This is a genomic window from Streptomyces albicerus (genome assembly GCF_008905045.1).
Lineage (GTDB): Bacteria > Actinomycetota > Actinomycetes > Streptomycetales > Streptomycetaceae > Streptomyces > Streptomyces albicerus.
In genome coordinates, this window is the sequence record NZ_VWMY01000018.1 from 56075 (window position 1) to 169716 (window position 113642).

Genomic DNA, 113642 nt, shown 5'->3' on the forward strand with positions numbered 1-113642 from the left:
CGCCGTCGAGGGCCCGGACACCGGGGAACGACTTGGTGATGCCGGACATGGTGAGCAGCGGTGGTTCTGGTGCCATGAGGGTTCCCCTCGGCGTGCGGGCCGGTTTCAGGGCAGGGCGGAGTGAGGCAGGGCGGAGCAGGGTGTGTTGTAAAGGTGTGGCGCTGGTGCGGCTGTGGAGGTGTGTTGCTGTAGCGGCTCTGGTGATGTGGTGCTGTAGCGGCTCTCGAGGTGTGGTGCGCTAGAGGTAGAGGTGTGGTGCTCTTGCGACTTTGGAAGCAGGCGTTACGCGGGTGAGAACAGGTGGTCGCTGATGAGCCGGGCCGCGCCGATGACTCCGGCGGTGGGGCCCAACTCTCCAAGGACGATGGGCAGGTTGCCGGTCGCGAGAGGCAGCGACTGGCGGTAGACCTGGGTGCGGATCGCGGCGAGCAGGGTGTGGCCGAGTCCGGTCACCCCGCCGCCGATCACCACCAGGCCCGGATTGAAGAAGCTGACCAGTCCGGCGATGACCTGGCCGGTGCGGTTGCCGCCCTCGCGGATCAGATCGAGCGCGGTGGCGTCGCCCGCGGCGGCCGCGGCGGCGACGTCGACGGCGCTCAGGCTGCCCACCGCCGCCAGTCGTGCCGCGAGTTCCTGGGAATGGCCCTGCTGGGCGGCCTCCGTGGCGTCGCGGGCTAGCGCGGCGCCGCTGAAGTGAGCCTCCAGGCAGCCCCGGTTGCCGCAGGCGCACGGGCGGCCGTCGGGCACGGCCTGGATGTGGCCGATGTCGCCCGCGCTGCCCGTCGTACCGCGGTAGACCTCACCGCCGACGACGATCCCGCAGCCGATACCGGTGCCGATCTTGACGCAGAGGAAGTCGCCCACGGAACGGGCCACGCCCGCGTGCTGCTCCCCCATCGCCATCAGGTTCACGTCGTTGTCGACCATGACGGGGCAGCCGAGGTCCTGGCTCAGCGCCTCGCGCACCGGGAAGCCGTCCCAGCCCGGCATGATCGGCGGGGCGACCGGGACACCCTCGGGGAAGCGGACAGGTCCGGGGACGCCGATGCCGGCGCCGTCGAAGCCTTCCGCGAGCCCCGATGCCTTCAACTTCGCGGCCATGGACAGGACTTGCTCGAAGACCGCGACCGGGCCCTCGCGTACGTCCATGGGCTGGTTGATGTGGCCGAGGACCTCCAACTCCGCGTTCGTGACGGCCACATCGACCGAAGTCGCACCGATGTCGACGCCGAGGAAGCGCAGAGCCGGAGCGAGCCGGATGTTGTGGGAGCGGCGGCCGCCGCGCGAGGCGGCGAGTCCGTCGGCCACCACGAGGCCCGTCTCCAGGAGCCGCTCGACCTCCACCGCCAGCTTGGACCGCGAGAGATCGACCTGATCGCCCAGCTGCGCCCGCGAGTTGGGACCCCCGTCACGCAACAACCTGAGCAGCCGCGCCTGGTGGGCGTTCCCGGGTCGCGCCGTCATACGTCTCACGAGCCCCTCCCCGCCTCATCGGCACCGCCGTCGTTGGCTTTCGAGTGGAACGTAGCAGCGGCTGCCGAGGCTGGGAAGAAGTTCAGCACGAATTGCTGACGACTTTTTCCACTCAGAGGACAAAGGGAGTTGGGGCGGTATGGCCGTGACGGGGCCCACACAGCAGGATGGGCGTCGTGGCTCGGGGCCGCTGTGACCCGGAGTCGGAGAGGGGGAGCACGTGATCTTGGTGACGGGTGCCACGGGGAATGTGGGTGCCGGCATCGTGCGCGCGGTGGCCGCCGCGGGAGAGCCGGTGCGCGCGCTGAGCCGCTCGGGCGCGACGGCCGGCCTGCCGCAGGGCGCCGAGGCCGTGGCCGGTGACCTGAACCGCCCGGAGACGGTACGGGACGCGCTCGACGGCGTGCGCGCCCTGTTCCTGATGCCGGGGTACGAGGGGCAGCGGGCGATCCTCGCCGACGCGCGGGCGGCGGGTGTCGAGCGGGTCGTGCTGCTCTCCGGCAAGTCGGCGGAGGTCGACGACGACAACGCGGTCACCCGCTATATGCGGGCGGCCGAGGACGCGGTACGCGCGTCCGGGCTCGCCTGGACCTTCCTGCGTCCCGTGAGCTTCATGGCCAACGCGCTGTCGCTCGCGGACCAGATCCGCAAGGGCGACGAGGTGCGCGTACCGTTTCCCGGCGTCCGCACGGCGGACATCGACCCGTACGACATCGCCCAGGTGGCCGCCCGCGCCCTGCTCTCACCCGGACCCGAACACGAAGGCCGCACCTACACCCTGACGGGGCCTCAGTCCCTGCTGCCCGGCGACCGCGTCGCCGTCCTCGGGGAGGTGCTGGGCCGCGAGCTGCGTACCGTCGGGCTCACCGACGAGGAGGCGCGCATGGCGATGGGGGCCGCCTTCCCGGCTCCGTACGCCGAGGCGTTCCTTCGCTTCTTCGCCGACGGGATCCTGGACGAGTCCCAGGTCCTGCCTACAGTCGAGGAGGTCACGGGACAGGCGTCGCGCACGTTCCGGGAGTGGGCGCTGGAGCACGCGGACAAGTTCTGACCGGACCCGCGTCCTTAGGCCCCGTTAGGGGCGCGGGGCTGTGACACATGCGGCTCCGCCGCGTGGGCGCGACCAGCCCCCACCGGCCCGCAGGTACATCACCGTGCCTCCAGCGGAGCGCTTCGCGGACGTGCGTGGTACGTCCTGCGGGTGTGCTCGGTGTGGGCGCGCATGACCTCGGTCGCACGCTGTTCGTCGCGGGCCGAGATCGCGGCGATCAGGTCGCGGTGCTCGATCCAGGACTGGCGGCCGCGCTGGCGGGCGACCGGCGTGTAGTACCAGCGGACGCGCCGGTCGACCTGCGCGGCCAGTTCGGCGAGGACCGCGTTGCCTGCGAGCTCCATGACCTTCGCGTGGAAGCGGGCGTTCATCGCGACCGCGCCGTCCACGTCGTCGGCGCCGACCGCGTCCTCGCCCTGGGCGCACAGCTCCTCGAGGGCGGCGATGCCCGCCGTGCCCGCGTTGGCCGCCGCGAGCCTGGCCGCCTCGGCCTCCAACAGCGTCCTTACCGTCAGGAGTTGGTCCGCCTCCGCCTCCGTCGGCTCGTGCACGAACGCGCCCTGCGCGGGCCGCAGATCGACCCACCCCTCGGTGTTCAGCCGCTGCAACGCCTCGCGCACGGGCTGCCGGGAGACTCCGAGATGCCCCGCGAGTTCACTCTCGACCAGGTGCTGGCCGGGCTGCAGGGCGCGCGTCGTGATGAGTTCGAGCAGCGCTTCGTACACGCGGTCGCGCAACGGCCCCGGCCGTTCGAGTTTGGGCACCGACCCCTGCGGCAGTCCGGTCGACAACATCGCGGTCCCCCTCCTGGGCAGCGGCGGCGTCTGCGGCGGCAGCACGGCAGCCAGAAAGCCAGTATCAATTGTCTTTCGTCTACAGTCTACGGCGCACAATGACCAGCCCGAGGGGGAGTTGGCCTCGTCACACCCCGCCATACGCGCACGTCAGGGGCAGTGGATGACCTGTCCCGCGTACGAGAGATTGCCGCCGAAACCGAAGAGCAGGACCGGGTCGCCGGTGGAGATCTCGCCCTGTTCGACGAGCTTGGACAGGGCGATCGGGATACTGGCGGCGGAGGTGTTGCCGGACTCGGCGACATCGCGCGCGACGACGGCGTTCACGGCGCCGATCTTCTCGGCGAGCGGCTCGATGATGCGCAGGTTCGCCTGGTGCAGCACGACCGCCGCGAGGTCCTCGGGGGTGAGGCCGGCGCGCTCGCAGGCCTTGCGCGCGATGGGCGGCAGCTTGGTGGTCGCCCACCGGTAGACGCTCTGGCCCTCCTGGGCGAACCGCGAGGGGATGCCCTCGATGCGTACCGCGTGCCCCATCTCGGGCACCGAGCCCCACAGCACGGGGCCGATACCGGGCTGCGCGGCGGCGTCCGCGGCCTCGACGACCGCGGCCCCCGCCCCGTCCCCGACGAGCACGCAGGTCGTGCGGTCCGTCCAGTCGGTCACATCGGACATCTTGTCGGCGCCGATGACGAGCGCCCGGGTCGCGGCACCGGCGCGTACGGCGTGGTCGGCGGTGGCCAGCGCGTGTGTGAAGCCCGCGCAGACGACGTTGACGTCCATGGCGGCCGGCGACGGGATGCCGAGGCGGGCGGCGACGCGGGCGGCCATGTTCGGCGACCGGTCGACGGCGGTGGAGGTGGCCACCAGCACGAGGTCGATGTCGCCGGGAGCGAGGCCGGCCGACGCGAGGGCCTTGGCGGCGGCGTGCGCGGCGAGCTCGTCGACGGGTTCGTCCGGCCCGGCGATGTGGCGCGTACGGATGCCCACACGGCTCGTGATCCACTCGTCGCTGGTGTCGACCAGCTCCGCCAGGTCCTCGTTGGTGAGAATCCTGGCGGGCTGATAGTGGCCGACAGCGGCGATGCGTGAGCCGTTCATGGGCAGTCCCCTTTTGTTGCCTGGGTAACGGGACTCACCAGTCTGATCAGGTACTCACGGGTACGAGGACACGTAAAGCCACAGGAATGGTGTGCCACCCTTGTCGGCTTCCGTCAGACCCTCGGACGCCCGAACACCTACCCCGTGAACAGCTGAGTGGCCTTCCGTACGAGTTCGTACAGACCATACGCGAGTGGCGCTCCCACCCAGAGCCAGGCGAAGGTGATCAGTCCGCGGCGGCCGGACGGACTGCTGTCAGGCGGGCTGCTGTCGCTCGTGGACATCGACTGCCTCCTTCTGGGCGGGGATGTGGTGACGGGCGTGGACGGGGCGGACGAGCTCGTTGGCGACGAAGCCGATCACGAGCAGCCCGATCATGATGATCAGTGACAGGCCGTAGAGGGACTCGCCGGACTTGCCGGCCTCCTCCTGCCGGTCCGCGATCCAGTTGACGATCAGCGGTCCGAGGACTCCGGCGGTCGACCAGGCGGTGAGCAGCCGCCCGTGGATCGCGCCGACCTGGTAGGTCCCGAAGAGGTCCTTCAGGTACGCGGGGATGGTCGCGAAGCCGCCCCCGTAGAAGGAGAGGATCACCAGCGCGCAACAGATGAACAGCGGCTTCGAGGAGTCCCCGACCCAGGCGATGAGCGCGTACATCAGCGCGCCGACGCCCAGGTAGACGCGGTAGATGTTCTTGCGGCCGATCAGGTCGGACGTCGAGGACCAGCCGATACGGCCCAGCATGTTGGCCGCCGAGAGCAGTGCCACGAACCCGGCCGCCGCCGACGCGGAGACGGGTGTCGAGGTGTCCGCGAAGAAGTCCGTGATCATCGGGGCGGCCTTCTCCAGGATGCCGATCCCGGCTGTCACGTTCATGCAGAGCACGACCCACAGGCACCAGAACTGGGGAGTGCGTATGGCGCTGTTCGCGGAGACCTGCACCCCCTCGAGCGGCGCCGGACCACCGTCGGCCGCGGTCTTCGCGGGGCGCGGCACGCGCACCAGCAGCACGCCGAGCGACATGAAGACGGCGTACGTCAGTCCGTGCACGAGGAACGCCTGGGCGATCCCGGTGTTGTCGGAGCCGAAGGACTCCAGCATCTGCGCGGACCACGGCGAGGCGATCAGCGCACCGCCGCCGAATCCCATGATGGCGATGCCGGTGGCCATGCCCGGCCTGTCCGGGAACCACTTGATGAGCGTCGAGACGGGCGAAATGTAGCCGATGCCGAGACCGATCCCGCCGACGAAGCCGTAGCCGAACACGATCAGCCAGTACTGCTCGGTGGCTGCGCCGAGCGCGGAGAGCAGGAAGCCCGACGAGAAGCAGATCAGGGCCACGGTCATCGCCCAGCGCGGCCCGTTGCGCTCGACGAGCGTGCCGCCGAACGCGGCGGACAGGCCGAGCATCACGATGCCGAGCTGGAACGGCAGGGCGCTCTGCGTGCCGCTGAGATCGAGCGCGGACTCCAGGGAGGGCTTGAACACGGACCAGGCGTAGGCCTGTCCGATGGAGAGGTGGACGGACAGGGCCGCGGGCGGGACCAGCCAGCGGCTCCAGCCGAGCGGTGCGACAGGGGGACTCATGATCCCGGACGATAGGAACCGGTCGCTCGGTTGGGAAGGCGGCCCACCCGAACTCGTCGACCGTATGCGGTGAACGGTATTCCGGACGCGACGAACGGTCGCTCCGGGCCGACGAACGGTCTTTCCGGGGCCAACTCCGGGCCTCACGAAGGGTGTTCAGGCTGGGACAGCCTGTGCGTTCAGGACGGGACGGCCTGTGTGTTCAGGACGGGACGGCCTGTGTGTCCAGGACGGACAGCCGCTGCGTTCCGGATGCGGCACCCGCCTGCCCCAGAAGCGGTACCGAGCGTGTTCCAGGAGCGGCACGAGGCGTGTTCCAGGTGCTGCGCGAACCCTTGTCGCTCCAACTCCCATACTGTAGACAATATTCCGTCGACACAGTTCACCGCTGATCAATTCAGCATCTCCTCGGTACCCTCGACCGAACGGAGCCCCTCCAGTGAAAGTGGCAGTTCTCGGCGCCGGTGCGATCGGCGCCTACGTCGGTGCCGCGCTGCATCGCGCGGGTGCCGATGTGCACCTCATCGCCCGTGGACCGCATCTCGCGGCCATGAGGCAGCACGGAGTGCGAGTGCTCAGCCCGCGCGGCGACTTCACCGCCCGGGCCCACGCCACCGACGACCCGGCCGAGGTCGGCCCGGTCGACTTCGTCTTCCTGGGCCTGAAGGCCAACTCGTACGCGGCGTGCGGGCCGCTCATCGAGCCTCTTCTCAACGACACGACGGCGGTCATCGCCGCCCAGAATGGCATCCCCTGGTGGTACTTCCACCGGCACGGCGGCCCGCACGACGGCCACCGTGTCGAGAGCGTGGACCCGGACGGCGCGGTCAGTGCGGTGCTCGCGCCCGAACGGGCCATCGGTTGCGTCGTCTACGCGGCCACGGAACTGGCAGGTCCCGGAGTCGTACGCCATCTCGAAGGCACGCGGTTCTCCATCGGCGAACCCGACCGCTCGGTCTCGGCGCGCTGTACGGCGTTCAGTGAGGCCATGGTGGCGGGCGGGCTCAAGTGCCCGGTGGAGCCGGACCTGCGCAACGACATCTGGCTCAAGCTGCTCGGCAACATCTCCTTCAACCCCATCAGCGCCCTGGCCCGCGCGACCATGCGGCAGATGTGTCTGCACGGCGGCACGCGCCGGGTCATCGAGATCATGATGACCGAGACGCTCGCGGTCGCCGATGCGCTGGGCTGCGAGGTGGGCGTCTCCATCGAGCGGCGCCTCGCGGGCGCGGAGCGCGTCGGCGACCACCGCACCTCGACCCTGCAGGACCTGGAGCGCGGCAAGCCGCTCGAACTCGACGTACTGCTCGCCGCCGTCGTCGAGTTGGCGGAGATCACCGATGTTCCCGTGCCCACCCTGCGCACCGTCCACGCCATCTCGGACCTGCTCGCACTGAGGACCGCCGCATGAGGACGTCCACGAGCAGGTCCACGAGGCCGTTCAGGAGGACGTCCATGAGGACTTTGAGGAACGCAGTATGAGGAAGCGCGACCGAACTCCCAAGACGTACACCCGACTTGAGTACCCCCTGGTCCGTGACTCCCGCGACGAGCCCTTCCGGCGCGCCACCTGGGACGAGGCCCTTGACCGCGCCGCCCGGGGCCTGGGCGCGGCACGCGGCGCGTTCGGCTTGTTCTCCTGCGCCCGCGCGACCAACGAAATGAACTACGTGGCGCAGAAGTTCGCCCGCGTCGTCATGGGCACCAACAACGTCGACTCCTGCAACCGCACCTGCCACGCGCCCAGCGTCGCGGGCCTGTCGGCGGCCTTCGGCTCGGGCGGCGGTACCTCCTCGTACGGCGAGGTCGAGCACACGGACCTCATCGTGATGTGGGGCTCCAACGCCCGTTTCGCCCACCCGATCTTCTTCCAGCACGTACTGAAGGGGATCAGGAACGGCGCCCGGATGTACGCGGTCGACCCGCGCCGCACGTCCACGGCCGAGTGGGCGGAGAGCTGGCTCGGCCTGAACGTCGGCACGGACATCCCGATGGCGCACGCGATCGGCCGCGAGATCATCCACGCGGGGCTGGCGAACCACGCCTTCATCGAGCGGGCGACCACCGGCTTCGAGGAGTACAAGCAGCTCGTCGAGCCCTGGACGCTCTCGCTCGCCGAGAAGGTGACGGGCGTACCGGCCGCCGCGATACGGGAGTTGGCGCACGCCTACGCCCGAGCCGAGCGCGCCCAGATGTGCTGGACACTCGGGATCACCGAGCACCACAACGGCACGGACAACGTACGAGCGCTCATCAACCTGTCGCTGTTGACCGGCCATGTGGGGCGCTTCGGCTCGGGATTGCAGCCCCTGCGCGGCCAGAACAACGTGCAGGGCGGCGGCGACATGGGCGCCATCCCGAACCGGCTGCCCGGCTTCCAGGACATCCTGGACCCGGACACGCGGCTGAAGTTCGAGTCCGCGTGGGACACCGTCATCCAGCCCCACTACGGGCTGAACCTGACGGAGATGTTCGAGGCCATGGAGGAGGGCACGCTCAAGGCCGTCTACTGCATCGGCGAGAACCCGGCGCAGTCGGAGGCCGACAGCGAGCAGGCCGTACGACGTATGCGGGCCCTCGACTTCCTCGTCGTCCAGGACATCTTCCTGACGAAGACGGCCGAGCTGGCGGACGTCGTCCTGCCCGCGACCGCCGGCTGGGCCGAGACCGAGGGCACAACGACCAACAGTGAGCGGCGAGTTCAACGCGTGCGCCGGGCCGTCATCCCGCCCGGTGAGGCCCGCGAGGACATCGACATCCTCTGTGACCTCGCCTCCCGCCTGGGCCACGAGTGGAAGTACGCCGACTCCGAGGCCGTCTGGAACGAGCTGCGGTCGATGTCTCCGGACCACTTCGGGATGACGTACGGGCGCTTGGAGGAGCTCCAGGGCATCCAGTGGCCGTGCCCGGACACGGACGGTCTCGAACCGACCTATCTGCACGGCCGGTTGTGGGCCTCCGACCCGGCCGAGCGCGGTCGGCTCGCGCCCTTCGGCCTTGTCCAGCACGATCCGCCCGTCGATCTGACGGACGAGGATTACCCGATCCGCCTCACCACCGGGCGGCGGCTCGACTCGTACAACACCGGTGTGCAGAGCGGCAGTTTCGCGTCGCCGCTGCGGCGCGGCGAGTACGTCGAGCTGTGCCCGGAGGACGCCGAGCACTACGGCGTGGTGGTCGGCGAGGAGGTCCAGGTCTCCTCGCGGCGCGGGGCGGTGGTGGCGCCGGTGTGGATCGATCCGGCGCTGCGGCCCGGGCTCGCGTTCATGACCATGCACTTTCCCGACGAGGTGGACACCAACCAGCTGACGATCGAGGAGAACTGCCCGATCGCCGGTACGGCGGAGTTCAAGGCGTCGGCGATCCGGATCGAGAAGCTTCCGGTTGCGACTCACGTGAGGTGATGTGGTGGACCTGCACTTCGGCGACAGCAAGCCGACGGACGAGGAACGGGCGGCGGTCGACGCGCTGCTCGGGCCTCCGGAGTCTTCATGGGAGGGCGCCGACCGTTCGGACGCCGACCTCAGGTGGGCGCGCGGCGGCCGTGAGGCACGTGAGCGCCGTGACCTGCTGTTGCCGGGGCTGCACGCCGTCAACGACCGGATCGGCTGGATCAGCGAGGGCGCCCTCGACTATCTCTGCCGACGGCTGACCGTGCCGCCGGCGGAGGCGTACGGCGTCGCCACCTTCTACGCGATGTTCTCGGTGAAACCGCGGCCCGCGACCGTCCTGCACGTGTGCACGGACCTCGCGTGCGCGGCGGCCGGTGCCTCGGAACTGTGCGCCGGCGTCGAGGCCCGGCTCGGCCTCGGCAGCGGGGTCGGCGTCGAGCGCAGCCCCTGCCTCGGCCTGTGCGAGCGCGCTCCGGCCGCGCTGGCGATCAAGGCCGGGGATCCGGTGCGTACGGCCGTGTCGGCGCCCGCCACCGTCGAGCGGGCCGTGCTCGCGGCGAGCGCGCCCGACTCGGCGCCAGAGGAGCCGTCGGCGGCCCTGGCGGTACCCCAGGCGGGCCGTGCGGAGCTCGTCCTGCTGAGCCGCGTCGGCGTGGTCGACCCCGCGTCGCTGGACGACTACCGAGCGCACGGGGGCTACACGGCACTGCGCCAGGCCTTCGCGATCGGCCCCGCCGGGGTCATCCGCGAGGTCACCGACGCGGGCCTGGTCGGGCGCGGCGGCGCCGCCTTCCCCACCGGCCGCAAATGGCAGGCCACGGCGTCGCAGCCCGACCATCCGCACTACCTCGTGTGCAACGCCGACGAGTCCGAGCCGGGCACCTTCAAGGACCGCGTGGTCATGGAGGGCGATCCGTACTCCCTCGTGGAGGCGATGACGATCGCCGCGTACGCGGTCGGCGCGCACAAGGGCTACCTGTATCTGCGCGGCGAGTACCCGCGGGCGCTGCAACGCCTGGAGCACGCCATCGGACAGGCACGCGCGCGTGGGCTGCTCGGCGACGACATCCTCGGCCAGGGGTACGCCTTCGACATCGAGATCCGGCGCGGCGCGGGCGCGTACATCTGCGGCGAGGAGACCGCCCTCTTCAACTCCATAGAGGGGTACAGAGGAGAGCCCCGGTCGAAACCGCCCTTCCCCGTAGAGAAGGGTTTGTTCGGCAAACCCACTGCCGAGAACAACGTCGAGACGCTGGTCAACGTGCTGCCCATCCTCACGATGGGCGCGCAGGCGTACGCGGCGATCGGCACCGGCAAGTCCACGGGCCCCAAGCTGTTCTGCGTGTCGGGCAGCGTGGACCGGCCCGGCATCTACGAGCTGCCGTTCGGCGCGACACTCGGTGAGCTGCTGGACCTTGCGGGCGTACGTAAACGTTTGCGCGCGGTGCTGCTCGGCGGCGCGGCCGGTGGCTTCGTACGCCCCGACGAGCTGGACATCCCGCTCACCTTCGAAGGCACACGGGAGGCGGGCACGACGCTCGGCTCGGGTGTCGTGCTGGCCTTCGACGACACCGTGCCGCTGCCGCGCCTGTTGCTGCGGATCGCCGAGTTCTTCCGCGACGAGTCGTGCGGGCAGTGCGTGCCGTGCCGGGTCGGGACCGTGCGCCAGGAGGAGGCGCTGCACCGCATCGTCGAGCGGACGGGCGCGGACGCGGCATCCGACATCGCCCTGCTTCGCGAGGTGGGCCGCGCCATGAAGGACGCCTCGATCTGCGGTCTCGGGCAGACCGCGTGGAACGCCGTGGAATCCGCCATCGACCGCTTGGGGGCGTACGAATGACCGTGACACCGCTGGGGATCCCCCGCCGTCTGCTGGAGTTCACGCTCGACGGTGAGCCCGTGCGGGCACCGGAGGGGTCGACGATTCTCGACGCCTGCCGGTCGGCGGGCAAGGACATCCCGACCCTCTGCCAAGGGGACACACTCACCCCCAAGAACGCGTGCCGGGTGTGCGTCGTCGAGGTCGAGGGCTCGCGCACCCTCGTCCCGGCCTGCTCACGCAAGGCCGAGGCGGGCATGCAGGTGCAGACGGACACTGAGCGAGCCCGGCACAGCCGCAAGATCGTCCTCGAACTGCTCGCGTCCTCGGTCGACCTGTCGACCACACCGGAGGTCGCCGGGTGGCTCAAGGAGTACGAGGCGAAGCCCGACCGTTTCGGCCCGGACGCGGCCCGTCTCAACGAGGAACCGAAGGTCGACAACGACCTGTACGTCCGCGACTACGACAAGTGCATCCTCTGCTACAAGTGCGTGGACGCCTGTGGCGACCAGTGGCAGAACACCTTCGCGATCTCGGTCGTCGGCCGGGGCTTCGACGCCCGTATCGCGGTCGAGCACGACGCGCCGCTCACGGACTCGGCGTGCGTGTACTGCGGCAACTGCATCGAGGTGTGCCCGACGGGCGCTCTGTCGTTCAAGTCGGAGTTCGACATGCGCGCGGCGGGTACGTGGGACGAGGCGGCGCAGACCGAGACGACCACGGTGTGCGCGTACTGCGGAGTGGGCTGCAATCTCACCCTGCACGTGCAGGACAATGAGATCGTGAAGGTCACCTCGCCGCACGACAACCCGGTGACCCACGGCAACCTCTGCATCAAGGGCCGCTTCGGCTACCAGCACGTACAGAACCGGGACTGATCAAGACATGGGACGAGTCACGGAACGACGCAAGGTGATCCGCATCCGGGACGGGGCGGTCTCAACCCGCCCGGACACGCTCGTCGCCGAGGAGCCACTGGAGATCAGGCTCAACGGCAAACCCCTCGCGATCACGATGCGCACCCCGGGCGACGACTTCGCGCTCGCGGCGGGCTTCCTCGTCAGCGAGGGGGTGCTGGGCAGAGCCGACGAGCTCCAGAACATCGTGTACTGCGCCGGCGCGACGGTGGACGGCTCGAACACGTACAACATCGTCGACGTGAAGACGGCGCCCGGCGTCGTCATCCCCGACATCACCCTCGAACGCAACGTCTACACGACCTCGTCCTGCGGCCTGTGCGGCAAGGCGAGCCTGGACGCGGTCCGTACGACGGCCCGCTGGACGATCGACGACACGGCGGGCGACACCACTCCCCCGGTCCGGCTCGCACCCGAACTGCTCGCGAGCCTCCCCGACCGGCTGCGCGCGGCGCAGCGCGTGTTCGACCGGACCGGGGGCCTGCACGCGGCGGCCCTGTTCACCGAGGACGGCGAGCTCCTCGACATACGGGAGGACGTGGGCCGGCACAACGCGGTCGACAAGCTGGTCGGCCGCGCCCTCCAGAACGGCTCGCTGCCGCTCTCCCGCACTGTCCTGCTGGTCTCAGGCCGGGCGTCCTTCGAACTGGCCCAGAAGGCGGTGATGGCGGGCATCCCGGTCCTGGCCGCGGTCTCGGCGCCGTCCTCGCTCGCGGTGGACCTGGCCGCCGAGTCGAACCTGACGCTCGTGGGCTTCCTGCGGGGCGCCTCCATGAACGTGTACGCGGGCGAGCACCGCATCGCCCTGCGGGCCGCGGCCGCCCAGGGCTGACCGGTCTCCCCGCGACACGGCGGCGGGGCCCCGAGCCGGCGGGGAGCGCCCCCTGCGCCGGCGGGGCCCCGCTGTGCTTATCGGCGCTCGGTTCGCCTCCGGGGCGCAGAAGGCTGTGTCGAGCCCCCTCGGCTCACTCGCGGGCCGGCTTCACGTACTCGGCGATCAGTGGGTGCCGGTGCGGCGACCCGGGGTCCGTGTACGTCCCTGTCACGGACGGCGGCACGGTCCTGGTGTGAGCCCGGCTCCGGGTGTGGCCCCTGCTCACCCCTGGGCGAACCGCACGTCCGAGGCATTGACGACGGTGCCCAGGCGCGGGAAGTCCAGCTTCACGGAGGCCTCGTGTTCGGGACCGGTGAGGGCGGCCATGGCGTCCTCGACGAAGATGAGGTCGTAGCCGAGGTCGACGGCGGCGCGCGCGGTCGACTCGACACCGAGGTTGGTGGCGATGCCGCCGAACACCAGCGTGGTGATGCCGCGTTCGCGGAGCCGGTCGTCCAGACCGGTGCCCTGGAAACCGCCGATGGTCCGCTTCACGATCTCGACATCCCCGTCGGCCGCGAGCCCGGCGACCAGTCCACTGCCCGGCGGCTGCTCGGGGACGCCGGGCCGCTCGACGCGGACGAGCACGACGAGCGCTCCCGCCTCCCGGAAGGCCGCCGCCAACTCTTCGGCGACGGCGACGACTTCGGGCCCCTTGCGGGGTTCCAGGGGCAGTCCGACGATGCGGTCCATCAGGTCGACGAGCACGAGGGCGGTGCGCGCGGGGTCGAGGGCGAGGCGGAGGTCCATGTCCGGTGCGTTCATGACGGAACGTTAGCCTGCATCAGCCGTCCGTACCGGAAATCCGGATCAACGGGTTCATGAACCGCTCGGGTTGAGCCAATGATCCATCAAGCGGTGGTACGACCTGTCTTGACGCTCCGTCAGCACCCGTCCGGAGGTACCGCCATGGCGGGCGCATACCCCGGCGCAGGACCAGGACGTACGCGATCTGCGCGCCCAGTCGAGGCCGGCGGCGGCGACCGGGGCGCGGCAGGCGCGGGCGGAGAGCGCGGGCCCGGCGGGGAGCGCGGACCACGCGGCGAGGCGGACGGCCTGGACGGGGCCGGCGGTCCGTTGCTCCGCCGGGCCGCCCGGTGCCGACGGTGCGTAGGGCTGTCAAGGACCGAAGGGGGATCCCGGCCCCAGGGGCGAGCAACGCGAGCCCGGGCCCGCCTGCCCGGACGGCCACAGCCTCCGGGTGCCCGCGGACGATCCGGACGCGCCGGTCTGCCGCAGGAGTGGCGCGACCGCTCCTGTTCCCGAGCCCGCAGGGGCTCCTCCCGGTGCCCCCGCCACTGCTCCGACGGAGGGAACTCCCCTGGCCACGGCACGCGTCGTCGCCCGCCCACGGCACCTGGTGTTCCACAGTCTCAAGAGGGGCTCTCATGATCACGGCACGGGAGCCCGCCCGACCCCTGTCCGCGAACTTCCCCACTGCGACCCGTGCACGCTTCTTGTGAGGTGCCTGAGCGCCCAAGTAGCGTCTGTGGCGCGCACGTTGGACGTGGGATGTCCAGATGTCCAGACGTATCCAAGTGTCCAGACGCATGAAGGGCAGGTCGCACCATGCCGTCAAGTCTTCGCGCACGCCTCAGAGCCACCCTGGCAGCGGTTCTCACCACCGCCGCGCTGCTCGCGCTGACAGGCCCCGCGCAGGCCCAACCGCCCGACGAGCCTGGCGAGTCCACCGAGTTCGAACAGCAGGTGATCTTCAAGGCCTCCCAGGATCCCGGCTACGCCTGCTTCCGCATCCCGGCCGTCGTGAAGACGACGAAGGGCACGCTGCTCGCCTTCGCCGAGGGCCGGGTGAACGACTGCAGCGACGCCGGCGACATAGACATCGTGGTCAAGCGCTCCACCGACGGCGGCCGCACCTGGAGCCCGCTGCAGGTCGTCAACGAGGGCGCGGGCGACACGCACGGCAACCCCGCCCCGATCGTGGACCGCGAGACAGGGCGTGTCCTGCTGGCCGAGACGTACAACACGGGACGCACGGACGGCCGCAACTGCGACGTTCCCTGCGACCGCACCCCGCACCTGCAGCACAGCGACGACGACGGACTCACCTGGTCCGAGCCGCGCGACCTCAGCGACGAGATCCTGCCGGACCACTGGAACTCCTGGTACGCGACCGGCCCCGTGCACGGCATCCAGCTGACCCGGGGCGCGCACGCGGGCCGGCTCGTCTTCGGCGTCAACACCGAGACGTGGAGCGGCAGTCAGGTCACCGCCAACCACGCCGCGCTCATCGTCAGCGACGACGGCGGCGACCACTGGCGGATCGGGGCGACGGACTCGTGGCCGATCGCCGCCGACGGCACGTTCCGGCAGAAGCCGTCCGAGATCACCATGACCGAGCGCACCGACGGGACGATCCTCGTCAGCGGCCGTGAGCAGGACGGCACCGATCTCGGCCATCGCACGCAGGCGGTCAGCCGGGACGGCGGCGACAGCTTCGTCTCCCCCTTCCGCGCCCTCCCGGACCTCTACACGCCCCAAGTCCAGGGTTCCACGCTGCGGTTGGGCAACCGGCTCCTGCTCGCCTGCCCCGGCGACCCGGACCGCCGCCGGACGATGATGATCCGCTCCTCGTACGACGGCGGGCGCACCTGGGACAGCGTGGACCGCGGCACGGTCGTCACGACCGACTGGTCCGGCTACTCGGACATGGTGGGCATCGGCCTCGACACGGTCGGGCTGATGTACGAGGGCGGGGCGATAGATGCGCGCGACGAGATCCGCTTCGCGCGGTTCCACGAGGACTGGCTCCAGGAGCGCCGCGGCCCGGACCCGACCACCGCCGACCTCGCCCCGGGCGCCGGCCGCGCGGCGGTCCTCGGCGGCGTGAAGGAGACGGCGGGCGTGTCCGGCGGCGCCCTCGAGTTCGACGGCACCGACGACGCCGTACGCCTGCCCTACCGCGACGGACTGCCGCTCGGGACCAAGGACTTCACGACGTCGCTGTGGTTCCGCTACACGGCCACCACCGGTGAGCGGCCGCTGCTGTGGATGGGCGGGGTCGGCACCACCCAGCCGCAGGTGTGGCTGCGCGGCGAACCCGCGAGCAACCGCATCCAGGGGCTGATCACCGTGCGGGACGGCGCGAGTGCCCCGCGGTCCGCGTCCGTGCGCACGACCGTCGCGTACAACGACGGCCAGTGGCACCATCTGGCGCTGCGCCGCGGCGGCGGACAGCTCACGCTGTTCATCGACGGGGCCGCGATCAGCACGGCGGACGTGCCCGGTTCCGTGAGCCGCAATTCGCCGTTCGGTGTGCACATCGGCCAGAGGCCCGACAGCCGGGCGCACTTCGCGGGCGCGATCGACGGCGTACGGGTCTACGACCGTGCGCTGAGCGACGCCGAACTGACCGATGCAAGGTTCGATGCAACGGCCGATGCACAGGCCGGTGCAGAGGCCATCGATGTGACCCGGGACACCGTCCTGTGGCTGCCCATGGACCGGGTGAGCGGCAGCCACTAACGTCCCGGGCGTGCCCGACGACGCACGAGCACGACAGCGCACGGGGACCGGTCTGGGCCTGCTCCTGGCCCTGGTCCTCGGGGCCGTGCTGCTCACCGCCCTCCCGGACGACGAGGACCGGGAGGGCGCCTGCCGGGCCCGTACGGTCTCGTCGTGGGCCGCGGACCCGGACCTCACGGGCGAGTTCGCACGGTACGGGGACGACGCCTCGCGGGCCGACGACTGGACCGGCGGCGACGGCACGCACTCGGTGCGGCTGCCGGACGGGCGGGTGCTGTGGCTGTTCTCGGACACGTATCTCGGCCAGGTGTACCGTCCGCCGAACCCGGCGGGCGAGTCCTACGCGTGGCGGGACACGACCGCGCCCCTGGTCCGCAACTCAGCCGTGGTCATGGACGACGGCCGCCTCCAGCGCACGCTGCCCGCGCCGCTGTTCGCAGACCCGGGGCCCGGTCAGTGGCGCTGGCCGGTGGCGGCTCGGGTCGAGTCCCGCTCCCCCGGCTCGTCCGAGCAGGTCGTACGGGTCGTGCTGTGGACCCGTACGACCGGCCAGTACCCCTGGATCTACGGGGTCCCCACCGCCACCGAGGTCGCCACGCTGTCGCTGCCCGACCTGCGGGTCGAGGGGATCGTGCGGATCCTCGACCAGCAGCGGGTCCAGGATCCGGCGCAGCGGGTGCTGTTCGGTACGACCGCGCTGACCGGCGACGGGAAGTGGACGTACGTCTTCGGCGGCGACGACGCCCGGGCGGCCTCGCGTCCCGCGTCGAAGGCGTACGTCGCGCGCGTGCCCCGCGACCGGCTGGCGGATCCGGCCGCGTGGCAGTACTGGGACGGCGAGCGGTGGACCATCCCCTCGCTGATGAAGCCCGTGCTGGGGGACGGCGGGCGCAAGGGGGTGGGCAGCGCCTTCACGGTCGCCCGCGACGGGGGTACCTATGTGCTGTTCACGATGGCCGCGGGCGCCGAGGGGCTGACGACGATCACCTCGTACTGGGCGTGTTCCCCCACTGGGCCCTGGCACGGGCCCGGCAAGGGCTTCAGTCCGCCGCTGCCGGAGCAGCGGGCGGGCGTCGCGGCGTACAACCCGCAGGCCCACCCGGCGCTGAACGGCGGCAGGCTCGTGCTGAGCTACGACGTCAACTGGCTGGACACGACCGGTGGCGTCGCGGCGCAGTCGAACCTCAACCGGAACGTGTCCCTGTACCGACCGCGATTCGTGACTCTGCGGCTGGGGTCCGGCTGACGGCCGGCCGTTCCGCCTCGGGGTCGTGGGAGCGGCGTTTGGCGATGACCGCGCAGACCATGAGCTGCATCTGGTGGAAGAGCATCAGCGGCAGCACGGCCAGCGAGGCCTGGGCGCCGAACAGCACGCTCGCCATGGGCAGTCCGGAGGCGAGGGACTTCTTCGACCCGGCGAACTGGATGGCGATGCGGTCCTCGCGGTTGAAGCCCAGCGCCTTCGAGCCGTACCAGGTGAGCGCGAGCATCACCGCGAGCAGCACGGCCTCGACGGCGAGCAGGCCGCCCAGGCGCAGCGGGCTGACCTGGTGCCAGATGCCCTGGACCATGCCCTCGCTGAACGCGGTGTAGACGACGAGAAGGATCGAACCGCGGTCGACGTATCCGAGGACCTTCTTGTGGCGCGTGATGAAGCCGCCGATCCAGCGTCGCAGCACCTGTCCTGCCAGGAACGGCACGAGCAGCTGCAGCACGATCTTGAGGAGCGAGTCCGCGGAGAAGCCGCCTCCGGTGCTGCCGAGGAGGGCCGCCGCGAGCAGCGGGGTGGCCACGATGCCCACGAGGGAGGAGAAGGAGCCCGCGCAGATCGCGGCGGGCACGTTGCCGCGCGCGATGGAGGTGAAGGCGATCGAGGACTGGACCGTGGACGGGACCAGGGTGAGGAAGAGCAGGCCGGTGTAGAGCGAGTGGTTCAGGAGGACCGGTTCGAGCCCGCGGGCCGCCAGGCCGAGCAGCGGGAACACCACGAACGTGCAGGCCAGGACCGTGACGTGCAGCCGCCAGTGGCGCAGGCCGTCCATCGCCTCACGGGTGGACAGACGCGCCCCGTAGAGGAAGAAGAGAAAGGCGATCGCGGCGGTGGAGGCACCGGACGCGACATCGGCGCCGGTGCCCCGGGCGGGCAGGAGGGCGGCGAGGCCCACCGTCCCGAGCAGCAGCAGGATGTACGGGTCGATCGGCAGCCAGGACGGCCACTTCAGGCGTTTCACGGTGCTCCGTTGCTGAGTCTTGTGTCGCTCAGTCTTCGTCGCTGACGTCTTTGTCGCTGACTCGGTCTGTAGCTGGTTCGGTCTGCAGGTGGTTCGTTCTATGACCGGGTGACTGGGTCGGTCTGTGGCGGGTCCGGTCCATGGACGGGTCGTGCCCTCTCCATCGTCCTCCTCAGGACCGTGATCGGGAATCCGTCATACCGTTCTGACTGTCATCATGAATCGCGATAGCCTGGGGGGCGTGTACGACCCTTCACAGCTGCGTACGTTCCTGGCCGTGGCCCAGACGCTGAGCTTCACGCAGGCCGCCCGGCGGCTCGGGTTGCGCCAGTCCACGGTCAGCCAGCACGTGCGCCGCCTCGAGGACACCACGGGGCGCCAGCTCTTCTCGCGGGACACCCACTCCGTGGAGCTGACGGAGGACGGCGAGGCGATGCTCGGCTTCGCGCGCCGCATCCTGGAGGCCCATGAGCAGGCGGCGGCGTTCTTCACGGGGACGCGGCTGCGCGGCCGGCTGCGTTTCGGCGCGTCCGAGGACTTCGTCCTCACCCGGCTTCCCGAGATCCTGGAGGCCTTCCGCCACGACCATCCCGAGGTGGACCTGGAGCTGACGGTCGAGCTCTCGGGCACCCTCCACGAGCAACTGACCGACGGAAAGCTCGACCTGGTGCTCGCCAAGCGCCGCCCCGAGGACCCGCGCGGCGAGTTGGTCTGGCACGACCGTCTGGTCTGGATCGGAGCGGAGCGGCTCCGGCTGGATCCGGAGCGCCCGGTGCCGTTGATCGTGTACCCGCCGCCGGGGATCACGCGAGCCCTGGCCCTGGAGGCGCTGGAACGCCAGGGCCGCGCCTGGCGCATCGCCTGCACGAGCGGCAGCCTCAACGGCCTCATCGCGGCCGCCCGGGCGGGTCTGGGCGTGATGGCCCACTCGCGGGGCCTGATCCCGCCGGGCCTGGTCCGCGTTCCCGACCGCTCGGGCCTCCCCGAACTCGGCGAGGTCGAATTCGTCCTCGTACACGGCAGACGCCGGACGTCCGCACAGGGGGCGGCCGACGCCTTGGCGGCATCGATCCTGGCAGGCGGCGACAGGCTGCACCGAGGCCGCCGAGCATCCTGACCGGCGGCGATCCGCAAAGGCCGCGGGGCCGACCCGCCCGGCCGACACCGCGGCGGTGGTCCCGGGTGTGACAGACGCGCCCGCCCGTGCGCTTGTAGTGATGCTGGTACGAGCACCCCGGGAGCGGCAAGTCCTGGCGGGGTGCCGCCGGAGCCCCGGCCGCCGAGGCCCCGGCATCGCGTCAGTGATCGGGGACGGCGGCGCGGTGACCCGAACACCGCACCGCCGTCCCCGCGCCGCTGAGAGCTGGCGTCACAGAGGGCTGGCGTCAATGAGGGGCAGCCCCGCAGGGGCGCCCCTCAGGGGCGCGGGGAACTGCGCGCCCAGCCACACTCAGCCCGCACATAACAAACAGCAGCCCCCGCAGACCACCCCACCCCACCCCGCCAAGCCAGCGCAGCGTAACCGCGTCGTACAGATTCCGTGGAGATTACGGGCCCGAAACTTACGGAAGAGTAAGAATTCTGTCCCGGCCTCCCCCCTTGTGGCCGTATTTCAAGGGTTGACCAGTGCGTACGCCCGGCCCTGAGTCGATTCGTCGCCCCTCCCGCCGCGACGCCCGTTGGGGTAGCTTTCACGGCGCTGCGGAGCGCCACCAAGGAGCGGGGATTGCGCGAGTTCACCAACCCTCCATTGGCGTCGGCGCCGCCGGTGGGCGGTCTGGCCGATGCCGTCTTCGAACATGCCCAGGACGACCCGCTCTACATCGCACTCGGCCGCAAGGACGACGACGGACAGTGGCGCGACGTGACGTCCGCCGAGTTCCGTGACGAGGTCCTGGCCCTGGCGAAGGGCCTGTTGGCGCACGGCATCCGATTCGGCGACCGGGTCGCGATCATGTCCCGTACGCGCTACGAGTGGACCCTCTTCGACTACGCGCTGTGGTCGATCGGCGCCCAGGTCGTACCCATCTACCCCACCTCGTCGGCCGAGCAGGTCTTCTGGATGCTGCACGACGCGCAGGTGTCGGCCGCGATGGTGGAGCACGAGGACCACGCGATGACCATCGCCACGGTCATCGACCGGCTGCCGACGATGCACAAGCTGTGGCAGCTGGACGCGGGCGCCGTGCAGGAGTTGTACGAGGCGGGCGGGCACATCGACGACGAGGTGGTGCACCGGCACCGGCGGGCGGTCACGCCCGAGTCGACGGCGACGATCATCTACACCTCCGGCACGACCGGCCGTCCCAAGGGCTGTGTCCTCTCCCACGCGAACTTCATGTTCGAGTCGGACACGGTCACCGAACGCTGGGAGCCGCTCTTCCACTCCAAGCGCGGCGACGAGGCGGCCACGCTGCTGTTCCTGCCGCTCGCGCACGTCTTCGGGCGGATGGTGCAGGTCGCCGCGATCCGGGGGAGGGTCAAGTTCGGCCACCAGCCGCAGCTCAACGCGGCGGCCCTGCTGCCCGACCTGGCCGCGTTCCAGCCGACCTTCTTCCTTGCCGTGCCGTACATCTTCGAGAAGGTCTTCAACGCGGCGCGCAGGAAGGCCGAGCGAGAGGGCAAGGCGGGCCCGTTCGAGAAGGCCGTCGAGGTCGCGGTGCGGTACGCGGACGCCGTGGAGGCGAAGGCCTGGGGCATCGGCCCCGGCCCCTCGGCCGCACTGCGGGTGCAGCACCAGCTCTTCGACAAGCTCGTCTACTCCAAGATCCGCGCCGCGATGGGCGGGCGGGTGAAGCACGCGATGTCCGGCGGCTCGGCGATGGACCGGCGGCTCGGGCTGTTCTTCGCGGGCGCCGGCGTACAGATCTTCGAGGGGTACGGGCTCACCGAGTCCACGGCGGCCGCGACCGCCAACCCGCCCGAGCGCACCCGGTACGGCACCGTCGGTCAGCCCATCCCGGGCACCACCGTGCACATCGCGGACGACGGCGAGATCTGGCTGCGCGGTGCCAACATCTTCGAGAGCTACCTCAACGACCCCAAGGCCACCGACGCCGCCCTGCACGACGGCTGGCTCGCCACCGGCGACATCGGCGCGCTCGACGAGGACGGCTATCTCACCATCACCGGGCGCAAGAAGGAGATCCTGGTGACCTCCGGCGGCAAGAGCGTCTCGCCGGGAATCCTGGAGGAACGGGTACGCGACCATCCGCTGGTCGCCCAATGCATCGTCGTCGGCAACGACCGCCCGTACATCGCGGCACTCGTCACCCTCGACGGGGAGGCCGTCGAACACTGGCTGGGGATGCGGGGCAAGCCCCAGCTGACTCCGTCGGAGCTGGTCCGCGATCCCGACCTGGAGACCGAGGTACGACGGGCCGTGGTGGCCGCGAACACCCTCGTCTCCCAGGCCGAGTCGATCCGCACGTTCCGGATACTGGCTCACCAGTTCACCGAGGAACACGGCCTGTTGACACCTTCACTGAAGCTGAAGCGCAAGGCGATCGAGAACGCGTACGCGTCGGAGGTCGAGGCCCTGTATCGGGCGTAGAGGCTGCGCCCCTTTAGGGGCGCGGGGAACTGCGCGACCAGCCACATCCAACCCGCAGCCAACACACAAGCCATTCCTGACGGTTCATCACCTACCGATGCGTCAGATATTGACGCATCGTCAGATCGCACGGATTATTTCGGTCACCCGACGGAGGGGGACCGACCGTGTCGCGAACAACCCGCACCATCGCCGCCGCGGCGGCCACAACCGCGCTACTGCTCGCCACCGCCTGCAACTCGGCGTCCACCAGCGGGACTTCGAAGGCCGAGAACTCCGTACGCGGAGTCACGGACGACTCGATCAAGGTCGGCGGCATCGTCTCCATGACCACCGCCAGCGGGTACTCGAAGAAGGACACGGACCTCGGCGCCAAGGCCCGCTTCGACCGTGCCAACGCCGAAGGCGGCGTGAACGGACGGGACATCGACTACCTGGGCGCGGAGGACGACGGCCAGGATCCGGCCAAGAACCTCTCGGCGGCGCGCAAACTCGTCCAGCAGGACAAGGTGTTCGCGATCGCGCCGATGAGTTCGACGACGTTCTCCGGCGCGGACTTCCTGCAGAAGCAGAAGGTCCCCACCTTCGGCTGGGGCACACTGCCGTCCTTCTGCGGTCCGTCGTACATCTACGGCTTCGGCGGCTGCATGGTGCCGATGCCGGGCGGCACCATCTCGCAGACCTGGCCCGAGGGCCTCAAGAAGGTGATGGGCGGCGCAGCCGGCAAGAGCGTGGCGATCATCGCGAACGACAGCGACGCGGGGACGTTCGGCATCCGCACGTACAAGCAGAGCTTCGCGTCGGCCGGTTTCAAGGTGACGTACGCGAAGCCGTCGGTGCCCGCGGCCTCCGCACCGAGCGACTGGTCGGCGTATACGAAGGAGATCCTGCGCAGTGACGGCGGCAAGGCGCCGGACGCGATCGTCTCGGTGATGCAGACCCCGTACAACATCGGCCTGTTCACGGCGATCAAGCGCACGGGATACGCCGGTCTGCTCACCGATCCGACCGACTACGACCCCGGACTGCTCGCGAAGAGCGCGACGAAGAAGGCGCTGGACGGGGTGCACGTGCTGCTGTCGTTCCAGCCGTTCGAGCAGGACAGCGCGGCCATGACGCAGTTCAAGGAGGACATCAGGAAGGCGGCAGGTAAGGACGTGCCTCTGAACATGCACATGATGACCGGCTATATGTCCGCCGACCTGTTCCTCGCCATCGCGAAGAAGGCCGGCAAGGACCTGACCGTGGCGTCCTTCCAGAAGGCGGCGGACGGGTTCGCGGACACCGGCACGATGGTCGGCGACCGGGCCGAGCCCAAGGGGCAGAAGGAGTCGTTCGGTTGCGGGGCGCTCGTCCAGCTCAAGGACGGGAAGTACGTGGTGTCGGCGCCCTTCGAGTGCTATCAGCCGATCCCCTTCAAGTAGGCCCGCAAGCCGGCCCGGTTCAGGGGGCCTTGACTACTTGGCGACTTGAGGATTTGGGGATTTGAGGACTCGGCATGTCGGACCTTCTCGGATTCGTACTGAGCGGACTGGTGTCGGGCGCGTTGTACGCGCTGCTCGCCACTGGTCTCGTGCTCTCCTACTCGGCCTCGGGCCTCTTCAACTTCGCACACGGCGCGACCGCTTACCTGTGCGCGCTCGCCTTCTACGAGCTGCACTCGGGCTTCGGCTGGCCCGCCGTACCGACGGCCGTGCTGCTGGTGTGCGTGGTGGCGCCCGTGCTGGGCTGGGGGCTCGACCGGCTGATGTTCCGCAAGCTGGCACGAGTTGGTGAGACGGCTCAAATCGTCGCCACCATCGGGTTGTTGGTGGCGCTGCCTGCGCTGGGGCTGTGGATCGTCGAGCTGCTGGAGGACGCGGGCGCGTCGGTGAAACCCGCCGAGAACCAGTTCGGACTGCCCGGTGTCGGGCCGAGTCCGGCGAAGTCCTGGCAGCTGACGGACGGCGTCGGCATCGACTCGGACCAGCTGATCACCTGGGTCACGACGGCGGTGGTGGCGGTCGGGCTGTGGATCCTGATGCGGCACACCCCACTGGGGCTGAAACTCCGGGCGGCCGTCGACAACCGCTCGCTGGTGGAGCTGCGCGGGATGAGCGCGGACCGGCTGTCGTCGATCGCCTGGATGCTGTCGTCGGGACTCGCGGGCCTGGCGGGCGTCCTGGCCACGCCTCTCCTCGGCCTGTCGGCCCACGACTTCACGCTCTTCCTCTTCGTCTCGGCGACGGCGGCGGTGCTCGGGCGCTTCGTCTCCATCCCGCTGGCGTTCGCGGGCGGGCTCGGGCTCGGGGTGCTGCAGAACCTGGTCGCCGGGTACGCGAGTTTCGCCGAGCGGATCACCGGATTCCGTACCGCCGTGCCGTTCCTGATCCTCTTCGCCGGGCTGCTGCTGATGACGCGGCGCAGTCGTACGGCGGGCACCGCGGCCGTCGACGCGCCGCCGGTCGACTATCTGGCGGGGCGGTCCTGGCTGCGGCGGTGGGGGCCGTGGACGGCGGCCGCGGTCCTGCTCGCGGTGGCCTTCTACACGGTCACGACCCCCTTCTGGAGCGGCATCCTCGCCCAAGGGCTCGCCCTTTCCCTGGTGTTCGTCTCCTTCACGGTGGTGACGGGGCTCGGCGCGATGGTGTCGCTGGCGCAGGCGACCTTCGTGACGGGCGCGGCGCTGGTGGCGGGGCTGCTGATGAGCCATGGTTGGCCGTTCATCGCGGCGGCCGCCGTGGGGACCTGCGCGGCGGCCGTGCTCGGTGCGCTGGTCGCCCTTCCCGCGCTACGGCTCGGCGGCCGCTCGCTGGCCCTCGCGACCCTAGCGCTCGCCTTCCTGGCGGACCAAGTCCTGTTCCAGATCGGCTGGTTGAGGAACGGCGACACGGGGTGGTCGATCCCCCGGCCGGCCTTCGGTCCGGTGGATCTGAACGACGACCGGGCTCTGGGCGTCGCACTGATCGTGCTGGTCGCCGCCGCTGTGGCCGCGCTCAGCGCACTGCGCGGCTCGCCGTCCGGCCGGGCGATGCTCGCGGTGCGCTCGGCGCCCGCGGCGGCGATGGCTTCCGGGGTGTCGGTGGTCCGCACCAAGCTGGTGCTGTTCACGCTGTCGGCCGGACTCGCGGGCTTCGGCGGCGTCATGTACGCGTCCTACAACACCCGTGTCACCGCTACCGACTTCACCGCGATGACCGGACTGATCTGGCTCGCCGTGGTCGTCGCGGCGGGCCTGCGGCGCCCGCAGTTCGCGGTCGTCGCGGGGCTCGTGTACGCCCTCGTACCGCATCTCGTCTCGGACTACGTCACCGAGTCCGTGCACCTTCCGGTGATCCTCTTCGGCCTCGCGGGCCTGGCCCTGGCGAACGATCCGGACGGGTACTGCGCGGCGGTGTCGGTGCGCGCCCATCGGAAGCGGCTGGCGCGCGGGACGCCGAAGGGGACGGAGTCCGGGACGGCCGGTGACGGACTGGCCGCCTCAGAGCCCGGGACGGCTGGTGGGGTGCCGACCGTCACAGAGTCTGGGACCGGTGACGGGTCGACCGTCGCAGAGCCCGGGACGGCTGGTGACCCGTCGGCCGCCGCGGCGGCCGCGTACGGCTCCGGCGCCGACGGTGACGCCCGGCCGACCGCACCCGCCTCCCCCGGCGAGCGGCCCGCCCTCCAGCTCCGCGGCATTCGCGCCGGATACGACGGAGCGCCCGTCCTGCACGGAGTGGACCTCGTGGTCCGCCCCGGCGAGATCCTCGCGCTGCTCGGCCCGAACGGGGCAGGAAAATCGACGACTTGCCGCGTCGCGGCGGGCCTGGTCGCTCCGCTCGGCGGCCGGGTGTACGTCGCCGGACGCGACGCCACCCGGGAAGGAGCCGTACGCCGGTCGCGGGCCGGAGTCGTGCTGGCCCCGGAGGGCCGGGGCATCTTCCCGGCGCTCACCATCGAGGAGAACCTCGCCCTGTATCTGCGTGAGAAGGACCAGCGCGAGGCCGTGTACGAGCGCTTCCCCGGCCTCGCCGGACGGCGCGGCGTCGCCGCCGGTTCCCTCTCCGGCGGTGAACAGCAGATGCTCGCCCTCGCCCCGCTCCTCCAGCGCCCGCCGAAAGTTCTGATCGCGGACGAACCGTCCCTCGGTCTCGCGCCACGCGTGGTCGACGACGTGTTCCGCCTCCTCACCGAACTCCGCGACACCGGAACGGCGTTGCTCCTCGTCGAAGAGAAGGCGACCGAGGTGCTCGGGGTCGCCGACACGGTCGCGTACCTGGCGCAGGGGCGGGTGACGTGGTGCGGTCCACGTGCCGCCGTGGAGGCGGACCGCCTGACGGAGGCGTATCTGGGGCTGGCGGCCGGATCATCCGGCGAACCCGCCGCACCCGAGACCGCGGTGAACTCGGCGATGTCCGCGCCCTCGGCGACGTCGACGGCCTCAGCTGCCTCGGCGACCTCGACGACCTCGGCGACCTCGGCGAAGGACCGGCGCGACTCGGCCGAGAAGGCGATGGCCACGCCCGGGAACCAGCCGGGAGCCGCCGACGAAGAGCCTCCAAGCTCTCCCGACGGCGAGACAGCCGCGCCCCACCCCCGGCCCACGCCGTCCGACACCAAGGGAGTGGTCCGGCCATGACCAGCGTCCCCGCCCTCCAAGCCACCCGCGTCGGCGTCCGCTTCGGCGGAATCCGTGCCCTCGACGACGTGAACCTCGCCCTGCACCCCGGGGAGATCTGCGGGCTCATCGGCCCGAACGGAGCCGGCAAGACCACCCTCTTCGACGTGCTCTCCGGCATCCGCCGGCCCGACGAGGGCCGCGTCCTGCTCGACGGTTCGGACATCACCCGCCGCTCCCCCGTCTGGCGCGCCCGGCACGGGATGCGCCGCACGTTCCAGCGTCAGCAGCTGTTCGGCCAGCTCACGGTGGCCGACAACCTGCTGGTGGCCCAGGAGTGGCACGGTGGCGGAGGCGGGCTCGCGGCCGATCTGGTGGCGGCGCCGACGCGGCGTACGTACGAGAAGGACCGCCGCACCCGGGCCGCGGACGTGCTGCGTACCTGCGGGCTCGACGGCCTCGGCGGGACCTACGCCGGCGCCCTCCCGGTCGGCCGGGCCCGCATGGTCGAACTCGCGCGGGCGGTCGCGGACCCGCCCAGGGTCCTGCTGCTGGACGAACCCGCTTCCGGAATGACAGCTGACGAAAGACGTCATCTGTCATCTGTTATCTGTCATCTGTCAGACCAAGAGGGTTGTGCCGTCCTCCTCGTCGAGCACAACGTCGCCTTCGTCATGGAACTCTCCGCCCGAGTCGTCGTACTCGACCTGGGCCGCGTCCTCTCTGAGGGCACCCCCGCCGAGGTCCACGCCGACCAGCGGGTGAGGGACGCGTACCTGGGCACGACCGCGGGCTGACGGTTCAGACGAGTTGGTAGCCCCGCATGTTCGTGAGCAGGAGGTAGCAGTCCTGCAGGGAGCCCGACGTGTCGCCGAGGGAGCGGTAGATGCCCCACTTGGGGCGTACGCGGTCGGCGAGGAACGTGTCGACGCCCGTCCGGGACTTGTCGATGACGGTCGTGGAGCCGTTCTTGAGGATCCAGCGGACGGAGCCCGCCGAGCCGTTGCCGACCTTGATCTGGAAGTCGACGTCGATCCATTTGTTGTGCAGGGGTTCGAGATCCGTGCGGCCGACGAGGATGTCGTCCTCGAACAGCTTCAGCTCGATGGTCTGCACGCCGTTCACGCGCCTCAGCGACTGCACGACGATCGGGGAGGTCCCGGAGCCGGGCTGCTTCATCTGCATGATGTGGGTGAAGGTGGTGGTCGCCTTCAGGGAGCTCGGGATGTACATCGCGTATGTGACGCGCCAGGTCTGGCCCTCGGTCCACTTGAGGTAGCTGCTGCCGCTCCCCGTGCGCAGGCCGGTGACCTCGTGGCGCTGACGGTCCGTCGAGGTGTCACGGTCGACCGTGTGCATGTTGAAGCGCCAGTTGTCGCCCGTGGCGTAGATGTGCGGGGACGCGGCGGGGTGCGAGTCGGCGCGGTCGTCCTCGATGGTCTCGAAGGCGCCGAGCCCGTCGGCGCGCGCCGACGGGGACCATTTGAGTTGCCAGGCGGCGGCGTGCGCGCCGGTGGCGGCGGGCAGGCCGACGGCCGTCGCCGCGCCGCCGAGTGCCGCGCCGAGCAGGTTCCGTCTTGTGGGGGTCATGGGGCTCTCACCTCGTCGTCGAGTTCATGTACATGTACCTCGTTCACCGACGTGTAACAGAGTTCCCGGCATGACGGGACGCGGTCAATGGTTCGGACCTGCGTGCTCGGGTACCTTTCCAGCCAATCTCCGATTCGATCGGCGAACGCACGGGACAGGAATGCACAACGGACCGTGATCGTTGACGATGGGAGTACCACCCGACGACTGAAGGATCGAGAGCTCGTGAGCAAGGTCCCCCCGATCATCCTGAACAACGGCGTCGAGATGCCTCAGCTGGGCTTCGGTGTCTGGCAGGTGCCGGACGACGAGGCGGAGCGAGCCGTCGCCACCGCGCTGGAGGCCGGGTACCGCAGCATCGACACCGCCGCGATCTACGGCAACGAAGAGGGCACCGGCAAGGGTCTCGCCGCCTCCGGTGTCGCCCGGAAGGACCTCTTCGTCACCACCAAGCTCTGGAACGGCGACCAGGGGTACGAGGCGACGCTGCGCGCCTTCGACGCGTCTCTGGAGAAGCTCGGCCTCGATTACATCGACCTGTATCTCATCCACTGGCCGATGCCGGCCCGGGGCACGTACATCGACACGTACAAGGCCTTCGAGAAGCTCCACGCGGACGGCCGCGCCAAGTCCATCGGTGTCTCCAACTTCCTTCCGGAGCACCTGGAGAAGCTGATCGAGGCGACGTCCGTCATCCCGGCCGTCAACCAGATCGAGCTGCACCCGCATCTGCAGCAGCGCGCGGCCCGTGAGTACCACGCGGAGCAGGGCATCGCCACGGAGGCCTGGTCGCCGCTCGGCCAGGGCAGGGGCCTCCTGGAGGTCCCTGCCATCGTGGCCATCGCCCAGAAGCACGGCCGTACGCCCGCGCAGGTCGTTCTGCGCTGGCACCTCCAGCTCGGGAACGTGGTGATTCCGAAGTCCGTGACGCCGTCCCGGATCCAGGAGAACATCGAGGTCTTCGACTTCTCCCTGGACACCGAGGACATCGCCGCGATCAGCGCACTCAACGAGGACCGCCGTCTGGGCCCCGACCCGGCGGTGCTCAACACGGCCTGACCGCAGGGTCGTACGACAACCGAAGCCGCCGCCCGATGCGTTCGGGCGGCGGCTTCGTCATGAGTGCCGGCGCTCTGCCGACGCGGTGTCGTGGATGCGGCGGGCGGGTGAGCCAAGGCGCGGCCTCCTCGCCGCGGGGCCGGAGATCGGCCAGGCTCGCGCGAGTACCCGTGCAGGGGTCACGCATACGTCCATGCAGGTCACGTAGATGTCCATGCATTCGTCGGAGGCACGTCGCCTTGTCGCGCGGCTTCCCCGAAGCCCAGAGGGGTCCCCACTTTGCGCATTCGAACTCTCGCCCTCGCCACGACCGCCGGTGCCGCGCTGCTCGCCGCCGCGGCGCTCCCGGCGGACGCCGTACCCGCGCGGGCACAGGCGGACGCCGTCCCCGCGCAGGCCCGGGAGGGAAGCGTCACCGCCGACGCCCTGCTCGCGAAGGTGACGTCCTGTTCGCAGATCTCGAACGGCAGATACCGCACCGACGAGAACACGGCGGCCACCGTCCCCGTGTGCGACAAGAACGGCGCGGTGTTCTGGAAGGCCGACATGGACATCGACTGCGACGGCCAGGTCACCGCGGAGTGCAACGAAGACACCGACCCGTGGTTCCAGGACCAGACGGCCTTTCCCCAGTCCGACGGCAGGCCGCTGAACTCCGAGACGCTCCCGCACGTCGTCGTGCCCAGCCCCAGCGGCATCTGGGACTACGCCGGCGCCGGCGTCAAGGGCGGCAGTGTGGCGGCGGTGATCTACGACAACCAGGTCCAGTACGCGGTCGTCGGCGACACCGGCCCCTCGAAGATCATCGGCGAGGCCTCGTACGCCACCGCCCGGGCCCTCGGCATCGATCCCGACCCGGCGACCGGCGGCACCGGCTCGGGAGTGACGTACATCGTCTTCACCAACTCCCGCGTCTCCCCGATCGAAAGCCACAGCGCGGCGGTGTCCCTCGGTGAGGAACTGGCGAAGCGGTTCCTGCAGAACAACTGAGTAAGACGTAGGAGTGGGCAGGCGGAGCTCCGGCCCGCCCGGCAGCACGAGGCCGGGCGGGCCGGAAACCCGTCAGCCCCCGTGGCTCAGACCGGCTGGCCGATCGGCCGTACGACCACGGTGTTCACATCGACTCCGCTCGGCTGCCGGATCGCCCAGACGACCGACTCCGCGAGCTGGTCCGAGGTGAGCAGGTGCCCGGGCGGCAGGCTGCCGTAGCTGTCCCAGAACGGTGTCTCCACGCGGACGGGCGAGATCAGGGTGACTCCCACGCCGTACTCGGTGACCTGTCGCCGGGTGTTCTCGGCGAGCCCGGTCACGGCCCACTTCGTCGCGCCGTAGAGGTTGCCGGGCCCGTGGACGTGCCCGGCGACGCTGCCGACGAGCACGGTCCGCCCCCGTGTCTCCTTCAGCCGGTCGATCGACGCGCGGATGAGCAGCGCGGGCCCGAGCACGTTGGTCAGCACCATGTCCCGCCAGCCGGCCGGATCGCCCTCGGCGACGGTGTCGTGCGTGGCGAACCCGGCGTTGGCGACGACGGTGTCGAGCCGTCCGAACTCCTTCACCGTCGCCTCGACGGCCGCCTGGACGTGGTCGTAGTCGGCCGCGTCCCCGCGATGGTCAACAGCGCCTCGGGCTCGCCAAGTTGCTCCGCGAACCCGCGCAAGCGCTCCACCCCGCGCCCCGTCACCCGGTGCCTCTGAAGCGCACTCGATGTCAACCCATGCCGGCAGGGGCTGCACCCCGTCGCGAAGCGCCTACGCCTTCACTCCCACATGCACTGTCATCGCCGTTAGCACGAACATGTCCGGCCGGTGATACACACTTGCCTTGTCGTCCCGGTCGAGAAGTCGGTCGAGCGTAGCCAGATCATCCGCGTCGAGTCCCTCGGCGAGGCCCTCACGCCGGTGGGCAAGGCTGGTGGCGACGAACGTGCGCCCCTCGTCCGACAGCGGCGCGGGCAGATCAAGCAGAAACGAACGAGTCGCGGCATGGCGCAGCCCGACCGCGGTCAGCAGGGCCGGCCAGTCCTCGGTCTCCTCGACGGCACCGGGCAGGTCGGCCCGCATCCGCGCGAACCACTCCTCCTGGACCGCGTCCAGCCGGGACTGCAGGCCGGGGCGGCCGATGCCGATGTCGCGCGGGAGGTAGCGCGAGGGCAGACCGCCCTCCAGCAGGGCCAGGGTGCCGCCGGGCGCGAGCCGGTCGGCGAACCCGGCGAGGGCGCCCCGCTGGTCCCCGACATGGTGCAGGGACCTGCTGGCCCAGAGGAGATCGGCCGGGTACTCCAAGTCACCCAGACCGTCGGCGAGTTCGGCTTCCAGCGTGCTGAAGCGGTCGGCGATGCCGAGGCGGGCGGCGCGGGCGCGGGCCGCCTCCAGGAGGGACTCGGCTCCGTCCACGGCGACGACCCGGGCCTTCGGGAACGTGTCGGCGAGGAGGCAGGAGATGACGCCGGGGCCGCTGCCCGCGTCCACGATCAGCTCGGGCTCCGGCTGCAGCTCCCGCAGCCAGGCCGCCGCCTGCGTGTAGACCGGGGTGAACAGTTCGGCCTCCTGCTCCAGCATCGGGAGCATCTCGGCGAAGTCGATGTGGGTGTGATCGTGACCGTGGTCTTGGGCGTGTTCGTGATCGTGTGCCATGGTTCCGAGCCTCTCGTTCGGGATGCCATCAGCGTGCTCCGCCACTCCCGGAAACGGCCACCCGTGTTGCGGAAACAGCAAAGCCGGGCGGCAAAAACAGGGCAGCAAAAACAGGGGGTGACAAAATGAGATGCGCCCGCGTGGCCCCGTGATCCAGCATGTCCCCCATGGACGACGTCATGGTGGAGCGCTTCCTCGAAGACGGTTTCGTGAAGCTCGAGGGCGCCTTCCCGCCGCGCGTCGCTACGCACTGTGCGCGGCTGCTGTGGCGGGAGACCGGCTGCGACCCGGACGATCCGTCGACCTGGGACAAGCCCGTGCACTGGGTGCACGACATGGCGCAAGGGCCGTTCGCCGCCGCGGTCAACACCCCTGCGCTGCATGAGGCGTTCGACCTCTTGGTGGGCGAGGACCGGTGGCTGTCGCGCTACTCGCTGGGCACTTTCCCGCTGCGCTTCCCGCACGAGGAGGAGCCGGAGGACGCGGGCTGGCACATCGAGGGCAGCTACCAGCCCGAGGGCGCCACTTGGCCCTACACCAATGTCCGCTCGAAGGACCGGGCGCTGCTGATGCTCTTCCTCTTCAGCGAGGTCACCGAGGAGGACGCGCCGACTCGCATCCGGGTCGGCTCCCACCTCGACGTGCCCAAGATCCTGGAGCCGTACGGGGAAGAGGGTGTCTCGGGGCTGGAAATCGCCCCGCAACTCGTCGAGGCCTCCGCGCACCGCCCGCTCGCGTACGCCACCGGCAGCCCGGGCGACGTCTACCTCTGCCACCCCTTCCTCGTCCACGCCGCCCAGCCGCATCACGGGACGCGCCCCCGTTTCATGGCCCAGCCGCCACTGATGCCGGCGGTGCCGTACGAACTGGACCGCCCCGACGAGAACTACTCGGCAGTGGAGTTCGCGATCCGCCGGGGCCTGGGCCGGAGCAACTGAAAGTTCCCCGCGCCCCCGTAAGGGGCGCGGGGAACTGCGCGACCAGCCACATTCAACCCGCAGACGAAATGGCGGCCCGCATTACCAGCGCAACCAGCGGAGCGTCAGAGCGCCGGGTACGCGTTCTTCATGAGCTCCTGGAACTGCGCTGAGAACCAGTGCCCGGACAGGGGCGAGTTCGGCAGCGCGCCGGACATGTTGTTGTTGTTCCGCGGGTTGCCCTCATACGTGGGGTCGCACATCCGGTCGAAGCCCTTGCCCTCGTCGTTCGGGATCGCCGAGCTGGAGCCGTCGGACTCGCCCGGGGGCTTCATCCACACGTAGGCGTCGATACCGGTGGCCGGAGCGGCCTGCGGACGCTCGCCGAGGCCGGCGCCCGACTGGTTGCACCAGTTGCCGGTGTTGAGGCGGCGGTCGTAGCGGCCGCCGTCGACGTAGGTGTCCACGCTGGTCTGCGGACCGGGTCCGGCGGGCCGGGCCGTGCCGCCCCAGCCGTTCCTGGACGTGTCGATCAGCATGCCGATGTCGGACTTGAAGCCGACCGAGACGAGCTTGTCGCGGAAGGCCTGGGCGAAGGACAGCTCGTCGAGGTAGCGGTTCCAGTCGACCCACTTGGACTCACGGACCGACTTGCCGGCCACGTTGTCGTTGATGGTGAAGTTGTTCTCCTTCAGGGCGCTGTAGTTCGCCGTGTTGGTGATGAAGCCGTGCACGTCGTCGACCGTCGCGCCCTCGGCGGTGGCCGCCTGCTTGAAGGTGTCGGCGGACGCGCCGAAGTTGTCGTCCCAGCCGATCCAGCCGTGGTGGCCGGCGTCGACGTAGTTGTAGACGTTGGGTATGGCGCCCAGCTTGTTCAGCGCGTAGCCGACGCCCTTCACGTAGTTGCCGTTCGCCTTCATGGTGTCGCAGGCGGGTACGGCGGTGGGCCGGCTGCCGGTGTTGGTGACGAGGTTCGGCAGTGAGTCGATCTCGACGGTGGTGACGATGCGCAGACCCGCGTACTTGCTGTCGGCGAGGATCGCCGCGATCGGGTCGATGTACTGGGTCTTGTACTTGTCGATCTCCGTCGGGCCGAGTTCGCCGTTCGACGCCAGTGCGGCGCAGTCACGCCCAGGCAGGTTGTAGATGACCAGTTGGACGACCAGTTCGTCGGAGCCCTTCTGCTCCAGCGCCGCGTCGAGGTGGGCGCGCAGGCCCATGCCGCCGTTCACGCCGTTGATCGCGACGATCCGGTCGAGCCATACGCCCGTGGGCTGGTTGGCGATGCGGCTGCCACCTGTTTCGGCGCGGGCCTTCGCGGACCACTCCGGGTTCACGTACACCTTGGCACCCGAGTACGGGTTGTCGACCTTGGGGCCGGTCGGGTCCGGCGGGTCCGTGGGGCCGCCGCCACCGTCGTCGACGTTGCAGGTCACGCCGTCGAGGGTGAAGGTCGTGGGCAGCGCGTTGGTGCCGCTGTAGGTGCCGTTGAAGCCGAAACTCACCGAACTCCCGGCCGCCATCGTGCCGTTGTAGCTCTCGTTGGCGGCGGTGACCTCGGTGCCGCTCTGGCTGAGCTTCGCGTTCCAGCCGCTGGTGATCTTCTGGTTTCCGGCGTACGACCACTTCACGGCCCAACTCGACTTGGCCGCACTGTTGTTGGTGACGGTGACCGCGGCGGTGAAGCCGGAGTCCCACTGGTTCTGCACCTTGTAGTCGACGGTGCAGGGGACGGCGGCCGCGCCGACGTCGGAGGGTATCGCCGCGACGGCGGCGCCCGCGGTGCCGGCGACCAGCGCCAACGCCGCGAGGAGTGCTGTTCTCGTACGGCTCATGTGCGGGGTGTCCTATCCGTCGAGGGAGCGCAGGTGATCGCGCAGCCCGATGCCGAACGACGTGGGAGTGCCGTCGTAGTTGGAGATCAGGGCGGGCCCGGAGTTGCAGTTCCAGGTGTTCCAGGTCCAGCCGAGGTACGAGAGGTCACGCTCGTCGAACCACGCCATGACGCGGTCGATGAAGGAGTGCGCGCAGGTGTTCTCGCCGATCTCACCCGCCACGAGCGGGACTTGGGCCGCGACCGGCGCGAGCGTGGAGTTCCAGCAGCTTTCGTCGGAGCAGGTGTTGAAGTTGTAGACGTGCCAGGCGGCGACGAGATTGCCGGTGGGATCGTTCGGCTTGTACGTCAGCCACTGGCTCAGGTCGTTCGAGTACGCGAGGCCGCCGGCCAGGATCGGGTTCGTGGCGCCGGTGTCGCGGATCGCGTCGATCAGGTCCTGCATTCCGGCGACCTCGTAGCCGATGCCGGGGCAGGTGCCGCCGTCGCGCCAGCAGGTCCACGCCTGGGTGGCGGTGGAGGTGGCGCGGTCCGGGTAGGGCTCGTTGAACAGGTCGAAGACGACGGTCGCGTCGTCCTTGAAGGTGCTCGCGACCGAGGCCCAGAAGGACGGCGTGTACTGCATGTTGGGCATCGGTTTCTGGCAGGTGGCGTGCACGTCTGAGCAGCCCGCCGAGTTGCCGGTGTACTGGCCGTGGGACCAGTGCAGTTCGAGCATCGGTGTCATGCCGTGCGCCTTGACCTTCGCCACCAGGTCCTTGACGGCGGAGATGTAGTTGGCGCCGCCGTACTCGGGCTTGATGTTGGAAAGGCCCAGCCAGCACTCCTCGTTGAGCGGAATGCGGACCGTGTTGGCGTTCCAGTCGGCGATCGCCTTCACGGACGCGTCGTCGACCGGGCCGTCGAAGATGCCGTAGCCCTGGACGCACATGAACTCACCGCCGGAGCGGTTGACGCCGAGCAGCCGGCGGGTCGCGCCTTTCTCGTCGACCAGTTTGTTGCCGGAGACCTTCAGGGCGGGCGGCCCGTCCGTCGGGTCCGGCGGATCCGTCGGGTCGGTCGGATCCGGGGACGGCTCCGAATCAACGTTGCACGTCGTGCCGTTGAGCTTGAAGGCCGTGGGCGCGGCGTTGCTCCCCGACCACGAGGCGAGGAACCCGGCGCTGATGCTCGCGCCGGTGCCGAGCGAGCCGTTCCAGCTCTCGTTGGCCGCGGTCACCGTCGTACCGGACTGGGACCACTTGGCGTTCCAGCCCTGACTGACCTTCTGGCCGCCGGCCAGGTCGAAGGTGAGGCTCCAACTGCTCACCGGTGCCGTGTTGTTGGTGACTTTCACGGCGCTCTGGAAGCCGCTGTCCCACTGGCTGGTGACCGAGTACTCCACCGTGCAGGCGGGGGCGGCTCCGGAAGCCGTGACGACCGGCGCGACCGCGGTGCCCACGAGGGCGGCCGCGGCGGCGCCGATCACTAAAAGAGGTAAACGCGGGGGGTGTCGCATGAGCGACTCCTTACAGCTCGGTCGCGTCGTGACAGACGCGTCGACTGATGGAATCGCTCCCACTGGTGCGGATGAAGGTAGCGCCAAGTGATGGTAAAGGACAGAGGAGTTGCACTCTTGATCTATCGAATCATTTCGACTCTTCAAACACCTTGACCCCTTCCACCCCCCTCTCCAATATGGGAGCGCTCCCACTGGTTCAAGGCTTGTTGCTCCTCCCCCCATCTCCGAGCCGCAAGGAGAGGAACCAGAACATGGCACCCAGACGGAGACGCCGCCTGGCGCGGCGATTGTGGACCGCCATGGTGGCGGCCCTCGCACTCCCGATCACGACACTGGCGACCGGCACCGGGGCAACTCCCGCCCAAGCGGCGGCAGTTCAGTGCAGCGTCGACTACAAGACGAACGACTGGGGCTCCGGTTTCACCGCCGAGCTCACGCTCACCAACCGCGGCACGGAGGCGATCAGCGGCTGGACCCTGACGTACGACTACGCGGGCAACCAGCAGCTCAGCAACGGCTGGAGCGGCACCTGGGCGCAGTCCGGCAAGACGGTCACCGTGAAGAACGCCTCCTACAACGGCACGATCGCCGTCGGGGCCGCCGTCACCGCGGGTGCCCAGTTCACGTACAGCGGCAGCAACGCCGCGCCCACGTCCTTCGCGATCAACGGCACGGCCTGCACCGGCGCCCACCAGCCGCCGATCACCGTGCTGACCAGCCCCGCCGCGGGTGCCGTCTACTCCCAGGGCGACGCGGTCCCGCTCGCGGCGACCGCCGCGGCCGCGGACGACGCGACGATCAGCAAGGTCGAGTTCTACGACGACACGACGCTGCTCGGCACCGACACCACCTCGCCGTACACGCTGTCGGCCAATAGCTTGACCGTGGGCAGTCATTCGCTCCTCGCTAAGGCGTACGACAGCCTGGGCGCGTCGGCGGAGTCCACACCGGTCGGCATCACGGTCGCCTCGGGTCCCGCCGTGGTGGCCTCACCGAACCAACTCGGCGTCCAGCAGGGCAAGACGGGCACGTACGACGTGAAGCTGTCGACCCAGCCATCGGCGAACGTGACCGTGACGACAGCTCGTGCGAGCGGCAACGCGGGGCTGTCCGTCACCGGCGGCGGATCGCTCACCTTCACCCCGTCGAACTGGAACACGGCGCAGAAGGTGACCGTCACCGCCGACGCCTCTGGCACCGGTTCGGCGAGCTTCGAGTCGACGGCCACCGGGCACGCGAAGGCCGCGGTCACCGTCACGCAGCTCGCCGCGTCGAAGGCGTACGACGCCCGCTTCCTGGAGCTCTACGGGAAGATCACCAACCCGGCGAACGGCTACTTCTCCCCCGAGGGCATCCCGTACCACTCGGTCGAGACGCTGATCGTCGAGGCGCCCGACCACGGCCATGAGACGACGTCGGAGGCGTACAGCTATCTGCTCTGGCTCCAGGCCATGTACGGCAAGGTCACGGGCGACTGGTCCAGGTTCAACGGCGCCTGGGAGATCATGGAGAAGTTCATGATCCCCACGAAGGCCGACCAGCCGACGAACTCCTTCTACAACGCCTCGAAGCCGGCGACGTACGCGCCCGAGCACGACACCCCGAACGAGTACCCGGCGCAGCTCGACACCGGTGTCTCGGTCGGCTCGGACCCGATCGCCTCGGAGCTGAAGAGTGCGTACGGCACGGACGACGTCTACGGCATGCACTGGCTGCAGGACGTCGACAACGTCTACGGGTACGGCAACTCGCCGGGCAAGTGCGAGGCGGGGCCGACCGACACCGGTCCCTCGTACATCAACACCTTCCAGCGCGGGTCGCAGGAGTCGGTGTGGGAGACGGTGCCCCAGCCCACCTGCGACGCCTTCAAGTACGGCGGCACGAACGGGTACTTGGACCTGTTCACCAAGGACGCCTCGTACGCCAAGCAGTGGAAGTTCACCAACGCGCCCGACGCCGACGCGCGTGCCGTGCAGGCCGCGTACTGGGCCGACATCTGGGCCGAGGAGCAGGGCAAGGGCTCCGAGGTGTCGGCGACGGTCGGCAAAGCGGCGAAGATGGGCGACTATCTCCGCTACTCCATGTACGACAAGTACTTCAAGAAGATCGGCAACTGCGTCGGCCCGTCGACCTGCCCCGCAGGCACCGGCAAGGATGCCTCGCACTACCTGCTGAACTGGTACTACGCGTGGGGCGGCGCCACCGACACCTCGGCGGGCTGGGCCTGGCGCATCGGTTCCAGCCACACCCACGGCGGCTACCAGAACCCCCTGGCGGCGTACGCGCTCAGCTCGTACGCCGACCTGAAGCCCAAGTCGGCGACAGGACAGGCGGACTGGGCGAAGTCACTGGACCGGCAGCTGGAGTTCTACCGCTGGCTGCAGTCGAGCGAAGGTGCCATCGCGGGCGGCGCGACCAACAGCTGGGCGGGCCGGTACGCGACACCGCCGACCGGTACGCCGACCTTCTACGGCATGTACTACGACGAGAAGCCCGTCTACCACGACCCGCCGTCCAACCAGTGGTTCGGCTTCCAGGCGTGGTCGATGGAGCGGGTCGCCGAGTACTACCAGCAGACGGGTGACGCGGACGCCAAGGTCGTCCTCGACAAGTGGGTCGACTGGGCGCTGTCCAAGACCACCGTCAATCCGGACGGCACCTTCCGCATTCCCAACACGCTCCAGTGGTCGGGCAAGCCCGACACCTGGAACGCCTCAAGTCCCGGCGCCAACACGGGGCTTCACGTCACCGTCGCCGACTACACGGACGACGTGGGCGTGGCGGCCGCGTACGCCAAGACCCTGACGTACTACGCCGACCGCTCCGGTGACACCGAGGCCGCGACGACGGCGAAGGCGCTGCTCGACGGCATGTGGGAGAACAACCAGGACGCGCTGGGCATCGCGGTCCCGGAGACCCGCGCCGACTACAACCGCTTCGACGACGGCGTGTACGTCCCTAACGGCTGGACCGGAACGATGCCGAACGGCGACGCCATCAACTCGTCGTCGACCTTTGACTCGATCCGCTCGTTCTACGAGGACGACCCCGCCTGGTCGAAGATCGAGTCCTACCTGGCGGGCGGCGCCGCGCCCTCCTTCACGTATCACCGGTTCTGGGCCCAGGCGGACATAGCACTCGCCATGGGCTCGTACGCGGAGCTACTCGAATAGCCCCCGCCAAGCGCTCCGCGGGAAGGGCGGTACGAAGGCTGCGGGCCGTGTGTGGCTGGGCGCGCAGTTCCCCGCGCCCCTAACGGGGCGCGGTGCAGCACCGCACTTCGCCGGAGCCGCTTGAGCTCCGCGTACACCAGGCCGGGCGGTCCCCACCCTCACTGGGGGCCGTCCGGTCGTCACGCCTTTCTCCTCACGAGAGGACCCCCCACCGTGCGAAGAACCCGCATCCTCACGGCCGTGCTGGCGCTGACCGCCGGCCTATTGGCGGGCGCCCCGTCCGCCCTCGCCGCGAGCCCTCCGAAAACGACCCTCGCCGCCGACACGTACACCTGGAAGAACGCCCGTATCGACGGCGGCGGTTTCGTCCCCGGCATCGTCTTCAACCGCTCCGAGAAGAACCTCGCGTATGCCAGGACCGACATCGGTGGCGCCTACCGCTGGCAGGAGTCGTCGAAGACCTGGACGCCGCTGCTCGACTCGGTCGGCTGGGACCGCTGGGGTCACACCGGGGTCGTGAGCCTGGCCTCCGACTCGGTGGCGCCGGACCGGGTGTACGCGGCGGTCGGCACGTACACGAACAGCTGGGACCCGGGCAACGGAGCCGTGCTCAGGTCCTCCGACCGGGGTGCGACCTGGCAGAAGGCCGACCTGCCGTTCAAGCTGGGCGGCAACATGCCGGGGCGCGGCATGGGCGAGCGGCTCGCCGTGGACCCGCACAAGAACAGCGTGCTGTATCTGGGCGCGCCGAGCGGCAAGGGTCTGTGGCGGTCCACGGACTCGGGCGCCTCCTGGTCTCAGGTGACCAATTTTCCCAACGTCGGTAACTACGCGCAGGATCCGACGGACACGAGCGGGTACGCGTCCGACAATCAGGGCATCGCCTGGGTCACCTTCGACGAGTCGACCGGCACGGGCACGAACGCCACCCAGACCATCTACGTCGGCGTCGCCGACAAGGACAACGCCGTCTACCGCTCGACCGACGCGGGCGCGACCTGGTCCCGTATCGCCGGGCAGCCCACCGGTTATCTGGCCCACAAGGGCGTGCTGGACGCCGAGAACGGCTACCTCTACCTCGCGTACAGCGACAAGGGCGGCCCGTACGACGGCGGCAAGGGCCGGCTCTGGCGGTACGCGACGGCGACCGGCACCTGGACGGACATCAGCCCGGTCGCGGAGGCCGACACCTACTACGGCTTCAGCGGGCTGAGCGTGGACCGGCAGAAGCCGGGCACGGTGATGGCGACCGCGTACAGCTCCTGGTGGCCGGACACGCAGATCTTCCGCTCCACGGACAGCGGCGGCACCTGGACGAAGGCCTGGGACTACACCTCGTATCCCACCCGCTCGAACCGCTACACGATGGACGTCTCGTCCTCGCCGTGGCTGACGTGGGGTGCCAACCCGTCACCGCCCGAGCAGACGCCCAAACTCGGCTGGATGACCGAGGCGTTGGAGATCGACCCGTTCAACTCGAACCGCATGATGTACGGGACCGGCGCGACGATCTACGGCACCGAGAACCTCGGCCAGTGGGACAGCGGCGGCCAGTTCGCCATCAAGCCGATGGTGCAGGGCCTGGAGGAGACGGCCGTCAACGACCTCGCCGCTCCCCCGTCCGGCGGCGCCCAACTCCTCAGTGCGCTGGGCGATGTCGGTGGTTTCCGGCACACTGACCTCACCAAAGTCCCGTCGATGATGTTCACTTCGCCGAACTTCACCACCACGACGAGCCTCGACTACGCCGAGTCCAACCCCAACACCGTGGTGCGGGTGGGCAATCTCGACTCGGGCCCGCACGTCGCGTTCTCGACGGACAACGGCGCCAACTGGTTCGCGGGCACCGACCCGTCGGGCGTGAGCGGCGGCGGCACGATCGCGGCGGCCTCCGACGGCAGCCGCTTCGTGTGGAGTCCGGAGGGAGCGGGTGTGCAGTACGCGACCGGGTTCGGTACGTCGTGGTCGGCGTCGAGCGGGATTCCGGCCGGGGCGATCGTGGAGTCGGACCGGGTCGACCCGAAGACCTTCTACGGCTTCAAGTCCGGGAAGTTCTACGTCAGTTCGGACGGCGGGGCGAGCTTCACGGCCTCGTCCGCGACCGGGCTGCCGAGCGGCGACAGCGTGCGGTTCAAGGCGCTGCCGGGCACGAAAGGCGACGTCTGGCTGGCGGGCGGGGCGAGCGACGGCGCGTACGGGCTGTGGCACTCGACGGACGGCGGGGCGACCTTCACCAAGCTGTCCGGCGTCGAGCAGGCCGACACGATCGGCTTCGGCAAGGCCGCGGCCGGCGCCTCGTACCAGACGCTCTACACGAGCGCGAAGATCGGCGGCGTACGCGGCATCTTCCGCTCCACGGACAAGGGCGCGACCTGGACACGCATCAACGACGATGCGCACCAGTGGGGTTGGACGGGCGCGGCCATCACCGGGGATCCGCGGGTGTACGGGCGCGTGTACGTGTCCACGAACGGGCGCGGGGTCGTCTACGGCGACTCGTCCGACACGAGCGGTGGTGGCGGCGATCCGACGCCGACCGGTGCCTGTGCCGTCACGTACAAGGTCACCAACCAGTGGTCGGGTGGCTTCCAGGCCGAGGTGCAGCTCGCCAACTCGGGCTCAACTGCCTGGAACGGATGGTCACTTGGCTGGAACTTCTCGAACGGGCAGACGATCTCGCAGCTGTGGAACGCCGATCACACGCAGTCGGGATCGGCGGTCACGGTGAAGAACCTGGGCTGGAACGGGAACGTGGCGCCCGGGTCGTCGGTGGGCTTCGGCTTCACGGGAAGCTGGTCGGGGTCGAACGGAGAACCGGCCGCGTTCAAGCTGGCCGACCAGACCTGCACGGTGGCCTGAGCCGAGACCGGAGGGCGCGTGCCCGACGAGGCACGCGCCCTCCTGCTTGCTCTGATGCCTACGGGGTATAGACCGTCGGCCTGGGCGCCGTCGCCATCCCGTTGCCGATGTGGAAGCTAGGGTGCGGCGGCTGGTTGTAAGCCGTGTTTTGCCAGGCCAGCGCGGTGCGGTACATCGTGTCGTGGAGCAGGGTGGTGATCTTCGTGCTGGTCTCGTTCGGTGTGGAGTAGATCCGCAGGGCCGTGTTGTTGGACGTCGGCCAGACGGCCTCCTCGCGCCAGTCGCCGAAGATGTCGCCGGAGAGCGACGGGGTTGCCTTCGTCCCGTTGTTGGAGTGGACGGAGGCGCCGGTCAGCAGCCGGGTGTCGCCGGACGTGCCGTACTTGTCGATGCGGGTGCCATCGAGGAGTTCGCGTGTCGTGTCGCCGTCCCACCAGCTCACGAAGTTGATGCTGGAGGGCTCCCGGCCGAGTGAGCCGCCGGTGGCCGAGCGGAGCGTGGTGTCGGATGCGGACCAGGCCTCGGAGCCCGCGCTGCCCGCGTAGATGTCGGCGGCGACCCCGCGGCCGTTGTCGCCGCCGGTGGCGGTCTGCCAGAGGACGGCACCGGAACGCGCGTCGGCCATCCAGGAACTGGGCTTGGAGGAGTCCTCGGAGACCTTGAAGTACTCCAGGCCCGCGCGGGACGGATTGTGGTCACCGACATGGCCGGCGTCGCCGTGGTTCAGCTTGGTCGTCCACAGTCCGTTGCCGTTGTCGTCGACGGTCATGGCGCCGTACACGATCTCGTCCTTGCCGTCGGCGTCCACGTCGGCGATGGACAGGCTGTGGTTGCCCTGGCCGTCGTAGCCCTTGCCCGTGTTGGTCGACGAGTTGGTGTCGAAGGTCCAGCGCCGGGTGAAGGCGCCGTTCCGCCAGTCCCAGGCCGCGATCACCGTACGCGTGTAGTAGCCGCGCGCCATGATGACCGAGGGCCTGGCCCCGTCCAGGTAGGCGGTACCCGCGAGGAACCGGTCCACGCGGTTGCCGTACGAGTCGCCCCACGACGAGACCGTGCCACGCGCCGGGACGTAGTCGACCGTCCCCATCGCCTTGCCGGTCTGCCCGTTGAACATGGTCAGGAACTCGGGCCCGGACAGCACGTACCCGCCGGAGTTGCGGTGATCGGCCGACGAACTGCCGATGACGGCGCTGGTGCCGTCCTTCGTGCCGTCCGCGGTCTTCATGGCGACCTCGGCCTTGCCGTCGCCGTCGTAGTCGTACACCTGGAACTGGGTGTAGTGCGCGCCCGAGCGGATGTTCCGCCCGAGGTCGATCCGCCACAGCCGGGTGCCGTCGAGCTTGACGCCGTCGATGATCGTGTTGCCGGTGTAGCCGGACTGGGAGTTGTCCTTGGCGTTCGTCGGCTGCCACTTCAGTACGAAGTCGAGCGCGCCGTCTCCGTCGAGATCGCCGACCGAGGCGTCGTTGGCCTCGTAGGTGTACGCGACGCCGTCCGGGGTCGTGCCACCGGCGGGCGGGGTGATGGGCACGTCCTTGTATCCGGTGCGGAACTGGATCGCGTGCACGGAGTCGCCCTGCTCGACGCCGCCCACGACCGCGCGGACCGTGTAGTCGGCCGAGTTGGGCGCGCCGGAGTGGAAGTAGTTCGTCGAGCCGGTGATCGGGGTGGAGTTGACCTTCGTACCTGCCCGGTAGACGTTGAACGCCACGTCGTTCGGGTCGGTGCCGAGCCAGCGCCAGCTGACGAGGTTGCCGGCGTCGGTGTGGACGCTGACGACACCCCGGTCGAGCTTCTCGACCTGGCGCGCGGTCGCGGCCTCCGCCGATCCCACGGTGAGCGCGGTGAGACCGGCGGCGGCGAGGGCGCCGGTGACCACGGTGGTGAGGAGGAACCGGGTCTTCTTGCGTCTGCGATGCGGGTGCTGCACGGTGACGTACCTCCTGAGAGGGGGCAGACGGGTTCTGCTTCCCAGTCGCCGCTGGAGGCACGGGAGTTGCCGCCTCTCGGCAAGCGCTCTCTACGCGTACGTACGCGCCAGCGCGGTGACCGTCGCGGTGATGCGTTCACGCAGTTCGGCCGGTTCCAGTACCTCGACGCCGGTGCCGAGGCGCAGGAACTCGGCGTGGGCGTGCTCGACGGACTCGATGGGAACGGCGGCAAGGGTCCAGCCGTCCGCGCCCGTACGGCCGTTGGTCCGCACGGCGTCGCCCGCCGGTCCGGTGAGGCGGACTCCCGGGGCGAGCCGGACCACCGCCTCGCCCCGGTGGAGCCGGTCGTGGAAGTCCCGCTGGTACGCGGTCCAGTACGCGGCGAGGTCGAAGTCCTCGGGGCGGGTGAACTCCTCGTCGGACGCGGCAAGTTCGAGGATCTGGTCGACTCGGAACGTACGCGGCCCCGGTCCCGCGACGACGTACCAGCGGCCCGCCTTCAGGACGAGTCCGTACGGTTCGAGGCGGCGCCGCACGTCGGTGGGCTCGCGCCAGCGGCGGTACAGGATGTTGAGGACGCGGCTGTTCCAGACGGCGTCGGCGACGGCGGGGAGGTACGGGGCGGCCCCGTTGTCGGCGTCGGCGTACCAGCCGGGCGCGTCGAGGTGGAAGCGGCCGCTGATGCGGTCGGCGTGCTCGCGCAGCTCGCGCGGGAGGGCGGCACGCACCTTGAGCTGGGCGGCGGCGAGGACCGGGCCGAGCCCGAGCTCGGCGGCGGGTCCGGGCGCGCCCGCGAGGAACAGGGCCTCGGCCTCGTCCGCGGTGAGGCCGGTCAGGCGGGTGCGGTAGCCGTCGAGGAGCCGGTAGCCGCCCGCGTGCCCCGCGTCGCCGTACAGCGGGACTCCGGCGGCGCTCAGCGCCTCCACGTCCCGGTAGACCGTGCGCACCGAGACCTCCAGCTCTGCGGCGAGGTCGGCGGCGGTCATCCGGCCCCGGGTCTGGAGGAGCAGGAGGATCGAGACGAGGCGGGCTGATTTCACCTCCCCAGAATGTCAGGCTTCACTGACAGAAGGTGTCAGTGAAGCGGTCCTAGCGTCCTCTCATGGCCTTCAAGGAGAAACTCCTGACCGTGCCGCCGCCCATCGAGGTGGCGGGGCGGCGGATCAAGCGCTACCACGTCACGGCCGACCCCGCGGGCATCGCGCGCGACGTCCAGGAGGCGGCGTACGCGATCCTGCCGAAGCTGCTTCCGGAGCCGGACACCACACCGCCGGCGACGTTCGTCGTGCTGCACCGGGGCGGCGACGACGGCGCGTACCTCAACGCGTACAGCTGGGTGTGGGACAACGTCCTGCACTTCAAGGGCGCCTCGGCGGGCCAGCCCGTGCTCGGCTGCCCCGACCGCGACCCCACGCACTTCATCACCCCGGACCTGCCCTGGATCGGCTGTGTCTGGGAGCTGCCGCCGATCCTGCACGAACGCGACGCCTGGGTGCGGCACATGCTCACGCCCGATGTCCCCGACCTCGACGCCTATGTCAATGACACCCTCCCCGAGGGCACGACTGGAGACCGTTCATGAGCAGCCCGCACGACTTCGACTTCTTCTTCGGCGGGTGGGACGTCCGCAATCGCCGACTGGCCGACTTCCTCGACCCGGAGAGCGGGTGGCAGGAGTTCACCGCCACGCACCGCTGCTGGAGTCTCTTCGACGGGGCCGCCAACATCGACGAGATCGACTGCTCCAGCCAGGGCTTCAAGGGGCTGACCCTGCGGCTGTTCGACCGCGAGACCGAGGACTGGTCGCTGAACTGGTCGTCCAGCCGCACCGGCAAGCTGTTCCCGCCCGTGATCGGCCGATTCACCGACGGGCGGGGCGAGTTCTACGGGGACGACACCCATGACGGCAAGGACGTGCGGGTGCGGTTCGTGTGGTCGGGGATCTCGGAGCGCACGGCACGCTGGGAGCAGGCGTTCTCGGTGGACGGGGAGAAGACGTGGGTGACCAACTGGGTCATGGAGTTCACGCGCCGGCCCACGGATTCCTGAGCCGGGGATCTCCTGAGTTCACGGATACCTAGGGCTTCTTGAAGGCTCGTAGCTTGAACTCCGGGTCCCGGCGCGGGACATGCTGGTCCGGGAGCTGCTCCAGACGGGAGGCGAGCTTCTCGGTGAGGGGCGCGCCCGGCGGCAGCAGCGTGTACCAGCCGCGCCGTACGTCGGCTGCGGCCTGTGCCGGGGCCCGGCCCCGGCCGCGGAAACTCGACCGCCCCGCCGGGACCAGCGCGTGCCGGTCGGCGTACGACGCCACGAGGTCGTCGCGGTCGCGGGCGGCGCGGCGCGGGCGCGGTGCCATCACGGCGTCGATGTCACTGCGGACGTCGTGCGCGGCGGCCTTGTCGACGGTCGTGACGAAGACACCGCCGGGCCGCAGCACCCGGGCCACCTCGGCGACGACGCGCTCCGCGTCGTCCAGCAGGTGCAGCAGCCAGATCGCCGAGACGGCATCGAACGAAGCGTCCGGAAAGGGGAGTTGGCGGATATCGGCGAGCACAACGCGGCCGGGTACACGCTCGACGGCCCGCCTCAGCATGCCGCACGCCGCGTCGGCGCCCGTCACCTCGAGACCGGCCGCCGCGAGCCGACGCGTCACGATGCCGGTGCCGCAGGCCACGTCTAGCAGGTCGCCCGCGCCTTCGGGGAGCAGTCCGAGCACGGCGCTCGCGGCCGCGGCGGCACGGGGTTCGCCGCCCCGGGACACGTCGTACCGCTCGGCTTCCTTGTCGTAGTCGAACACCAGCGCGCTCAATTCGCACCGTGCCCGGCGGCGATCTCCTCGACCCGCTGCGCCAGGGCGAAGTCCCGCTCGGTGACAGCGCCGCCCACGCTGTGCGTGTTCACGGTGAGTGAGACGGTGTGATAGCCGAGTGTGAGGTCGGAGTGGTGGTCCAGCGCGTCCTGCACCTGGGCGATGTGCACGACCAGCGCGGCCGCCGCGAAGTGCGAGCCGAGCCGGTAGGAGCGGGCGATGCGGTCTCCGTCGAGGGACCAGCCCGGCAGCTCCGCCAGCCGGTCCTCGATCTCCTTCTGCGACAGCGGTTCGAGGGGCATGATCTCGCTCCTTCCGTGACGTCGGGATCTCTTCAGCCTGCCACACTCCGACTGTTTCGGCCCTGGTCAGGCGGGTCCCGGGCGGTCGATGGGGTGTGCATTCGGCCGTCCGGCCGCACATCGACTCACGGGCCGCGCATCGACTACGGTCGAAGCATGACCACCGCCGCGTCCGCCTCCGGGTCCGCCGCCGGGTCCGTCAGCGCGCCCAGCTCAGCGTCCGTCTCCGCTTCCGTCGGCGCCTCCCCCGTCGACAAGGGTGTCGGGCCGCTGCTTCGCGGCTGGCGGGAGCAGCGCCGGGTCAGCCAGCTGGAGCTGGCCCTGCGAGCCGGGTCGTCGGCGCGGCACATCAGCTTCATCGAGACGGGCCGCTCGCGGCCGAGCGAGGAGATGGTGCTGCGGCTGGCCGAGCACCTGGACGTACCGGTGCGGGAGCGCAACTCCCTTCTGCTGGCGGCCGGTTACGCACCCCACTACCCGGAGACCCCGCTCGACGACCCGGCGCTGGAGGCGCTGCGCGAGGGCATGGAGCGGCTCATCCAGGGCTACGAGCCCTATCCGGCGTTCGTCGTGGACGCCACGTACAACGTGGTCGCCGCCAACCGGGGCATCGCGATGCTGCTCGAGACCCTCCCCGAGCACCTTCTCGCCCCGCCGCTGAACGCGATGCGGCTGACGCTGCACCCGGAGGGCCTGGCGCCCAGGATCCGCAATCTGCGCGAGTGGCGGGGCCATCTGCTGGCCCAGATGGAGCGGGAGATCGCCCTGCGCCGCTCCGAGCCGCTGCGCGCGCTGTACGAGGAGGTGGCGGCGTATCCGCACCCCTCGCTGGAGGGACCCCCCTCCCCGGAGAGCGACGAGGAGCGGGGGGAGCCGCCGGTCCCCTACTTCGCCCTGCCGATGCAGATCGAGCACGACGGGCGTGTGCTGTCGTTCATCTCCTCCATCTCGACGTTCAACACACCCATGGACGTGACCGTCGCCGAGCTGGCCATCGAGACGCTGCTCCCGGCCGACCCGGCGACGGTCAAGTACCTTCAGTCGCTGATGTCCTGACGTCGAATCAGCTGCTTTCGCATTCGGATCCGGTTCAGCTTTCCCGGCCGGTTTGGACGGCTCGCAGTGCCGCGTACTGCACCAGGGCGAATCCCGCCACGGTCAGCGCCTGCAGCGGTACCCACACCGCACCCGCGGTGCTCGGCGACAGCCACACGGCGAGCGCCACGAAACTCAGGGCCGCCCAGGCGAGGTTGATCTCGATCACCGCCCGCACCGGGAGGACCGGCGGCTGCCGGCGCGAGGCCAGCCAGCCGACACCGGCCGCGTACACCGTGAGCAGCAGGCCGAGTTCGAGCAGCAGCCCCGAGCCGACGCCGAGCAGCCGCCCCAGCGGGCCGGACACGGCGAGGTAGGCGATGCCGTTCGCACCGGTCACCGCCGCGTCGAGCGCCAGAAAGCGACGCAGCATGGTCTGCGGCTCGGACGTACGGGCCAGGGCGGCGAGTTGGGTTGCGGACATGGCGGATCACCCTCCGTCGAGGTCGGTTCTGGGCCGGTTCCGGCCAGTGGGACCCGGTTCCCGGACCGGAGTGCGCCGGCCCGGGAACCGGTACACCCACCATGCAGTGCGCCGCGGGTGACGGTCGATTACCACAGAGGTAATGAGGGCACCCCGGATCAGGTGAGGGTTTCACCGGAACATGGCACACTTCTCGCCATGCTCGGCGCGTGGGGAGGCGTGGCGTGAGTGAAAGGCGTCCTGCGCCGACCGTGGGGCAGGTGGTACTGGGAAAACGGCTCCAGGAACTGCGCGAGGCCTCCGGCCTGAAACGGGACGAGGCCGCGCGGATCCTGCGTGTCGCGCCGGCGACCATCCGCCGGATGGAGATGGCCGAGGTCTCGCTGAAGATCCCGTACGTCCAGGTGCTCCTGTCGACGTACGGCGTGCCCGACGACGAGATCGCGGCGTTCGTCCGGCTGGCCGAGGAGGCGAACCAGCCCGGCTGGTGGCAGCGCTTCCACGATGTCCTGCCGGACTGGTTCAGCCTGTATGTGAGCCTGGAGGGCGCGGCCTCGATCATCCGCTCGTACGAACCGCACTTCGTGCCAGGACTCCTACAGACCGAGGCCTACGCCCGCGCGGTCCTTGAGGCGGGCACGGTCGGGCAGACGGGGCCCGAGGAGATCGAACGCCATGTGTCGCTGCGGATGGCCCGACAGAAGCTGCTGACCCGAGAGCGTCCGCCCCACCTGTGGGTGATCATGGAGGAAACGGTCCTGCAGCGGCCGGTCAGTATCCGCTCCGAGGTGATGGCGGAGCAGCTGGACCATCTGCTGGAGGCCGTCGAGAACGACCACATCACGTTGCAGATCGCCGAGTTCGCGTCCGGACCGCACCCGGGGACGTACGCGCCCTTCGTGCTGTTCCGCTTCGCGGAGCCCGAGCTGCCGGACATGGTCTACACCGAGTATCTGACCGGGGCGCTGTATCTGGACTCCCGCAACGAGGTGGCTGCGCATCTGGAGGTCCTGGACCATATGACGACCGGCGCGGCCACCGCCCGGCGCACCAAGGAGATGATCCGGGCACGCCGGGGCGACTTCTGACGGGCCGCTCCGCGGGGAGCAGGCCGCTCCGCGGGGAGCGGGGATCCGGTTGTTTGTCGGGTGACGGTCGTCGTGGGCTGGTCGCGCAGTTCCCCGCGCCCCTAGGGGGTGGGGCCTGCTGTTGTGTGTCGGCTGACCGTCGTTGTGGGCTGGTCGCGCAGTTCCTCGCGCCCCTGGGGGCTCAGGTCCTCGCGCTCCTGGGGGCTCAGGCGGCGCCGCCCTTTGCGTCCCTGTCCTCCTCGTCGCCCTTGGTCTCCTTCTCCTCGTCGACGATCTCCGCGTCGACCACGCCCTCCTCGTCCGCCGGTGAGGTCTGCTCGGTGCCCGGCTGGTCCTGCGGGGGCGACTGCTGGGCCTGCGCGTACATCGCCTGGCCCATCTTCTGGCTGACGGTGGCGAGTTTCTCGACGCCTGTCCGCAGGGTGTTCGTGTCGGCGCCTTCCCGGTCCTCCAGGAGTCCCTTCAGTTCGGTGATCGCGGACTCGACCTCGGTCTTCGTGTCGGCCGGGATCCGTTCGCCGTTGTCGCGGATGAACTTCTCGGTCTGGTAGACGAGTTGCTCCGCCTGGTTGCGGGTCTCCGCGGCCTCGCGGCGCTTGCGGTCCTCGTCGGCGTACTGCTCGGCCTCGCGCATCATGCGGTCGATGTCGTCCTTGGGGAGCGCGGAACCGCCGGTGACGGTCATCTTCTGCTCGCGGCCCGTGGCGAGGTCCTTCGCCGAGACGTGCATGATGCCGTTGGCGTCGATGTCGAAGGCGACCTCGATCTGCGGCACTCCGCGCGGTGCGGGCGGCAGCCCGGTGAGGTCGAAGACGCCCAACTTCTTGTTGTAGGCGGCGATTTCACGCTCGCCCTGGAAGACCTGGATGCCGACGGAGGGCTGATTGTCGGTGGCCGTGGTGAAGATCTCCGAACGCCTCGTGGGAATGGTCGTGTTGCGCTCGATGAGCTTCGTCATGATGCCGCCCTTGGTCTCGATGCCCAGGGACAGCGGGGTGACGTCGAGGAGCAGCACGTCCTTCACGTCGCCGCGGATGACGCCCGCCTGGAGGGCGGCGCCGAGGGCCACGACCTCGTCCGGGTTGACGCCCTTGTGCGGGTCCTTGCCGGTGAGCTCCTTCACCAGCTCGGTCACCGCGGGCATCCGGGTGGAGCCGCCGACGAGGATGACGTGGTCGACCGCCGAGAGCTTCACGCCCGCGTCCTTGACCGCCTGGTGGAAGGGGTTCTTGCAGCGGTCGAGCAGGTCCGCGGTGAGCTCCTGGAACTGAGCGCGCGTCAGCTTCTCGTCCAGGTGCAGGGGGCCCTCGGCGGAAGCGGTGATGTAGGGCAGGTTGATGGTCGTCTCGGTGGACGAGGACAGTTCGATCTTGGCTTTTTCGGCGCCCTCGCGCAGCCTCTGGAGCGCCATCTTGTCCTGGCCGAGGTCGATTCCGTACGACCCCTTGAAGCGTTTGACGAGGTGCTCGACGATCCGCTGGTCCCAGTCGTCGCCGCCCAGCTGGGTGTCACCGTTGGTGGCCTTGACCTCGATGACGCCCTCGCCGATCTCGAGCAGCGAGACGTCGAAGGTGCCGCCGCCCAGGTCGAAGACGAGGACGGTCTGCTCCTCGCCGCGGTCGAGCCCGTACGCGAGGGCCGCGGCCGTCGGCTCGTTGATGATCCGCAGGACCTTGAGGCCCGCGATCTCGCCGGCCTCCTTGGTGGCCTGCCGCTGGGAGTCGTCGAAGTAGGCGGGCACGGTGATCACGGCGTCCGTGACGTCCTCGCCGAGATACGCCTCGGCGTCCCGCTTCAGCTTCTGCAGGACGCGCGCGGACAGTTCCTGCGCGCGGTAGCGGGTGCCGTCGACCGTGCCGCTATCGGGGAAGCGCCAACTCGCGTCGCCCATATGGCGTTTCACGGAGCGCGCCGTGCGCTCGACGTTCGTCACGGCCTGCCGTTTGGCGACCTCGCCGACGAGCACCTCGTTGTTCTTGGCGAAGGCCACCACCGAAGGTGTGGTGCGCGCGCCCTCGGCGTTGGCGACGACCGTGGGCTCTCCTCCTTCCAGGACGGCCACCACCGAGTTCGTGGTACCGAGATCGATCCCGACCGCACGTGCCATGTCCGTCCCCTTCCGCCCGGGCTTTCCCGTCTACCATCACAAAACTTGAGTGCCTTATTGTCAACCCTTCGGGTCGGCCACTGGAAACACTGATGCCGCACCCCTTACAAGGGCGCGGCATCGGTGGGCGGGTCTGGTGTAAGGCGAGTGTCAGGCGAGCTTCGCCGAGAGTGTGATCGTCGTGCCGGTCAGCGCCTGGCTGACCGGGCAGTTGACCTTGGCGTCCTCGGCCGCGGCGAGGAAGGCCTCCTCGTCCATGCCGGGCACGGTGCCCTCGACGGTGAGGTGGATGCCGGTGATGCCCTCGCCGGGCTGGAAGGTCACGTCGGCCGAGGTGGTCAGCTTCGTCGGCGGGGTGCCGGCCTTGTCGAGGATGTTCGAGAAGGCCATCGAGAAGCAACTGGAGTGGGCGGCGGCGATCAGCTCCTCCGGGCTGGTCTTGCCGTTCGCGTCCTCGGCCCGCGACGCCCACGTCACCGGCTGCTCAGCGATGCTGCCGGAGGAGTCGAACGTGACGACGCCGTTGCCCTTGAACAGATTGCCTTCCCACACGGTGTGTGCGGAGCGCGTGGTAGCCACGGTGAATCCTTTCGGGTGTGGTCCCGTTGCCGGGATTCCGTAGCCCCCATCCGATCACACCTTGGCCCCCGTGCACCCACCGGCCGGGCGGCAACCGACTGAACCGGGCCTGAAGAGTCCCCTGTCGAGGGGCCGGGCAAGGCCCTGCAGTCCACCGCGGTCTCCTTCTCAGCGCACGCGGAAGACCGGCCCACGGGCGGTGAACGGCAGTGAAGAGCCCTGCGGGATGAGGTACGCGTGCTCGCGCCGGACCCGCAGGACGTCGCAGTAGCCGTCCGTGATCACCAGGATCGGCGCGCCCGGCGGGAAGTCCTTCGCGCGGTGCAGGAGGTCGATGCCGGGCTGCAGGACCGTCCCGCCGCGCCCGTGCACCCGTACGCGTCCGGCGATGTCCGTGACCGGCAGGAAGCCCGCGTCGTGCGGGGCGGCGTCGCAGAAGACGACGCGCGCGGCCGGTACGTCGCGGGCCTCGGCGTACGAGGCGATGGCGCCCAGTGCCTTGCCGAGCAGCGTGCGGTCCATGGAACCGGAGGTGTCCAGGACGACGCCGAAGGTGCAGCGGGCGATCTCCTCGGGCGGGAAGTAGCGGCCGGCGCGCGGGATGTCCGGGGTGGCGGCCTGGCGGCGGGCGGGGCGCGCGTAGGTCCGTACCGGCTCGGGGCGGGGGACGAACTCGTCGAACCAGCGGGCGAGCTGGGCGTCCCAGGGCAGGGGCGGGTGGCTGAGCGTGCGGATCTCCTCGACGAGCCCGCCGGGCAGATATCCGCGGTCCTGCTGCTGGTGCAGGTCGAGACCGTGGCTCAGGCCGCGGCGGTAGAACTCGTCGAGGTCCACGTAGTCGCGGGGCGAGCCGAGGGGGCCTCCGAGGATGTCGCCCACGCCCTTGCCGCGCAGGGTGGCGAGCCGGCGCCCCCGGCGCAGACCGGTGGCGAGCCGGTCGTAGACCTCCTCGGCGGAGAGGTCCTTCAACTCCGAGTCGTACAGCAGCCCTTCGGGCATCGTGCCGACCTGCATCTCGACCAGCCAGGCGTTGATGACGTAGTCGCAGGCGACATTGAAGAGGTACCGGTCGCGGCCGCCGCAGCGGTCGCCGTGGCGCAGCGCGGCGTGCAGCATCTCGTGGGCGAGGACGAACCGCCACTCCTCGTCGTCGAGCTGCCGCAGCGGGTTGACGTAGATCTCGGCCGCCTCCGCGTCGACCGCGGCGACGGAAATGCCGTGGGCGCGGGCGAGTTCGGCGTCCGCCACGAGCTTGATGCCCGCCGCGATGCCGCCGAGGAGGGGGTAGGAGGACACGAACCAGCTCAGGGCTCGCTCCCAGGGCTGCAGCCGGGTGGGGCCGCCGCGCATCGAGTCGCGGCGGCCGCCCGCCATGTCCATCGCGGCGGCCACGGTGCGCGTCAGCGCGTGCGCGAACGCGAGCTGCCAGTCCGGCGTTTGGCCGCCGAGCCAGCTGTCCCACGGCACGAGCACCTGGTCGGGCTCGCCGCCCGCCGTACCGCAGCGCTCGTACACGGCCGGGATGCCGTCGCGGCGCCAGCGCCCGGCGAGCTTCTCCTCGTCGCCGTCGGGGTACGACATCGGCAGGTCCGCGGGGGTGAGGCCGACCGGGAACCCGAGCAGGAAGCGGTTGACGACGACGCAGCGGGCGGCGAGGTCGAAGCGGTCGGGCTGCTCGCGCGCGCCCGTCTTCGCCGGGACGTGGCCGAAGCCGAGGTGGAGGGCGCCGTGCGCGACCGCCCAGGCCCACTCGACGGGCTCGGCCAGCCGCTTGGGGTGGCAGTGCAGCACGCCGTCGGAGTCGACGCGGACAAGCCCGTCGTCCGGCGCCGCCTCGCAGTCCTCCTGGCGGCAGGTGCTGAACCCGATGGCGGCCAGCGCGCGGTTGGCCCGCACCAGGCGCATCCCCTCGGCGAACGCCTCCGCGGCCAGGTCCTTCTTCTTGGGCTTCTTGGGTTGTTCCTGCTTGCGAGCGCGGCTCATCGCGCGGCCCCTTCCCGGTCGGCGGACGGAGCGGACGCTGTCGCGTGAGGACGGAGCGGAGGTCGTGACGGGCCGCCCGGACGCGCCGGCGCCGCCGGGCCCGGACCGGCGGCCGTCTGCTCGCGCGGAGCGCTCACCGCCGCGCCTCCACCAGCCGCGGCATGTCGCGGGCCGCCTCCACCAGGAACCAGGCGGGCAGTACGGGGTTGCCGTCCTCGTCCGAGGCGATGACGCTCTGGGCCACCTCGACGGAGATCTCGGCGAGCTGGACGAGCAGCGACTTGGCCCGGTAGGCGGTCTCGCGGCCGTTCGCCGAGGCGTGTTCCTTGCTGGCGGGGAGTTCCTTGATGAGACGGCCGCGGAAGGACTCGGCGAGGTAGTACAGGAGGTCCCGGTCCTCGGTGCGGTTCGGCCAGCGGGCCTCGCCCTTGATGATGGCCTCGATCCCGAACCGGCTGCGGACGATCTTGACGTAGCCGCAGAAGGCGACCGCGTGCGCGGGCGTCAGCGTGCCGTGCGCGACGATCTTCAGCGTCGGCTCGTCGAGCGTCGGGCCGAAGGAGTGCAGCGCGTCGGAGAGCATGTGCCAGGAACGGGGCGTGGAGAAGGGCTCCTCGGTCTTCGGCGGCTTGGACCACAGATGGTCGGGCCGGTCGGTGAGGTGGTCGAGCACCCACGGGTGGATGTCGTTCGTCGCGGCCCACACCAGCCAGTCCTTCGCGGACGCCTCCAGGTGCACATGCGTAAGACGGTTGACCAGTGCCGACGCGATCGGCCGCGCCAGCGCGTTGTCCGTCGCGCGGTTGCCCGCGCCGATCACGATCGAGCCCGCGGGCAGCTCGTAGTTGCCGATGCGGCGGTCGAGGATCAGCGAGTAGAAGGCCTTCTGGACGTCCGGTGTCGCCGCGTTCAGCTCATCCAGGAACAGGCAGTACGGCTCGTCGCGGGCGATCGCCTCGGGCGGGCAGAAGACCGAGCGTCCGTCGCGGATCTGGGGTACGCCGATCAGGTCCTCCGGCGCCAGCTGCGTACCCAGCAGGCTCACACACTCCAGCCCCAGGGACTCGGCGAACTCCCTGACCAGGGAGGACTTTCCGATGCCGGGAGCGCCCCAGATGAAGACCGGCCGCACGGTCGCGAGGCCGAGCAGCAGCTCCGGGATTCGGGCGGGAGTGACGGTGACAGCTGCCTGCACGCAGCAACTCCTTGCGAGGTGTTCGAGTGGAGCGCGCTGGTGCGCGATGTCCGATACGAACAGTGTGGGCGGTTCGCTTGTCTTACCGCAGCCCATTTTCGGGGCGCGGCGCGCTCCCCGTACTACCCGAGCCACCCACCGTTCATGGGGGTACGAAGGGGCGGTCCGCCACCGTTCCTGCGTTCAGGCCGCACGCCGGTCGGGGCGTGCCTCGACGGGTACCTGCGGGCCGTTGCACTCGCGCAGCCAGCGCCGCAGTACGCGGTGCACGCGCTCCGCGCCGGCCAGTTCCGCCCCTTCCTCGACGGGCGCGGACAGCGCGAGCGGCGACATCAGGAAGGGCCGCCCCTGCTCCCCGCCCAGGCCGCCGTGGGAGCCGATCTGCTCCTCGAACGCGAGGACTTCGCCCTCCTCGGGGTCGTACCAGGAGTTGACCATGATGTCCGCGGCGTGCGGGAAGGCGTGCGTGCGGCGTACGGCGTCGGCGGCGCCCGGGCCGAAGTCGGCGAGCGGGCCGGGGTTCTCGTCCAGCTTGTCCAGGGGGATCTCGGCGCCGTGCGCGCCGAGCACGACGCCGCCGTGCTCCTCGCTGCGCACGAGCACGAAGCCGACGCCGGGGTGGTTGGCGAGCGTGGTCAGCAGGGCCGGATGCCGGGCGTCGATCTCCTCGCGGCTCATCCGGTGCGGTACGTCCGGGAAGGACACCAGGCCGAGGTTGCCCGAGGCCAGCACGAGCGGTTCCGAGCGGCGCCGGGACGGGCGGTACTGTTCGCCGCCCTCCTCGACAGGCCTGCGCAGCGCCGCCCGCACGGCCGCCCGGGCCTCGGCGCCGCTGTGCGTGCGCTGCGCCTTGCGGGGCACGGGAAGCCCGCAGCCGGCCCGTACGAGCTCGCCGAGGCCGAGTCCGTAGCGGGTGCGGAAGGTCTCGCCGGGGCTCTGGCCGTGGTCGGACAGCAGCACGATGCGGTAGGCCCGCGGGGCGTGCTCGGCGACCTGCGCGATCAGGGCCAGCGAGCGGTCCAGGCGCTGCAGGACCTTCTCCGCGTCGCGGCTGCGCGGGCCCGAGTGGTGCGCCACCTCGTCGTACGCCACGAGGTCCGCGTAGACCGCGGCGCGCCCGGCGAGCATGTCCCCGATCACCGCGGCGACGACGACGTCCCGCTCGACGACGGTCGCGAAGGCACGGATGAACGGGTAGAGGCCGCCGCGGCTGACGCGGGGGCGGCGCTTCTTGAGGCGGGCCCGGGTGGACTCGCTGATCTCACGGCCGACTTCGGCGACGAAGGACAGGGCGGTGCGGACGGCGTTGGCGGGGTCGGAGAAGTACGCGAAGTAGCCGGCCCGCGAGCGGTTGCCCTTGCCTCTTCTGGCGGCCACGGAGAGGACCAGGGCGAGCTGGTCGGCGCCGCCGCTGAAGAGGTTGCCGCGGCTGGCGCCGTCCACGGTGAGCAGGCCGCCGTCACCGGTGCGCTCGATGGCCCGGCGCTGGAGTTCGGCGGCGCTGGTCGGGCGGTTGCAGACCATGACCACCCGGGTTTCCTTCTCGTACCACCGGAAGGCGGGGATGTCGTGGTTGGACCCGTGCAGGATGCCCAGCTGGCTGGCGCCGGTCTGGCTGGACCAGTCGGTGCGCCAGGGGGTGAGCCGGTGAGTGGTGCGTGCCCCCTGGCCCTCGCCCAGCCAGGTGGCGACGGTGGGCATCAGGCCGCGTCCGACCGCGTCCACGAGTACGTCATGGCCCACTCCGTCGAGCTGGAGGAAGACCGCGCCGGGCGTCGACGGACCCACGCCCCGCGGTACCTCGGCCCGGCGGCGGTCGGACAGGCGGTACAGCCTTCTTCGGTACGCGTCGTCGTCCCGTACGGCGAGGGCTCCGCCGGTGGCCGAGGCGACGGCCGACATCACCGCGGCGACCACCACCGCCGTCTCCGGGGCGGCCTCGCTCTCTCCCGACGGGATGATGCGCAGGGCCAGGAGCAGGAGCGAGCCGTTGAGGAAGAAGACGAGCAGAGCGAGAACGAGGGCGGGCACGAGGAGCAGCGCCCGGACGAGAAGGGGCCATACGACGGAGGACAGCACACCGAAGGCTCCGGCGCCGAGTGCGGCGGTGACGGCGATACGGGTGGCGCTGTCTCCGTCGGCGGACTGGATTCTGAAGTCCGGCAGGATCCCGGCGAGCACCAGCATGGTGACCGTGGACACGGCCCACACGGCGATACTCCGCCAGACCGCGCTGACAAGCCTCCGCCATCGCGCTCCGCTCACGCCACGCCCACCTTTGCGCTCCGCCCACCGCCCTGTCCCACGCCCAACCTTGTCACAACGGGTGAACGTGCCCTTGGGCTGCGCAGCCCGGTGAAGATACGCAGAGCTCGGCGCCACGGGTCCGTTGCGGCGGGCCGTGCCGCGCCCCCGTAAGGGGCGCGGGGAACTGCGCGACCAGCCCCCACCGGCCCGCAGGGAACGATCAGCCCCCACCGGCCCGCAGGCAAATCACCAGGCACCCAGCGGAGCGCTCAGCGGCCGTCGTAGCCTGCTGTCGGCATCGACAGACGGCGGTGGACGCTGGCCTTCATCTGTGCGTCGTACGCGGGTTCCGCGTGGCCGACCGTCTCGACCCGGACACCGCGCCGGGCGCACTCGGCGGTGAACTCGTCGACGGAGGCGAGCGCCCGCTCCAGGACCCGGCGGCTGGGCGCGACGAACAGGTCGACGAGGCCCGCCTCGACGTCCTCCCACAGCGCGCAGTGGTCGGGCCGCAGCCCCCGTACGAGCAGTTCGCGGGTGACCACATAGCCCCGCTCGGCCGCCCAGCGCGCGCACATGGCGTGCTGGCTGCGCGAGTCCACCAGGAAGGGGTCCGCCTCCAGCTCCTCCAACGGCGTGAGACTGGCGATCGTCGTCACGCGAAGCATGCCGGAGGCACGGCGTGTGTCTCCCATGGCGTCCCCCTCACCTCCGGGTTTCGTCGCCGACCCTACTCCTGCCCGTAGGCTCGGGGGGAGTCGCGCGAAGGGGGCAAAGGAGTGCCGGTGGAGATCACTTGGTGGGGTCACGCCACCTGCACGGTCGAGGACTCGGGTGCGCGCGTGCTCACCGACCCTCTCTTCGCGCGCCGGCTCGCGCATCTGCGCAGGCGCCGGGGGGCGCCGCCGCCGCCCGAGGCGGCGGTTGCGGACGTGGCCCTGGTGTCGCATCTGCACGCCGACCATCTGCACGTCTCCTCGCTGGCACAGCTCGCCCCGGGCACCCGGCTGCTGGTGCCGAAGGGCGCCCCTCGCGCGGTGCCCGGGCTGCGCAGGCTCGGCCATCTGCAGGTCACCGAGGTGGCGCCCGGCGACCAGACCAGGGTCGGTGACCTGGTCGTACGGGCCGTGCCCGCGCGGCACGACGGGCGGCGGCTGCCGGTCGGGCCGCACCGCGCGCCCGCCCTCGGTTATGTGATCGAGGGCGAGGCACGGACGTACTTCGCCGGGGACACGGGCCTGTTCGAGTCGATGGCCAAAGAGGTCGGGCCGGTCGACGTGGCGCTGCTGCCGGTCGGCGGCTGGGGGCCCTATCTCGGCGAGGGGCACCTGGACGCCGGGCGGGCCGCCGAGGCCCTGGCGCGGCTCCAGCCGGGGAGCGCGGTGCCGGTGCACTACGGCACGTACTGGCCGATCGGGATGGACGCCGTGCGCCCCCATGAATTCCACGCGCCCGGCGAGGAGTTCGTGCGCCTGGCCGCCGAGCGTGCGCCCGAGGTGGCGGTGCACAAGCTGGACCACGGCGAGCGTGTGCGTCCGGAGATCGCCGGGTACCGCACTCTCCGGGGAGACGCGCCGGCCGACCGGAGCGACGACGGGCGGGAGGGCGACACCCGGTGAGACAGGTGCTCGCCGCCGCGGTCACGACCGTGCCGCCGGAGTCCACGCAGCAGGCGATCGGCTATCCGTCGCTGTTCCTGCTGGTGCTGATCGGTGCGCTGGTGCCGGTCGTGCCGACCGGTGCGGTGGTGAGTTCGGCGGCGGTCGTGGCCTTTCACCAGACGGCACCTTTCTCGATGGCGCTGGTCTTCGTGGTGGCGGCGTTCGCGGCGTTCCTCGGGGATGTCGGGCTGTACTGGCTCGGGCGGCGCGGGATGCGGTCGAAGAACGGCTCGCGGTGGCTTGCCGCGATTCGTGACCGTGCGCCCGAGGATCGGCTGGCGCAGGCCCAGGAGAAGCTCGCGGATCACGGCGTGGCGGTGCTGGTGCTGTCCCGGCTGGTGCCGGCGGGGCGTATTCCGGTGATGCTCGCCTGTCTCATGGCCAAGTGGCCGCTGCGACGGTTTGCGCGCGGCGATGTGCCGGCTTGTCTTGCCTGGGCCGCGACGTATCAGCTCATCGGGGTGCTTGGGGGTTCGCTGTTCAAGGAGCCTTGGGAGGGTGTGGTGGCGGCGGTTGTGCTGACCTTGGTGATCAGTGCGGCGCCTGGGGTGTGGCGTCGGGTTCGTAATTCGGCTGCGTGATCGCTCCGCGGGTGGTGCGGTTCTTCGTCTGCGGGTCGGCTGTGGCTGGTCGCGCAGTTCCCCGCGCCCCTAAAAAACCGCCGCTCGCCGCTCCCCCGAAGAATCCGCAGTTTCCGCGCCGCTAAAAGAAGGGGCGCTTCAGGTCAGCACCCTTGATGCCCCCACCGGCAAGTCCCACAAGTCCTCCCTCGACCGGCCCGCCTTCTCCCATGCCGTGCGGACGCGCGTGAGCGGTTCCAGGACCGGTTCGGCCGAGAGGACGAACGTGCCCCAGTGCATGGGGGCCATCCGTCGTGCGCCGAGGTCCTGGGCCGCGCGGACCGCCTCCTCCGGGTCGCAGTGGACGTCGCTGAGCCACCAGCGGGGCTCGTACGCGCCGATCGGCAGGAGTGCGAGGTCGATGCCGGGGTAGCGGGCGCCGATGCGGGAGAACCAGTGGCCGTATCCCGTGTCGCCCGCGAAGTACACGCGTCGGCCGTCCTGGGCGGTCAGTACCCAGCCGCCCCACAGGGTGCGGCAGGTGTCGTGGAGGCTGCGCTTGGACCAGTGGTGGGCGGGCACGAAGTCGAGGCGGACGGCTCCGAGTTGGGCAGCTTCCCACCAGTCCAGCTCGGTGACGTGGCTGAAGCGGCGGCGCCGGAACCAGCGGCCTAGGCCGGCCGGGACGAACACCGGGGTGTCGCGCGGGAGTCTGCGCAGGGTGGGGGCGTCCAGGTGGTCGTAGTGGTTGTGGCTGATGACGACCGCGTCGACGCGAGGCAGCTCGCTCCAGGCCACACCGACAGGCGTGATCCGATCGGGAGTTCCGAGGATCTTGCGGGACCAGACCGGGTCCGTGAGTACCGTGAGACCGCCGATCCGGATCACCCAGCTGGCGTGCCCCGCCCAGGAGACGGCGACCGTACGCGCGTCCACTCGGGGCAACGGGCCGGGCTCGTACGGCAGTCGGGGAATGTCCGCGAGCCCTTCGGGTCCCGGCCGCAGCGCGCCCTCGCGGGCGAACCGCGCGAAGCCCCTGAGGCCCGGCAGCGGGGCGGTCAGCCGGTCCGCGAAGGAGCGGGGCCAGACCCGCCGTTCGCCGAGCGGGCGGGGCTCGGCGAGCGGGGTCCCGACAGCGGGCGCGAACACGGAGGGGGCGGACGGGGCGGATGAGGGAGACGCCGGATCGTCGGCGTCACTGGACGTGGACGTGGACGTGGTCGTCGTGCTCGTGGTCGACTCGGACTGCTGCGTCATCGAGGGGACTCCCATCGCCGAGCGTCATCGTCATCGCGGAGATCACCGAAGGCCGATCCCAGCAGACTCAACGCACGTTTCACATGCGGCAATTCCAGAGGTTCCGGTGACGTGAGAGACGCAATACGCTCCTCGTCGGTTGTGCCGAGGAACGGGCCCGTGGCCAGGCGGACGCGCAGCGCGCCGAGGTCGTCGCCGAAGCGGTGGCCGCCGGGCGCGGACATGCCAAGGCGATCGGTGAGGAAGTCCTCCAGTTCCTGGGCGTCGCCGACGTCGCGCGCGGTGAGCTCGGAGCGCAGCGGGCCGAGGTCCGCGTACAGGTGGCGGCCCGCCTGCGGTGGCCGGACGAGTGCGCCCGCGGCCACGAGGGCCCGGTGCGCGGCGGCGGCCACGCGCGCATGCAGGCGTACGGACGCGGTGAGGCGGTGCTTGATCTCGTCGGGCTCGCCGAGCGCGTACGCGGCGGCCGCGGCGACCGGTGCGGCGATACGGGCGCCGAGCGCGGTGAGGACGTCGAGGACGCGGTCGCGCAGCTCGGTGCCGGTGTCGGTGTCGGGGAAGCGGGCGATCGCGGCGGGCCAGCCGGGCGGCAGGAAGGGGCCGGAGAGGTCCGTCAGGACCGTGACCCGTTCCGGCAGCATCTCTGCGGGGCTCAGCAGCACGGTGTCGTGCGGGTCGTGCAGGGTGTCGCGCCAGGTCTCGTCGCTGACCAGGTGCAGGCCCTCGCCCGCGGCCGCCTCGATGGTCTCGTGCACCACCTCGGGCGGCGCGACGGTGGCGGTGGGGTCGTCGGCGACGGACATCACGAGCAGCCGCGGGTCGCCCCCCTCGGCGCGCACCCGGCGCACGGTCTCCAGGAGGGCGTACGGATCCGGGACGCCGCCGCACTCGGCGGGCGTCCCCACGTGGAAGACGGATCTGCCCAACAGGCGTGCCTGTGGCGCCCACCATGCCGCGCAGGGGCGCGGCAGCAGGACGTCGCCGCCGAGCGCGGCGGTCAGCGCGAGGAGCAGGGCGCCGGCGCCGGGTGCGGCGGCCGTCCGGTCGCGGTCGGCCGGCAGCCCGCGCCGGGCCCAGTAGCCGCGGGCGGCGTCCAGGAGTGCGGGGCCCCCGCCGGTCGGTTCGGTGTGCGCGCCCGTCGCGGCTGCGGCGAGTGCGGGCGGCACGGGCACGCCCTGGCCGGGCAGCGGCGGGCCGTAACGGACGGGACCGTGCCCCTCCGGATCAGTCCGCCGCATCCGTACCTCCGCGCAGTGATCCGTGGACCGTGGGTTCGTCGTTCATCGGTCCCTGGTTCATTGGTCCCTGGTCCGTTGTGGTTCCTACGGTGCCGGCTGTGTCTCTGAGATCCGCGCACCCATGCCTCTGCGTACCCAGGGGAGCGCCTCGTCAACTCAGCCTTTCGAGGACGGCTCCCGGCGGTGCAGCCGGTGGACCGCGGCGCCCAGCGCGCCCGCGATGAGGACGCCGCCCGTGACCAGGGCGATGGTGGAGTCGGAGAAGGCGCCGCCCTCGCCCGCGCGCACCCCGTGCTGGACGGCCGGGTGATGGGAGCTGCCCGGGTGATGGGAGCTGCCATGGGATGAGCCCTCGCGGGACACCGTGAAGGACGCGCTCCACTGCTTGCCCTGGCCGCCGGGCGCCGCCGGACAGGTGCCGTCGACGCCCCACTCGGAGGTCTTGCCGACCGCGTCCGGCGCGCCGTCCTCGAAGTTCGCGACGGGCGCGATACGGGCGGTGCCGCTGTAGGCCGGGCCGCCCGCCGTGTCCTCCTTGCCCGCGACCTTGTGCAACTCGACGGTGCCGTGCTCGAAGGCCTGCGAGGTGGCCTCAATGGTCTCGGCGGCGGGCCCGCCGGTCGGTCCGCAGGAGACGGAGACCGTGACGGTGCCGCCGGGGGCGACGGTGCGCGGGCTGACCTCCGCGGCCGGATTCGCGGCCGCCGCCGCGACGGGGGTGCCCAGGACGACGGTGGTGAGGGCGGTGGCGGACAGGGCACGGACGGTACGGCGCAGGGGCAGGTGCATGGGCTTGGGCTCCTTCGGCCGGTGGCTGGGGGACCCCCACGCCCGGGTGTGGCGGCGGAGGCGGGGCACGACCGACATGCCCCGCAGCCCATCAGAGCCCGGCCGCCGACCGGACGCGCGCGGCCGGACACCATTCGTGCCATGCGGACGCCCACGCGGGTGACGTCACACACACGCGTGCCGGGCTCGGAGTGAGCCCGGCACGCATGCGTACGACTTCGCTTGGCCTAGGGCCTGTCTGACAATTCCCGTCGTCGCCCGGAGGGCGGCCGCGCGGCGTCAGGTGCGTGCTCTCGGCATGCCGGGCGCAGACCCTCGTACTGGACGTACTTGGGTCTGCGCCCGGTGCGGCGAGTGGGGGCACCTCCCACGCCCTTAAAGGCAGTGGGGGAGCGTGCATGGCGTCGCGAGGCAGACGGGAATTGTCAGACAGGCCCTAGTTCGACAGGGAAACGAGCTCCTGTTCCAGTCCGCGGCAGCGGGTCTCGACGAGGGCCGAGGCGACGTCGGACAGTTTGCGGTTGGAGCCCTGCGAGATGCGGCGCAGGACCGTGAAGGCCGCGTCCGCGTCGCAGGCCAGCACATGCATGACGATGCCGCACGCCTGGTCGACCACGGGGCGGGTGCGCAGCGCGGCGCCGAGCTGGTCGAGTTCCGTGAGCGCGGCCCGGTAGGAACGGTCGCGTACGAGACAGGTCGCGGCGAGGTCGCCGAGGGCCCGGGCGGGGCCGTGCGGGGCGTCCTCCAGGCTGCCGGGACGGAAGCTGTAGAGGCTGAGGGTCACTGTCAGGCCCGCCCGGCGGAAGGGCATCGTGACGCTGGAGCGCACACCCGAGTCGAGCGCCATGGCCCGGTACTGCGGCCAGCGCTCCTCGCGCAGCAGGTCGCCCGACTCGACGGGCTCACCGCGCTCCACCGCGGCGGGAATCGGGCCCTCGCCGGAGCGGAGCTGGACCGAGACGAGTGCCGCGAGGTCTGGGTGGGTCACCGCGGCCGGCCGCTCCGTGCCGCCGTCGGACACCGTGGTGCCCGCGCCGCAGCAGTCGACGGTGCAGCGGACGGCCTGCTCGGCGAGTTCCGACAGCCGACGGCCCGGAAGTGCAGATTCCGGGGATTCCGTCCCCCGGGAGCCAATATGTTCGGTATCCGGCATGCTTCACGCCTCCTCTTCTCAGCGCGTTCCCGCTCGCCTGCGGGAAAAACGAGTTGGAGGGGTTCCGCTCCCGCCGCCCCGGACATGCTCGTGAGGAGCTACGTTCGTCGTTATGGCGCAGACGGAAGAATTCGGTGAGGAACTCGCGGATTTCGTGCGCCGTGTCGCGGAGTTGAAAGCGGCACGGTCCGTACCCAATGACGACCTTCCCACCGTACTGGACGCGGCGCTCTTCGAACTCGACCATGTGGCCGACCAGTTGTGGCCGTGGTACGAGCGGCTGACGGCCACCGGCACGTCGAACCCATCCTCCACCGACCGTCAGGAGCAGCAGCTCCTCAAGACGATCTTCCAGCGTCTGCCGCTGCCCGTCGCGCTGACCGACCGCGAGACGGTGGTCCGCAGGCTGAACTTCGCGGGGGCCAACTTCACGGGTGTCCGCGCGGGTTACGCGACGGGCCGCCCGCTCTCCGGCTTCCTCGCGCACGCGGACCGGGCCGCGTTCCGCTCGCAGACCGCGGCGGTGGCGCGCGGTGACGGCGACCGCAGCCTCACTGTCCACCTTCAGCAGCGCCCTTCCGTCGCCGTGCACGCCACGCTCACCGCGCTGCGGCCGAGCGGCGAGCCGCGTACGGCCGTCCTCGTGGTGCTCCAGCCCGCCGGGGCGCGGGTGCCGTCGGCCGAGAGCGGGCCCGGACCTGTGCCGGACCTCGGCGAGACGACACGGCACGCGGCGCTGATGGATCTGCTGGACGCCATGACCACGGCGCTGCTGACCGAGCCGTCCAAGACGCGGGCCGCCGTGCTGGAGCGGGCGGCCCGCGTGCTGCACGGTCGCTTCGCGGACTGGGTGGTGGCCGACGAGGGGGCCGCGCGGCTGTGCCGTACGACGGTCCTCGGACCGGCGGACCAGCAGGACATCCAGACCGGCGACCTGGAGGCGCAGGACCCTTCCGCGTGCCCCCTCGTCGTCGAGGCGGCACGCGGCGGTTCCACGGCCCTCCAGGTACGCCCGGAGGACCCGGACGCCTTCGGCCGCGACGCCTCGGACGCCCCCGTCCTGATCCGCGCGAACGTCACGTCCCTCCTGTGCGTCCCCCTCACCGTCAACGGCGCGGTCCAGGGCGTCATCACCCTCTTCCGCACAGGCGCCCGCCTGGCCTTCTCCATGGCCGAGGCCCAGGCGATGGACATGATGTCCCGTCACATAGCCCTGTCTCTGAGGAACTTGGACCGAAGGTAGACGGCCTCGCGAGGGGCGCCCCGAAGGGGCGCGGGGAACTGCGCGCCCAGCCACACACGGCCCGCAGACAACTCACTACCCCCGGCAGGGTGCCGGCACCCGCAAGAAGGCACCGGCACCCAAACTCCGCCGAACTGCCGGAGGCCTACGCGGCGTCCGACATGACCTGATCCCGCAGCCGGTTACAACACCGACTGATCAGCCGCGACACATGCATCTGCGAGATACCGAGCTGCTCGGCGATCCGGCTCTGCGTCATGTCGCCGAAGAACCGCATGTACAGGATGGCCCGTTCACGCTCGGGCAGAGCCTGGAGCCGCGGTTTGACCGCCTCGCGGTCGACGACGACGTCGAGCGCCGGATCGGCCGTGCCGAGCGCGTCGCTCAGTGAGTACCCGTCCTCGCTGCCGGGGAGTTCGGCGTCGAGCGAGAGGGCTGTGAAGCTCTCCAGGGCCTCCAGGCCGACGCGCACGTCCTCCTCGCTCATCTGCGCGTGCTCGGCGATCTCGGCGACCGTGGGCTGCCGGCCGGAGATGGTCTGGGACAGGTCCTGGCGGGCGAAGCGGACCCGGTTGCGCAGGTCCTGGACCCGGCGCGGTACGTGCAGGGTCCACATGTGGTCACGGAAGTGACGCTTGATCTCTCCGGTGACGGTCGGTACGGCGTAGCTCTCGAAGGCGTTGCCGCGCTCCGGGTCGTATCGGTCGACGGCCTTGACGAGGCCGAGCGCCGCGACCTGCCTCAGGTCCTCGTAGCTCTCGCCGCGGCTGCGGAAGCGGCCGGCGAGCCGCTCGGCCATGGGCAGCCAGGCCTCGATGATCTGCTCGCGGAGTGTGTCGCGCAGCTGGCCCGGAGGCAGGCCGGCCAGCCTGCGGAAGTCCTCCGCGGTGTCGGGGGCATCGTCGTGCGGGTGGTGCTTGGCGCTCGCGTGAGTTCGCATGGTTGCGTGCAACTCCCTTGAGTCGTGCCTTGGTTGGACGGTCAACCGTGGGAGCGCACCCAGAGCCGGACGGGCACACCCGTGGCGGGGGGATACACCGCTCCCACGGACGTGCCTCCTGTCCGAAGCACTGTTTCTTCGCCTGCCCCTCACCATGGGCGGCAAACACCCGCGGCCCTGCGCGGCAGACACCCGGGGCCTGACGCGCCAGGCGCCCGCGGCCCTGCCCGCCAGGCACTCGCGGCCTTACGCGGCAAGCTCCCGCGGGTTTTCCCGGACCCGCGTTTTCCCGGCCCGGCGAGGGTGACTCGGGCGGAGTACCGCCACCACCCGGGAGGTCCCGCATGAGCACCAAGGTCTCCGACCACGTCCTGAACCGCCTGCGCGAATGGGGCGTTGAACATGTGTTCGGTTATCCCGGCGACGGCATCAACGGTCTGCTCGCCGCCTGGGGCCGGGCCGAGGACCGGCCTCGCTTCATCCAGTCGCGGCACGAGGAGATGTCCGCGTTCGAGGCGGTCGGCTACGCGAAGTTCTCGGGCCGTATCGGCGTCTGCGCCGCGACCTCGGGCCCGGGCGCGATCCACCTGCTCAACGGCCTGTACGACGCCAAGCTCGACCATGTGCCGGTGCTCGCGATCGTCGGCCAGACGCACCGCAGCGCGATGGGCGGCTCCTATCAGCAGGAGGTCGACCTGCACACGCTGTTCAAGGACGTCTCATCCGACTTCGTGGAGACGGTGACGGTCCCCGAGCAGCTGCCCAACGTCCTGGACCGGGCGATCCGCACCGCGTACGCGCGCCGCGCCCCCACCACCGTGATCATCCCCGGCGACGTCCAGGACCTCGACTACTCCCCGCCCACCCACGAGTTCAAGATGGTCCCCTCCAGCCTGGACCGCAGCGCATGGACCGCGATCCCCTCGCAGGAGTCCCTGGAGCGGGCGGCCGAGGTCCTCAACTCCGGTGACAAGGCGGCGATCCTGGTCGGCCAGGGCGCGGCCGGCGCCCAGCCCGAGGTCGAGCGGATCGCCGAACTGCTCGGCGCGGGCGTCGCCAAGGCGCTGCTCGGCAAGGACGCCCTGAGCGACGAACTCCCTTACGTGACCGGAGCGATCGGCCTCCTTGGCACCCGGCCCTCGTACGAGCTGATGCGCGACTGCGACACGCTGCTGACCATCGGCTCCTCCTTCCCGTACACGCAGTTCCTGCCGGAGTTCGGGAAGGCGCGGGGCGTGCAGATCGACATCGATCCGCACATGGTCGGGATGCGCTATCCGTACGAGGTGAACCTCGTCGGCGACGCCAAGGCGACGCTGGAGCGGCTGATTCCGCTGCTGGACAAGGACCGCGGACGCGAGTGGTACGACACGGTGTGCGCGAACGTGACGCGCTGGCACGAGGTCATGGAGCGCCGGGCGGAGCTGTCGGCCGATCCGATCAACCCGGAGTACGTGGCACGGGTGCTCGATCCGCTGCTGCCCGGCAACGCGATCATCACGTCCGACTCCGGGTCGGCGGCGAACTGGTACGCGCGGCATCTGACGCACCGCTCAGGGATGCGCTCCTCGCTGTCGGGGACCCTCGCGACGATGGGCTGCGGGGTGCCGTACGCGATCGGCGCCAAGTTCGCGCATCCGAACAGGCCCGTGATCGCGCTCGTCGGGGACGGCGCCATGCAGATGAACGGGCTCGCGGAGATGATCACGGCGGCGAAGTACCGCGACCGCTGGGAGGACCCTCGGCTCGTCGTGGGCGTCTGGAACAACCACGACCTGAACCAGGTCACCTGGGAGATGCGCGCCATGGAGGGCGCCCCGGCGTTCCTGCCCTCGCAGGAGATCCCGGACGTGCCGTACGCCGCGTTCGCCCGCTCCCTCGGGCTGACCGGCATCCGCGTGGAGAAGCCGGAGGACGTCGAGGCGGGCTGGCGCGCGGGCCTGGACGCCGACGGTCCCGCGGTGATCGAGTTCCTCACCGACCCGGCCGTCCCGCCGGTGCCTCCGCACGCCACGTGGAAGCAACTGGAGGCCACCGCCGCGTCCGTCCTGAAGGGCGACCACGACCGCGGATCCATGGTCCGCCAGGGCTTCAAGGCCAAGATCCAGGAGTTCCTGCCGGGCAGCGACCGGTCCTGAGGCATCGCAGCGACCGGTCCTGGCGCATCAGCGACGCATCCGGCGCGCAACCGGAACGCATCCGGAACCTGGAACCCGGAAGAGGCACCTGGCGTACGGGTCCACGAGCAGGCCCCCGGCACATCCGTCCCGTGCCGGGGGCCAAGAGCGTCCCGTCAGTGGCTCAACGGGGTGGTTTCGGCCTCGTCGTGCCGCTGGGCGGGCGGAACCGGAAGCAGCCAGTCCTCCCAGTCGTCGTTCGGGAGCAGCCATTCCTCGTAGCGGCCGAGTGCCAGGACGACGCCGAGCATCAGGACCGGGATGATCACAGCGACTACCGCCATGGTCCTGTCCTTCCCCAGGGGATCACAGTGGGGGGCAAAGATCGGGTCTCCCCGTCGCGGGCGGACAAACCCCCAGTGCAGGCGCCGGTTGCAAACCCTCCGTGTCGATGTCCGGGGGGCGGGTACACGAGGGTCCACCCCCGAACATCTGGAGGGAGTCATGGAGCGAGGCAGCAACCGGCTCAGCGTCCACCGGGACGAGGAGATGAAGCACGAACTGCAGGGCCTGCTGAGGTCGGGTCATCCGACCCGGACGGAGGAGTGGCACGATCCGGAACCGACCGCGGACGACGATCCACCGGTCGCCGGCGGCCCGGTGGCTCCCGGCGCCGGCCGGGGATCCGTGGCGGCCGTCCGCCTCGAACTGGCGAAGTTCCTGGGGCGTACGTCGTTCCCGGCGGGCCCCCGCGATCTGGCCGGCCTCCTGCGGAACCGGTACGCGCCGGACTCGCTCGTCGAACCGCTGGAGCGGCTGCCGCACAAGGCGCGCTACGCCAACGCGCAGGAACTGGCCGAGGCCGTCGTGCGCTCCGCGGCAACCGGGTCCAGGGCACCCGAATAGCCCGAGCCGGACGCATAGCCCACCGTCTCAGGGGTACTGCGGGCGACGTCACGCCGACGTACCCGCACCCGGTCACCGGGGAACGCAGGAAAGGCACACAGCCATGGCTGTATTCGTGAGGGAAGTCATGACGCCAGGCGTCGTCTCGGTCCGCCCGGACGCCTCGCTCGTCGAAGCCGCGCAGCTCATGCGCGCCCAGGACATCGGTGATGTCCTGGTGACCGGTGGCGACGACATCATCGGCGTCCTGACCGACCGTGACATCGCGCTGCGCGCGGTCGCGGACGGTGCCGACCCGCTGACGGTGAGCGCCCAGGCGGTGTGCACGCCCAACCCGGTGGTGGTGAGCCCCGACGACGCGGTGACGGCCGCGGTCGAGCTGATGCGCGACCACGCCGTGCGCCGTCTGCCGGTCGTCGAGGACGGGCACGCGGTCGGCATGGTCAGCCTGGGCGACCTGGCCATCTCCGAGAACCCGGAGTCCGCCCTCGCGGAGATCAGCCGCGCCGCGCCGGACAACCGGCCCGGCGGTGCCCCCGCGTGACCTGGCGCGTCACCAGAAAGGACGTGAAAACTTCATGCGAATCGCGTTTCTGATGGCGCCGCAGGGCGTCGAGCAGATCGAACTCACCGACCCCTGGCACGCCGTCCACGACTCGGGGGCCGAACCCGTGCTGCTGTCGACGAAGCCGGGCCGGATCCAGGCGTTCCATCATCTCGACAAGGCGGACGTGTTCCCTGTGCAGCAGGTCGTCGGCGACGCCTCGGCCGACTCCTTCGCCGGTCTGGTGCTTCCCGGCGGCGTGGCCAATCCTGACGCGCTGCGCATGGACGAGCGGGCCGTGTCGTTCGTCCGCGACTTCTTCGAGCAGGGCCGTCCGGTCGCCGCGATCTGTCACGCCCCGTGGACGCTCGTCGAGGCCGACGTGGTCCGCGGCCGCACCCTCACCTCGTGGCCGAGCCTGCGTACGGACATCCGCAACGCGGGCGGCACCTGGGTCGACGAGCAGGTGGTGGTCTGCGAGGCCGCACCCGCGACGCTCATCACCAGCCGCAAGCCGGGCGACCTCAAGGCGTTCTGCGACGCCTTCCTGCCGGAATTCTGGAAGCGGCGGCACCACACGAAGCAGGGCTGAGCAAGGCGGCAAGGCTGAGCAAGGCCGAGGACGACGGAGCGAGGCTGAAGACGACGGCGCGAGGCTGACCCTGCCTCGCCGTGCAACGCAGGCCGCACGCCGCCCCTCCGGGCAGGCGCACGGCCGACGTCAGCGTTCTCGCCCTGCCGAGCGGGGTCGCTTCTTGCCGAGCGGAGTCGGCCGAGCGGGTCGGCACTTGCCGAGACTTGCCGCGCCGGTTCGGCCGAGGGCCGCAGCTGCTCACGTACGCACGCTCACGTGCTCGCGTTCGGCTGCCTCTCCCGTGCCCCCGCGCGCGTCCTGCCCAGGGCGACCGGGCGGCGGGGGTTCCTGCGCAGATACTCGCCCTCCAGTTCCGCCATGCGGACGTTGTGGGTGCGCAGTGCGTCGTTCGAGCCGTGCAGCAGCGTGTCGTGCCGGGTGCGGTGGATCGTCTCCAGCTCTTTCATCAGCTGCTGGTCGTCCAGGAGGCCCGGGTCGACTCCGGTCATGGTGGTACCCCGATCTCGTGTCCTTCGGTGCGGTACGGGTACCCGCCCGGTCAGCAATATCCCGAGCGGCATCCGGGAGGGAGCCATGGATCTCGCATTTCTCCATCCACTTTACGAACATCCCGGGCCCTGGGCCTCCGTGTACGCCGACACCTCCCGGCACACGGAGGACACGCCCCACGAGAGGTCACTGACGGCCCGGGCGGCGGCCACGGAGCTTGCCGGGCAGGGCGCGGACGAGTCGACCTGCGAGGCCGTCCGGGCCGCGCTGGAGGAACTGCGGCACTCCCCCGAGCCGCACGGCCGGGCCCTGTTCGCCACCGCCGGCGAGGTGGTGCTCGACCCGCCCCTGGCCGCGTCCCCGCGAGGCCTGTCCGTCCATTGGTCGGCGCTGCCCCACACCGCGCCGCTGCTCGACCTGGCCGGCGAGGACCCGCTCTGCGTGGTCGCCTACGTCGACCGCAAGGGCGCCGACTTCGAGCTGCGGGGCGCACGGAGCAGCGAGGACGCGGGCTCGGTGGCCGGGCGGCAGTGGCCCGTGCACCGGACCAGCAGCTCCGACTGGTCCGAGCGGCACTTCCAGCTCAAGGTCGAGAACACCTGGGAGCACAACGCCGCCGAGATCGCCGACGCACTCGCCGTGTGCCAGGAGGAGACCCGGGCCGACCTGCTGATCCTGGTCGGCGACGACCGTGAGCGGCGGGCCGTGCACGAACGGCTACCGCAGCGGCTGCACGACCTCGTGGTCGAGGCCCCGCACGGGCCCGGCAGCAGGCTGCTGGACCAGGACGTGGAGCGGGCCCGGGCGGAGCATGTGCACCGCAGGGCGGCCGAGGAACTGGAGCGGTTCATCGCGGCCCGGGCGCCGGACGCGGAAGGACACATAGGCGCCGTGGAGGGCGTGCCCGCGCTGGTCGAGGCGGCCCGGGAGCACCGGATCGACGAGCTGCTGATCCGCCCGGACGGACCCGACGCACACCGCGAGGTATGGGTCGGCGAAGCCCCGGACCAGCTGGCGGTACGCCGCACGGACGCCAAGCCACTCGGCGAACCGAACCCCTGGCCGGCCCGCGCGGACGACGCCCTCCTGCGCTCGGCGGTGACAACGGGCGCCCCCGCCCTGTCGGTAACGGCGGCCGGCCCCCAGGACACCCCGGCGGGCGGCTTGGGGGCACTGCTGCGCTGGGCATAGCGGGACCCCGGCCGGGCGACTCTGGCGCGCTGCTGCGCTGGGCTCAGGCTCGGCGTCCCGTCAGGCGGTCTGGCGGGCGCTGCTGCGCTGGGCACAGCCGCGCCCCGTAAGGGGCGCGGGGCTGTGACATATGCGGCTCCGCCGCGTGGGCGCGACCGGCCACGGCCGGCCCGCAGCCGCAATACGACCCTTCCTGCGAAGTGTCAGCGGGCCCGTTCCACCCTCCGCTCATCCCACACCGGCTCAGTAGTCTCCCGCACCCGCCCGTCGCTGCCGAACACCAGGTAGCGATCGAAGGACCGGGCGAACCAGCGGTCATGCGTGACCGCGACAACCGTGCCCTGGAAGGCCTCAAGCCCCTCCTGGAGGGCCTCGGCCGACTCCAGGTCGAGGTTGTCGGTGGGCTCGTCGAGAAGCAGCGCCGTACACCCCTCCAGCTCGAGCAGCAGGATCTGGAAGCGGGCCTGCTGCCCGCCGGACAGCCGGTCGAACCGCTGCTCGGCCTGCCCGGTCAGCTCGTAGCGCCGTAGCCGGGACATCGCGGCGCCACGGTCCTGGGCATGCTCGGTCCACAGGATGTCGAGCAGCGTGCGCCCCTCCAGTTCGGGGTGGGCGTGGGTCTGCGCGAAGTGGCCGGGCACGACGCGCGCGCCGAGCTTCCACTCCCCCTGGTGCGCGACGTCGCCACCCGCGAGGAGCCGCAGGAAGTGCGACTTGCCGGAGCCGTTCGAGCCGAGCACGGCGACCCGCTCACCGTAGAAGACCTCCAGGTCGAAGGGTTTCATCAGCCCGGTGAGCTCAAGTCCCTTGCAGGTGACGGCCCTTACGCCGGTCCGGCCGCCGTGCAGACGCATCGTGATGTCCTGCTCGCGCGGCGGCTCCGGCGGCGGTCCCGCCTCCTCGAACTTGCGCAGCCTGGTCTGCGCGGCCTGGTACCGCGAGGCCAGCTCATGGCTGATCGAGGCCGCCTGCCGCAGGTTGAGCACCAGCTTCTTCAGCTGGGCGTGCTTCTCGTCCCAGCGCCGCCGCAGCTCCTCGAAGCGCGCGAAGCGTTCACGGCGCGCCTCGTGGTACGTGGCGAAGCCACCGCCGTGCACCCAGGCGTCGGCCCCGGCGGGCCCCGGCTCCACGCTGACGATCTTCTCGGCGGAGCGGGCCAGCAGCTCCCGGTCGTGGGAGACGAACAGGACCGTCTTGCGGGTCTCCCGCAGCCGCTCCTCCAGCCAGCGCTTTCCGGGCACGTCGAGGTAGTTGTCCGGCTCGTCGAGCAGCAGCACCTCGTCGGAGCCGCGCAGCAGCGCCTCCAGTACGAGCCGCTTCTGCTCGCCGCCGGAGAGCGTCCGCACCTCCCGGAACTGCGCCTTCTCGTACGGCACCCCGAGCGCGGCCATGGTGCAGATGTCCCAGAGCGTCTCGGCCTCGTACCCCTGGACCTCCGCCCAGTCGGAGAGCGCCTGCGCGTACTGCATCTGGGCGGCCTCGTCGTCGACCGTCATGATGGCGTGCTCGGCGCGGTCGACGGCCTCGGCCGCCTCGCGGATCCGCGGCTGGGCGACCGACACGAGCAGGTCGCGCACGGTCGACTCGTCCCGCACCGACCCGACGAACTGGCGCATCACGCCGAGCCCGCCGCTCACCGTGACCGTGCCGCCGTGCGGCTTCAGCTCCCCCGAGATCAGCCGCAGCAGTGTCGTCTTCCCGGCGCCGTTGGGCCCCACCAGCGCGACCGCGGCCCCTTCGCCCACTCGGAAGGACACATCGCCGAGGAGCGCCCTCCCGTCGGGGAGGTAGTACTCGAGGTGCGCGGCTTCCAGATGTCCCATGGTTGCGCATTGTCCGGGGCGGGCGGGGCGCGCGGCAAACGGGTTATGCGACGCGCGCACGGCAAACGGACATGCGAGGTACGGGCCCGCCGGGGTACACGATGTTCCATGACCGCAGACGTAGACCTCACCATCGCCGAGCCCGGCCACGCCCTGCGCGACCGGCTGCTGGCCCTGGACTGCCGCCTCTTCGAGGCCGTCGCGGCCCGGCACTGGCCGGGCGCCCACCCACTCCTGCCGAGGCTGAGTCACAGCGCGAACCACGGGATGCTGTGGTTCGGCACGGCGGCGGCGCTCGTGGCGACACGCTCGCCGAAGGCCCGCCGCGCGGCCGTCCGCGGTGTCGCCTCGCTCGCGCTGGCCTCGGCCACCATCAACACGCTCGGCAAGCGCTCGATACGCCGCCCGCGCCCCCTACTGGACGCGGTACCGGTGATCCGGCAGCTGAAGCGGCAGCCGATCACCACCTCGTTCCCGTCGGGGCACTCGGCTTCGGCGGCGGCGTTCGCGACGGGCGTCGCCCTGGAGTCCCGTCCCCTGGGCACGGTGGTGGCTCCGGTGGCCGCCGCGGTGGCGCTGTCCCGTATCTACACGGGCGCGCACTTCCCGAGCGACGTGCTCGCCGGGGCGGCGCTCGGCGCGGGCGCGGCCTTCGCCGTACGCGGCCTGGTGCCGACCCGCGACCAGCTGCCGCCCCCGGGCCGCCCGCGCGCGGACGCGCCCGCGCTGCCGGACGGGGAGGGTCTGGTCCTCGTGGTCAACAGGAGGGCGGGCAACGCGGACCGCACCCGCGCCCTCGGCGACGCGCTGCCGCTCGCCGAGATCGTGGAGTGCGAACCGGCCGACCTGCGGGCCGAGTTGGAGAAGGCCGCGGCCCGCGCCGAGGTGCTGGGCGCGTGCGGCGGCGACGGTACGGTGAACGCGGCCGCCACGGTGGCCCTGCGCCACGGCCTGCCGCTCGCCGTGCTGCCCGGCGGCACGCTCAACCACTTCGCGCAGGACCTGGGCGTGGAGGACGTAGGCGACCTGAGCCGGGCCCTGCGGCAGGGCGATGCCATAAGGGTGGACGTGGGTCGCTTCTCCGCCGGTGACACGGAGGGCTACTTCCTCAACACGTGCAGCCTGGGTGTCTATCCGGAGCTGGTGCGCGAGCGGGACCGCTGGTCGAAGCGGATCGGCGGCTGGCCGGCCGGAGTGGTCGCGGCCCTGCGCGTACTGCGCGCCGACCGGCACCCGCTGCAGGCCGAACTCAGCGGCAAGGAACGCCCGTTGTGGCTTCTGTTCGCCGGGAACGGCATCTACCACCGCATGGGCCCGGTCCCCGCCCGCCGTTACGACCTCGCGGACGGCCGCCTGGACGTACGGGTGGTGCACGGGGGCCGCTTCCCGGCCGTACGCCTCTTCGCCGCGGCCGTCGCCGGGCCGCTGACCCGCTCCCCCGTGCACGCGGCGGTCCACGTCGGCGGGCTCCGTGTGGAGGGCGTCGAGCCCGGCACCCTGCTGGCGTACGACGGCGAGGTCACCACGGTGGAGGGCGAGGTGACCCTGCGGAAGCTGCCCGAGGCACTGACGGTCTACCGGCCGCTCAAGCACCGCTGATCACCTGTCAGTCCGCATCTCAAGACGCAGGTCTCACTATTCGACATGGCGGCGTACGGTGACACGTACCGCTCGCGGAGCAGTTCCGCAGGCCCGGTCGGGGTTACGAGGGATTGGGGACGCCATGTCGAAGGAGACCGCCGTCTACACGCACGGCCATCACGAGTCCGTGCTGCGCTCGCACACCTGGCGCACCGCTGCCAACTCGGCGGCCTACCTCCTCGACTCGCTGAAGCCCCACATGAGGATCCTGGACATCGGATGCGGCCCGGGGACCATCACCGCCGACCTCGCGGAACTGGTCCCGGACGGTCATGTCACCGCCGTCGACCACGCGCCGGGCATCCTGGACCAGGCCAGGGCCACGGCCGCCGAACGCGGCCTGGAGAACGTCGAGTTCGCGGTCGCGGACGTCCACGCGCTGGACTACCCGAACGACACCTTTAGCGTCGTCCACGCTCACCAGGTGCTGCAACACGTGAGCGACCCCGTGCAGGCCCTGCGCGAGATGTACCGGGTGACGAAACCGGGCGGCTTCGTGGCCGCCCGCGACGCGGACTACGCGGCGATGACCTGGTATCCGCTGTCCCGGGGCATGGACGACTGGCTGGACCTGTACCGCCGGGTGGCTCGCGCGAACGGCGGTGAGCCGGACGCCGGGCGGCGCCTCAAGTCCTGGGCGCTGCAAGCCGGTTTCGCCGACATCACCGCCTCGTCGAGCACCTGGTGCTACGCCACCGCCGAGGAGCGCGCCTGGTGGAGCGGCCTGTGGGCGGACCGCACGGTCGCCTCGGCGTACTCGGACCGCGCCACGGAAGGCGGCCACGCGACCGCGGAGCAACTGGGCGCGGTGGCGGAGGCATGGCGGGAGTGGGGGCGGCAGGAGGACGCCTGGTTCTCCGTTCTGCACGGGGAGATTCTCTGCCGGAAACCGGTCTGATTTCCCCGCTCCGGGAAACCCGGACTGCAGGAGGTATCACATTATGGTTCCCATCCTGCTGGTACTGCTTCTGGCGCTGATCCTGTTCGGCGCCGGATTCGCGGTGAAACTGCTCTGGTGGATTGCCCTGGTGGTTCTCGTCGTGTGGCTGCTGGGATTCCTGGTACGCGGAACGAGCGCGACCGGAACCAGGGGCCGCTGGTATCGCTGGTAGTCAAATTCCCCGGGAGATGGTTCTGCTCCCGGGGAATCCGTAGCTCTACCCGTAGCTCTACTCCCTGGGAAGTAGCGGCCCGAGCGGCCCGAGGTCCAGATTCAGGTCCTCGGGCCGCAGGCCGTAGCGGTCGCGCAGTTCGGCCATGCGGTCGTCGAGGAGCATCAGCGTGAGGCCGATCCGCTCCTCCTGATCCTCCGTCAACTCACCGGTGTCGAAGCGGCGCAGCGCCTGCCGCTCCATCAACTGCCGCAGCAGCTCGACCACGGTCAGCACGAGTTTGACCAGGTCCCGCTCCACGGTGTCCGGGTCGAGGTCCAGGCGGTTCTTCCCGGTCACTACAACTCCCTCCAGGGTGAGGGGACTTGTTCGTTCACTGAGCTGATGAGGGCGTTCAGATCGATGCGTACGAGATCGACGTCCGCGATCCGCAGCGTGAGGTCGCCGGTGATGACGACCCCGCCCGCGAGCAGCCGGTCGAGCAGGTCGACGAGGGCGACCTCCCGGCGTTCCACGACGGTCACGAGTCCTCCTCGCCGAACCCGCTGAACGAATAGGCAGCCCAAGGACCCGTGAGCTCGACCCGCAGTCCGGGCGCGTCGTCCTTGTGGCGGTCCACCAGTTCCACGAACTCCTCTGATTCAGAACGCGGCACGAGATAGGCGGCGTTCAGCACATTCCGGCCGGACGCGCGGGAAAGCGCCGCGTTCTGCGGCGCGTGGATCCGGGTGTCCTCCGCGTACCCGGAAAGGGTTTCGTGAAGCCGGCGCGCGAATTCCTCGGCGTGCTCCCATTTCTCCTCGTGTGCTCTGCGCCGGCTGCGCCGCTGTCGCAGATAGTCACGCCCTGTCGCGGCTTTCACATCGGTCGGCCGCGCTTCCTGAGCCGCTGAGGACTCCGTGATGTCCGCATAGACCTTCACGCCCCATTCCACCCGCCCCTCGAGCCGGTCGAGCGTCCGCAGGAACAGCTCCTCGCGCTGCTCCATCATCGTGCGCACGCCGCTGTCGTCCCGGAACACGGTGGCGAGCCGGAGCGGCAGCGGCGAGGTGACGACGGTCAGCGCGTCGATGACGTTCTGGTGGGCCCGCGCGGTCGCGGTGAGCCAGTCCAGGTCCTCCAGATGGGCCCGCAGCGGCTCCTCGGCGAAGTCCTCCTCGGGCACATGGCCGACCACGGCGACCAGGCCGTGGTGGACCAGTTGCTTGGGCGGCACTCCGGCGACGCCTGTCAGCTGGGCCGGCAGCGTCGTACCGAAGGGGCGGCAGACGGCGTAGACGTAGCGCAGACCACTCATCCCTGGGCTTCCTCCTCCGTGGGTTCGCGCGCGCGTGCAGGTTCGTGCTCACGCCCGCGTTCCAGTTCGGCGACGTGGGCGCGCAACTCGGCGTTCTCGCGGGTGAGTTGATCGCGGCTGGCGCGCGAGGACAGCTCCGGGTCGGACTCCCACCAGTCGATGCCCATCTCCTTCGCCTTGTCGACGGAGGCGACGATGAGCCGCAGCTTGATGGTGAGCAGCTCGATGTCGAGCAGGTTGATGCGGATGTCGCCCGCGATCACGATGCCCTTGTCCAGCACCCGTTCGAGGATGTCGGCGAGGTTGGCGCTGCCGTCGTGACCGTAGGGGTCGGGGAAGCGCTGGGCCGTGGTCATCGGCGGCTCCGGGGCTCCGCGGCCTCGGCCTCGATGTCGTCGTCCGCTTCCTCTTCCTCCATGTCGTTCTCTTCCACGTCGTCCTCTTCCTCGGCGTACGCGCCGTTCTCCTCGTCGTCGTACGCCTCCTCGTCCTCTTCCTCGTACTCGCCCTCCGGGATCTCCTCGTCCTCAGGGGCTTCCTCCTCGTCGCGCTCCTCCTCCGCGAGCGCGTCCTCGTGGCTGCGGACCACCTCGCCGTCGCGGATCTCACCGCGCCAGCCGTCGCTCGCCTCGCCCTTGAGGGTGATGAAGCGGGCGAAGTTCTTGAGGTCGAGGCGGGCGCGGCGGCCCTGGGCGCGCCACAGGTTGCCGGTCTTCTCGAACAGGCCCTTCGGGTAGTACTCGATGATCAGCAGGACGCGCGTGAGGTTGTCGGCGAGCGCATGGAAGGAGACGACGCCCTTCGTCGTGCCCTTGACGCCCTCGGACGTCCAGGAGATGCGGTCGTCGGGCACCTGGTCGGTGGTGTGCGCCTGCCAACTGCGCTTGGCCCAGAAGACCTTGAGTTTCCAGTCGGAATGCGTCACGTCCGCGCGGCCGACGCTCTTCACGCCCTTCGCGAAGGTGCTGAACTCCTGGTATTGGGACCACTGGTCGTAGGCCGTCCGCACCGGCACGCCGACGTCGACGTACTCGAGGATGACCGTGGGCCTATGGCCGGCGCCGGCCTTGCGCCTGCCCTTGCCGCGGCGCGCGGCGAGGTCCTTCAGGGCGCCGACCACGTTGTCCTTGGCGCGTCCGGCGCCCACTTCCAGGGCGGACCGCAGGGGTCCCTTGCCCTCGGCGAGTTTGCGGCCGCTGTCGAGGGCGAGGCGGGCGAGGCCGGGACTGCGGCCCTCCGCGATGTCGTTGAGCCGGACCGTGGTCTCGCCGAGCTTGTGGCCGACGCCGATGAGCAGCCGCTGGGCCTGGGCGGCCAGGTAGTCCTGGAGTTCGGCCTTGAGCCGGTCGGCGGCCGCGCTGCGGGCGACGTCGCCGAGCGGACCTCGTGTCGCGGTCCCGAGCGTGTCAGTCATCGCCGCCTCCCCTCGGCTGGCGGACGCGGCGGGCGGCACCGCGGGCCGCTGACCTCGCGGTGGCGGCGGTCCTCTCGGTGCCGGCGGCCGTCGTGGTGCCCGCGGTCTTCGCCGTGCCCACGGTCTTCTTCGCGCTCGCGGCCGCGGTCTTCTTCGCGGCGCCCGCGGTCCCCTTCGCGGCGGAGGCCTTGTTGCCGGGGGTCTTCTTGGCCGCCTTGGCCGCGCCGGGAGCCCTGGGCGCCGACTTCTTGGCCGGGGGCTCGGGGGCGGTTTTCTTCGCGTTCGCGGCCGCCTTCTTGCCCGCCTGCTTCTTGGCCGCGGCCTTCTTGGCGGTCTTGGCGGGAGGCTTCTCCTCGGGCTCGTCGCGGTCATCGGAGTCGTCCTCGAACTCGGCTTCGTCCGCGCCCCTTTCGTACTCCTCGCCGTTCTCTTCGTTTCCTTCGTTATCTTCGTTCTCGTCCTTCTCGTCTTCGAAGCGCGGCACGTCCGGCACATCCGGCGCGACACTCGCCAGCCGTTCGCGTACTTCTTCCGTACGGCCGTGCAGCCGGTTCGCCAGTGCGTCGACCTGGCGCTCGACGAGCGCTCCCGTCGCCGCCTTCCCGACACCGCGCAGGTCCTCGCGCAACTGGTCCCCGATCTCCTTGAACTGCGGGTTGTCCCGCAGCTGACCGGACACCAGCTCCGCGAGCGCCCGCGGGCTCAGCTGCGCCCGCCGGCCGGCCACCAAGGTGCCGACGGCGAAGGCGAGCTTCATCTTCTTCGTCCGTCCGAGGACGTATCCGGCCCCTACCGCGAGGCCAAGTCCCAGTCGACTCATCGTGTCGTCCCGTTGTTGCCCGTTCCGGTGCTCCTGCTCACGGCGATCTCCAGCCGGTCGAGGAGCTCGTCCTCCCGGCGGTCGAACTCCGCGTCGTCGATCTCGCCCGACTCGAGCCGCTGCTCGAGAAGGGCGAGTTCGGCGCGGACCACCGCCGGGTCGTAGTACTGGCGCTCGGCCTCGGCCAGTACCTCTTTTATGGCCCAGAGGCTGCCGCGCACGGGGGCGAACGGCAGCAGCAGGACCTCTCCGATCAGCCCCATGCCTTCTTCGACTCCTCGGTGTCAGTCCTCGGTCCGCGTCTCGGCGGGCGGGGACGGTCCCGGTTCGACGAAGCTGTAGGGCGGCAGCGGCCCGTTGACGCGCAGTTCGAGGTACGGGTGACTCTTGCGGACCTGTTCGACGGCGTTGATGAACACCTCGGCCGACTCGCGGTCCACCAGGAACGACACGTTGGCCAGCCAGCCGGTGGACTCGGGGCCCACGCTCACGGCGGCGGCGACGGGTTCCAGGACGTGCTGGATCTCGACGGCGTCCTCCGCCTCGCGGTTCTTCACGGCGGCCACCACGATCTCGCCGAGCCGCAGTCGCTGCTCGTAACTACCGCCTCCCGCCTGCCGGTTGGCCTCGGTGAGCGCACGGATCTCGGGGTTCTCGGCCATCACGCGGTGCAGTACGGCCTCTTCGTCGTGGCTGGCCTTGACGTTGTACTCGACCTTGCCGGCCAGCGCCTCGAGACGCTCCTTGAAGTGGTCGGCGCGCTCGGCGAGGACACCGGCCACGGCCGCGTCGTCCGGTGAGAGGCTGCCGAACCTCATCGGCAGCACAGGGCCGACCGCGCCCGTTTCCGCCAGTACGTTCTGGTGGGCGAGCAGGTCCCTGCGTTTGGGCCGCAGCCCCTCGGGGGCGTCGCTGACGACAGCGGCGAGTTCGCCCTCCTTGATGACGCGCACCGCTCGCGGCGGGTCGCCGACGCCGTCCACGCCTTCGGGAAGCTTGGGATGCGAGCCCGCGGTGATGCCGTACACATACGTGCTCACTCTTGCTCCTCCTTCCTGCGTGCCGTGGTGGACTTGCGGGGGCGCGGCCTGGATTCGGTCTGGCCTTCCTCGCGAGCCTGCTTGAAGGCGTCGGAGATGGTCTCGGCGGCGCCGGACAGCGCCCCCTTGGACTTGCCGCGCGCGCCGGACTCGGTGATCTCGCCGACCAGGTCGGGCAGGCCGGGGCTGCGGCGCGGTCCGGCCTCCAGGTCGAGCCGGTTGCACGCCTCGGCGAAGCGCAGGTAAGTGTCGACGCTGGCGATGACGACTCGGACGTCGATCTTCAGGATCTCGATACCGACGAGGGAGACCCGGATGAAGGCGTCGATGACGAGCCCCCTGTCGAGGACGAGTTCCAGGACGTCGTACAGGCCGCTGGTGCCGCCTCCGCCACCGGTGTGTTGTGCCGGGACAACGGTCATGCCGACCGTGCCTCCTTGTCTGTCACTTGTCTGTTGCGGGTGTGGGTGTCTGCGCGGGCGGGCGACCTACGGGCCGCCCGGCCTGTGTGGGTCGGTCCGCCCACGCTCATAGCGGCGGATGCGCCGGTAACCTGTGAGTTCGCCCTGCGGGTCGAGGCTCACCTCGTAGCTCGCGAGCAGGCTCATCGTGTCGGGGACCCTGGCCAGTTCCAGGACCTCGATCTCCAACGTCCAGCCGTCCTCGGTCTGTTCGAAGGACGTCACGGACTCGGCCGACATTCCGATGAGTTCGGTGAGCTGGACGCGCGCCCGGCTCAGTAGTTCCACGGAGCTTGGCTTGTTGTCCCCCGCGCCCGTCCGCCGCTGTGTCGATGACTTGCGTGTTTTCGGCTCGGGTGTGTTTGCTGAATCAGTCATAGGCCCCCTCGAACTCCGAGTGGCCCCAGGGCTTTTGGCCAAACCTCCGGGAGTATGTGCGTCAGCCGCGCAACGCGTTCAGCCGGCGCCGGGCGGGCCCCAGCGCCCGCCCGCGTCGCAGCAGCCCGGACCAGGGATCGGTTTCGGCCTGCTCGACGGCGTCGGCGATGGTCCAGCGGCGAGGGCCGAGCCCGGGGTCGTCGAGCTGGTCCCAGGCGATGGGCGTGGCGACCGGGGCGCCGGGCCTGGCGCGGACCGTGAAGGGGGCGACCGCGGTCTGGGCGTACGCGTTGCGCTGGACGTCCAGGTAGAGCCGGTCCCCGCGGTTCTTCTTGCGGGCGGCCGTGGTGAGCCGGTCGGGGTGCGCGTCGGTGAGCGTGTCGGCGACGTCATTGGCGAACTCGCGTACCTCGTCGAAGTCGTGGTGGCCGTTCAGCGGTACGACGATGTGCAGTCCGCGGGAGCCGGTGGTCATCAGGGCGGACGGCAGCCGGAGTTCGTCGAGGAGCTCGCCGAGCAGCCGGGCCGCCTCACGCACCGGCTCGAAGTCGTCGGCGGAGGGATCGAGGTCGAACACCAACCGGTCGGGCCGCTCGACGCCGCCGGCCGACGAGATCCGGGCCAGCCACCGATGCAACGTCAGACTGGCCTGGTCGGCGAGGTAGACGAGCGTCGCGGTGTCCTCGCACAGCGGGTGGACGACCGTGCCGCCCTCCTTGGGCACCTCGGCCCGCTGAATCCAGTCGGGGTCGTGGTCCTGGATGTTCTTCTGCATGAACTTGGGTCCGCCGAGCCCGTCCGGGTGCCGCTCCAGCATCAGCGGCCGCCCGCGCAGGTGCGGCAGCATGAAGGAGGCGACGGCCCGGTAGTACTCGACCAGGTCCGCCTTCGTGTACTCCTTCGCCCGCCCGTCGCCGGGGAACAGCACCTTGTCGGGCCGATGCACCTCGACGGTCCGCCGTCCCGCACGTACGGTCCGCATGGTCAGTCCTTCCCTGTGGTCATTCCTTCCGTAGGCCGCTCGCCGTCACCGCACGACCGCGTGCTCCACCAGCAGCTTCGCCGAGGCCGCGATCGACTCGGCGTCGATGCCGGCGGCGTGCAGCTGCTCGGCGGGCGTGCCCGAGCCGGGCATGGTGCGCACCCCGAGGCGGACCAGGCGGGGCGTGGGGCGGCCGTCGAGGAAGGCGTCCAGGACGGCGTCGCCGAGGCCGCCCTCCTCGTGGTGGTCCTCCACGGTGAGCAGGCAGCCGGTGTGCTCGGCGGCGTCGCGCAGGGTGCCGCGGTCGACGGGCTTGACGGAGTACAGGTCGATGACCTGCACGGAAATGCCGTCGGCGGCCAGCGTGTCCGCTGCTTTCAGTGCCTCGTGCACGGTCACTCCGGCGGCGACGACCGTCAGCCGGTCGTCCGGGGAGACCCGCAGCACCTTGCTGCCGCCGACCGGGAACTCCTCGTTCGGGCCGTACACGACCGGGGTTTCGCCGCGTGAGGTGCGCAGATAGCGGATGCCCTCGCAGCCCGCCATCGTGGCGACGAGCTTGGCGGTCTGGTTGGCGTCGCACGGGTACAGCACGGTCGAACCGTGCACCGCCCGGAACATCGCCAGGTCCTCCAGGCCCATCTGGGAGGGCCCGTCCTGGCCGATCGCGACGCCCGCGTGCGAGCCGACGAGGTTGATGCCGGCCCCGCTGACGGACGCCATGCGGACGAAGTCGTGGGCGCGTGTGAGGAACGCGGCGAAGGTCGAGACGTACGGCACCCAGCCACGGGTCGCGAGGCCGACGGCGGCCGCGACGAGCTGCTGCTCGGCGATGTAGCACTCGAAGAACCGGTCGGGGTGCTCCTTCGCGAAGAACTCGGCGCGCGTCGAGTCGCTCACCTCGCCGTCGAGGGCGACGACGTCTCCGCGGGCGGTGCCGAGCGCGGCGAGCGCCTGCCCGTAGGCGTTGCGGGTGGCGACCTTGTCGCCGGTCTCGTAACGCGGCAGGTCCAGGTGTCCGGCACGTACGGCGTGCAGCATCCGTGCGGCGGGCGGCTGCTGGACCTCGACGCGGATGTCGCGCGCCCCGCCGAGTTCCGCGACCGCCTCGGCGGGCTCGGGCAGCGGCTTGCCGTGCAGGCCCTCGCGGTCCTGAACGGACTCGACGCCCTTGCCCTTCAGGGTGCGGGCGAGGATCGCGGTCGGCTGCCCGACGGTGGAGACCGCCTCACCGTACGCACGGTCGACGGCGTCCACGTCATGTCCGTCGACCTCGACGGTGTGCCAGCCGAAGGCCTTGAAACGGCGGGTGTACGCGTCGAGGTCGTGGCCGTGCCGGGTCGGGCCGCGCTGGCCGAGGCGGTTGACGTCCACGATCGCGGTGAGGTTGTCCAGGTGCTCGTATCCGGCGTGCTCGGCCGCCTCCCACACGGAGCCCTCGGCCAGCTCGCTGTCCCCGCACAGCACCCACACCCGGTAGCCGACCCGGTCGAGCCGCTTGCCCGACAGTGCGATGCCCACACCGACGGGCAGCCCCTGCCCGAGCGATCCGGTGGCCGTCTCCACCCACGGCAGCCGGCGCGGCGTCGGATGCCCCTCGAGCCTGCTGCCGAACTTGCGGAACGTCATCAGCTCGGTGTCGTTGATCGCCCCGGCCGCCTTGTAGGCCGCGTACAGCAGCGGCGAGGCATGCCCCTTCGACAGTACGAAGCGGTCGTTGCCCGGATGAGCGGGCCGGGCGAAGTCATAACGGAGATGCCGGGCGAGCAGAACGGCCATGAGATCGGCGGCGGACATGGAGGAGGTGGGGTGTCCGGAGCCCGCGGCGGCGGCAGCGCGGACACTGTCCACGCGCAACTGCTGCCCCAACTCCGTGAGTTGACGGGTATTCATGTCTCTCCTTCCACGGTGCTGTCGGGGCCGGGGGCGGCCGGCTTGTCGGGGGCGGAGGCCGGCGGGCTGCCGGGAGCGCTAGACGCCGGGTCGTCGGGGTCCACGGCCGCCGGGCGGCCGGGGTCCGGGACCGCGGAGTCGTGAGACGTGGGTGCCGGACGGTTGCCCGGGTCGCGTACGGGAGAACCCTTGGGCGCGGCGGGCGCTCCGGCTGTTTCACGCGCCCCGGGTGCCCCGGGCCCGCCGGACTCGCCGGGCCCGCCCGAGCCGGAATCCGAGGAACCCCCGGCCCCGCCGGAAGCCCCTCGCCTCTCGTGTCCGCCCGCCACCCGGGCCAGCTCCGGTGAAGCCGTGTCCAGCGGTACCGACCAGGAGCGGACGAGGCCCAACTGCACGCCCTGGCGCGGGAGTACGGCGTCCAGGAACCAGTCGGCGGCGACCCGGACGCGGTTGCCGGGCATCGCGGCCAGGTGGTAACCGCGGGTGACGGCTCCGGCGAGCGGCCCGGACAGATGGACGCCGAGCGGATTGGCGGCCGCCTTCACCCCGCCGAGGTCGACGACGAAGCCCATGTCGCGGTGCCGGTAGACGCGGGGGTCGCCGATACCGAGCGAGGCGGCGACGTTGTGCCCCGCGGTCTTCCCCTGCCGCCAGGCGTGCTGGGCGGTCATCGGCGTGTACTGGCCGGGCCTCTCCAGGTCGGGCACGGCGGCCGCGTCCCCGCAGGCGAACACGTCAGGGCGGCCCGGCACCTGGAGGTTCGGCTCGACGAGCAGCCGACCGCGTTCCAGGGGCAGCCCGAGCGACTCGGCCAGCGGATCGGGCCGCACGCCGACGCACCAGACCAGAGTCCGGGTGTCGATGAACTCCCCGTCGCTGAGCAGCACTCCGTCCGGAGTTGCCTCCTTCACGGAGGTCTCGGTGCGCACCTCGACGCCACGCTGCCGCAGCACGTGATCGGCGGTGCGCGCGAGGCGCTCGTCCAGCTCGGGCAGCACCCGCGGCGCGATGTCGAGCAGCAGCCAACGGGGGCGCATGCCCACGCGAAGCGGCTGCTTGCGGACCAGCGCGTCAGTGAACAACTGCCCGTGCGCGGCCACTTCGGTGCCGGTGTAGCCCGCGCCGACGACCACGAAGGTGCAGCGTGCGGAGCAGGTTCCGGGGTCGTCGGCGGCCGCGGCGAGCTCCACCTGCCGCGTCACGTGGTCGCGCAGGTACAGCGCCTCGGGCAGCCCCCGGAAGCCGTGTGCGTGCTCGGCCACTCCGGGGATGGGCAACAGCTTGTTGACACTGCCGGCGGCGAGCACGAGACGGTCGTACGACATGGTGCCGCCACCGCCCTCGGGGTCGCTGTAGTGCACGGTCTGCGCTTCGAGGTCGATCCCGTCCGCCTCGCCGAGCACCAGCCGTACGCGCGGCAGGGTGCCTGCCAGCGAGACGGTGACGCGGCGTGGTTCCAGGACACCGGCGGCTACCTGAGGCAGCAGGGGCAGATACAGAAAGTAGTCCGTCGGGTTCAGCAGGACGATGTCGGCCTTGTTCCGGGCCAGCCGGGACAGCGTGCGTGCCGTCCGGTACCCGGCGAATCCTGCGCCGACGATCACGACGCGGGGTCGGCTCATGGTTCGCCTCCGGCGGGGTCGCTCGTACGGGGCTTTCCGCGTCCCCCTGCCCAGGGTGCCCAAACGTCGCCGTCCCCGCTCGACGGCGTTTCGCGCCGGGCGCCGGGGATACCCGCAGAACGGTCCCGACCAGGCCCGTCACGGAGGTATCGGCATGCCCGAGTACGGCTATTTCCTGTCCACCGAGGAGTTCGGCCCGGCGGACCTCGTCGAGCAGGCCCGGATGGCCGAGCAGGCCGGATTCCAGTCGCTGTGGATCTCGGACCACTACCACCCGTGGAACGACGCACAGGGCCAGAGCCCCTTCGTCTGGTCGGTGATCGGCGCCCTGTCGAACGCCGTGTCCCTGCCGATCGCCACCGCGGTGACCTGCCCGACCGTACGGATCCACCCGGCGGTGGTGGCGCAGGCCGCGGCGACCAGCGCGGTGATGACCAACGGCCGCTTCCGGCTCGGTGTCGGCACCGGCGAGGCCCTGAACGAACACATCCTCGGCGATGCCTGGCCGCCCGCCCACGTCCGCCTGGAAATGCTGGAGGAGGCCATCCAGGTGATGCGCCACCTCTTCACCGGCGAGGAGGTCAACCACGCCGGCGCCCACTACACGGTGGAGAACGCCCGCCTCTACACGGTCCCCGAGGAGCCCGTACCGATCGACATCTCGGGTTTCGGACCGGCGGCCACGGCGCTGGCGGCCCGTGTCGGCGACGGCTACATCACGATGATGCCGGACGAGTCGATGGTGGAGCAGTTCCGCAAGGGCGGCGGGGGCGCCAAGCCGGTCAGCGGCGGTACGAAGGTCTGCTACGGCCCGGACCGCGACGAGGCCGTGTCCACGGTCCGCCGCCTGTGGTCCAACCAGCTGCTGCCGGGTGAGATGGGCCAGGTCCTCCCCTCACCGAAGCACTTCGAGCAGCTGGAGCCGCTGATCACGGAGGAGATGGTCGGCCGGAACACGGTGTGCGGGGACGCCGTCGACGAGCACGTCGCCGCACTGGCCGCCTTCGCCGAGGCGGGCTTCGACCATGTCTACGTCAACCAGATCGGCCCCGACCAGCGCGGCTTCTTCGATTTCTACCGCACGAAGGTGCTTCCGCAGCTTCAGGAGGGGGTCCGCTGACTCAGCGGACACGGAGACTGCGGACACGGAGACTCAGGAGACGGAGACTCAGCGGATGCGCTTCCGCCGCGGACTGGACTCAGTGGGACTCAGTGGGTGCGTTTCCGCCGCGCGGCCAGCGCGAGCGCGCCGCCCACGGCCCCGCCCACAGCCAGCCCCCTTCCGACCCGCCCCCGATTCCGCGACACCCACTCCTGCCGGCTGTCCGACAGTGCCTCGTCGTCGAAGCGCCCGTGCGCGCCGAAGTCACGGCCGTGGGGTCCGTCAGCCGGCGACCACAGGTTGCCGTGGAGGTGATGGTCGCCCTCGGCGCGCTGGGCGTCGAACGCCGTGCGGGCGAGATAGCGGTCCAGCAGACCGGGCGCGACGGCATTGGCCAGCATCGTGGCCGTGGTCGAGCCGCCGACCCAGTACTCGCGACGCCGGGGGTGCCCGGCCGCGTGCACGATCGCGCGGGCGGCGAGCTCCGGCTGGTAGATGGGCGCGACGGGCCGGGCACGGCCCGCCATCCGGCTCAACACCCAGTCGAACTGCGGGGTGTTGACGGCAGGCAGCTGCACCATGGTCGTACGCACCCTGGACCCCTCGTGCAACAACTCGCAGCGCAGCGACTCGTTGAAGCCCTGGATCGCGTGCTTGGCGCCGCAGTACGCGGACTGCAGCGGAATCCCCCGGTACGCGAGCGCCGAGCCGACCTGCACGATCGCACCCCGGTTACGCGGCTGCATGTGCCGCAGCGCCGCCCTCGTGCCGAACACATAGCCCAGGTACGTCACTTCGGTGACCCGGCGGAACTCGTCGGGCGTGATCTCGGTGAACGGCGCGAAGACCCCGGCGAATGCGTTGTTGACCCAGACGTCGATCCGTCCGAACGCGTCGACGACCTGCTGGGCGGCGTCCTCGACGGCCTTCGCATCGGCGACGTCCACGGAGACGACGAGCGCCTCACCACCGGCGCGCTGCACCTCGTCCGCCGCCGCGGCCAGTCCGTCGCGGCCCCGGGCGAGCAGGGCGACCCGGTCGCCACGGGCGGCGAAGGCCCGGGCCGTGGCCCGGCCGACGCCGCCGCTTGCCCCGGTCACCACGACGGCCCTGCGGCGCGACACGGCTCACCGGGCCCGGTGGTGCGGTGCTTCGGGATCCGTCGGCCCGCCGGTGCCGGGCACCGGGGGCGCGCCCGCTCCGGGCGCCCCGGTCGCTCCGCCCACGCCGCCGGGCGCGACGGGCGGCACCGGCGGATAGGTGGCGGTCCCGGCGAGCCCGCCGGGCGGCGCCCCGGGCATCGTGCCGCCGACGGCACGCTCTCCCTGCGCCTCGGCGATCCGCTCCGGCGTGGGCCGGGACGCCGACGGCTTCGCCGCGTTGCGCAGCGCGTAGGCCAGTACGCCGAGGACGGCGGCGGTGATCAGCGCGGCGGCCCAGTCGGGCAGGCCGAGCGCCAGGGCGAGACCGAGGGTGAGCGCGAGGGCCGCGCCCGCGTACAGGGCGACGGCGCCGGACGCGGCGTACAGCGCGGCCGTACGGCGCTGCTTGCGGGTCTGCTCCCGCAGTTCGTCGCGTACGGCCTCGCGGGCCACCTGCGCCAGCTCGTCGACCAGGTGCTTGTCCAGATGTTCCAGGTGATCGATGCGGTCCATGGCGGCCGGGTACCCGCGCCCGTTGGCACGTAACGCCGACCGCGGCGGGCTGGCCACCGCGGTGAAGGCCGCCGAAGCCATCGCACCGACACGGCCCCACCCGGGCACCGACACGGCGCTCAAGAACATCGCCGTGGGACCCGTCGCGGCCGTCATCGACCGCACCCGTGACGCCGTACGCAAGGCCTTGGGCTGACCGCACGCCGAATGCGAAACGATCTCGTCCAAACGATCTCGTCCTCGGCCGACCCCAACTAGGCTCGTCCGCATGGACATTCTGGGAGCCACGCTGCGCATCTGCGTCGACGACCTGGAGACTGCGGTCCCCTTCTACGAGAAGCTGGCGGGCGGACCGGCGCTCCGCTTCGAACGCGGCGGCGTGTCCGTCGCCGCGGTCGGCTGCTTCCTGCTGATGAGCGGACCGCAGTCGGAACTGGAGGTGCTGCGCAAGGTCTCGGCGACCATCGCAGTGAAGGACGTCGACGAAGCCCACCAAGTACTGACCGACTCGGGCGCCCACGTCCTCGCGGGCCCGGTCACCACCCCCGTCGGCCGCAACCTGATCGCGATGCACCCGGACGGCTACGTGTACGAGTACGTGGACCGCCGCGCGACGGAGTAGCTCCGCAGGTCGGGTGGGGCTGCCCCTTCAGGGGCGCGGGGCCGCGACACATGCGGCTCCGCCGCACGGGTGTGCCCAACCACCCAGCAACAGCGGCAGCGACCGGGTCAGGCTTTCGCGAAGGCCGCCACGACGATGTCGGCGAGGAGGGCACCCGCCGTGCCGTCCGGGTCCAGGTCGGGGTCGTAGATGGTGACGTTGAAGCCGACGCAGCTCGGGGAGCGCACCAACGGCCGCAGCAGCGCGATCAGTTCGTCGGGCAGCAGCCCGTCGGGGTCGGGGCTGTCGACGGCCGGCATCACGGACGGGTCGAGCACGTCGGCGTCGAGATGCACCCAGAAGCCGTCCAGATCCGGCACTTCGAAGGTCTGGGCGGTGACCTGGGCCAGGTCCGCCGGACCCCACTCACGCACATCACCGACCGTGACCGTGGGGATCTTCAACGCGGCAAGCTCGGCCCGCTCGTCCTCGAAGTAGTCACGGATCCCGAAGAACCGTACGTCCTCGTCGCGCAGATAGGGCTTCAGCCCCTCCATGTCCGTCAGGTCCTCCTGCCCGCGCCCGGTCGCCAGGGCCACCTCTTCCCCACCGGCCGCGCCGATCCGGTCGGAGTTGCCGGGGTGCCGGAAATCCGGCGAGGCGTCCACCGCCGCGAGCCCGTACCGCCCGATGCGGCGCAGCGCGAGCGAGGCGCCGAGCTGGATGGAGCAATCGCCGCCCAGGACGACGGGCAGCTCCCCGGCCCGGACATGGCCCTCGATGCGGTGGGCGAGCTTGCGGGTGTACGCGGCGATCGCGGCGGCGTTGAAGACACCGTCGCCCTCCTGCCAGTCACCGCGGTCGTAGCGCGGCGGTACGACCACGCCGCCCTCCAGAGCGTGCAGCCTCCGCACGATCCGCTGCTCACGAAGGGCGCCGGCGAGCTTGTAGCAGCCCGGCACGGTGCCCGGGGCCGGCGGGCGAAGACCCAGGTTCGACGGGGCGTCCAGGACGACAAGATTCCGCATGGGACTCATGTTCGAATCATATCGGCGGTGATGGCCCAGCGTTCGTGGTCCCGCCAGGCCCCGTCGATGTAGAGGAACTCCGGCGAGAAGCCCTCGAGCCGGAAGCCGCAACGCCGGGCCAGCGCGATCGAGGCGGCGTTTCCCGGCTGCACATTGATCTCCAGCCGGTGCAGACCGAGCCTGCCGAACGCGTACCGGACGACCAGATCGAGCCCCTCGCTCATGAGCCCGCGCCCGGCCGCGTGCGCGAACGCCCCGTAACCCAGCGCCCCGCACAGAAAGGCACCCTCGACGATGTTGTTGACGTTGATGAACCCGGCGATCCCCCCGCCGTCCTTCTCGCACACCAGGAACCCGGCCTTCGTCGGATCCTCGATCAGCCGCCCCGCGTACGAGGAGTAGGCGGCGGTGCTGGTCGGCGGGAAGAGCCAGGGCTGGTGCAGTTGCTTGCTCTCGCGCACCCGGGCGGTGAACTCGGCGCCGTCCTCGTGGGTGTAGTGGCGTATGCCCACGCGCGGGCCTTCTGCGAGGTACTCGGTGGTGCCATGCATCCCGTCACCGTACGCGGCCCGTCATCCTCGCCGCTTCATGAAATACGCCCCGCACAGCGCCCCGATCACCGCCGTGCCGAGCAGCGCCATCCACAGGGGCATGGTGACCTCGGGAATCAGCAGGCGGATCTCGGTGGTCCGGGTGTTCTCGAAGATGAAGATCAGAGCGAGAACGGCCAGCGCGACGACGGCGACCCGGCCGGGGGTCATCAGATCCCTGACGCCGGTCCGGCCGCCGCTCCTGACGCCGGTCCTGCCGCCGCCACTGCCGCTCCGCGAGGTCTTCGGGCTCATGCGATCAGGATGGGCTCAGGAGCGGGGGTCACGCGCGGTGAGCGGTTCCTCCGGGTGAGGCATGGGGCCGCCGGAGTGACCCACGGGCGCCTCACGGCCTCAGGGTTCCCACAGACATCACAGACATCACAGTCGTCCCGGGTGTCACGCCAGCGCCGGCGCGTCCAGCGTCAACGTCCCCGTCCCCGTCCCCGCCCCCGCGTCCAGCTCCGCCCGCACCCCGAACGGAATCGTCAGCGCCCCTTCGCAGTGCCCGAAGCCGAACTCCTCGACGATCGGCACCCCGAGTCCGCCGAGCCGGTCGAGGACGAGCGCCCGCACCCGGTCGTACGTGTCGCACCGCTCCCAGGAGCCGAGCAGGACCCCGGCGATCCCGTCGAGCCAGCCCGCGCGCAGGAGTTGGGTGAGGTAGCGGTCCAGGCGGTACGTCTCCTCGCCCACGTCCTCCAGGCAGAGGAGCCCGCCGCGCGCCGAGGTCCTGGCGTGCGGTGTGCCGAGTTCGGCGGCGAGCAGGCACAGGCAGCCGCCGAGGAGGACTCCCCGGGCCCGGCCCGGGACCAGCGCGCGTCCGCCCGACGCGATGGTCCGTACGGACTCCGGTTCGAAGAGGGTCGCCCGGAGATGTTCCTGGGCCCGCGCGTTCTTGATGAAGTCGACGCCCGCGGCCATCGGCCCGTGCAGCGTCACAAGGCCCAGCCGTGTCGCGAACGCCTCGTGCAGGGCTGTGATGTCGCTGAAGCCCAGGAACACCTTGGGGCCCGCCGCCCGCATCGCATCCCAGTCGAGCAGTTCGACCATGCGCTGTACGCCGTACCCGCCGCGGGCGCACAGCACCGCGTCCACGGTGGGATCGCACCAGGCGGACTGGAGGTCGGCGGCCCGGTCGGCGTCCGTGCCCGCCAGGTAGTCGAACTCTCCGTGCCGGTCCAGGACATGGGGCCCCACGACCGGGTCCAGGTCCCAGCCGCGCAGGGTGTCGAGGCCCGCCTGGAGGCGCTCCTCGGGCACGGGCCCGCTGGGCGCGACGACGGCGACACGGGCGCCGGGAGCCAGCCGCCGGGGTCTTACGAGTTCCTTCACTTGGCGAGCTCCAGGGTGGGGATGCCGGGCGGATTCAGGCCGAAGACCTGGGCGTACAGGGAGAGTTCGGATTCCAGGACCCGCACCATCGTGTCGGCGCGCCGGAAGCCGTGGCCCTCGCCCTCGAAGGCGATGTAAGCGTGCGGCACCGGCCGCGCGCGCTCTTCCATCCTGGCGAGGAAGCGCTCGCACTGTGCGGGCGGGCAGATGACGTCGTCGAGGCCCTGAAGGAGCAGGAAGGGCGCGGTGACGCGGTCGGCGTGCTCGGTGGGCGAGCGCTCGGCGTACCGGCCGGGGACCTCGGCGAGCGGTCCGACGAGGCTTTCCAGGTACTGGGACTCGAAGTCGTGGGTCTCGCCGGTGCCCCAGCCCGCCAGGTCGAGGATGGGGTAGAGGATCGTCCCGCAGGCGTACACATCGGTGCTCACCAGCGAGGCGGCACTGGTCCAGCCGCCCGCGCTGCCGCCGCGGACGGCGAGCCGGTCGCGGTCGGCGGTGCCCTCCTCGGCGAGGGCGAGCGCCACGGCCGCGCAGTCCTCGACGTCCACGACACCCCACTGCTCGCGCAGCCGGTTGCGGTACTCGCGGCCGTGCCCGGTGGATCCGCCGTAGTTGACCTCGGCGACACCGATACCGCGCGAGGTGAAGTAGGCGATCTGCAGGTCGAGGACGAGCGGGGCGCGGCTCGTGGGGCCGCCGTGCGCCCAGACGACGTACGGCGGGAGTTCGTCGCCGGGGGCGACATGGCCGGGGTGGTGCGGCGGGTAGATGTGCGCGTGGATCTCGCGCCCGACGGGCCCGGTGAACGTACGGATCTGCGGTTCCGGGTAGTAGGCGGGGTCCACCGGGTCGTCGTGCGCGGCGCCGATGACACGGGCCCGGCCGGTACGGGCGTCCAGTTCGACGACCTCGTAGGCGCTGCGCGGGCTGGCGGCGATGGCGGCGACGCGGCTGCCGTCGACCGCGAGCGTGGGCGAGTACTCGGTCCACGGTCCGGCCGCGTCGACGACCTCGCCGGTCTCGGGGTCGAGGATGCCGAGCGCGGTGGCGCCCCGGCCGTGCACGACGGCGATCAGCCCGCTCTCCAGTGGCGCGAACCAGCGTCGGCCGATCGTCCACAGCGGCCCGCCGAACTCCTCCTCGCGCGGGCAGAGGGGCTCGGCCGGCCCGCTGTCGGAGGCACGGTAGAGGTTCCACCAGCCGGTGCGGTCGCCGGCGTACAGGAGGGACCCGTCCGAGGCCCAGTCGACCTGGGCGATCGACTCGTCGAGGCCGCCCGCGACCGGCCGGGCCTGCCGCAGCGTTCCGTCGGGGGCCACGTCGGCGACCATCAGCTCGGTGCCGTCCCACGGCATCCGCGGGTGGTCCCAGGCGAGCCAGGCCGCGCGCAGCCCGTCGGGCGAGACCCGCGGCCCGGTGACGAACCGGTGCTGCGCGTCGGTGAGTTCGCGGACGGCGTCCCGGTCCTGCTCGGCCGAGCCGTTCAACGGGACCGCGGCGACGACCCGTCGGACGTCGGTCGGCCCGTCGCCGGTGAACTCCTCCAGTACGCACCAGACTTCGCCGAGCTCCAGGTGCAACTGCGGATCCACCCACCGCAGTCCGCCGCCCACCAGCGACACGGGCGTGAGGGGCCGCGGTTCGCTGTCCGGGACGGCGGGCTCGTACGCGTACAGCCGCTGGTCGGCGAAGTTGACGAAGACGACCAGCGGGCCGTCCGCACCGACCGCCCCGGTCCAGGGCTGTCCGCCGTACTCGATGACGCGGCTGCGGACGTTCCAAGGGGCGGGCAGCACCGACTCCTCGGTCCTGTCGGCGCGCCGGCGCACCAGTGTGCGGCGGCCGCCCTCGGTGGGCCGGGGCTCGGTCCACCAGACCTCGGCGCCGACGAAGCCGACGTAATCGGGGTGTCCGTCGTGCGCGGCGGCGAGCGACGCGTCGATGGGCGAGGGCCAGGAACCGTAGGCCAGGGTCTGCACGATGTCCCCCATATTTCCCTAGGCCGTGCGCAAAAAGCGGTCGAGAACGCGGACGCCGAAGTGGAGCGCCTCGACCGGCACGCGCTCGTCGACCCCGTGGAAGAGGGCCTGGTAGTCGAAGCCCTCGGGGAGCTTCAGCGGCGCGAACCCGTATCCGGTGATGCCGAGGCGCGAGAACTGCTTGGCGTCCGTGCCGCCCGACATGCAGTACGGCACGACATGCCCCTCGGGCGCGAACTCCTCCACGGCGGCACGCATGTTGGCGTACGTCGTCGAGTCCACCGGCGCCTGCAGGGCCACCTCACGGTGGTGGAACTCCCACTCCACGTCCGGTCCGGTGAGCTGGTCAAGGGTCGCGCGGAACTCGTCCTCGGTGCCGGCCAGATAGCGCCCGTCGACGTGCGCGACGGCCTCCCCCGGAATCACGTTGATCTTGTAACCGGCGTTGAGCATGGTGGGGTTGGCGCTGTTGCGCACGGTGGCTTCGACGAGTGCGGCGGCGGGGCCGAGCTTGTCGAGGAGTCCGTCCACGTCGTCGAGATCGGGCTCGACTCCATACAGCGCGGCGAGTTCGGTGAGCGCCGCGCGGACCGTCGGGGTGAGCCGTACGGGCCACTCGTGGGCGCCGATCCGCGCGATCGCCTCGGCGAGGCGGGTCACCGCGTTGGCGCGGTTCACCTTGGAGCCGTGCCCGGCCCGGCCGCGAGCGGTGAGCTTGAGCCAGCCGGTGCCGCGCTCACCGGCCGCGACGGGATACAGCTCGCGGCCGCTGCCGTCGTGGAAGGTGAACGCCCCCGACTCGCTGATGCCCTCGGTGCATCCCTCGAAGAGTCCCGGATGCTCGTCGGCGAGGAAGCCCGAGCCGTCCTCGGCGCTCGCCTCCTCGTCGGCGGTGAAGGCGATGACGAGGTCCCGACGGGGGCGTACTCCGGCACGCGCCCACTGCCGTACGACCGCGAGGATCATCGCGTCCATGTTCTTCATGTCGACCGCGCCCCGGCCCCAGACGACTCCGTCACGGATCTCCCCGGAGAACGGGTGCACGCTCCAGTCCTCGGCCTGCGCCGGTACGACGTCCAGGTGACCGTGGACGAGCAGCGCGTCGGCTGACGGGTCGGTGCCCTCCAGGCGCGCGACGACGTTCGTACGCCCCTTGGTGCGCTCCAGGAGGGTCGGTTCCAGGCCTGCCTCGGCGAGCCGTGCGGCGGCGTACTCGGCGGCAGGCCGCTCCTGGCAGTCCCCGCCGCCGCGGTTGGTCGTGTCGATCCGGATGAGGTCGGAGGTGAACCGGACGACCTCGTCCAGCGCCTGCTCGTCGACCGTGCGCTCGTCAGCCATACGTCTCCTCCACGGCGGCCGAGACGATCGTGGTGACCGCCTTGAAAGTACGGATGCCCTCGTACATGGTCTGGCTGGTGTACGCCACCTTCCGCTCCCCGGTGCGCTCGACGCCCGGGACGACGGTGGCCGCCATCGCGAGGTGCTCGGCGTCGAATTCCAGGGCCACGGTGAAGGGGCCGGCCTGGGCGGGCTCGTGCCGCACCGCGAGCGGCACCGCCTCCTTGGCCGCCGCGCGGATGTCGGAGGCCGTACGCGCCGGTGTGCGGCACACGGCCGCGTACCGGGAGACATGGTCCTTGACGGCGACCTTCAGCGCCTCGGGGGCGTAGCCGAGCGCGTCCTCGCAGGCCACGTCGTCGCCGGTGACGAGGACGACGGGGACGCCGTACTCGGCGACGACGTGCGCGTTGAGCAGGCCCTCGCTGGCGCGTTCGTCGTTGATCCAGACGCCGGTGATCGAGTTGGCGAGATAGGTGTGGGCGAGAACGCCTTCCATGCCCGCTCCCGCGTGGTAACCGACGAACGCGATGCCGTCGACGTCTCCGTGCTGCACGCCCTCCACCATCGACAGCGACTTGTGCCGCCCGGTGAGCATCTGCGCCCGCTCGTCCAGTTCCTCCAGGAGCAGATTGCGCATGGTCCAGTGCGCCTCATTGATGAGGACCTCGTCGGCGCCGCCGTCGAAGAAGCCCAGGACCGCGGCGTTCACGTCCGAGGTGAACATCGTCCGGCACCGCTCCCACTGCGGTGTGCCCGGCAGCACGTCGGCCGGCCAGGTCACCCCGGTGGCGCCCTCCATGTCGGCGCTGATGAGGATCTTTACCATGCTCCAGTTGTATCGCAGTCCGGAGGCACCCCACAGGGCCGGGTGGTCAGCCGGACGAACCGACCGAAACCTTCACTCGGCCGTCGGCGTACTCCTTCTCCACGGTGATCGTGGTGCCGTCGAGGCCGGTGAAGACCGGGACGCCGGGCCGGGACGGGATCGTCGTCTCCACTCCGTTCATGTGGAAGGCGAGAGGGGAGGTGGGCCTGTGGCCGAAGGGCGCGTCGTAGGACTGGAGGCGGCCCCGGATCACGGCCCCTGAGGTGTCGCGGGCGGGCTCGGCGTGTGCGTCGATCGGCAGGATCCGGCCATGACCGCCGTTCGCATGGGTTTTGTTGTCGCGGTACTTGGTGTTCCAGAACCAGATCAGGATGCCGGTCTCATAGTGCAGCCGCTCCTTGAATCTGGGACTCGCGGAGTGCCGACCCAGCTGGAACGGCCCCGACTTGAGGTACCTGTCCTCGCCCACGTACTGGCGGTTCTCGACGACGTAGTAGCGGGCGTTGCCTTTCGCGTCCGCGGGGAGCTTCACCAGGAGGGCTTCCTTGCCCGGCGTCGCGGAGTCCACCGACAGTGGGTTCAGGGTGACGGCAGAGGCGGTTGCGGCGGTGGAGGCATCGAAGGTCGCGTGGTCGAGCCAGCCGAGCCGGAGCTTGGCCCAGGCGCCCAAGTCACCCGGGTGGACGGCTAGTTCGTCCCCGTCGGAGAGCAGCGAACCCTGCGCCATGGCCGACCAGAAGCCGGTGGAGTTCTCGCCCCCGGAGGTGTCGTACAGATCGGGCAGGCCCAGGTCGTGGCCGTACTCGTGGGCGAGGGTGCCGAGTCCCCTGTTCTCGTTGGTCATTGTGTAGTCGTTGACCCAGATGCCCGAGTCGCCGACCTGACTGCCGCCGTCCTTGTTTCCGCCCGCCGGGCCGAGCGTGCCGGCGCCGGTCTGGAGGTGGCTGACGGTGCCGCGGTGGGAGGCGATGGCGTCGGTGCCGTGGACGCCTCCGCCGTTGGTCTGCGACTCGCCCGCGAACATGAGCATCACGCGGTCGAGGTAGCCGTCCGGTTCGTCGAGGATCCCGTCCCGGTCGAAGTCGTTGCGGTCCCAAGTGTCGTAGGTGGCAAGGTACTTGGCCAGCGAGGCGGCAGTCCTGCCCGTGCCGCGCTGGTCCTCGTACCACTGGTTGAGGCCGTCGGTGACGAGCTGCTCGTTGCAGTAGTACGTCGAGATGGCCTTGCCGTTCTTCCGGCAGGCATCGGTGCCGTAGTGCGCGAGGGAGTGGCCGACGCGTGTCCAGTCGTGGACGGTGCCGGTGATCGAGTAGGCGCCGCTGGACTGCCGTCGGTAGTACGACCTGAGGGTGTCGCCCGTGCTGTCGGCGGTGCCGAAGATCTGCCGCTGGTAGTAGGCGCGGCTGTAATCCGGGGCCCACACCGTGGAGTTGTCGGTGCTGCGGTCGGGCTCGGGGATCTGGTTGTGCGCGTGGTCCGCGAACTCCACGGGCAGCACGAAGATCCGGTCCGTGGTCGGCAGTTCGCGGTCGGGCGCCCAGGTGGAGGCGGCCGCCTGGACCGCGTCACCGGAGGCATGGACAGCCAGTGCCGCGGCGACGGCGACCAGGGATCTTCGGATGCGCTTGCTCAACGTGCGTCCTCACTCGGGGGCGGCACTCAGGAGAGCATGCGGGTGCGGGCGGGGCGGGCTGCCGTGCAGCGTGTCGCCGTCGAGGTCACTCCTCGGTGGCGCCGGGGGTCACTCCTCGGCCGCCCACAACCCCCGTACGTGTCCGATGTGACGGGTCATGACAGTCCGTACCGCCTCCGCGTCGCGCGCGATGAGCGCGTCGAGGATCTCCAGGTGCTCCGCGGCGGAGTCCTCCAGACGACCCGCTTCGACCAGGGCCTGCAGGCCGTAGAGGCGGGAGCGCTTGCGGAGGTCGCGGACCACCTCGACCAGGTGCTCGTTGCCGGCGAGGGCGAGGAGGCCGAGGTGGAAGCGCATGTCCGCCTCGACGTGCGCGATGAGGTCACCGGTCGCGGCCGCCGTGACGCTCTCCCGCGCGGCCGGACGCAGTGCCTCCAGGGCGGCCGGGTCGGCGGTGGCGGCGAGTGCCACGGTCGTGGGGATCTCGATGAGCGAGCGGATGTGCGTGTACTCGTCGAGCTGTTTCTCGGAGACGGCCGTGACCCGGAAGCCCTTGTTGGGCACGGTGTCGACCAGTCCCTCCTTGGCGAGGTCGAGCAAGGCCTCGCGGACGGGCGTTGCGGAGACACCGAAGCGGGCGGCGAGGGTCGGCGCGGAGTACACCTCGCCCGGGCGCAGTTCCCCGGCGATCAGGGCGGCCCGCAGGGCGTCCGCGACACGCTCGCGGTAGCTGGGCTTCTTGCCGCCCAGCGTGGGCAGGGCGGGGGTGCTGGTGCGCTGGGCGGGCATCGGAGGGTCTCCTTGAGACGTACAGGGGTGGAGCGGGGGCTCTAGAGGACGAAACCCGCGGGGAACGGGTCGCTGGGGTCGAGCAGGTACTGGGCGGTGCCGGTCACCCAGGCGCGTCCCGTGAAGCTGGGCAGCACCGCCGGGATCCCGGCGACCTCGGTGGTGCCGAGGAGCCGGCCACTGAAGTGGGTGCCGATGAAGGACTCGTTCACGAACTCGGTGTTCAGGGGGAGTTCGCCGCGCGCGTGCAGCTGCGCCATGCGCGCGCTGGTGCCCGTACCGCAGGGCGAACGGTCGAACCAGCCGGGGTGGATGGCCATCGCGTGCCGTGAATGCCTGGCCGTCGAGCCGGGGGCGATCAGATGCACGTGGTGGCAGCCGCGGATGGAGGGATCCTCGGGGTGGACGGGCTCCCCCTCGGCGTTGACGGCGTCCATCAGCGAGAGCCCGGCGGCGAGGATGTCGTCCTTGCGGGCCCGGTCGAAGGGCAGCCCGAACTGGTCGAGCGGCAGGATCGCGTAGAAGTTCCCGCCGTACGCCAGGTCGTAGGTCACCGTCCGCCCGTCGGCGAGCTGGATCTTGCGGTCGAGGGCGACGGAGAAGGACGGCACGTTCTGGAGCGTGACCGCCTTGGCCGCACCGTCCTCCACCGCCACCTCGGCGACGACGAGTCCGGCCGGGGTGTCGAGGCGGATGGTGGTCACCGGCTCGACGACCTCGACCATGCCGGTCTCGACGAGGACGGTCGCGACCCCGATGGTCCCGTGCCCGCACATGGGCAGATAGCCGGACACCTCGATGTAGATGACGCCGTAGTCGCAGTCGGGGCGGGTGGGCGGCTGCAGGATCGCGCCGCTCATCGCCGAGTGGCCGCGCGGCTCGTTCATCAGCAACTGCTTGATGTCGTCGCGGTGTTCACGGAAGTAGAGGCGGCGTTCGTTCATCGTGGCGCCCGGGACCGTGCCGATGCCGCCGGTGATCACGCGGGTCGGCATGCCCTCGGTGTGCGAGTCGACGGCGTGCAGGACGAGTTTGCTGCGCATGGGGGCTCCCTGGGGTGAGGTCTCCTGAGGGTGCGGAGGGGCGGCTCAGGCGAGCCCGGCGGCTACAGCCCGCTCGGTGGCCTCGCGCACCGCCTGCTCCTGCTCGGGAAGGAGCGGCACGCGCGGCGCCCGTACCGGACCGCCGTGCCGTCCCACGATGTCCATGGACAACTTGATGGCCTGCACGAACTCGGTCTTCGAGTCCCAGCGAAGCAGCGGGTGCAGCTGCCGGTAGAGCTTGCCGGCCGTCTCCAGGTCGCCCCTGAGCGCGGCGCGGTAGAGCTCCACGCTCGCGGCGGGCAGCGCGTTCGGGTAGCCGGCGACCCAGCCCTTGGCGCCCGCGACGGCGAGTTCGAGGAGGACGTCGTCGGCGCCGATCAACAGGTCGAGTTCCGGGGCGAGTTCGGCGATGCGGTAGGCGCGGCGTACGTCGCCGGAGAACTCCTTGACCCCGTGGATGTACCCCTCGCCGTGCAGCTCGGCGAGCAGCTCCGGCACGAGGTCGACCTTGGTGTCGATCGGGTTGTTGTACGCCACGATCGGTACACCGGCCTTGGCGACCTCCGCGTAGTGGGCGAGGACGGAGCGCTCGTCGGCGCGGTAGGCGTTCGGGGGCAGCAGCATCACGGAGGCGCAGCCCGCGTCGCGCGCCTGCTCGGCCCAGCGGCGGGCCTCGGCGGACCCGTACGCGGCGACGCCCGGCATTACACGCTGCCCGCCGATCGCGGCGACCGCGGTCTCCACGACCTTGGCCCGCTCCTCGGGGGTCAGCACCTGGTACTCGCCGAGCGAACCGTTCGGTACGACGCCGTCGCAGCCGTTCTCGACGAGCCACGTGCAGTGGTCGGCGTACTTGTCGTAGTTGACGGAGAGGTCGTCGTTCAGCGGGAGGGCGGTGGCGACGAGGACGCCGCGCCAGGGACGGTTGCTGTCTGTCATGAGTGATCCCATCCGATCGGCAGGGTGCGGCATTTCACTGGGCTGGATTACTGGGTCCGGATTCACTGGGTGTTTCACTGGATCTGGCCGGGTTCGCGCGCGAGGACCCCGAGCGGTACGGGCCGGGCGAAGGGCCGCCGCGAGGGCGTCGCCGCACACCCCGCGAGCCCCGCCACCGCCGGGCCGCACATCCGGCCCTGGCACCAGCCCATCCCGGCCCGGGTCAGCAGTTTCACGGTGCGTACGTCCCCCGCGCCGAGTTCGTCGACGGCCTCCCGGATCGCGGCGGCGGGCACCTCCTCACACCTGCACACGACGGTGTCGTCGGTGACCTGCTCGGCCCACTGGGCGGGCGGCGCGTAGACGCTGTCGACGACGGCGAAGAACTCCCGCAGCCCGGCCCGCGCCTTGGCGGCCGAAGCGTACCAACTCCTGTCAGGAGTACGGGAGTTGAGTCGCGCGGCGATGGACAGTCCCGCGATGTTGCCCTCGGCCAGCGAGAGCACCGCGCCGCCGATCCCCGTGGTCTCACCGGCGGCCCAGACTCCTGGCACGTCGGTGCGCTGCTCGTCGTCCACGGCGACGCCCGCCCCGTCGAGCCCACAGCCGAGCGCCTCGGCGAGATCGATGTGCGGGAGCATTCCGTGGCCGACGGCGAGGGTGTCGCAGGGGATGCGCCGCTCGGTGCCGGCCCGGACCCGTCCGGCACCGTCGAGCGCGGCCACGGTCACGGCCTCGAGCCGCCCGGTGCCGTGCGCGGCGACGACGGTGTGGCGGACGTGGGCCCTGACCCAGTGCCGCGCCAACTCGGCGGCGTACCGGGCGCCTTCGGCGAGCTTGCCGGGGTGGGCGGCGAGGACACGGGCGTGCCGCGCGAAGGCCTTGGGGTCGGCGGACTCCACGAGGGCGGCGACCTTCGCCCCGGCCGAGGCGAGCCCGACGGCCACGGGCATCAGCAGCGGTCCGGTCCCGGCGACCACGGCGGTACGCCCCGGCAGCACGAGCCCGCCCTTGAGCATGGCCTGCGCCCCGCCCGCAGTGAGGACGCCGGGGAGGGTCCAGCCGGGGAAGGGGAGCACCTTCTCGTACCCACCGGTTGCGAGCAGCACGGCGTCGGCGCGGACGGCGACGGATTCCTCCTGCTCGGGGCCGAGGAGAGCGTGGACGGCGAAGACACCGGTGGTGTCGGAGGCGCCGGAGGTGGTGCCGGAAGTGTCGGACTGCCGTTCCACGGACCAGACATGATGATCAGTCAGATGCGTGACACGCCCCGCCGCGATGTGCGCCGCGAGACCGTCGCGGAGTCGTTCCCAGGTGCGCCACTGGTGGTGCAGTGCCTGGGGACGGCGGGCGCCGAGGCCCGTGGCCGGCTGCCGGTAGAACTGGCCGCCCGCCTCGGCGGCGGAGTCGACGAGCGTCACCCGAACCCCGCGTCCGGCGGCGGCGAGGGTGGCCGCGAGCCCGGCGGGGCCCGCGCCGATCACGGCGAGATGCGGTCGGTCGGCCATTCGGTCAGTCATGGTGACCGGTCCCTTCCTGGGTGCGGATCACGTCGCCGGGCTCCGCCCGCACGAGGCAAGCCCGTTGGTTCGTCCGCCCGTTGACGGTCACCAGGCAGTCGAAGCACACTCCGATGCCGCAGAAGACACCGCGCGGCTCGCCGCTCCCCCGGGTCGTACGCCAGGACGTGATGCCCGCCGACCAGAGCGCGGCGGCGACCGTCTGGCCCGGCAGAACGGTGATCTCGCGGTCGTCGAAAGTGAGGGTGAAGGCTGGTCCGGGCCGGGCGTGGACCAGTTCCAGCGGGCTGCGGGGCATCACGAGACCTCCTCGGGCTCTTCCGGCTCCTCGGGCTCTTCCAGTTCCTCGAGCTCTTCCAGTTCCTCGGGCGCCGGGTCCGCCGGAAAGCGATCGGGGCGGAACGGCGCGAGGTCCAGATCGGGGGCCTTCTCCGCCAGCACCTGTGCGATCAAGTGGCCCGTCCCGGTGGCGAGTCCGATCCCCGCGCCCTCGTGCCCGCACGCGTGGAAGAGGCCGGGCACGCGCGGGTCGGGCCCGATCGCGGGCAGATGGTCGGGCATGTACGGCCGGAACCCGAGGTAGGCGCGCATGGCCTGCACCCCCTCCAGGAAGGGGAACAGCCGGGTCGCGCCCGCCGCGAGCGCTCGGGCGACGGGCAACGAGAAGGAGCGGTCGAAGCCGACCCGTTCCCGGCTCGCCCCGATCAGCACCGGCCCCGCCGCCGTGCCCTCGACCACCGGGGAGGTCTGCAGCGCCGCCGAGTCACTGGCCACGTCGGCCACATAGTCCGCGGCGTACACCTTGCGCCGCACTCTGCGCGGCAGCGGCTCCGTGACGAGGACGAAGCCGCGGCGTGGCAGCACGGGCAGGGACACTCCGGCCAGCGCGGCCAGCTCTCCGCCCCAGGTCCCGGCGGCGTTGACGACCGCGGGTGCGTGGACATCACCACGCGAGGTACGGACGCCGCGGACCGCCCCGGCCGCCGTGCGCAGCACCTCCGTGACCGTCCAGCCGGTCCGCAGCGAGGCACCGGCCGCGCGGGCGAGGCGTACGAGATGGGCGGCGGCGAGGGTCGGCATCACCTGGGCGTCCTGCGGATAGAGAACGCCGCCCGCGAGCCCGTCCGCCAAGTACGGCTCAAGATCGTGGAGTTGCCCGGGGGCGACAGACACGGCCTCCACTCCGGCCGAGCGCTGGCCGTCGGCGAAACCCTCCAGCGCCGCAAGCCCTTCCACCCCGGAGGCGACCACGAGCCCGCCCTTGGCCTCGTACTCGACGGCCTCCGCCACCCCGGGCTCGGCGGCGATGTCGGCCCACAACCGCCCGGACAGCAGGGCGAGTTCGAGCTCGGGCCCCGGCTCCTTGTCCGAGACGAGCAGGTTGCCCTCGCCCGCACCGGTCGTACCGCCGGCCACCGGGCCCCGGTCCACCAGAACGACACTCAGCCCCGCCCGAACCGCGTACAGAGCACTGGCCGCCCCCACCATCCCGGCCCCGACGACTACAACATCGCAGGTCAGTGGCTTGGTCACGCCAGTACTATGTCACATACTTCTGTTCGGGCCAAGGGGGCGGGGGGCCACTCCGCGCCTCGATAGGGGCACGGTGATCCGCGCGGCCGACGACGACCTGCGCCCCTTTAGGGGCGCGGGGAACTGCGCGACCAGCCCCCACAACGCCGCACCCGACACTCAACACCCAGCGCTCAATCCTCATCCCCCACCTGAGGATCACGCCCCAGTCTCAGCCGCGCCCCGCCACCACCCACTTCGACGGCAACTCAATCCGCGCACCATCGGCCTGGAACTCCGTCGTGACAAGAGGCAGTTCCCCACTCGCCAGCACGGCAAGTCCAGCCGCCCGCAAGTACTCCGGCACCGCGGCGTCAGCCACGTCGCCGGGCACGATCCCGTGCCGGAAGACCGGCGCGAGCTTCGCCGGCGGCCCCTCGGGCCGCTGAGCGAGACCGCGCAGAACAGGCCCGGCCGCCTCGGCGAGCTCGACGAGGAAGGCGCGGCCCCGGTCGCCGACAAGCGTGGCGAGGCCGTCGACAAGCGACTGCCGATCACCGGGCTCACACTGGTGCAGCACGCCGCGCATATACACGTTGGCGTCGCCGATCTCGGCGTGCAGCCGCTCGGCCTCGGTCTTCTCGGCCGCGTCGACCAACCGGTAGGAGGCCTGCCCCGCCGGGTCCGCGTGCCGGGCGTGGTCGAGGGCGGCGCCCGACAGATCGGCGCCGACGACCCGTGGATAGCGGTCGGCGAGGAACCGGGTCTGGGTGCCGTTGCCGCAGCCGAGGTCCACGAAGGGCAGGCCGGGAGCCGCCAAGTGCGGTTCGAGCAGGGCGAGATGGACGCCTACGGTGACGTCCGGCTCGGCGTCCCAGAAGACGGCTCCCTGTTCGTCGGTGGCTTCCAGCCAGAAGCCCTCCCAGGCCTCCCTGTACCGAGTCGTCACGCTCATGCCAGCTCCCCAGGATGTGACCGCGGACCGCCGAAAAGTGACGGGCAGTCCGGTTTATCGCGCCCGGGGTGAACCGACAAGCACGCGGCGCACACCTTCACGGCTCATTCGACACCTGTACGCCGATGTGCGCCCCTCGCACCCCTCGCTCCCCCCAAGGGCTAGCGACGGGGCACGGCCAACTCGAACCACACCGTCTTGCCGGAACTGGTACGGCTGGTCCCCCACTCGCGCGCCAGCGTGCTGATCACCAGCATCCCGCGCCCGAACTCGTCGAGCCGGCGTGCGCTGAGCAGCGTCGGCAGCGTGTGGTCGTCGTCGTCCACCTCGCACAGCAGGGTGTCGCCCCTGACCAGCCGCAACTCGATCGGGCGGCTGTGGGAGTGCCGTACGGCATTGGTGACGAGCTCGCTAACCATCAACTCGGTGTGGTCGACAAGGGAGTTCAGACCCCACACGTGGAGCTGTTCACGGACCACGGCACGCGCCCTGCCGACCTCGGCGGGGTCGTGCCCGATCCGCCACCGAGCGACGTCCTCGGGTGCGATGCCGTTGAGCCGGGCCATCAGGAGCGCCACGTCGTCCTTGCGGCCGCCGCGGGTGTTGAGGGCGCGGATGATGGTGTCGCAGGCGTCGTCCATGGACGCGGCCGGGTGAGCGGCGGACTCGCAGAGCGTGGCGAGCCCGACTCCGATGTCCTCGCCGCGCACCTCGACCAGGCCGTCGGTGCACATCACGAGCCGGTCGCCGGGCGCCACCCGGACCCGTACGGACTCGAAGGGCACCCCGCCGACCCCGATGGGCGCGCCCGTCGGCAGGTCGAGCAGATCGCTGCGGCCGTCCTCGGCACGCACCAGCACGGGTGGGATATGGCCCGCGTTGGCGATCTCCAGCTCGCTCGCGATGGGGTCGTACACCGCGTACAGGCACGTCGCGAGGTAGTGCTCCCCGAGGCGCTGCGCCAAGTCGTCCAGATTGCGGAGGAGTTGGGCGGGCGGCAGGTCCAGGGCGGCCATCGTCTGCACGGCGGTCCGTAACTGCCCCATCATCGCCGCCGAGTTGAGGCCGTGACCCATGACGTCGCCGACGACGAGCGCGGTCCGCGACCCGGGCAGCTTGACCGAGTCGAACCAGTCGCCGCCGACCCGCCCCAGCAACGTGCCCGGCAGATAGCGGGTCGCGATGTCGCAGCCCGCCATGCGCGGCGCGATATGCGGCAGCATGCTGTCCTGGAGGGTCTCGGCGACGCTCTCCTGGTACGTGTACATGCGGGCGTTGTCGAGCACGAGCCCGGCACGGGCGGCGAGTTCGGCCCCGGTGACGCGGTCCATGTCGTTGAACTCGACGCGCTCCGGGTGGCGCAGGAGGATCATGAAGCCCAGCACCACGTTTCGGGCCTTGAGGGGCACGATCAGCATGGAGCGGTTGGTGATGAGGGGCCGGATGTCGCGCTTCTCGAACTGCGCGGCGATCATGTGCCCCATCTGCTCGCTGATCCGCGGCACGAGGACGGGCTCGCCGGTGGTCATGCACTGGAAGAACGGTGTGTGCGCCGGGAACGGCATGGCCTCGCCGACCGGCACGACGTCGTCCCAGCGACCGGGCTCGTCCGTGTGCTCCAGGGCGACGCGGTGCCACATGGTGGTCGTGTCGGGCACGCCCTCGGGGAAGCCCTCACCCGCGACGACCTGTTCGCGCAGATAGGTCCCGGCCACGTCCGTGAAGCGGGGCACCACGGCCTTGCTGACCTCGACGATCGTGCGGGACAGGTCGAGCGAGGTGCCGATGCGCCCGCTGACCTCGTTCAGGAACTCCAGGCGCTCGCGTACGGCGGCGTATTCGAGGTCCTCGCCCTCGTCCTCGGCGTCCGACGGCAGCGGCTTGCCCGACGCGGTCGCGGCGGCCGCCAGTTGCCGGCGTGCCTTGCGCTCGGCGCGCCGCGGCACGCCCCAGTCGGGGGTGACGGGCACCCGGTCGTTCTGGCTGAACTCCAGGACGGGGTAGCCCAGTTCGAGAACCTGCGCGACGATGCGGGCGCTCTCGCCGACGCTCATGCTGGGCAGGATCTCGGGCAGTCTGCGGGCCAGCTGCTCGGCGCCGGGAAAGTCGGTGTGCAGCGCGAAGCCGGGCGCGATGCGCTCCACGGCCACGCCTTCGCCGGTGTCCTCGTGGCGCAGCCCGTCCGCGTCGGCGGCGAGCACGAGGAGACGCTCCGAGCCGGGCCCCACCAGCGGATACGCCCACCACAGGACGTCGATCCGGTCACTTCCCGCCGTCGTGAGCCGCGCGCGGCCCGCCGCCGGATAGGACAACCGCCCGTCGAGGGACGACTCCAGATCGGGACCGAGCCCGTCGTACGCGGAGTACGACCCGTAGGGCGGGCCCTCGTCATCGTCGGGCAGAGCACCGGAGACAGGAAGCAGATCCACGGCGGGCCGCCCGACCGCTTCCTCCCTGGCGGCCCCGAACAGCCGCCGAGCCCCCCGGCTCCAGTGCGAGACCAGGCCCTCCCGGTCGACCACCACCACGGCCAGCGGAATCCGGCCCGCCGCAACACCGTTACCGGCCACGCGGCCGGGAGGTACGCCCATCTCGGTGCCACGGTCCATGGCCCAGGCCCTCTCTCCCACGGTCCGCAAAATTCTGTGCCGCCACAACCACGGTACGTCCGCGCCCGGTTGCCAGGTGTGCCATTGAGGGAAATAACTCCGGCGCACAACAGCGCCCCGTTAGGGGCGCAGGGGCTGGCGCCCCTTAGGGGCGCGGGGCTGTGACATTGTGCGGCTCCGCCGCGTGGGCGCGACCAGCCCCCACAACCCCGCAGCCGACTCTCAACCCTCAATCCTCATGCCCCAACTGCAGATCCCGCTCAGTCCGCCCACCCCCGGCCACCTGCAAAACAGTGGCCACCGGCGGGTACCCGGCCGCGATCACCGTGTACTCCCCCGACGAAAGATCAACGAACCGGAACGTTCCATCAGCCCCCGTGGTCAACGTATCCACCACATTCCCGGCGGCATCGAGCAACGTCACCCGCGCATCCTCAACAGGCCGCCCCCCACTGGCCCGCACGGTCCCCCGCAACACCGCCCCACCCGCGAGCTCCACATCCTGCCGAGTCTCCCGAGCGGCCTGGACACTCACAGGGAGAGCAGCCGGCCGAAACGCCGGCGCGCTCGAGGCCAGCGTGTACTCCCCCGCCACCAACTCGGTGATGACATACCCCCCTTCACGCCCGCTGCGAGTCGTGGCGACCACCTCGCCATGCACATTGGTGAGCGTGACCGCCGCGTCCCGCACAGGCGTCCCGTCCGCCGTCACCACGCTTCCGGCCAACCGCCCCGCACCACCGAGCACCACGTCCAGCTCAACGGGCCGCTCGCCGACCGTGACGCTGACGGCCTGCGGCTGATGCCCGCCCGCCGCGGCGATCAGGACGTACGCCCCCGACCCGGGCGTCGACAACGCGTACCGCCCGTCCTCCCCGCTCGCCCCCCGCCCGATCTGGTGCCCCGCGACGTCGATGAGCGTGAGCGCGGCACGGGGCACGACGGTGCCGTCGGGATGCTGCACCGTGCCGCAGACGGGGACTCCGGCGGCGTACGACGAACGGGCCTGCGGGATCGAGGTGTTGAAGGGCGCGGTCTCGGGGTCGGCGGCGGGGGTGTGGTGGGACACCAGAGGTTTCTCCTTGAGGAAGAAGGCGACGAGCAGGCCCAGGACTAGCACCGGCACGAGGTAGAGGAAGATCCGCGGCATGGCGTCGGCGTACGCGGCGATGTAGCCGTCGCGCACCTCGGCGGGCAGCGCGTGGACGAGCTGCGGGGTGATGGACTCGGGGTCGGGCAGACCGGCCCCGGCGGTGGCCTCGGCGGGCAGCCGTTCGGCGAGGGAGTCGGCGAGCCGGTCGGCGAAGAGCGTGCCGAAGATCGCGGCCCCGACGCTGCCGCCGATCTGCCGGAAGTAGTTGTTCGCGCTGGTCGCGGTGCCGAGGTCGTGCGGGTGCACGGAGTTCTGCACGGCGAGGATCAGCACCGGCATGACCAGGCCGATCCCGGCGCCGAGCACGGCCATCCAGACGCTGTAGTGCAGCCGGGGCGTGTCGGCTTCGAGCCGCGACAGGAGCCACATGCCGATGACGGAGAGGGCGCCGCCGAGGATCGGGTAGATCTTGTAGTGACCGCCTCGGCTGATCAGCTGTCCCGAGACGACCGAGGCGCCGACGATGCCGCCCATCATCGGGAGCATGAGCAGCCCGGACTCGGTGGCGGTGGCGCCGTCGACCATCTGCAGGAAGGTGGGGAGATAGCTGGCCGCGCCGAAGAGCGCGACACCGACGATCACGCCGACGAGACCGGTGACATTGAAGACCCCGTCGCGGAACAGCCGCAGCGGGATGAGGGGTTCGGCCGCGAAGTGCTCGGCGACGAGGAAGAGAATCGTCGCGGCGACGGCTCCGGCGCCGAGCCCCAGGATGACGCGCGAGTCCCACGCGTATTCCGTACCGCCCCAACTGGTCAGCAGCACAAGGCAGGTTGAGGCGACGGCGAGCAGCAGTGCGCCGACTACGTCGAGGCGTGGCTTGGCGGTGGGCTTCGGCAGCTTGAGCACGACGGCCACGACGGCGAGCGTGACCAGGCCGAAGGGCACGTTGATGTAGAAGCACCAGCGCCAGGAGAGATGATCGGTGAAGTAGCCGCCGAGCAGCGGTCCCGCGACCGAGGCGAGGCCGAACGCGGCGCCGATCAGGCCCATGAAGCGGCCGCGTTCCCGGGGCGGCACGATGTCCGCGATGATCGCCTGGACGCCGATCATGAGACCGCCCGCGCCCACGCCCTGGACCGCACGGAAGGCGATCAACTGGTCCATGGTGCGCGACCATCCGGCCAGCGCGGAGCCCACGACGAAGACGACGATCGCGAACTGGAAGACGCCCTTGCGGCCGTAGAGATCGCCCAACTTGCCGTAGACGGGCAGTCCCACGGTGGAGGTGAGCAGATACGCGGTGATCGCCCAGGACATCTTGTCCAGGCCGTGCAGCTCCCCGACGATCTTCGGGAGTGCGGTGGCGACGATCATCTGCTCCAGCGCGGCGAGCAGCAGCGCCAGCATCAGCGCGAAGAAGACCATGCGCACGCGGCGCGGGCTGAGCGCCTCGAACTGCTGGGATCCCGGAGGCCCTTGAGGCGGATCGGAGAGCGGAGCCGTAACGCCTCGTTCGCTCTCCGCCAGAGTCGTCCCGCCCACGTGCTGCTCCCCTCGTCGCGCCTGCGCGGCCCATTTCTCGCATTACGCGACAACTGGGAGCAAGCGCGACGAGTCGCCCTCCTTCGGGCTTCAAAGGACGTAATCGCCGGTGGGAGCCCTACAGCGTACGACTGAGCCGTACCGAAAACCACTCGAAACGGTGAGCGTGAGAATCGCGCGGAAGCACCTGGCCGCGCGCCCCGGGAAGCGCCGGCAGGACTACTTCTCCACCCCTACTTCTTCGCCTCGACTTCTCCGCCTCTACTTCTCCACCTCGGTGGCGAGCTTCGCCAGCACCGCGTCGTAGATCCGGCCGAGTCCCTTGGGCGCGAAGGTCTTCTCGAAGAAGCCGCCGATGCCGCCGGCACCCTTCCAGACGGTGGTCACGACGACCCTGGACTTGCCCTCGCCTGCCGGAGTGACCCGCCAGGTGGTCACCATCGAGGAGTTGCGGTCCTTCTCGACGAGCTCGCCGTCGGTGGGCTCGGTCACCTCGAGGAGGCAGTCACGGATGCGCTTGCTGGTGGCCTGGAGCTTCCAGTGGACGAGGCTGCCCTCGCCGTCACCGCCCTCGCGCACCTCGTACTCGCTGAAGTGCTCGGTCAGGAGCTTCGCACGCGTGCCGCTGTAGTCGGCCAGCGCATCGAACACGTCGTCCGGCTGAGCCGCTACGACTCGCTCCGTGGTGGCCTCGACCTGCGCCATTGCGTTCCTCCAGCACTCGGAATCTCGGGGGTCACGGCAAAGCCAACCACCACGCGCCCGAGCCGCCCAAATCGGGGTCCCCCAAGGGGCGTGGAACCTCGACGCCACGCCCGTCGAATATGAGTTCGCACGATCAAGGGAACATGTGTTCTATTCTGTGGCCAGTGCTATCGAGGAGGCGTCATGCGCTGGGAGAACCTCACAGTGGAGTCCGGCGGCAACCCGCCCGGGAACGCCGCGCTGTTCGGCGCGGACGCGGTGACCACCCGTACGTTCGACACTCCCGAGTTCCGTGGAATCACCTTCCACGAGATCCGGGCCAGGTCGATCGTGAACCGCGTGCCGGGGGCCTCACGCATGCCCTTCGAGTGGACGGTCAACCCCTATCGGGGGTGCACGCACGCGTGTGTCTACTGTTTCGCCCGCAAGACCCACAGCTATCTGGACCTCGACACGGGTCTCGGCTTCGACAGCCAGATAGTGGTGAAGGTGAACGCCCCGGAGCTGCTGCGGCGGCAGTTGGGCTCGCGGCGCTGGCTCGGCGAGCACATCGCGATGGGCACGAACGTGGACTGCTATCAGCGCGCCGAGGGCCGCTACCAGCTGATGCCCGGCATCATCGCGGCCCTGCGCGACCACGCGAACCCCTTCTCCATCCTGACGAAAGGCACGCTGATCCTGCGTGACCTCGGCCTCCTCAAGCAGGCGGCCGCCGTCACCGAGGTCGGGATCTCGGTCTCCGTGGGCTTCACCGACCAAGAGCTGTGGCGGACCGTGGAACCGGGCACGCCCGCCCCGGAGCGCCGCCTCGACGTCGTCCGCACGCTGAGCGAACACGGCATCGGGTGCGGGGTCCTGATGGCCCCGGTGCTCCCCTTCCTGAGCGACGATTCGTCCCAACTGCGCGCGACGGTACGGGCGATCGCCGCGTCCGGCGCAACCTCGGTGACCCCGCTCGTGCTGCATCTGCGGCCGGGGGCACGCGAGTGGTTCATGAGCTGGCTGGCGCACTACCACCCGCATCTGGTGCGCCGTTACGAGCGGCTGTACGCGGAGGGCGCGTACGCCCCGAAGTGGTACCAGCGCCGGATCACCCGTCAGGTCCACGAACTGGCTGAGGAGTACGGGATAGGTCCCACGCGCGCGGGGATGCCCCGCAGGCTCCCGGTACCGGAACCGGTCGTTCCGGGACCGACTCAACTCACGCTTCTCTGACGCGTCTCCACCTGCTCCGACCAGCGCATCTCCCCGGCATCCGGCCGCATCCCGCGCCTCAATTGGGTCAACTCTTGCCAGAAGCGGTCCTTCCGGGGGCCCGTTCCGGGACGATACGGCGTGGGCCGTGGCGTGCACGGCTCAAAACCTCCGTCCCGGGAGGCGTCATGCTGCATCTCCCCGGGGGACAACCCCCGGACCCCCGGCCGGGAAAGCCGGCCAGATTGCGCAGTCAGCACTCCGATGCGAGGCGATTCTTCGTGAACCGACGCGCAGCCGCT

General features: G+C 70.7%; 100 protein-coding genes and 3 pseudogenes (2 of these 103 running past the window's edge). 38 read left to right on the top strand and 65 right to left on the bottom strand.

Annotation, left to right across the window (positions count from 1 at the left end; translation table 11 throughout):
- Both GAS53_RS17645 and GAS53_RS17650 read right to left on the bottom strand, forming a co-directional pair.
- A protein-coding gene (locus GAS53_RS17645) for a sugar ABC transporter ATP-binding protein (protein ID WP_151478567.1) crosses the window boundary here: on the bottom strand, nucleotides 1-76 show its 5' end (the start). Its footprint begins 1442 nt before the window's first position; 76 of the gene's 1518 nt are visible here — the first part of the coding sequence; its start codon is at nucleotides 74-76; the stop codon falls past the left edge of the window.
- 206 nt (nucleotides 77-282) lie between these two features.
- On the bottom strand, nucleotides 283-1464 hold the full coding sequence (locus tag GAS53_RS17650; protein WP_151478671.1) for an ROK family transcriptional regulator: 1182 nt from the start codon (nucleotides 1462-1464) through the stop codon (nucleotides 283-285).
- Between the two features lie 229 nt (nucleotides 1465-1693).
- Here GAS53_RS17650 and GAS53_RS17655 point away from each other — a divergent pair, with 229 nt between their 5' ends.
- Nucleotides 1694-2524 (top strand): NAD(P)H-binding protein, encoded by an 831-nt coding sequence (locus GAS53_RS17655; RefSeq protein WP_151478568.1) that lies wholly within the window; start codon nucleotides 1694-1696, stop codon nucleotides 2522-2524.
- A 98-nt stretch (nucleotides 2525-2622) separates the two neighbouring features.
- On the opposite strand, the gene GAS53_RS17660 is transcribed toward GAS53_RS17655, so the two are convergent.
- The 4 genes from GAS53_RS17660 to GAS53_RS17670 all read right to left on the bottom strand — a co-directional run bounded on the left by GAS53_RS17660 (nucleotide 2623) and on the right by GAS53_RS17670 (nucleotide 6003).
- On the bottom strand, nucleotides 2623-3318 hold the full coding sequence (locus GAS53_RS17660) for a GntR family transcriptional regulator (protein ID WP_151478569.1): 696 nt from the start codon (nucleotides 3316-3318) through the stop codon (nucleotides 2623-2625).
- A 150-nt stretch (nucleotides 3319-3468) separates the two neighbouring features.
- Nucleotides 3469-4416, bottom strand: coding sequence for a beta-ketoacyl-ACP synthase III (locus GAS53_RS17665; protein ID WP_151478570.1), 948 nt, complete (start codon nucleotides 4414-4416; stop codon nucleotides 3469-3471).
- A 137-nt stretch (nucleotides 4417-4553) separates the two neighbouring features.
- Entirely contained in the window at nucleotides 4554-4700 is a 147-nt protein-coding gene (locus GAS53_RS55195; protein ID WP_192583154.1) for an MFS transporter small subunit, read from the bottom strand.
- On the bottom strand, nucleotides 4672-6003 hold the full coding sequence (locus GAS53_RS17670) for an OFA family MFS transporter (protein WP_151478571.1): 1332 nt from the start codon (nucleotides 6001-6003) through the stop codon (nucleotides 4672-4674). Before GAS53_RS17670 ends, GAS53_RS55195 begins: the two co-directional genes overlap by 29 nt.
- 439 nt (nucleotides 6004-6442) lie before the next feature.
- Here GAS53_RS17670 and GAS53_RS17675 point away from each other — a divergent pair, with 439 nt between their 5' ends.
- From GAS53_RS17675 to fdhD, 5 genes are all read left to right on the top strand, one after another.
- The gene (locus GAS53_RS17675; protein WP_151478572.1) at nucleotides 6443-7414 is read left to right on the top strand and encodes a 2-dehydropantoate 2-reductase; all 972 of its coding nucleotides are present in this window, start codon (nucleotides 6443-6445) and stop codon (nucleotides 7412-7414) included.
- Nucleotides 7415-7481: 67 nt separating this feature from the next.
- On the top strand, nucleotides 7482-9407 hold the full coding sequence (locus GAS53_RS17680; RefSeq protein ID WP_151478573.1) for a molybdopterin oxidoreductase family protein: 1926 nt from the start codon (nucleotides 7482-7484) through the stop codon (nucleotides 9405-9407).
- Between the two features lie 4 nt (nucleotides 9408-9411).
- Nucleotides 9412-11235 carry an NAD(P)H-dependent oxidoreductase subunit E gene (locus tag GAS53_RS17685; RefSeq protein WP_151478574.1) on the top strand — a complete coding sequence of 608 codons (1824 nt, stop codon included), beginning with the start codon at nucleotides 9412-9414 and terminating at the stop codon, nucleotides 11233-11235.
- Entirely contained in the window at nucleotides 11232-12092 is an 861-nt protein-coding gene (locus GAS53_RS17690; protein WP_151478575.1) for a 2Fe-2S iron-sulfur cluster-binding protein, read from the top strand. Before GAS53_RS17685 ends, GAS53_RS17690 begins: the two co-directional genes overlap by 4 nt.
- Before the next feature lie 7 nt (nucleotides 12093-12099).
- Complete coding sequence (fdhD, locus tag GAS53_RS17695; RefSeq protein ID WP_151478576.1) at nucleotides 12100-12963, top strand: formate dehydrogenase accessory sulfurtransferase FdhD; 864 nt, start codon at nucleotides 12100-12102, stop codon at nucleotides 12961-12963.
- Between the two features lie 264 nt (nucleotides 12964-13227).
- Here the strand turns inward: fdhD and GAS53_RS17700 are convergent, their stop codons facing one another.
- Nucleotides 13228-13770: an isochorismatase family protein gene (locus GAS53_RS17700; protein WP_225858964.1), complete on the bottom strand. Its 543-nt coding sequence runs from the start codon at nucleotides 13768-13770 to the stop codon at nucleotides 13228-13230.
- Between the two features lie 804 nt (nucleotides 13771-14574).
- Here GAS53_RS17700 and GAS53_RS17705 point away from each other — a divergent pair.
- Nucleotides 14575-16491, top strand: coding sequence for a sialidase family protein (locus tag GAS53_RS17705; protein WP_151478577.1), 1917 nt, complete (start codon nucleotides 14575-14577; stop codon nucleotides 16489-16491).
- Between the two features lie 10 nt (nucleotides 16492-16501).
- Complete coding sequence (locus tag GAS53_RS17710) at nucleotides 16502-17737, top strand: DUF4185 domain-containing protein (protein WP_151478578.1); 1236 nt, start codon at nucleotides 16502-16504, stop codon at nucleotides 17735-17737.
- Here GAS53_RS17710 and GAS53_RS17715 read toward each other — a convergent pair.
- The gene (locus GAS53_RS17715) at nucleotides 17676-18722 is read right to left on the bottom strand and encodes a bile acid:sodium symporter family protein (RefSeq protein WP_151478579.1); all 1047 of its coding nucleotides are present in this window, start codon (nucleotides 18720-18722) and stop codon (nucleotides 17676-17678) included. The two genes, GAS53_RS17710 and GAS53_RS17715, sit on opposite strands and share 62 nt — an antisense overlap.
- Before the next feature lie 241 nt (nucleotides 18723-18963).
- On the opposite strand from GAS53_RS17715, the gene GAS53_RS17720 reads away from it, so the two are divergent.
- From GAS53_RS17720 to GAS53_RS17740, 5 genes are all read left to right on the top strand, one after another.
- Complete coding sequence (locus tag GAS53_RS17720) at nucleotides 18964-19839, top strand: LysR substrate-binding domain-containing protein (RefSeq protein ID WP_151478580.1); 876 nt, start codon at nucleotides 18964-18966, stop codon at nucleotides 19837-19839.
- Between the two features lie 609 nt (nucleotides 19840-20448).
- Nucleotides 20449-22275 (top strand): AMP-dependent synthetase/ligase, encoded by a 1827-nt coding sequence (locus GAS53_RS17725; RefSeq protein WP_151478581.1) that lies wholly within the window; start codon nucleotides 20449-20451, stop codon nucleotides 22273-22275.
- A 167-nt stretch (nucleotides 22276-22442) separates the two neighbouring features.
- Complete coding sequence (locus tag GAS53_RS17730) at nucleotides 22443-23699, top strand: ABC transporter substrate-binding protein (RefSeq protein WP_151478582.1); 1257 nt, start codon at nucleotides 22443-22445, stop codon at nucleotides 23697-23699.
- Nucleotides 23700-23773: 74 nt separating this feature from the next.
- Nucleotides 23774-26875, top strand: coding sequence for an ABC transporter permease subunit (locus GAS53_RS17735; RefSeq protein WP_225858965.1), 3102 nt, complete (start codon nucleotides 23774-23776; stop codon nucleotides 26873-26875).
- Nucleotides 26872-27651, top strand: coding sequence for an ABC transporter ATP-binding protein (locus tag GAS53_RS17740; RefSeq protein ID WP_151478583.1), 780 nt, complete (start codon nucleotides 26872-26874; stop codon nucleotides 27649-27651). Before GAS53_RS17735 ends, GAS53_RS17740 begins: the two co-directional genes overlap by 4 nt.
- Before the next feature lie 4 nt (nucleotides 27652-27655).
- On the opposite strand, the gene GAS53_RS17745 is transcribed toward GAS53_RS17740, so the two are convergent.
- On the bottom strand, nucleotides 27656-28444 hold the full coding sequence (locus GAS53_RS17745) for a heparin lyase I family protein (RefSeq protein ID WP_151478584.1): 789 nt from the start codon (nucleotides 28442-28444) through the stop codon (nucleotides 27656-27658).
- 267 nt (nucleotides 28445-28711) lie between these two features.
- Between GAS53_RS17745 and GAS53_RS17750 the strand changes: the two genes are divergently transcribed.
- Both GAS53_RS17750 and GAS53_RS17755 read left to right on the top strand, forming a co-directional pair.
- Nucleotides 28712-29503: an aldo/keto reductase gene (locus tag GAS53_RS17750; protein WP_151478673.1), complete on the top strand. Its 792-nt coding sequence runs from the start codon at nucleotides 28712-28714 to the stop codon at nucleotides 29501-29503.
- Nucleotides 29504-29782: 279 nt separating this feature from the next.
- The gene (locus GAS53_RS17755) at nucleotides 29783-30493 is read left to right on the top strand and encodes a glycoside hydrolase family 75 protein (RefSeq protein WP_151478585.1); all 711 of its coding nucleotides are present in this window, start codon (nucleotides 29783-29785) and stop codon (nucleotides 30491-30493) included.
- An 86-nt stretch (nucleotides 30494-30579) separates the two neighbouring features.
- On the opposite strand, the pseudogene GAS53_RS17760 reads toward GAS53_RS17755, so the two are convergent.
- Together GAS53_RS17760 and GAS53_RS17765 are read right to left on the bottom strand one after the other, a co-directional pair.
- Nucleotides 30580-31193, bottom strand: a pseudogene (locus tag GAS53_RS17760) (SDR family oxidoreductase); the annotation flags it as partial.
- Nucleotides 31194-31251: 58 nt separating this feature from the next.
- Nucleotides 31252-32136 carry a class I SAM-dependent methyltransferase gene (locus tag GAS53_RS17765; RefSeq protein WP_151478586.1) on the bottom strand — a complete coding sequence of 295 codons (885 nt, stop codon included), beginning with the start codon at nucleotides 32134-32136 and terminating at the stop codon, nucleotides 31252-31254.
- A gap of 167 nt (nucleotides 32137-32303) precedes the next feature.
- On the opposite strand from GAS53_RS17765, the gene GAS53_RS17770 reads away from it, so the two are divergent.
- Complete coding sequence (locus GAS53_RS17770; protein ID WP_151478587.1) at nucleotides 32304-33074, top strand: phytanoyl-CoA dioxygenase family protein; 771 nt, start codon at nucleotides 32304-32306, stop codon at nucleotides 33072-33074.
- 104 nt (nucleotides 33075-33178) lie between these two features.
- Here the strand turns inward: GAS53_RS17770 and GAS53_RS17775 are convergent, their stop codons facing one another.
- Nucleotides 33179-34888 (bottom strand): glycoside hydrolase family 6 protein, encoded by a 1710-nt coding sequence (locus tag GAS53_RS17775; protein ID WP_151478588.1) that lies wholly within the window; start codon nucleotides 34886-34888, stop codon nucleotides 33179-33181.
- Between the two features lie 12 nt (nucleotides 34889-34900).
- On the bottom strand, nucleotides 34901-36385 hold the full coding sequence (locus tag GAS53_RS17780; RefSeq protein ID WP_151478589.1) for a cellulase family glycosylhydrolase: 1485 nt from the start codon (nucleotides 36383-36385) through the stop codon (nucleotides 34901-34903).
- Nucleotides 36386-36639: 254 nt separating this feature from the next.
- On the opposite strand from GAS53_RS17780, the gene GAS53_RS17785 reads away from it, so the two are divergent.
- Together GAS53_RS17785 and GAS53_RS17790 are read left to right on the top strand one after the other, a co-directional pair.
- On the top strand, nucleotides 36640-39561 hold the full coding sequence (locus GAS53_RS17785; protein WP_151478590.1) for a glycoside hydrolase family 48 protein: 2922 nt from the start codon (nucleotides 36640-36642) through the stop codon (nucleotides 39559-39561).
- A 213-nt stretch (nucleotides 39562-39774) separates the two neighbouring features.
- Nucleotides 39775-42420 carry a cellulose binding domain-containing protein gene (locus GAS53_RS17790; protein ID WP_151478591.1) on the top strand — a complete coding sequence of 882 codons (2646 nt, stop codon included), beginning with the start codon at nucleotides 39775-39777 and terminating at the stop codon, nucleotides 42418-42420.
- Between the two features lie 58 nt (nucleotides 42421-42478).
- On the opposite strand, the gene GAS53_RS17795 is transcribed toward GAS53_RS17790, so the two are convergent.
- The gene (locus tag GAS53_RS17795; protein ID WP_151478592.1) at nucleotides 42479-44350 is read right to left on the bottom strand and encodes a rhamnogalacturonan lyase; all 1872 of its coding nucleotides are present in this window, start codon (nucleotides 44348-44350) and stop codon (nucleotides 42479-42481) included.
- 90 nt (nucleotides 44351-44440) lie between these two features.
- Nucleotides 44441-45391 carry a helix-turn-helix transcriptional regulator gene (locus GAS53_RS17800; protein WP_151478593.1) on the bottom strand — a complete coding sequence of 317 codons (951 nt, stop codon included), beginning with the start codon at nucleotides 45389-45391 and terminating at the stop codon, nucleotides 44441-44443.
- Between the two features lie 62 nt (nucleotides 45392-45453).
- Between GAS53_RS17800 and GAS53_RS17805 the strand changes: the two genes are divergently transcribed.
- Complete coding sequence (locus GAS53_RS17805) at nucleotides 45454-45933, top strand: hypothetical protein (RefSeq protein WP_151478594.1); 480 nt, start codon at nucleotides 45454-45456, stop codon at nucleotides 45931-45933.
- On the top strand, nucleotides 45930-46400 hold the full coding sequence (locus GAS53_RS17810; protein ID WP_151478595.1) for a hypothetical protein: 471 nt from the start codon (nucleotides 45930-45932) through the stop codon (nucleotides 46398-46400). Before GAS53_RS17805 ends, GAS53_RS17810 begins: the two co-directional genes overlap by 4 nt.
- A gap of 28 nt (nucleotides 46401-46428) precedes the next feature.
- Here GAS53_RS17810 and GAS53_RS17815 read toward each other — a convergent pair whose 3' ends face one another.
- Both GAS53_RS17815 and GAS53_RS17820 read right to left on the bottom strand, forming a co-directional pair.
- A complete protein-coding gene (locus GAS53_RS17815) occupies nucleotides 46429-47148 on the bottom strand; it encodes a class I SAM-dependent methyltransferase (RefSeq protein ID WP_151478674.1) in 720 nt (239 codons plus the stop codon).
- A gap of 8 nt (nucleotides 47149-47156) precedes the next feature.
- Nucleotides 47157-47462, bottom strand: coding sequence for a 4a-hydroxytetrahydrobiopterin dehydratase (locus tag GAS53_RS17820; RefSeq protein WP_151478596.1), 306 nt, complete (start codon nucleotides 47460-47462; stop codon nucleotides 47157-47159).
- A 156-nt stretch (nucleotides 47463-47618) separates the two neighbouring features.
- On the opposite strand from GAS53_RS17820, the gene GAS53_RS17825 reads away from it, so the two are divergent.
- The gene (locus GAS53_RS17825; RefSeq protein WP_151478597.1) at nucleotides 47619-48518 is read left to right on the top strand and encodes a helix-turn-helix domain-containing protein; all 900 of its coding nucleotides are present in this window, start codon (nucleotides 47619-47621) and stop codon (nucleotides 48516-48518) included.
- 34 nt (nucleotides 48519-48552) lie between these two features.
- Here the strand turns inward: GAS53_RS17825 and GAS53_RS17830 are convergent, their stop codons facing one another.
- On the bottom strand, nucleotides 48553-48981 hold the full coding sequence (locus tag GAS53_RS17830) for a hypothetical protein (protein ID WP_151478598.1): 429 nt from the start codon (nucleotides 48979-48981) through the stop codon (nucleotides 48553-48555).
- Nucleotides 48982-49205: 224 nt separating this feature from the next.
- On the opposite strand from GAS53_RS17830, the gene GAS53_RS17835 reads away from it, so the two are divergent.
- Entirely contained in the window at nucleotides 49206-50069 is an 864-nt protein-coding gene (locus GAS53_RS17835; RefSeq protein ID WP_151478599.1) for a helix-turn-helix domain-containing protein, read from the top strand.
- A 205-nt stretch (nucleotides 50070-50274) separates the two neighbouring features.
- Here GAS53_RS17835 and dnaK read toward each other — a convergent pair whose 3' ends face one another.
- The 6 genes from dnaK to GAS53_RS17865 form a co-directional block, all read right to left on the bottom strand.
- A complete protein-coding gene (gene dnaK / locus GAS53_RS17840) occupies nucleotides 50275-52176 on the bottom strand; it encodes a molecular chaperone DnaK (RefSeq protein WP_151478600.1) in 1902 nt (633 codons plus the stop codon).
- Nucleotides 52177-52326: 150 nt separating this feature from the next.
- Nucleotides 52327-52755 (bottom strand): OsmC family protein, encoded by a 429-nt coding sequence (locus GAS53_RS17845; RefSeq protein ID WP_151478601.1) that lies wholly within the window; start codon nucleotides 52753-52755, stop codon nucleotides 52327-52329.
- 168 nt (nucleotides 52756-52923) lie between these two features.
- A complete protein-coding gene (locus GAS53_RS17850; protein WP_151478602.1) occupies nucleotides 52924-54738 on the bottom strand; it encodes a vWA domain-containing protein in 1815 nt (604 codons plus the stop codon).
- Nucleotides 54739-54871: 133 nt separating this feature from the next.
- Entirely contained in the window at nucleotides 54872-55933 is a 1062-nt protein-coding gene (locus GAS53_RS17855; protein ID WP_151478603.1) for an ATP-binding protein, read from the bottom strand.
- Between the two features lie 183 nt (nucleotides 55934-56116).
- Nucleotides 56117-58198, bottom strand: coding sequence for a phage holin family protein (locus GAS53_RS17860; protein WP_151478604.1), 2082 nt, complete (start codon nucleotides 58196-58198; stop codon nucleotides 56117-56119).
- A 251-nt stretch (nucleotides 58199-58449) separates the two neighbouring features.
- Nucleotides 58450-58875 carry a hypothetical protein gene (locus tag GAS53_RS17865; RefSeq protein ID WP_151478605.1) on the bottom strand — a complete coding sequence of 142 codons (426 nt, stop codon included), beginning with the start codon at nucleotides 58873-58875 and terminating at the stop codon, nucleotides 58450-58452.
- An 84-nt stretch (nucleotides 58876-58959) separates the two neighbouring features.
- Here GAS53_RS17865 and GAS53_RS17870 point away from each other — a divergent pair.
- Nucleotides 58960-59727, top strand: a pseudogene (locus GAS53_RS17870) (MBL fold metallo-hydrolase); the annotation flags it as partial.
- Nucleotides 59728-59795: 68 nt separating this feature from the next.
- A complete protein-coding gene (locus tag GAS53_RS17875; protein WP_151478607.1) occupies nucleotides 59796-60422 on the top strand; it encodes a DedA family protein in 627 nt (208 codons plus the stop codon).
- 138 nt (nucleotides 60423-60560) lie between these two features.
- On the opposite strand, the gene GAS53_RS17880 is transcribed toward GAS53_RS17875, so the two are convergent.
- From GAS53_RS17880 to GAS53_RS17900, 4 genes are all read right to left on the bottom strand, one after another.
- On the bottom strand, nucleotides 60561-61658 hold the full coding sequence (locus GAS53_RS17880) for an MBL fold metallo-hydrolase (RefSeq protein ID WP_151478608.1): 1098 nt from the start codon (nucleotides 61656-61658) through the stop codon (nucleotides 60561-60563).
- Nucleotides 61655-62896, bottom strand: coding sequence for an aminotransferase class I/II-fold pyridoxal phosphate-dependent enzyme (locus GAS53_RS17885; protein WP_151478609.1), 1242 nt, complete (start codon nucleotides 62894-62896; stop codon nucleotides 61655-61657). Before GAS53_RS17885 ends, GAS53_RS17880 begins: the two co-directional genes overlap by 4 nt.
- 156 nt (nucleotides 62897-63052) lie before the next feature.
- A complete protein-coding gene (locus GAS53_RS17890) occupies nucleotides 63053-63685 on the bottom strand; it encodes a hypothetical protein (RefSeq protein ID WP_225858966.1) in 633 nt (210 codons plus the stop codon).
- Nucleotides 63686-64121: 436 nt separating this feature from the next.
- Nucleotides 64122-64838: an ANTAR domain-containing response regulator gene (locus GAS53_RS17900; RefSeq protein WP_151478610.1), complete on the bottom strand. Its 717-nt coding sequence runs from the start codon at nucleotides 64836-64838 to the stop codon at nucleotides 64122-64124.
- A 112-nt stretch (nucleotides 64839-64950) separates the two neighbouring features.
- Here GAS53_RS17900 and GAS53_RS17905 point away from each other — a divergent pair, with 112 nt between their 5' ends.
- Entirely contained in the window at nucleotides 64951-66081 is a 1131-nt protein-coding gene (locus tag GAS53_RS17905) for a PAS domain-containing protein (RefSeq protein ID WP_151478611.1), read from the top strand.
- 145 nt (nucleotides 66082-66226) lie between these two features.
- Here the strand turns inward: GAS53_RS17905 and GAS53_RS17910 are convergent, their stop codons facing one another.
- The gene (locus GAS53_RS17910; protein ID WP_151478612.1) at nucleotides 66227-67021 is read right to left on the bottom strand and encodes an RNA polymerase sigma factor SigF; all 795 of its coding nucleotides are present in this window, start codon (nucleotides 67019-67021) and stop codon (nucleotides 66227-66229) included.
- Nucleotides 67022-67365: 344 nt separating this feature from the next.
- Here GAS53_RS17910 and GAS53_RS17915 point away from each other — a divergent pair, with 344 nt between their 5' ends.
- Nucleotides 67366-69159: a thiamine pyrophosphate-requiring protein gene (locus tag GAS53_RS17915; RefSeq protein ID WP_151478613.1), complete on the top strand. Its 1794-nt coding sequence runs from the start codon at nucleotides 67366-67368 to the stop codon at nucleotides 69157-69159.
- Nucleotides 69160-69314: 155 nt separating this feature from the next.
- Here the strand turns inward: GAS53_RS17915 and GAS53_RS55200 are convergent, their stop codons facing one another.
- Nucleotides 69315-69482 carry a hypothetical protein gene (locus GAS53_RS55200; protein WP_192583155.1) on the bottom strand — a complete coding sequence of 56 codons (168 nt, stop codon included), beginning with the start codon at nucleotides 69480-69482 and terminating at the stop codon, nucleotides 69315-69317.
- A 160-nt stretch (nucleotides 69483-69642) separates the two neighbouring features.
- Between GAS53_RS55200 and GAS53_RS17920 the strand changes: the two genes are divergently transcribed.
- The 3 genes from GAS53_RS17920 to GAS53_RS17930 all read left to right on the top strand — a co-directional run bounded on the left by GAS53_RS17920 (nucleotide 69643) and on the right by GAS53_RS17930 (nucleotide 71180).
- Nucleotides 69643-70044 (top strand): DUF2795 domain-containing protein, encoded by a 402-nt coding sequence (locus tag GAS53_RS17920; protein WP_151478614.1) that lies wholly within the window; start codon nucleotides 69643-69645, stop codon nucleotides 70042-70044.
- A 103-nt stretch (nucleotides 70045-70147) separates the two neighbouring features.
- Nucleotides 70148-70588, top strand: coding sequence for a CBS domain-containing protein (locus tag GAS53_RS17925; RefSeq protein ID WP_151478615.1), 441 nt, complete (start codon nucleotides 70148-70150; stop codon nucleotides 70586-70588).
- A gap of 34 nt (nucleotides 70589-70622) precedes the next feature.
- Nucleotides 70623-71180, top strand: a complete 558-nt coding sequence (locus GAS53_RS17930; protein WP_151478616.1) for a type 1 glutamine amidotransferase domain-containing protein — start codon at nucleotides 70623-70625, stop codon at nucleotides 71178-71180.
- Nucleotides 71181-71434: 254 nt separating this feature from the next.
- Here the strand turns inward: GAS53_RS17930 and GAS53_RS17935 are convergent, their stop codons facing one another.
- Nucleotides 71435-71671 (bottom strand): DUF6158 family protein, encoded by a 237-nt coding sequence (locus tag GAS53_RS17935; RefSeq protein WP_404829248.1) that lies wholly within the window; start codon nucleotides 71669-71671, stop codon nucleotides 71435-71437.
- Nucleotides 71672-71756: 85 nt separating this feature from the next.
- Here GAS53_RS17935 and GAS53_RS17940 point away from each other — a divergent pair, with 85 nt between their 5' ends.
- Complete coding sequence (locus tag GAS53_RS17940) at nucleotides 71757-72863, top strand: baeRF2 domain-containing protein (RefSeq protein WP_151478617.1); 1107 nt, start codon at nucleotides 71757-71759, stop codon at nucleotides 72861-72863.
- A 203-nt stretch (nucleotides 72864-73066) separates the two neighbouring features.
- Here the strand turns inward: GAS53_RS17940 and GAS53_RS17945 are convergent, their stop codons facing one another.
- Complete coding sequence (locus tag GAS53_RS17945; protein WP_151478618.1) at nucleotides 73067-74686, bottom strand: ABC-F family ATP-binding cassette domain-containing protein; 1620 nt, start codon at nucleotides 74684-74686, stop codon at nucleotides 73067-73069.
- A 108-nt stretch (nucleotides 74687-74794) separates the two neighbouring features.
- Here GAS53_RS17945 and GAS53_RS17950 point away from each other — a divergent pair, with 108 nt between their 5' ends.
- The 3 genes from GAS53_RS17950 (at nucleotide 74795) to GAS53_RS17960 (ending at nucleotide 77439) form a co-directional block, all read left to right on the top strand.
- The gene (locus GAS53_RS17950; protein ID WP_151478619.1) at nucleotides 74795-76285 is read left to right on the top strand and encodes a bifunctional phosphatase PAP2/diacylglycerol kinase family protein; all 1491 of its coding nucleotides are present in this window, start codon (nucleotides 74795-74797) and stop codon (nucleotides 76283-76285) included.
- Between the two features lie 124 nt (nucleotides 76286-76409).
- A complete protein-coding gene (locus GAS53_RS17955; protein ID WP_151478620.1) occupies nucleotides 76410-77225 on the top strand; it encodes a class I SAM-dependent methyltransferase in 816 nt (271 codons plus the stop codon).
- Nucleotides 77226-77268: 43 nt separating this feature from the next.
- Nucleotides 77269-77439 (top strand): hydrophobic protein, encoded by a 171-nt coding sequence (locus GAS53_RS17960; protein WP_151478621.1) that lies wholly within the window; start codon nucleotides 77269-77271, stop codon nucleotides 77437-77439.
- A 57-nt stretch (nucleotides 77440-77496) separates the two neighbouring features.
- Here the strand turns inward: GAS53_RS17960 and GAS53_RS17965 are convergent, their stop codons facing one another.
- The 13 genes from GAS53_RS17965 to GAS53_RS18025 all read right to left on the bottom strand — a co-directional run bounded on the left by GAS53_RS17965 (nucleotide 77497) and on the right by GAS53_RS18025 (nucleotide 87346).
- Nucleotides 77497-77778, bottom strand: a complete 282-nt coding sequence (locus tag GAS53_RS17965; protein WP_151478622.1) for a gas vesicle protein K — start codon at nucleotides 77776-77778, stop codon at nucleotides 77497-77499.
- A complete protein-coding gene (locus tag GAS53_RS17970; protein WP_151478623.1) occupies nucleotides 77778-77963 on the bottom strand; it encodes a gas vesicle protein in 186 nt (61 codons plus the stop codon). The genes GAS53_RS17965 and GAS53_RS17970 overlap by 1 nt, the downstream gene beginning before the upstream one ends.
- Nucleotides 77960-78736 carry a GvpL/GvpF family gas vesicle protein gene (locus GAS53_RS17975; RefSeq protein ID WP_151478624.1) on the bottom strand — a complete coding sequence of 259 codons (777 nt, stop codon included), beginning with the start codon at nucleotides 78734-78736 and terminating at the stop codon, nucleotides 77960-77962. The genes GAS53_RS17970 and GAS53_RS17975 overlap by 4 nt, the downstream gene beginning before the upstream one ends.
- Nucleotides 78733-79092: a gas vesicle protein gene (locus GAS53_RS17980; RefSeq protein ID WP_151478625.1), complete on the bottom strand. Its 360-nt coding sequence runs from the start codon at nucleotides 79090-79092 to the stop codon at nucleotides 78733-78735. Before GAS53_RS17980 ends, GAS53_RS17975 begins: the two co-directional genes overlap by 4 nt.
- Nucleotides 79089-80150, bottom strand: a complete 1062-nt coding sequence (locus GAS53_RS17985) for an SRPBCC family protein (protein WP_151478626.1) — start codon at nucleotides 80148-80150, stop codon at nucleotides 79089-79091. The genes GAS53_RS17980 and GAS53_RS17985 overlap by 4 nt, the downstream gene beginning before the upstream one ends.
- The gene (locus tag GAS53_RS17990; protein ID WP_151478627.1) at nucleotides 80143-80970 is read right to left on the bottom strand and encodes a DNA primase; all 828 of its coding nucleotides are present in this window, start codon (nucleotides 80968-80970) and stop codon (nucleotides 80143-80145) included. The genes GAS53_RS17985 and GAS53_RS17990 overlap by 8 nt, the downstream gene beginning before the upstream one ends.
- Nucleotides 80967-81233 carry a gas vesicle protein GvpG gene (locus GAS53_RS17995; RefSeq protein ID WP_151478628.1) on the bottom strand — a complete coding sequence of 89 codons (267 nt, stop codon included), beginning with the start codon at nucleotides 81231-81233 and terminating at the stop codon, nucleotides 80967-80969. Before GAS53_RS17995 ends, GAS53_RS17990 begins: the two co-directional genes overlap by 4 nt.
- 21 nt (nucleotides 81234-81254) lie before the next feature.
- Nucleotides 81255-82010: a GvpL/GvpF family gas vesicle protein gene (locus GAS53_RS18000; RefSeq protein WP_151478629.1), complete on the bottom strand. Its 756-nt coding sequence runs from the start codon at nucleotides 82008-82010 to the stop codon at nucleotides 81255-81257.
- Nucleotides 82007-82432, bottom strand: a complete 426-nt coding sequence (locus tag GAS53_RS18005; RefSeq protein ID WP_151478630.1) for a gas vesicle structural protein GvpA — start codon at nucleotides 82430-82432, stop codon at nucleotides 82007-82009. The genes GAS53_RS18000 and GAS53_RS18005 overlap by 4 nt, the downstream gene beginning before the upstream one ends.
- 66 nt (nucleotides 82433-82498) lie before the next feature.
- Complete coding sequence (locus GAS53_RS18010; RefSeq protein WP_151478631.1) at nucleotides 82499-82849, bottom strand: gas vesicle protein GvpO; 351 nt, start codon at nucleotides 82847-82849, stop codon at nucleotides 82499-82501.
- Nucleotides 82850-82910: 61 nt separating this feature from the next.
- A complete protein-coding gene (gene ligD, locus GAS53_RS18015) occupies nucleotides 82911-83831 on the bottom strand; it encodes a non-homologous end-joining DNA ligase (RefSeq protein ID WP_151478632.1) in 921 nt (306 codons plus the stop codon).
- A 45-nt stretch (nucleotides 83832-83876) separates the two neighbouring features.
- On the bottom strand, nucleotides 83877-85724 hold the full coding sequence (locus GAS53_RS18020; RefSeq protein WP_151478633.1) for a transketolase: 1848 nt from the start codon (nucleotides 85722-85724) through the stop codon (nucleotides 83877-83879).
- Nucleotides 85721-87346, bottom strand: coding sequence for an NAD(P)/FAD-dependent oxidoreductase (locus GAS53_RS18025; protein WP_225858967.1), 1626 nt, complete (start codon nucleotides 87344-87346; stop codon nucleotides 85721-85723). The genes GAS53_RS18020 and GAS53_RS18025 overlap by 4 nt, the downstream gene beginning before the upstream one ends.
- 154 nt (nucleotides 87347-87500) lie before the next feature.
- Between GAS53_RS18025 and GAS53_RS18030 the strand changes: the two genes are divergently transcribed.
- Nucleotides 87501-88466, top strand: a complete 966-nt coding sequence (locus tag GAS53_RS18030; RefSeq protein WP_151478634.1) for an LLM class F420-dependent oxidoreductase — start codon at nucleotides 87501-87503, stop codon at nucleotides 88464-88466.
- Nucleotides 88467-88555: 89 nt separating this feature from the next.
- Here GAS53_RS18030 and GAS53_RS18035 read toward each other — a convergent pair whose 3' ends face one another.
- Both GAS53_RS18035 and GAS53_RS18040 read right to left on the bottom strand, forming a co-directional pair.
- On the bottom strand, nucleotides 88556-89572 hold the full coding sequence (locus tag GAS53_RS18035) for an SDR family oxidoreductase (RefSeq protein WP_151478635.1): 1017 nt from the start codon (nucleotides 89570-89572) through the stop codon (nucleotides 88556-88558).
- A gap of 3 nt (nucleotides 89573-89575) precedes the next feature.
- The gene (locus GAS53_RS18040) at nucleotides 89576-90103 is read right to left on the bottom strand and encodes a phage holin family protein (RefSeq protein ID WP_151478636.1); all 528 of its coding nucleotides are present in this window, start codon (nucleotides 90101-90103) and stop codon (nucleotides 89576-89578) included.
- A gap of 49 nt (nucleotides 90104-90152) precedes the next feature.
- Between GAS53_RS18040 and GAS53_RS18045 the strand changes: the two are divergent.
- Together GAS53_RS18045 and GAS53_RS18050 are read left to right on the top strand one after the other, a co-directional pair.
- Nucleotides 90153-90299: pseudogene (locus GAS53_RS18045) on the top strand (hemerythrin domain-containing protein); the annotation flags it as partial.
- Between the two features lie 72 nt (nucleotides 90300-90371).
- Complete coding sequence (locus tag GAS53_RS18050) at nucleotides 90372-90725, top strand: VOC family protein (protein WP_151478637.1); 354 nt, start codon at nucleotides 90372-90374, stop codon at nucleotides 90723-90725.
- A 107-nt stretch (nucleotides 90726-90832) separates the two neighbouring features.
- Here the strand turns inward: GAS53_RS18050 and GAS53_RS18055 are convergent, their stop codons facing one another.
- From GAS53_RS18055 to GAS53_RS18140, 18 genes are all read right to left on the bottom strand, one after another.
- Nucleotides 90833-91732 carry an arginase family protein gene (locus GAS53_RS18055; protein ID WP_151478678.1) on the bottom strand — a complete coding sequence of 300 codons (900 nt, stop codon included), beginning with the start codon at nucleotides 91730-91732 and terminating at the stop codon, nucleotides 90833-90835.
- Nucleotides 91733-91737: 5 nt separating this feature from the next.
- Nucleotides 91738-92283, bottom strand: a complete 546-nt coding sequence (locus GAS53_RS18060) for a GNAT family N-acetyltransferase (RefSeq protein WP_151478638.1) — start codon at nucleotides 92281-92283, stop codon at nucleotides 91738-91740.
- Between the two features lie 21 nt (nucleotides 92284-92304).
- The gene (locus GAS53_RS18065) at nucleotides 92305-92577 is read right to left on the bottom strand and encodes a LapA family protein (RefSeq protein WP_151478639.1); all 273 of its coding nucleotides are present in this window, start codon (nucleotides 92575-92577) and stop codon (nucleotides 92305-92307) included.
- Nucleotides 92578-92721: 144 nt separating this feature from the next.
- Nucleotides 92722-93657 carry a S66 peptidase family protein gene (locus GAS53_RS18070; protein WP_151478640.1) on the bottom strand — a complete coding sequence of 312 codons (936 nt, stop codon included), beginning with the start codon at nucleotides 93655-93657 and terminating at the stop codon, nucleotides 92722-92724.
- Entirely contained in the window at nucleotides 93654-95648 is a 1995-nt protein-coding gene (locus tag GAS53_RS18075; protein WP_151478641.1) for an LpqB family beta-propeller domain-containing protein, read from the bottom strand. The genes GAS53_RS18070 and GAS53_RS18075 overlap by 4 nt, the downstream gene beginning before the upstream one ends.
- Nucleotides 95649-95654: 6 nt before the next feature.
- Nucleotides 95655-96974 carry a M20/M25/M40 family metallo-hydrolase gene (locus GAS53_RS18080; RefSeq protein WP_151478642.1) on the bottom strand — a complete coding sequence of 440 codons (1320 nt, stop codon included), beginning with the start codon at nucleotides 96972-96974 and terminating at the stop codon, nucleotides 95655-95657.
- A complete protein-coding gene (locus tag GAS53_RS18085; RefSeq protein ID WP_151478643.1) occupies nucleotides 96967-97803 on the bottom strand; it encodes a M55 family metallopeptidase in 837 nt (278 codons plus the stop codon). Before GAS53_RS18085 ends, GAS53_RS18080 begins: the two co-directional genes overlap by 8 nt.
- A 46-nt stretch (nucleotides 97804-97849) precedes the next feature.
- Entirely contained in the window at nucleotides 97850-99436 is a 1587-nt protein-coding gene (locus tag GAS53_RS18090) for an immune inhibitor A domain-containing protein (protein ID WP_151478644.1), read from the bottom strand.
- 108 nt (nucleotides 99437-99544) lie between these two features.
- A complete protein-coding gene (locus tag GAS53_RS18095; RefSeq protein ID WP_151478645.1) occupies nucleotides 99545-100225 on the bottom strand; it encodes a GntR family transcriptional regulator in 681 nt (226 codons plus the stop codon).
- Between the two features lie 41 nt (nucleotides 100226-100266).
- On the bottom strand, nucleotides 100267-101268 hold the full coding sequence (locus GAS53_RS18100; RefSeq protein ID WP_151478646.1) for a proline racemase family protein: 1002 nt from the start codon (nucleotides 101266-101268) through the stop codon (nucleotides 100267-100269).
- A 45-nt stretch (nucleotides 101269-101313) separates the two neighbouring features.
- Nucleotides 101314-102207 (bottom strand): dihydrodipicolinate synthase family protein, encoded by an 894-nt coding sequence (locus GAS53_RS18105; protein ID WP_192583156.1) that lies wholly within the window; start codon nucleotides 102205-102207, stop codon nucleotides 101314-101316.
- Between the two features lie 74 nt (nucleotides 102208-102281).
- Complete coding sequence (locus GAS53_RS18110; RefSeq protein ID WP_225858968.1) at nucleotides 102282-103727, bottom strand: NAD(P)/FAD-dependent oxidoreductase; 1446 nt, start codon at nucleotides 103725-103727, stop codon at nucleotides 102282-102284.
- Nucleotides 103720-104025 carry a (2Fe-2S)-binding protein gene (locus tag GAS53_RS18115; protein WP_151478648.1) on the bottom strand — a complete coding sequence of 102 codons (306 nt, stop codon included), beginning with the start codon at nucleotides 104023-104025 and terminating at the stop codon, nucleotides 103720-103722. The genes GAS53_RS18110 and GAS53_RS18115 overlap by 8 nt, the downstream gene beginning before the upstream one ends.
- Nucleotides 104025-105260, bottom strand: a complete 1236-nt coding sequence (locus tag GAS53_RS18120; RefSeq protein ID WP_151478649.1) for an NAD(P)/FAD-dependent oxidoreductase — start codon at nucleotides 105258-105260, stop codon at nucleotides 104025-104027. The genes GAS53_RS18115 and GAS53_RS18120 overlap by 1 nt, the downstream gene beginning before the upstream one ends.
- Before the next feature lie 211 nt (nucleotides 105261-105471).
- A complete protein-coding gene (locus GAS53_RS18125) occupies nucleotides 105472-106194 on the bottom strand; it encodes a methyltransferase domain-containing protein (protein ID WP_151478650.1) in 723 nt (240 codons plus the stop codon).
- Nucleotides 106195-106355: 161 nt separating this feature from the next.
- The gene (locus tag GAS53_RS18130) at nucleotides 106356-108803 is read right to left on the bottom strand and encodes an ATP-binding SpoIIE family protein phosphatase (RefSeq protein WP_151478651.1); all 2448 of its coding nucleotides are present in this window, start codon (nucleotides 108801-108803) and stop codon (nucleotides 106356-106358) included.
- Between the two features lie 229 nt (nucleotides 108804-109032).
- Complete coding sequence (locus tag GAS53_RS18135) at nucleotides 109033-111441, bottom strand: MFS transporter (protein ID WP_192583157.1); 2409 nt, start codon at nucleotides 111439-111441, stop codon at nucleotides 109033-109035.
- A 261-nt stretch (nucleotides 111442-111702) separates the two neighbouring features.
- A complete protein-coding gene (locus GAS53_RS18140; protein WP_151478652.1) occupies nucleotides 111703-112146 on the bottom strand; it encodes an SRPBCC family protein in 444 nt (147 codons plus the stop codon).
- Nucleotides 112147-112329: 183 nt separating this feature from the next.
- Between GAS53_RS18140 and GAS53_RS18145 the strand changes: the two genes are divergently transcribed.
- Nucleotides 112330-113361 carry an Rv2578c family radical SAM protein gene (locus GAS53_RS18145; RefSeq protein WP_151478653.1) on the top strand — a complete coding sequence of 344 codons (1032 nt, stop codon included), beginning with the start codon at nucleotides 112330-112332 and terminating at the stop codon, nucleotides 113359-113361.
- Nucleotides 113362-113621: 260 nt separating this feature from the next.
- A protein-coding gene (locus GAS53_RS18150) for an alpha/beta hydrolase (RefSeq protein WP_151478654.1) crosses the window boundary here: on the top strand, nucleotides 113622-113642 show its start. 1566 nt of this gene lie beyond the right edge of the window; only the first 21 of its 1587 coding nucleotides appear in the window; it begins with the start codon at nucleotides 113622-113624; its stop codon lies off the right edge, out of view.

What these genes read in the sequence shown, in the direction of transcription:
- ligD (WP_151478632.1), bottom strand. Translation starts at nt 83,831, where the DNA reads ATGCGGACCGTACGTGCGGGACGGCGGACCGTCGAGGTGCATCGGCCC.
- dnaK (WP_151478600.1), bottom strand. Translation starts at nt 52,176, where the DNA reads ATGGCACGTGCGGTCGGGATCGATCTCGGTACCACGAACTCGGTGGTG.
- GAS53_RS18085 (WP_151478643.1), bottom strand. Translation starts at nt 97,803, where the DNA reads ATGGTAAAGATCCTCATCAGCGCCGACATGGAGGGCGCCACCGGGGTG.
- GAS53_RS17885 (WP_151478609.1), bottom strand. Translation starts at nt 62,896, where the DNA reads ATGCGGCGGACTGATCCGGAGGGGCACGGTCCCGTCCGTTACGGCCCG.
- GAS53_RS17880 (WP_151478608.1), bottom strand. Translation starts at nt 61,658, where the DNA reads ATGACGCAGCAGTCCGAGTCGACCACGAGCACGACGACCACGTCCACG.
- GAS53_RS17945 (WP_151478618.1), bottom strand. Translation starts at nt 74,686, where the DNA reads ATGGGACATCTGGAAGCCGCGCACCTCGAGTACTACCTCCCCGACGGG.
- GAS53_RS17990 (WP_151478627.1), bottom strand. Translation starts at nt 80,970, where the DNA reads ATGAGTCGACTGGGACTTGGCCTCGCGGTAGGGGCCGGATACGTCCTC.
- GAS53_RS18050 (WP_151478637.1), top strand. Translation starts at nt 90,372, where the DNA reads ATGGACATTCTGGGAGCCACGCTGCGCATCTGCGTCGACGACCTGGAG.
- GAS53_RS17935 (WP_404829248.1), bottom strand. Translation starts at nt 71,671, where the DNA reads ATGACCGGAGTCGACCCGGGCCTCCTGGACGACCAGCAGCTGATGAAA.
- GAS53_RS17670 (WP_151478571.1), bottom strand. Translation starts at nt 6,003, where the DNA reads ATGAGTCCCCCTGTCGCACCGCTCGGCTGGAGCCGCTGGCTGGTCCCG.
- GAS53_RS18140 (WP_151478652.1), bottom strand. Translation starts at nt 112,146, where the DNA reads ATGGCGCAGGTCGAGGCCACCACGGAGCGAGTCGTAGCGGCTCAGCCG.
- GAS53_RS18065 (WP_151478639.1), bottom strand. Translation starts at nt 92,577, where the DNA reads ATGAGCCCGAAGACCTCGCGGAGCGGCAGTGGCGGCGGCAGGACCGGC.
- GAS53_RS17805 (WP_151478594.1), top strand. Translation starts at nt 45,454, where the DNA reads ATGGCCTTCAAGGAGAAACTCCTGACCGTGCCGCCGCCCATCGAGGTG.
- GAS53_RS17740 (WP_151478583.1), top strand. Translation starts at nt 26,872, where the DNA reads ATGACCAGCGTCCCCGCCCTCCAAGCCACCCGCGTCGGCGTCCGCTTC.
- GAS53_RS18125 (WP_151478650.1), bottom strand. Translation starts at nt 106,194, where the DNA reads ATGAGCGTGACGACTCGGTACAGGGAGGCCTGGGAGGGCTTCTGGCTG.
- GAS53_RS17680 (WP_151478573.1), top strand. Translation starts at nt 7,482, where the DNA reads ATGAGGAAGCGCGACCGAACTCCCAAGACGTACACCCGACTTGAGTAC.
- GAS53_RS17825 (WP_151478597.1), top strand. Translation starts at nt 47,619, where the DNA reads ATGACCACCGCCGCGTCCGCCTCCGGGTCCGCCGCCGGGTCCGTCAGC.
- GAS53_RS18095 (WP_151478645.1), bottom strand. Translation starts at nt 100,225, where the DNA reads ATGCCCGCCCAGCGCACCAGCACCCCCGCCCTGCCCACGCTGGGCGGC.
- GAS53_RS17950 (WP_151478619.1), top strand. Translation starts at nt 74,795, where the DNA reads ATGACCGCAGACGTAGACCTCACCATCGCCGAGCCCGGCCACGCCCTG.
- GAS53_RS18115 (WP_151478648.1), bottom strand. Translation starts at nt 104,025, where the DNA reads ATGCCCCGCAGCCCGCTGGAACTGGTCCACGCCCGGCCCGGACCAGCC.
- GAS53_RS17810 (WP_151478595.1), top strand. Translation starts at nt 45,930, where the DNA reads ATGAGCAGCCCGCACGACTTCGACTTCTTCTTCGGCGGGTGGGACGTC.
- GAS53_RS55200 (WP_192583155.1), bottom strand. Translation starts at nt 69,482, where the DNA reads ATGGCGGTAGTCGCTGTGATCATCCCGGTCCTGATGCTCGGCGTCGTC.
- GAS53_RS17830 (WP_151478598.1), bottom strand. Translation starts at nt 48,981, where the DNA reads ATGTCCGCAACCCAACTCGCCGCCCTGGCCCGTACGTCCGAGCCGCAG.
- GAS53_RS17765 (WP_151478586.1), bottom strand. Translation starts at nt 32,136, where the DNA reads ATGGCACACGATCACGAACACGCCCAAGACCACGGTCACGATCACACC.
- GAS53_RS17785 (WP_151478590.1), top strand. Translation starts at nt 36,640, where the DNA reads ATGGCACCCAGACGGAGACGCCGCCTGGCGCGGCGATTGTGGACCGCC.
- GAS53_RS18080 (WP_151478642.1), bottom strand. Translation starts at nt 96,974, where the DNA reads ATGGCTGACGAGCGCACGGTCGACGAGCAGGCGCTGGACGAGGTCGTC.
- GAS53_RS17975 (WP_151478624.1), bottom strand. Translation starts at nt 78,736, where the DNA reads ATGAGTGGTCTGCGCTACGTCTACGCCGTCTGCCGCCCCTTCGGTACG.
- GAS53_RS18025 (WP_225858967.1), bottom strand. Translation starts at nt 87,346, where the DNA reads ATGAGCCGACCCCGCGTCGTGATCGTCGGCGCAGGATTCGCCGGGTAC.
- fdhD (WP_151478576.1), top strand. Translation starts at nt 12,100, where the DNA reads ATGGGACGAGTCACGGAACGACGCAAGGTGATCCGCATCCGGGACGGG.
- GAS53_RS17915 (WP_151478613.1), top strand. Translation starts at nt 67,366, where the DNA reads ATGAGCACCAAGGTCTCCGACCACGTCCTGAACCGCCTGCGCGAATGG.
- GAS53_RS17890 (WP_225858966.1), bottom strand. Translation starts at nt 63,685, where the DNA reads ATGCACCTGCCCCTGCGCCGTACCGTCCGTGCCCTGTCCGCCACCGCC.
- GAS53_RS17775 (WP_151478588.1), bottom strand. Translation starts at nt 34,888, where the DNA reads ATGAGCCGTACGAGAACAGCACTCCTCGCGGCGTTGGCGCTGGTCGCC.
- GAS53_RS17750 (WP_151478673.1), top strand. Translation starts at nt 28,712, where the DNA reads ATGCCTCAGCTGGGCTTCGGTGTCTGGCAGGTGCCGGACGACGAGGCG.
- GAS53_RS18130 (WP_151478651.1), bottom strand. Translation starts at nt 108,803, where the DNA reads ATGGACCGTGGCACCGAGATGGGCGTACCTCCCGGCCGCGTGGCCGGT.
- GAS53_RS17910 (WP_151478612.1), bottom strand. Translation starts at nt 67,021, where the DNA reads ATGCGAACTCACGCGAGCGCCAAGCACCACCCGCACGACGATGCCCCC.
- GAS53_RS18020 (WP_151478633.1), bottom strand. Translation starts at nt 85,724, where the DNA reads ATGAATACCCGTCAACTCACGGAGTTGGGGCAGCAGTTGCGCGTGGAC.
- GAS53_RS18055 (WP_151478678.1), bottom strand. Translation starts at nt 91,732, where the DNA reads ATGCGGAATCTTGTCGTCCTGGACGCCCCGTCGAACCTGGGTCTTCGC.
- GAS53_RS17780 (WP_151478589.1), bottom strand. Translation starts at nt 36,385, where the DNA reads ATGCGACACCCCCCGCGTTTACCTCTTTTAGTGATCGGCGCCGCCGCG.
- GAS53_RS17900 (WP_151478610.1), bottom strand. Translation starts at nt 64,838, where the DNA reads ATGCCGGATACCGAACATATTGGCTCCCGGGGGACGGAATCCCCGGAA.
- GAS53_RS17745 (WP_151478584.1), bottom strand. Translation starts at nt 28,444, where the DNA reads ATGACCCCCACAAGACGGAACCTGCTCGGCGCGGCACTCGGCGGCGCG.
- GAS53_RS17690 (WP_151478575.1), top strand. Translation starts at nt 11,232, where the DNA reads ATGACCGTGACACCGCTGGGGATCCCCCGCCGTCTGCTGGAGTTCACG.
- GAS53_RS17700 (WP_225858964.1), bottom strand. Translation starts at nt 13,770, where the DNA reads ATGAACGCACCGGACATGGACCTCCGCCTCGCCCTCGACCCCGCGCGC.
- GAS53_RS17650 (WP_151478671.1), bottom strand. Translation starts at nt 1,464, where the DNA reads ATGACGGCGCGACCCGGGAACGCCCACCAGGCGCGGCTGCTCAGGTTG.
- GAS53_RS17905 (WP_151478611.1), top strand. Translation starts at nt 64,951, where the DNA reads ATGGCGCAGACGGAAGAATTCGGTGAGGAACTCGCGGATTTCGTGCGC.
- GAS53_RS18105 (WP_192583156.1), bottom strand. Translation starts at nt 102,207, where the DNA reads ATGACAGACAGCAACCGTCCCTGGCGCGGCGTCCTCGTCGCCACCGCC.
- GAS53_RS18030 (WP_151478634.1), top strand. Translation starts at nt 87,501, where the DNA reads ATGCCCGAGTACGGCTATTTCCTGTCCACCGAGGAGTTCGGCCCGGCG.
- GAS53_RS17660 (WP_151478569.1), bottom strand. Translation starts at nt 3,318, where the DNA reads ATGTTGTCGACCGGACTGCCGCAGGGGTCGGTGCCCAAACTCGAACGG.
- GAS53_RS18005 (WP_151478630.1), bottom strand. Translation starts at nt 82,432, where the DNA reads ATGACCGTTGTCCCGGCACAACACACCGGTGGCGGAGGCGGCACCAGC.
- GAS53_RS55195 (WP_192583154.1), bottom strand. Translation starts at nt 4,700, where the DNA reads ATGTCCACGAGCGACAGCAGCCCGCCTGACAGCAGTCCGTCCGGCCGC.
- GAS53_RS18110 (WP_225858968.1), bottom strand. Translation starts at nt 103,727, where the DNA reads ATGACTGACCGAATGGCCGACCGACCGCATCTCGCCGTGATCGGCGCG.
- GAS53_RS18145 (WP_151478653.1), top strand. Translation starts at nt 112,330, where the DNA reads ATGCGCTGGGAGAACCTCACAGTGGAGTCCGGCGGCAACCCGCCCGGG.
- GAS53_RS17665 (WP_151478570.1), bottom strand. Translation starts at nt 4,416, where the DNA reads ATGAACGGCTCACGCATCGCCGCTGTCGGCCACTATCAGCCCGCCAGG.
- GAS53_RS17995 (WP_151478628.1), bottom strand. Translation starts at nt 81,233, where the DNA reads ATGGGGCTGATCGGAGAGGTCCTGCTGCTGCCGTTCGCCCCCGTGCGC.
- GAS53_RS18060 (WP_151478638.1), bottom strand. Translation starts at nt 92,283, where the DNA reads ATGCATGGCACCACCGAGTACCTCGCAGAAGGCCCGCGCGTGGGCATA.
- GAS53_RS17850 (WP_151478602.1), bottom strand. Translation starts at nt 54,738, where the DNA reads ATGAGCCGCGCTCGCAAGCAGGAACAACCCAAGAAGCCCAAGAAGAAG.
- GAS53_RS17925 (WP_151478615.1), top strand. Translation starts at nt 70,148, where the DNA reads ATGGCTGTATTCGTGAGGGAAGTCATGACGCCAGGCGTCGTCTCGGTC.
- GAS53_RS18040 (WP_151478636.1), bottom strand. Translation starts at nt 90,103, where the DNA reads ATGGACCGCATCGATCACCTGGAACATCTGGACAAGCACCTGGTCGAC.
- GAS53_RS17920 (WP_151478614.1), top strand. Translation starts at nt 69,643, where the DNA reads ATGGAGCGAGGCAGCAACCGGCTCAGCGTCCACCGGGACGAGGAGATG.
- GAS53_RS18075 (WP_151478641.1), bottom strand. Translation starts at nt 95,648, where the DNA reads ATGGGGGACATCGTGCAGACCCTGGCCTACGGTTCCTGGCCCTCGCCC.
- GAS53_RS17705 (WP_151478577.1), top strand. Translation starts at nt 14,575, where the DNA reads ATGCCGTCAAGTCTTCGCGCACGCCTCAGAGCCACCCTGGCAGCGGTT.
- GAS53_RS17980 (WP_151478625.1), bottom strand. Translation starts at nt 79,092, where the DNA reads ATGACCACGGCCCAGCGCTTCCCCGACCCCTACGGTCACGACGGCAGC.
- GAS53_RS17735 (WP_225858965.1), top strand. Translation starts at nt 23,774, where the DNA reads ATGTCGGACCTTCTCGGATTCGTACTGAGCGGACTGGTGTCGGGCGCG.
- GAS53_RS17955 (WP_151478620.1), top strand. Translation starts at nt 76,410, where the DNA reads ATGTCGAAGGAGACCGCCGTCTACACGCACGGCCATCACGAGTCCGTG.
- GAS53_RS18100 (WP_151478646.1), bottom strand. Translation starts at nt 101,268, where the DNA reads ATGCGCAGCAAACTCGTCCTGCACGCCGTCGACTCGCACACCGAGGGC.
- GAS53_RS17770 (WP_151478587.1), top strand. Translation starts at nt 32,304, where the DNA reads ATGGACGACGTCATGGTGGAGCGCTTCCTCGAAGACGGTTTCGTGAAG.
- GAS53_RS17930 (WP_151478616.1), top strand. Translation starts at nt 70,623, where the DNA reads ATGCGAATCGCGTTTCTGATGGCGCCGCAGGGCGTCGAGCAGATCGAA.
- GAS53_RS17820 (WP_151478596.1), bottom strand. Translation starts at nt 47,462, where the DNA reads ATGCCCCTCGAACCGCTGTCGCAGAAGGAGATCGAGGACCGGCTGGCG.
- GAS53_RS17960 (WP_151478621.1), top strand. Translation starts at nt 77,269, where the DNA reads ATGGTTCCCATCCTGCTGGTACTGCTTCTGGCGCTGATCCTGTTCGGC.
- GAS53_RS17865 (WP_151478605.1), bottom strand. Translation starts at nt 58,875, where the DNA reads ATGGGAGACACACGCCGTGCCTCCGGCATGCTTCGCGTGACGACGATC.
- GAS53_RS18010 (WP_151478631.1), bottom strand. Translation starts at nt 82,849, where the DNA reads ATGACTGATTCAGCAAACACACCCGAGCCGAAAACACGCAAGTCATCG.
- GAS53_RS17985 (WP_151478626.1), bottom strand. Translation starts at nt 80,150, where the DNA reads ATGACTGACACGCTCGGGACCGCGACACGAGGTCCGCTCGGCGACGTC.
- GAS53_RS17940 (WP_151478617.1), top strand. Translation starts at nt 71,757, where the DNA reads ATGGATCTCGCATTTCTCCATCCACTTTACGAACATCCCGGGCCCTGG.